The sequence below is a fragment of the Paenibacillus sp. JNUCC-31 genome (assembly GCF_014844075.1).
In the GTDB taxonomy this organism is placed as follows: domain Bacteria; phylum Bacillota; class Bacilli; order Paenibacillales; family Paenibacillaceae; genus Paenibacillus.
The window spans coordinates 5,188,300-5,303,642 of sequence record NZ_CP062165.1; the positions used below are offsets into that span (position 1 = coordinate 5,188,300).

General features: G+C 46.3%; 107 protein-coding genes, 4 pseudogenes and 1 riboswitch (1 of these 112 running past the window's edge). Of the genes and pseudogenes, 82 read left to right on the forward strand and 29 right to left on the reverse strand.

Annotated elements, in window-relative coordinates; genetic code table 11:
- The 13 genes from JNUCC31_RS22495 to JNUCC31_RS22555 form a co-directional block, all read left to right on the forward strand.
- On the forward strand, window positions 1–1,057 hold the 3' portion of the coding sequence (locus tag JNUCC31_RS22495; RefSeq protein ID WP_192264928.1) for a sulfate ABC transporter substrate-binding protein. It extends 5 nt beyond the left edge of the window; the window shows 1,057 of its 1,062 coding nt (coding positions 6–1,062); its start codon lies beyond the left edge, outside the window; the stop codon is at window positions 1,055–1,057.
- Window positions 1,058–1,278: 221 nt separating this feature from the next.
- Window positions 1,279–2,886, forward strand: coding sequence for an ABC transporter substrate-binding protein (locus JNUCC31_RS22500; RefSeq protein WP_192264931.1), 1,608 nt, complete (start codon window positions 1,279–1,281; stop codon window positions 2,884–2,886).
- A gap of 124 nt (window positions 2,887–3,010) precedes the next feature.
- The gene (locus tag JNUCC31_RS22505) at window positions 3,011–3,961 is read left to right on the forward strand and encodes an ABC transporter permease (RefSeq protein WP_192264933.1); all 951 of its coding nucleotides are present in this window, start codon (window positions 3,011–3,013) and stop codon (window positions 3,959–3,961) included.
- A gap of 7 nt (window positions 3,962–3,968) precedes the next feature.
- Window positions 3,969–4,814 (forward strand): ABC transporter permease, encoded by an 846-nt coding sequence (locus tag JNUCC31_RS22510; RefSeq protein WP_192264935.1) that lies wholly within the window; start codon window positions 3,969–3,971, stop codon window positions 4,812–4,814.
- 131 nt (window positions 4,815–4,945) lie between these two features.
- Window positions 4,946–5,971: an ABC transporter ATP-binding protein gene (locus tag JNUCC31_RS22515; RefSeq protein WP_192264937.1), complete on the forward strand. Its 1,026-nt coding sequence runs from the start codon at window positions 4,946–4,948 to the stop codon at window positions 5,969–5,971.
- Window positions 5,968–6,903 (forward strand): ABC transporter ATP-binding protein, encoded by a 936-nt coding sequence (locus JNUCC31_RS22520; protein WP_192264939.1) that lies wholly within the window; start codon window positions 5,968–5,970, stop codon window positions 6,901–6,903. Before JNUCC31_RS22515 ends, JNUCC31_RS22520 begins: the two co-directional genes overlap by 4 nt.
- Window positions 6,904–6,962: 59 nt before the next feature.
- Complete coding sequence (locus tag JNUCC31_RS22525) at window positions 6,963–7,409, forward strand: hypothetical protein (protein ID WP_192264942.1); 447 nt, start codon at window positions 6,963–6,965, stop codon at window positions 7,407–7,409.
- 199 nt (window positions 7,410–7,608) lie between these two features.
- Window positions 7,609–8,388 (forward strand): MBL fold metallo-hydrolase, encoded by a 780-nt coding sequence (locus JNUCC31_RS22530; protein ID WP_192264944.1) that lies wholly within the window; start codon window positions 7,609–7,611, stop codon window positions 8,386–8,388.
- Window positions 8,389–8,521: 133 nt separating this feature from the next.
- Window positions 8,522–9,388 carry an RNA polymerase sigma factor gene (locus tag JNUCC31_RS22535; RefSeq protein ID WP_192264946.1) on the forward strand — a complete coding sequence of 289 codons (867 nt, stop codon included), beginning with the start codon at window positions 8,522–8,524 and terminating at the stop codon, window positions 9,386–9,388.
- Window positions 9,389–9,406: 18 nt separating this feature from the next.
- Window positions 9,407–9,988: an ATP-dependent Clp endopeptidase proteolytic subunit ClpP gene (gene clpP, locus JNUCC31_RS22540; RefSeq protein ID WP_062326868.1), complete on the forward strand. Its 582-nt coding sequence runs from the start codon at window positions 9,407–9,409 to the stop codon at window positions 9,986–9,988.
- A gap of 254 nt (window positions 9,989–10,242) precedes the next feature.
- Complete coding sequence (locus JNUCC31_RS22545; RefSeq protein WP_192273252.1) at window positions 10,243–10,623, forward strand: GntR family transcriptional regulator; 381 nt, start codon at window positions 10,243–10,245, stop codon at window positions 10,621–10,623.
- On the forward strand, window positions 10,620–11,489 hold the full coding sequence (locus JNUCC31_RS22550; RefSeq protein ID WP_192264948.1) for an ABC transporter ATP-binding protein: 870 nt from the start codon (window positions 10,620–10,622) through the stop codon (window positions 11,487–11,489). The genes JNUCC31_RS22545 and JNUCC31_RS22550 overlap by 4 nt, the downstream gene beginning before the upstream one ends.
- The gene (locus JNUCC31_RS22555) at window positions 11,482–12,108 is read left to right on the forward strand and encodes an ABC-2 transporter permease (protein ID WP_192264950.1); all 627 of its coding nucleotides are present in this window, start codon (window positions 11,482–11,484) and stop codon (window positions 12,106–12,108) included. Before JNUCC31_RS22550 ends, JNUCC31_RS22555 begins: the two co-directional genes overlap by 8 nt.
- Before the next feature lie 188 nt (window positions 12,109–12,296).
- On the opposite strand, the gene JNUCC31_RS22560 is transcribed toward JNUCC31_RS22555, so the two are convergent.
- Complete coding sequence (locus tag JNUCC31_RS22560; protein WP_228469186.1) at window positions 12,297–13,718, reverse strand: aminotransferase-like domain-containing protein; 1,422 nt, start codon at window positions 13,716–13,718, stop codon at window positions 12,297–12,299.
- Between the two features lie 120 nt (window positions 13,719–13,838).
- Here JNUCC31_RS22560 and JNUCC31_RS22565 point away from each other — a divergent pair, with 120 nt between their 5' ends.
- Window positions 13,839–14,777, forward strand: coding sequence for a DMT family transporter (locus JNUCC31_RS22565; protein WP_192264952.1), 939 nt, complete (start codon window positions 13,839–13,841; stop codon window positions 14,775–14,777).
- Window positions 14,778–14,981: 204 nt separating this feature from the next.
- Here JNUCC31_RS22565 and JNUCC31_RS22570 read toward each other — a convergent pair whose 3' ends face one another.
- Window positions 14,982–16,103, reverse strand: coding sequence for an NADH-dependent flavin oxidoreductase (locus JNUCC31_RS22570; RefSeq protein ID WP_192264954.1), 1,122 nt, complete (start codon window positions 16,101–16,103; stop codon window positions 14,982–14,984).
- Window positions 16,104–16,270: 167 nt separating this feature from the next.
- On the opposite strand from JNUCC31_RS22570, the gene JNUCC31_RS22575 reads away from it, so the two are divergent.
- On the forward strand, window positions 16,271–16,699 hold the full coding sequence (locus JNUCC31_RS22575; RefSeq protein WP_192264956.1) for a MerR family transcriptional regulator: 429 nt from the start codon (window positions 16,271–16,273) through the stop codon (window positions 16,697–16,699).
- Window positions 16,700–17,057: 358 nt separating this feature from the next.
- On the opposite strand, the gene JNUCC31_RS22580 is transcribed toward JNUCC31_RS22575, so the two are convergent.
- Both JNUCC31_RS22580 and lplA read right to left on the reverse strand, forming a co-directional pair.
- The gene (locus JNUCC31_RS22580; protein WP_192264958.1) at window positions 17,058–17,861 is read right to left on the reverse strand and encodes a Cof-type HAD-IIB family hydrolase; all 804 of its coding nucleotides are present in this window, start codon (window positions 17,859–17,861) and stop codon (window positions 17,058–17,060) included.
- A 247-nt stretch (window positions 17,862–18,108) separates the two neighbouring features.
- The gene (gene lplA, locus JNUCC31_RS22585) at window positions 18,109–19,110 is read right to left on the reverse strand and encodes a lipoate--protein ligase (protein ID WP_192264960.1); all 1,002 of its coding nucleotides are present in this window, start codon (window positions 19,108–19,110) and stop codon (window positions 18,109–18,111) included.
- Window positions 19,111–19,322: 212 nt separating this feature from the next.
- Here lplA and cobD point away from each other — a divergent pair, with 212 nt between their 5' ends.
- From cobD to JNUCC31_RS22640, 11 genes are all read left to right on the forward strand, one after another.
- Window positions 19,323–20,471: a threonine-phosphate decarboxylase CobD gene (cobD, locus tag JNUCC31_RS22590; protein ID WP_192264962.1), complete on the forward strand. Its 1,149-nt coding sequence runs from the start codon at window positions 19,323–19,325 to the stop codon at window positions 20,469–20,471.
- Window positions 20,452–21,297 (forward strand): adenosylcobinamide amidohydrolase, encoded by an 846-nt coding sequence (locus tag JNUCC31_RS22595; protein ID WP_192264965.1) that lies wholly within the window; start codon window positions 20,452–20,454, stop codon window positions 21,295–21,297. Before cobD ends, JNUCC31_RS22595 begins: the two co-directional genes overlap by 20 nt.
- 44 nt (window positions 21,298–21,341) lie before the next feature.
- Window positions 21,342–22,322, forward strand: a complete 981-nt coding sequence (gene cbiB / locus JNUCC31_RS22600; protein ID WP_192273254.1) for an adenosylcobinamide-phosphate synthase CbiB — start codon at window positions 21,342–21,344, stop codon at window positions 22,320–22,322.
- Window positions 22,313–22,960 carry a histidine phosphatase family protein gene (locus JNUCC31_RS22605; RefSeq protein WP_228469187.1) on the forward strand — a complete coding sequence of 216 codons (648 nt, stop codon included), beginning with the start codon at window positions 22,313–22,315 and terminating at the stop codon, window positions 22,958–22,960. The genes cbiB and JNUCC31_RS22605 overlap by 10 nt, the downstream gene beginning before the upstream one ends.
- A gap of 166 nt (window positions 22,961–23,126) precedes the next feature.
- Window positions 23,127–23,263: riboswitch (cobalamin riboswitch) on the forward strand.
- Window positions 23,264–23,699: 436 nt separating this feature from the next.
- Window positions 23,700–24,704: an ABC transporter substrate-binding protein gene (locus JNUCC31_RS22610; RefSeq protein WP_192264967.1), complete on the forward strand. Its 1,005-nt coding sequence runs from the start codon at window positions 23,700–23,702 to the stop codon at window positions 24,702–24,704.
- Window positions 24,701–25,747, forward strand: a complete 1,047-nt coding sequence (locus JNUCC31_RS22615) for a FecCD family ABC transporter permease (protein ID WP_192264969.1) — start codon at window positions 24,701–24,703, stop codon at window positions 25,745–25,747. The genes JNUCC31_RS22610 and JNUCC31_RS22615 overlap by 4 nt, the downstream gene beginning before the upstream one ends.
- Window positions 25,744–26,565 carry an ABC transporter ATP-binding protein gene (locus tag JNUCC31_RS22620; RefSeq protein ID WP_192264971.1) on the forward strand — a complete coding sequence of 274 codons (822 nt, stop codon included), beginning with the start codon at window positions 25,744–25,746 and terminating at the stop codon, window positions 26,563–26,565. The genes JNUCC31_RS22615 and JNUCC31_RS22620 overlap by 4 nt, the downstream gene beginning before the upstream one ends.
- 48 nt (window positions 26,566–26,613) lie before the next feature.
- Entirely contained in the window at window positions 26,614–27,744 is a 1,131-nt protein-coding gene (gene cobT / locus JNUCC31_RS22625) for a nicotinate-nucleotide--dimethylbenzimidazole phosphoribosyltransferase (protein ID WP_192264973.1), read from the forward strand.
- Window positions 27,741–28,301: a bifunctional adenosylcobinamide kinase/adenosylcobinamide-phosphate guanylyltransferase gene (gene cobU / locus JNUCC31_RS22630; protein ID WP_192264977.1), complete on the forward strand. Its 561-nt coding sequence runs from the start codon at window positions 27,741–27,743 to the stop codon at window positions 28,299–28,301. The genes cobT and cobU overlap by 4 nt, the downstream gene beginning before the upstream one ends.
- Window positions 28,298–29,188 (forward strand): adenosylcobinamide-GDP ribazoletransferase, encoded by an 891-nt coding sequence (cobS, locus tag JNUCC31_RS22635; RefSeq protein WP_192264979.1) that lies wholly within the window; start codon window positions 28,298–28,300, stop codon window positions 29,186–29,188. Before cobU ends, cobS begins: the two co-directional genes overlap by 4 nt.
- Window positions 29,189–29,260: 72 nt before the next feature.
- The gene (locus JNUCC31_RS22640; RefSeq protein ID WP_192273256.1) at window positions 29,261–30,799 is read left to right on the forward strand and encodes a cobyric acid synthase; all 1,539 of its coding nucleotides are present in this window, start codon (window positions 29,261–29,263) and stop codon (window positions 30,797–30,799) included.
- A 150-nt stretch (window positions 30,800–30,949) separates the two neighbouring features.
- Here the strand turns inward: JNUCC31_RS22640 and JNUCC31_RS22645 are convergent, their stop codons facing one another.
- Window positions 30,950–32,650, reverse strand: a complete 1,701-nt coding sequence (locus tag JNUCC31_RS22645; protein ID WP_192264981.1) for a methyl-accepting chemotaxis protein — start codon at window positions 32,648–32,650, stop codon at window positions 30,950–30,952.
- Window positions 32,651–32,983: 333 nt separating this feature from the next.
- Here JNUCC31_RS22645 and JNUCC31_RS22650 point away from each other — a divergent pair, with 333 nt between their 5' ends.
- Both JNUCC31_RS22650 and JNUCC31_RS22655 read left to right on the forward strand, forming a co-directional pair.
- On the forward strand, window positions 32,984–34,381 hold the full coding sequence (locus JNUCC31_RS22650) for an L-cystine transporter (protein ID WP_192264983.1): 1,398 nt from the start codon (window positions 32,984–32,986) through the stop codon (window positions 34,379–34,381).
- 240 nt (window positions 34,382–34,621) lie between these two features.
- Complete coding sequence (locus tag JNUCC31_RS22655) at window positions 34,622–35,305, forward strand: queuosine precursor transporter (protein WP_192264985.1); 684 nt, start codon at window positions 34,622–34,624, stop codon at window positions 35,303–35,305.
- 148 nt (window positions 35,306–35,453) lie between these two features.
- Here the strand turns inward: JNUCC31_RS22655 and JNUCC31_RS22660 are convergent, their stop codons facing one another.
- Complete coding sequence (locus tag JNUCC31_RS22660) at window positions 35,454–36,545, reverse strand: M24 family metallopeptidase (protein ID WP_192264987.1); 1,092 nt, start codon at window positions 36,543–36,545, stop codon at window positions 35,454–35,456.
- A 255-nt stretch (window positions 36,546–36,800) separates the two neighbouring features.
- Here JNUCC31_RS22660 and JNUCC31_RS22665 point away from each other — a divergent pair, with 255 nt between their 5' ends.
- The gene (locus JNUCC31_RS22665; protein ID WP_192264990.1) at window positions 36,801–37,994 is read left to right on the forward strand and encodes a PQQ-dependent sugar dehydrogenase; all 1,194 of its coding nucleotides are present in this window, start codon (window positions 36,801–36,803) and stop codon (window positions 37,992–37,994) included.
- 148 nt (window positions 37,995–38,142) lie between these two features.
- Here the strand turns inward: JNUCC31_RS22665 and JNUCC31_RS22670 are convergent, their stop codons facing one another.
- Both JNUCC31_RS22670 and JNUCC31_RS22675 read right to left on the reverse strand, forming a co-directional pair.
- A complete protein-coding gene (locus tag JNUCC31_RS22670) occupies window positions 38,143–38,859 on the reverse strand; it encodes an MBL fold metallo-hydrolase (RefSeq protein ID WP_228469189.1) in 717 nt (238 codons plus the stop codon).
- 94 nt (window positions 38,860–38,953) lie between these two features.
- Window positions 38,954–39,499 carry a hypothetical protein gene (locus JNUCC31_RS22675; protein ID WP_192264994.1) on the reverse strand — a complete coding sequence of 182 codons (546 nt, stop codon included), beginning with the start codon at window positions 39,497–39,499 and terminating at the stop codon, window positions 38,954–38,956.
- 130 nt (window positions 39,500–39,629) lie between these two features.
- On the opposite strand from JNUCC31_RS22675, the gene JNUCC31_RS22680 reads away from it, so the two are divergent.
- Window positions 39,630–40,493: an SDR family oxidoreductase gene (locus JNUCC31_RS22680; RefSeq protein WP_192264996.1), complete on the forward strand. Its 864-nt coding sequence runs from the start codon at window positions 39,630–39,632 to the stop codon at window positions 40,491–40,493.
- Between the two features lie 137 nt (window positions 40,494–40,630).
- Here JNUCC31_RS22680 and thrS read toward each other — a convergent pair whose 3' ends face one another.
- From thrS to JNUCC31_RS22695, 3 genes are all read right to left on the reverse strand, one after another.
- Window positions 40,631–42,607 (reverse strand): threonine--tRNA ligase, encoded by a 1,977-nt coding sequence (gene thrS, locus JNUCC31_RS22685; RefSeq protein WP_228469190.1) that lies wholly within the window; start codon window positions 42,605–42,607, stop codon window positions 40,631–40,633.
- Window positions 42,608–43,081: 474 nt separating this feature from the next.
- Window positions 43,082–44,842: a sensor histidine kinase gene (locus JNUCC31_RS22690; RefSeq protein ID WP_192264998.1), complete on the reverse strand. Its 1,761-nt coding sequence runs from the start codon at window positions 44,840–44,842 to the stop codon at window positions 43,082–43,084.
- The gene (locus JNUCC31_RS22695; RefSeq protein WP_192265000.1) at window positions 44,839–45,606 is read right to left on the reverse strand and encodes a response regulator transcription factor; all 768 of its coding nucleotides are present in this window, start codon (window positions 45,604–45,606) and stop codon (window positions 44,839–44,841) included. The genes JNUCC31_RS22690 and JNUCC31_RS22695 overlap by 4 nt, the downstream gene beginning before the upstream one ends.
- A 218-nt stretch (window positions 45,607–45,824) precedes the next feature.
- Here JNUCC31_RS22695 and JNUCC31_RS22700 point away from each other — a divergent pair, with 218 nt between their 5' ends.
- The 11 genes from JNUCC31_RS22700 (at window position 45,825) to JNUCC31_RS22745 (ending at window position 56,515) form a co-directional block, all read left to right on the forward strand.
- Window positions 45,825–46,931 carry a M23 family metallopeptidase gene (locus JNUCC31_RS22700; RefSeq protein ID WP_228469191.1) on the forward strand — a complete coding sequence of 369 codons (1,107 nt, stop codon included), beginning with the start codon at window positions 45,825–45,827 and terminating at the stop codon, window positions 46,929–46,931.
- A gap of 174 nt (window positions 46,932–47,105) precedes the next feature.
- On the forward strand, window positions 47,106–47,609 hold the full coding sequence (locus tag JNUCC31_RS22705; protein WP_192265002.1) for a GNAT family N-acetyltransferase: 504 nt from the start codon (window positions 47,106–47,108) through the stop codon (window positions 47,607–47,609).
- 479 nt (window positions 47,610–48,088) lie between these two features.
- Window positions 48,089–48,508: a hypothetical protein gene (locus tag JNUCC31_RS22710; protein WP_192265005.1), complete on the forward strand. Its 420-nt coding sequence runs from the start codon at window positions 48,089–48,091 to the stop codon at window positions 48,506–48,508.
- Entirely contained in the window at window positions 48,505–49,794 is a 1,290-nt protein-coding gene (locus JNUCC31_RS22715) for an ammonium transporter (RefSeq protein WP_192265007.1), read from the forward strand. The genes JNUCC31_RS22710 and JNUCC31_RS22715 overlap by 4 nt, the downstream gene beginning before the upstream one ends.
- Window positions 49,795–49,796: 2 nt before the next feature.
- Window positions 49,797–49,952 carry a hypothetical protein gene (locus JNUCC31_RS33480; protein ID WP_228469192.1) on the forward strand — a complete coding sequence of 52 codons (156 nt, stop codon included), beginning with the start codon at window positions 49,797–49,799 and terminating at the stop codon, window positions 49,950–49,952.
- Window positions 49,945–50,889, forward strand: a complete 945-nt coding sequence (locus JNUCC31_RS22720; RefSeq protein ID WP_192265010.1) for a YwqG family protein — start codon at window positions 49,945–49,947, stop codon at window positions 50,887–50,889. Before JNUCC31_RS33480 ends, JNUCC31_RS22720 begins: the two co-directional genes overlap by 8 nt.
- Before the next feature lie 167 nt (window positions 50,890–51,056).
- Entirely contained in the window at window positions 51,057–51,524 is a 468-nt protein-coding gene (locus tag JNUCC31_RS22725; protein ID WP_228469193.1) for a DinB family protein, read from the forward strand.
- 262 nt (window positions 51,525–51,786) lie between these two features.
- Window positions 51,787–52,509 carry a response regulator transcription factor gene (locus tag JNUCC31_RS22730; RefSeq protein WP_416234325.1) on the forward strand — a complete coding sequence of 241 codons (723 nt, stop codon included), beginning with the start codon at window positions 51,787–51,789 and terminating at the stop codon, window positions 52,507–52,509.
- A 54-nt stretch (window positions 52,510–52,563) separates the two neighbouring features.
- Window positions 52,564–53,697: a sensor histidine kinase gene (locus JNUCC31_RS22735; RefSeq protein WP_192265016.1), complete on the forward strand. Its 1,134-nt coding sequence runs from the start codon at window positions 52,564–52,566 to the stop codon at window positions 53,695–53,697.
- 170 nt (window positions 53,698–53,867) lie between these two features.
- On the forward strand, window positions 53,868–54,659 hold the full coding sequence (locus JNUCC31_RS22740) for a hypothetical protein (protein WP_192265018.1): 792 nt from the start codon (window positions 53,868–53,870) through the stop codon (window positions 54,657–54,659).
- Window positions 54,653–56,515, forward strand: a complete 1,863-nt coding sequence (locus tag JNUCC31_RS22745; RefSeq protein ID WP_192265019.1) for a transglycosylase domain-containing protein — start codon at window positions 54,653–54,655, stop codon at window positions 56,513–56,515. The genes JNUCC31_RS22740 and JNUCC31_RS22745 overlap by 7 nt, the downstream gene beginning before the upstream one ends.
- A gap of 234 nt (window positions 56,516–56,749) precedes the next feature.
- Here the strand turns inward: JNUCC31_RS22745 and JNUCC31_RS22750 are convergent, their stop codons facing one another.
- The 10 genes and pseudogenes from JNUCC31_RS22750 to JNUCC31_RS22795 all read right to left on the reverse strand — a co-directional run bounded on the left by JNUCC31_RS22750 (window position 56,750) and on the right by JNUCC31_RS22795 (window position 64,464).
- Window positions 56,750–57,199 (reverse strand): threonine/serine exporter family protein, encoded by a 450-nt coding sequence (locus tag JNUCC31_RS22750; RefSeq protein WP_192265021.1) that lies wholly within the window; start codon window positions 57,197–57,199, stop codon window positions 56,750–56,752.
- Between the two features lie 18 nt (window positions 57,200–57,217).
- A complete protein-coding gene (locus JNUCC31_RS22755) occupies window positions 57,218–57,913 on the reverse strand; it encodes a threonine/serine exporter family protein (protein WP_416234457.1) in 696 nt (231 codons plus the stop codon).
- 366 nt (window positions 57,914–58,279) lie between these two features.
- Window positions 58,280–58,585 (reverse strand): hypothetical protein, encoded by a 306-nt coding sequence (locus JNUCC31_RS22760; RefSeq protein ID WP_076291774.1) that lies wholly within the window; start codon window positions 58,583–58,585, stop codon window positions 58,280–58,282.
- Between the two features lie 64 nt (window positions 58,586–58,649).
- A complete protein-coding gene (locus JNUCC31_RS22765; protein ID WP_192265023.1) occupies window positions 58,650–59,693 on the reverse strand; it encodes a S66 family peptidase in 1,044 nt (347 codons plus the stop codon).
- Between the two features lie 56 nt (window positions 59,694–59,749).
- Window positions 59,750–60,151, reverse strand: coding sequence for an NUDIX domain-containing protein (locus JNUCC31_RS22770; RefSeq protein WP_416234458.1), 402 nt, complete (start codon window positions 60,149–60,151; stop codon window positions 59,750–59,752).
- 201 nt (window positions 60,152–60,352) lie between these two features.
- Window positions 60,353–60,883, reverse strand: a pseudogene (locus JNUCC31_RS22775) (GNAT family N-acetyltransferase); the annotation flags it as partial.
- Window positions 60,884–61,058: 175 nt separating this feature from the next.
- Entirely contained in the window at window positions 61,059–61,469 is a 411-nt protein-coding gene (gene flgB, locus JNUCC31_RS22780) for a flagellar basal body rod protein FlgB (protein WP_192265025.1), read from the reverse strand.
- A gap of 182 nt (window positions 61,470–61,651) precedes the next feature.
- Complete coding sequence (speD, locus tag JNUCC31_RS22785) at window positions 61,652–62,467, reverse strand: adenosylmethionine decarboxylase (RefSeq protein ID WP_192265026.1); 816 nt, start codon at window positions 62,465–62,467, stop codon at window positions 61,652–61,654.
- Window positions 62,468–62,644: 177 nt separating this feature from the next.
- The gene (locus JNUCC31_RS22790) at window positions 62,645–63,223 is read right to left on the reverse strand and encodes an SLOG family protein (RefSeq protein ID WP_192273260.1); all 579 of its coding nucleotides are present in this window, start codon (window positions 63,221–63,223) and stop codon (window positions 62,645–62,647) included.
- Between the two features lie 113 nt (window positions 63,224–63,336).
- Window positions 63,337–64,464 (reverse strand): RluA family pseudouridine synthase, encoded by a 1,128-nt coding sequence (locus JNUCC31_RS22795; RefSeq protein ID WP_192265027.1) that lies wholly within the window; start codon window positions 64,462–64,464, stop codon window positions 63,337–63,339.
- Window positions 64,465–64,653: 189 nt separating this feature from the next.
- On the opposite strand from JNUCC31_RS22795, the gene JNUCC31_RS22800 reads away from it, so the two are divergent.
- Window positions 64,654–65,061 carry a hypothetical protein gene (locus tag JNUCC31_RS22800; RefSeq protein ID WP_192265028.1) on the forward strand — a complete coding sequence of 136 codons (408 nt, stop codon included), beginning with the start codon at window positions 64,654–64,656 and terminating at the stop codon, window positions 65,059–65,061.
- Window positions 65,062–65,278: 217 nt separating this feature from the next.
- Here the strand turns inward: JNUCC31_RS22800 and JNUCC31_RS22805 are convergent, their stop codons facing one another.
- On the reverse strand, window positions 65,279–65,989 hold the full coding sequence (locus JNUCC31_RS22805) for a GT-D fold domain-containing glycosyltransferase (protein WP_192265029.1): 711 nt from the start codon (window positions 65,987–65,989) through the stop codon (window positions 65,279–65,281).
- Window positions 65,990–66,342: 353 nt separating this feature from the next.
- Here JNUCC31_RS22805 and JNUCC31_RS22810 point away from each other — a divergent pair, with 353 nt between their 5' ends.
- From JNUCC31_RS22810 to JNUCC31_RS22830, 5 genes are all read left to right on the forward strand, one after another.
- The gene (locus tag JNUCC31_RS22810) at window positions 66,343–67,032 is read left to right on the forward strand and encodes a glycosyltransferase (RefSeq protein ID WP_192265030.1); all 690 of its coding nucleotides are present in this window, start codon (window positions 66,343–66,345) and stop codon (window positions 67,030–67,032) included.
- An 18-nt stretch (window positions 67,033–67,050) separates the two neighbouring features.
- Window positions 67,051–68,040: a polysaccharide biosynthesis protein gene (locus JNUCC31_RS22815; RefSeq protein WP_192265031.1), complete on the forward strand. Its 990-nt coding sequence runs from the start codon at window positions 67,051–67,053 to the stop codon at window positions 68,038–68,040.
- A 25-nt stretch (window positions 68,041–68,065) separates the two neighbouring features.
- Complete coding sequence (locus tag JNUCC31_RS22820; RefSeq protein WP_228469771.1) at window positions 68,066–69,619, forward strand: nucleotide sugar dehydrogenase; 1,554 nt, start codon at window positions 68,066–68,068, stop codon at window positions 69,617–69,619.
- Complete coding sequence (locus tag JNUCC31_RS22825; protein WP_192265032.1) at window positions 69,606–70,352, forward strand: class I SAM-dependent methyltransferase; 747 nt, start codon at window positions 69,606–69,608, stop codon at window positions 70,350–70,352. The genes JNUCC31_RS22820 and JNUCC31_RS22825 overlap by 14 nt, the downstream gene beginning before the upstream one ends.
- Before the next feature lie 247 nt (window positions 70,353–70,599).
- A complete protein-coding gene (locus tag JNUCC31_RS22830; protein WP_228469194.1) occupies window positions 70,600–71,727 on the forward strand; it encodes a glycosyltransferase family 2 protein in 1,128 nt (375 codons plus the stop codon).
- A 599-nt stretch (window positions 71,728–72,326) separates the two neighbouring features.
- Here JNUCC31_RS22830 and JNUCC31_RS22835 read toward each other — a convergent pair.
- Window positions 72,327–72,848 (reverse strand): DUF5412 family protein, encoded by a 522-nt coding sequence (locus tag JNUCC31_RS22835; protein WP_192265033.1) that lies wholly within the window; start codon window positions 72,846–72,848, stop codon window positions 72,327–72,329.
- A gap of 330 nt (window positions 72,849–73,178) precedes the next feature.
- Between JNUCC31_RS22835 and JNUCC31_RS22840 the strand changes: the two genes are divergently transcribed.
- The 7 genes and pseudogenes from JNUCC31_RS22840 (at window position 73,179) to JNUCC31_RS22860 (ending at window position 80,763) form a co-directional block, all read left to right on the forward strand.
- Complete coding sequence (locus JNUCC31_RS22840; protein WP_192265034.1) at window positions 73,179–74,057, forward strand: Rpn family recombination-promoting nuclease/putative transposase; 879 nt, start codon at window positions 73,179–73,181, stop codon at window positions 74,055–74,057.
- A 343-nt stretch (window positions 74,058–74,400) separates the two neighbouring features.
- On the forward strand, window positions 74,401–76,278 hold the full coding sequence (gene recQ, locus JNUCC31_RS22845; protein ID WP_192265035.1) for a DNA helicase RecQ: 1,878 nt from the start codon (window positions 74,401–74,403) through the stop codon (window positions 76,276–76,278).
- A 488-nt stretch (window positions 76,279–76,766) separates the two neighbouring features.
- On the forward strand, window positions 76,767–78,803 hold the full coding sequence (locus tag JNUCC31_RS22850; protein WP_192265037.1) for a B12-binding domain-containing radical SAM protein: 2,037 nt from the start codon (window positions 76,767–76,769) through the stop codon (window positions 78,801–78,803).
- Entirely contained in the window at window positions 78,804–78,926 is a 123-nt protein-coding gene (locus JNUCC31_RS33870; protein WP_267132483.1) for a hypothetical protein, read from the forward strand.
- A gap of 577 nt (window positions 78,927–79,503) precedes the next feature.
- A pseudogene (locus JNUCC31_RS33875) lies at window positions 79,504–79,596 on the forward strand (integrase); the annotation flags it as partial.
- A gap of 3 nt (window positions 79,597–79,599) precedes the next feature.
- Window positions 79,600–80,316: a tyrosine-type recombinase/integrase gene (locus tag JNUCC31_RS22855; protein WP_192265039.1), complete on the forward strand. Its 717-nt coding sequence runs from the start codon at window positions 79,600–79,602 to the stop codon at window positions 80,314–80,316.
- A gap of 126 nt (window positions 80,317–80,442) precedes the next feature.
- Window positions 80,443–80,763 (forward strand): GRAM domain-containing protein, encoded by a 321-nt coding sequence (locus JNUCC31_RS22860; RefSeq protein WP_192265040.1) that lies wholly within the window; start codon window positions 80,443–80,445, stop codon window positions 80,761–80,763.
- Window positions 80,764–81,131: 368 nt separating this feature from the next.
- On the opposite strand, the gene JNUCC31_RS22865 is transcribed toward JNUCC31_RS22860, so the two are convergent.
- Complete coding sequence (locus JNUCC31_RS22865; protein ID WP_192265041.1) at window positions 81,132–81,557, reverse strand: exosporium protein C; 426 nt, start codon at window positions 81,555–81,557, stop codon at window positions 81,132–81,134.
- Between the two features lie 512 nt (window positions 81,558–82,069).
- Here JNUCC31_RS22865 and JNUCC31_RS22870 point away from each other — a divergent pair.
- The 4 genes from JNUCC31_RS22870 (at window position 82,070) to JNUCC31_RS33485 (ending at window position 84,505) form a co-directional block, all read left to right on the forward strand.
- Complete coding sequence (locus JNUCC31_RS22870) at window positions 82,070–82,702, forward strand: pyridoxamine 5'-phosphate oxidase family protein (RefSeq protein ID WP_192265042.1); 633 nt, start codon at window positions 82,070–82,072, stop codon at window positions 82,700–82,702.
- Window positions 82,703–82,948: 246 nt separating this feature from the next.
- Window positions 82,949–83,425, forward strand: coding sequence for a DinB family protein (locus JNUCC31_RS22875; RefSeq protein WP_192265043.1), 477 nt, complete (start codon window positions 82,949–82,951; stop codon window positions 83,423–83,425).
- A gap of 228 nt (window positions 83,426–83,653) precedes the next feature.
- The gene (locus JNUCC31_RS22880) at window positions 83,654–84,160 is read left to right on the forward strand and encodes an HIT family protein (protein WP_192265044.1); all 507 of its coding nucleotides are present in this window, start codon (window positions 83,654–83,656) and stop codon (window positions 84,158–84,160) included.
- Between the two features lie 276 nt (window positions 84,161–84,436).
- Window positions 84,437–84,505: a putative holin-like toxin gene (locus tag JNUCC31_RS33485; protein ID WP_228469773.1), complete on the forward strand. Its 69-nt coding sequence runs from the start codon at window positions 84,437–84,439 to the stop codon at window positions 84,503–84,505.
- A gap of 413 nt (window positions 84,506–84,918) precedes the next feature.
- On the opposite strand, the gene JNUCC31_RS22885 is transcribed toward JNUCC31_RS33485, so the two are convergent.
- Complete coding sequence (locus JNUCC31_RS22885; RefSeq protein WP_192265045.1) at window positions 84,919–85,629, reverse strand: CAP domain-containing protein; 711 nt, start codon at window positions 85,627–85,629, stop codon at window positions 84,919–84,921.
- A 1,236-nt stretch (window positions 85,630–86,865) separates the two neighbouring features.
- Window positions 86,866–87,162: a hypothetical protein gene (locus tag JNUCC31_RS33490; protein ID WP_228469195.1), complete on the reverse strand. Its 297-nt coding sequence runs from the start codon at window positions 87,160–87,162 to the stop codon at window positions 86,866–86,868.
- A 172-nt stretch (window positions 87,163–87,334) separates the two neighbouring features.
- Between JNUCC31_RS33490 and JNUCC31_RS22890 the strand changes: the two genes are divergently transcribed.
- From JNUCC31_RS22890 to JNUCC31_RS22935, 10 genes and pseudogenes are all read left to right on the forward strand, one after another.
- Window positions 87,335–87,538 carry a helix-turn-helix domain-containing protein gene (locus tag JNUCC31_RS22890; protein ID WP_192265047.1) on the forward strand — a complete coding sequence of 68 codons (204 nt, stop codon included), beginning with the start codon at window positions 87,335–87,337 and terminating at the stop codon, window positions 87,536–87,538.
- Window positions 87,539–87,849: 311 nt separating this feature from the next.
- Complete coding sequence (locus JNUCC31_RS22895) at window positions 87,850–89,346, forward strand: serine hydrolase domain-containing protein (protein WP_192265049.1); 1,497 nt, start codon at window positions 87,850–87,852, stop codon at window positions 89,344–89,346.
- 312 nt (window positions 89,347–89,658) lie between these two features.
- Window positions 89,659–90,042, forward strand: a complete 384-nt coding sequence (locus JNUCC31_RS22900; protein WP_076290123.1) for a nuclear transport factor 2 family protein — start codon at window positions 89,659–89,661, stop codon at window positions 90,040–90,042.
- A 189-nt stretch (window positions 90,043–90,231) separates the two neighbouring features.
- Window positions 90,232–90,999, forward strand: a complete 768-nt coding sequence (locus JNUCC31_RS22905) for a nucleotidyltransferase domain-containing protein (protein WP_192265051.1) — start codon at window positions 90,232–90,234, stop codon at window positions 90,997–90,999.
- A gap of 274 nt (window positions 91,000–91,273) precedes the next feature.
- Window positions 91,274–91,432: pseudogene (locus JNUCC31_RS22910) on the forward strand (Rid family hydrolase); the annotation flags it as partial.
- Window positions 91,433–91,690: 258 nt separating this feature from the next.
- The gene (locus JNUCC31_RS22915; RefSeq protein WP_192265053.1) at window positions 91,691–92,743 is read left to right on the forward strand and encodes a LacI family DNA-binding transcriptional regulator; all 1,053 of its coding nucleotides are present in this window, start codon (window positions 91,691–91,693) and stop codon (window positions 92,741–92,743) included.
- Between the two features lie 611 nt (window positions 92,744–93,354).
- A complete protein-coding gene (locus JNUCC31_RS22920; protein ID WP_192265056.1) occupies window positions 93,355–94,314 on the forward strand; it encodes an ABC transporter permease in 960 nt (319 codons plus the stop codon).
- Between the two features lie 15 nt (window positions 94,315–94,329).
- Entirely contained in the window at window positions 94,330–95,214 is an 885-nt protein-coding gene (locus JNUCC31_RS22925) for a carbohydrate ABC transporter permease (RefSeq protein ID WP_192265058.1), read from the forward strand.
- Window positions 95,215–95,255: 41 nt separating this feature from the next.
- Window positions 95,256–96,881, forward strand: a complete 1,626-nt coding sequence (locus tag JNUCC31_RS22930) for a type 2 periplasmic-binding domain-containing protein (RefSeq protein ID WP_192265060.1) — start codon at window positions 95,256–95,258, stop codon at window positions 96,879–96,881.
- A 42-nt stretch (window positions 96,882–96,923) separates the two neighbouring features.
- On the forward strand, window positions 96,924–98,195 hold the full coding sequence (locus tag JNUCC31_RS22935; RefSeq protein ID WP_192265062.1) for a Gfo/Idh/MocA family protein: 1,272 nt from the start codon (window positions 96,924–96,926) through the stop codon (window positions 98,193–98,195).
- Window positions 98,196–98,582: 387 nt separating this feature from the next.
- On the opposite strand, the gene JNUCC31_RS33495 is transcribed toward JNUCC31_RS22935, so the two are convergent.
- On the reverse strand, window positions 98,583–98,720 hold the full coding sequence (locus JNUCC31_RS33495; protein WP_228469196.1) for a LamG domain-containing protein: 138 nt from the start codon (window positions 98,718–98,720) through the stop codon (window positions 98,583–98,585).
- 297 nt (window positions 98,721–99,017) lie between these two features.
- Here JNUCC31_RS33495 and JNUCC31_RS22940 point away from each other — a divergent pair, with 297 nt between their 5' ends.
- From JNUCC31_RS22940 to JNUCC31_RS22995, 13 genes and pseudogenes are all read left to right on the forward strand, one after another.
- Window positions 99,018–102,137, forward strand: a complete 3,120-nt coding sequence (locus JNUCC31_RS22940; protein ID WP_192265064.1) for an S-layer homology domain-containing protein — start codon at window positions 99,018–99,020, stop codon at window positions 102,135–102,137.
- 674 nt (window positions 102,138–102,811) lie between these two features.
- Window positions 102,812–103,321 (forward strand): DUF6933 domain-containing protein, encoded by a 510-nt coding sequence (locus JNUCC31_RS22945; protein WP_192265066.1) that lies wholly within the window; start codon window positions 102,812–102,814, stop codon window positions 103,319–103,321.
- A 177-nt stretch (window positions 103,322–103,498) separates the two neighbouring features.
- Window positions 103,499–103,900: a GNAT family N-acetyltransferase gene (locus JNUCC31_RS22950; RefSeq protein WP_192265068.1), complete on the forward strand. Its 402-nt coding sequence runs from the start codon at window positions 103,499–103,501 to the stop codon at window positions 103,898–103,900.
- A gap of 249 nt (window positions 103,901–104,149) precedes the next feature.
- Window positions 104,150–104,494, forward strand: coding sequence for a hypothetical protein (locus JNUCC31_RS22955; RefSeq protein ID WP_192265071.1), 345 nt, complete (start codon window positions 104,150–104,152; stop codon window positions 104,492–104,494).
- A 282-nt stretch (window positions 104,495–104,776) separates the two neighbouring features.
- Window positions 104,777–105,148: a DUF7674 family protein gene (locus tag JNUCC31_RS22960; protein WP_192265073.1), complete on the forward strand. Its 372-nt coding sequence runs from the start codon at window positions 104,777–104,779 to the stop codon at window positions 105,146–105,148.
- A 337-nt stretch (window positions 105,149–105,485) separates the two neighbouring features.
- Entirely contained in the window at window positions 105,486–105,740 is a 255-nt protein-coding gene (locus tag JNUCC31_RS33500) for a hypothetical protein (RefSeq protein ID WP_228469197.1), read from the forward strand.
- A gap of 318 nt (window positions 105,741–106,058) precedes the next feature.
- Window positions 106,059–106,301, forward strand: coding sequence for a hypothetical protein (locus JNUCC31_RS22965; RefSeq protein ID WP_192265075.1), 243 nt, complete (start codon window positions 106,059–106,061; stop codon window positions 106,299–106,301).
- Between the two features lie 294 nt (window positions 106,302–106,595).
- Complete coding sequence (locus JNUCC31_RS22970; RefSeq protein WP_192265078.1) at window positions 106,596–107,720, forward strand: GntR family transcriptional regulator; 1,125 nt, start codon at window positions 106,596–106,598, stop codon at window positions 107,718–107,720.
- Between the two features lie 411 nt (window positions 107,721–108,131).
- Window positions 108,132–109,433: an ABC transporter substrate-binding protein gene (locus JNUCC31_RS22975; RefSeq protein ID WP_192265080.1), complete on the forward strand. Its 1,302-nt coding sequence runs from the start codon at window positions 108,132–108,134 to the stop codon at window positions 109,431–109,433.
- 72 nt (window positions 109,434–109,505) lie between these two features.
- Window positions 109,506–110,441 carry a carbohydrate ABC transporter permease gene (locus JNUCC31_RS22980; protein WP_192265083.1) on the forward strand — a complete coding sequence of 312 codons (936 nt, stop codon included), beginning with the start codon at window positions 109,506–109,508 and terminating at the stop codon, window positions 110,439–110,441.
- A gap of 17 nt (window positions 110,442–110,458) precedes the next feature.
- Window positions 110,459–111,295: a carbohydrate ABC transporter permease gene (locus JNUCC31_RS22985; RefSeq protein ID WP_192265085.1), complete on the forward strand. Its 837-nt coding sequence runs from the start codon at window positions 110,459–110,461 to the stop codon at window positions 111,293–111,295.
- Between the two features lie 598 nt (window positions 111,296–111,893).
- Window positions 111,894–112,172: pseudogene (locus JNUCC31_RS22990) on the forward strand (DUF3024 domain-containing protein); the annotation flags it as partial.
- A 138-nt stretch (window positions 112,173–112,310) separates the two neighbouring features.
- Window positions 112,311–112,955, forward strand: a complete 645-nt coding sequence (locus JNUCC31_RS22995; RefSeq protein ID WP_192265087.1) for a DUF3885 domain-containing protein — start codon at window positions 112,311–112,313, stop codon at window positions 112,953–112,955.
- 262 nt (window positions 112,956–113,217) lie between these two features.
- Here JNUCC31_RS22995 and JNUCC31_RS23000 read toward each other — a convergent pair whose 3' ends face one another.
- Window positions 113,218–113,748 (reverse strand): hypothetical protein, encoded by a 531-nt coding sequence (locus JNUCC31_RS23000; protein WP_192265089.1) that lies wholly within the window; start codon window positions 113,746–113,748, stop codon window positions 113,218–113,220.
- A gap of 231 nt (window positions 113,749–113,979) precedes the next feature.
- Here JNUCC31_RS23000 and JNUCC31_RS23005 point away from each other — a divergent pair, with 231 nt between their 5' ends.
- Window positions 113,980–114,459: a hypothetical protein gene (locus JNUCC31_RS23005; protein WP_192265091.1), complete on the forward strand. Its 480-nt coding sequence runs from the start codon at window positions 113,980–113,982 to the stop codon at window positions 114,457–114,459.
- Window positions 114,460–114,510: 51 nt separating this feature from the next.
- Here JNUCC31_RS23005 and JNUCC31_RS23010 read toward each other — a convergent pair whose 3' ends face one another.
- Window positions 114,511–115,113 (reverse strand): hypothetical protein, encoded by a 603-nt coding sequence (locus JNUCC31_RS23010; protein WP_192265094.1) that lies wholly within the window; start codon window positions 115,111–115,113, stop codon window positions 114,511–114,513.
- Window positions 115,114–115,343: the final 230 nt, after the last annotated feature.

Sequence of the window (115,343 nt, forward strand, 5' to 3'; positions counted from 1 at the left end):
GACGAGGAAGAAGAAAATCACCCCTTTATATGCTGTCCTCATGCTTCTGCTCGTCTGCATGACCGTTGGATGCAGCAAGCAGGAGGATGCGAGCGAACAGAGCGGAGCATCCGCAGACGACCAGTCCAATACGCTGGTTATCGGTGCTTACAGTGTAGCCAAAGACGCCGTTGGAGAGTTGCTGCCCAAATTTCAGGAGGAATGGAAAGCCAAGACGGGGCAGACCGTTCACTTCCAAGAATCCTATGAAGCTTCCGGCACGCAGGCGAGAGCCATTGTTGGCGGATTTGAAGCCGATGTTGCGCTTCTCGCAATGGAGAGTGATATTGATAAGCTGGTCAAAGCCGATCTGGTCAGCTCCAATTGGAAGCAGACACCGAATGAAGGCATGATCACCCGTTCGATTGTTGTTCTCGGTACAAGAGCAGGTAACCCGCTTGGGATTCGTGATTTTGAAGATTTGACCAAGCCGGGTGTGAAGGTGCTCTATCCTAATCCGAAGACGTCAGGCGGAGCCCAATGGGATATTAATGCCATTTACGGTGCGGGCTTGAAGCTATCTGAGGAGCAAGGGAAAAAAGATCCTGCTGTGGCTAAAGCCTTTTTGGAAAAGGTACATGAGAACGTCGAGTCACTGGATAAGAGCGGTCGATCCTCAATGGCGGCTTTTGAATATGGCGTGGGGGATGTTATCGTCACGTATGAGAATGAACTGCTTGCCCGGATTGCCAAGGGAGTAAATTATGACATCGTCGTTCCCAAAAACACGATCCTGATTGAAAATCCGGCGGTTGTTGTAGACAAATATGCGGATAAGCATGGCAATCGTGAATTGGCTGAAGCCTTTGTAGCGTATCTGCGTACGCCGGAGGCCCAGCGCATTTTTGCCAAGCACGGGTTCCGTTCGGTAGACCCTGATGTGTTTGCAGAGACAAAGTCTGCGTTCCCGACGCCCGAAGGTCTGTTCGATATTAATTACCTCGGCGGATGGGATAAAGTGCGCAGTACACTGTATTCCAAACGAGGTGTATGGTACCAGGTGTTGGCGGGATTATAGACCATACCATATCACACGGTTATTGAATTTTAGACGATAAATTATGACCCAAACCTTCATTTCACGATATAAAGTGAGCTGGAGGTTTTTTGCATTTCTAGACTAAGATGTTAATTCATTTAAACCCGATAGGTTAAGTTGGAAAAAATCGTTGCTTTTTGTTTAATCCTTGCCTATACTAACTAACAGAACATCAAATTACAGCGAGGGGAAATATCATAATGAAATCTAAAAAAATGTGGCTGTCCATGATGCTGGTACTGGTTATCGCAATCATGACTGCATGCGGAAGCAGCGGTGACGGAACAAGCTCTTCGTCTAATACCGGAGAAAATACAGCAACGACAGATAATGGTCAACCGAAAGACGGCGGCAGCATCATTATTGCTGTTCAGGATGACCCTAAAGTGATGAATCCGATTTATGCGGGTGACCGTGTAACGTTGACGATTGATCAATCCTTATATGCTCCACTGTTCAATGTGAATGATGGCAAAAAAACGTATGTACTCGCAGACAGTGACAGCTTCTCTGATGATCACCTGACGTATACGTTGAAGCTGAAAGACGGGCTGAAATGGCATGACGGACAGCCTTTGACAGCGGATGATATCGTGTTCACGATGGATAGCATCCTTGATGAGAAACAGCACAGTTCTTCCCGCAGTCAGTATGTTTTTGATGGCAAACCGGTGAAAGTAACCAAGATCGACGACCTGACGGTGGAATTCAAATTGCCGGAAGTATCTGCTGCTTTTGAAGGAGCATTGGTTTCTTTCTATCCAATTCCTAAACATATTTTTGAAGGCGAAGCCGATATTGAGAAAAGCGACAAAAACAACAACCCGATCGGTTCCGGTCCGTTCAAGTTCAAGGAATACCGTCCGGGCGAATACGTAACACTGGAACGTTTTGATGATTACTTTGCAGGCAAAGCTCATCTGGATAGCGTGACGTACCGTGTAGCGAAAGATCCAAATGCGGCGAACCTGGCCCTGCAAAACGGCGAAATTCAAATGCGTATGGTCGACACACAGGATTACAACAAATTGAATGACACAGGCAAATTCAACATGCTGACTTACCCGGAAGGCCGCTTGCAATACATGGTGTTCAACCTGAACGTGCCTTCAATGCAAAAGAAAGAAGTTCGTCAAGCCATCGCTTATGCTTTGGATAAAAATGAACTGATTACCGCTTCGTATTCCTCAGCTGATTTTGCTGAACCGGCTCCGTCGATTCTGACACCGGATACGTTATACCAAACGGATGATGTTGAGAAATACGACTACAACGTGGAAAAAGCGAAGCAACTGCTGGCTGATGCAGGCGTAAGCAACCTGAAATTACGTCTTGCGTACACAAACACTAACAAACCACAAACCAGCCAAGCGCTGTACATTCAGCAAAAACTGAAAGACGTTGGCATTGAAGTGGAATTGCTGCCGATGGACGGAACGGCTTATGGTAACCGTACACTGGACATGAACAATACAGACTTTGAACTGTCCTTTGGTGGATACATCATGGGTTATGAGCCGGATGCCTATAAATCTCTCTTCCTGAGCGATGCGGCATACAACTACTCCCATTACAAAAATGCCGATTTCGACAAGCTGTGGAATGAAGCTGCCGTTCAAATTGACGAAACCAAACGTGGCGATTTGTACAAACAAATCCAACAAACCGTAGCAAATGAAATGACTGTATACCCCATTGCCTACACGAAAGCTGTAGTCGCTGTGGATAACACATACGGCGGCGTTGAAGATGCAAATCCGAAACCAGTCGTTATGCTCGAAGATCTGTCTAAACTATTTAAAAAATAATCATATAGAATGAAACGTATCGGAGTGCCCGATGTGAATCCTTGCTTCAATCCACATGCGTTCATTCTATATAACAAGCCAATAACGCCGGCCGCGAGGCCGGCGTTGATTCGGAGGTGCCCATGTGAACAACTATATTGTCCGAAGGATCGCACAAGCGATTCCGCTTCTTTTTGTAATCTCCATCGTATCGTTCACCTTGATCAAGCTGGCGCCCGGCGATCCGGTGCTTTCCTTTGTTACCCCGAATATGGGAGCAGAGGATGTGGAACGTATTCGGCAAAACCTCGGACTTGATCAGCCGATGTACGTGCAGTATGTCGTATGGCTCAAAAATGTTTTGTCTGGTGATCTCGGTTATTCACTGGTGAACCATCGACCGGTTGCCGAGATGATTATTGAACGCTTGCCTGCAACGTTTGGCTTAATGGGGGTGTCGCTATTATTATCTTTGCTCATTTCCATTCCGCTCAGCATGATTGCGGGCTCGCGTCAGAACAGCCTGTTTGACCGTGGACTCAGCCTGATCTCGTATATCGGGATATCGATTCCAAGCTTCTGGTTCGGTATGATGCTGATCTATTTCTTTGCAGTAGAGCTGCACTGGTTGCCGAGCATGGGTATGCGAACAGTCGGTATGGACTCCGCATGGGATATTATCAAACACGGTATTCTGCCATGCACAGTATTGACCTTTATGAACGTGTCCGTGTACATGCGCTATATTCGATCGAATACAATCAGTCAACTGGAAGAGGACTATGTTCAGATTCAGTATGCCTACGGTGCAACGAAAGGAACGGTACTGCTTCGTCACGTGCTCAAAAATGTACTGCTGCCTGTAATCACCATTCTGGGCATGTCTTTGCCGGAGTTGATTGCGGGAGCATTTATTACGGAGTCCGTTTTCTCGTGGCCGGGAATGGGCTCGCTCGGAATCTCGGCCGTTCACGGTCTGGATTATCCGATTATTATGGGTATTACGATGATGTCTTCTGTGCTGCTGGTCGTCGGAAACCTGATAGCTGATATCTTATATGGCGTGGTAGATCCACGAATCAAGACAACGGGGTGAGACAAAAATGAATTCAATGCGCTGGCGTAATTTACGGACGCAGTTCCGGCAGCAGAAACTGGGCCTTGCAGCTGTCATCATATTGGGCATCTTTGTGCTCGCATCCCTGTTTGCGTTTCTGTCTCCGCATGATCCTAATGAAATTGTAGTGATGGAACGGCTTCAACAGCCAAGTGCAGATCATTGGTTTGGTACGGATGATTACGGACGGGATTATCTGGCTAGGGCCTTGTATGGAGGGCGGGTATCTCTCGCCGTAGGTTTCCTGTCGATGGCGATCGCCGTTATTGTAGGAACTCTTGTAGGGACGGTTAGTGGTTATTTTGGCGGCTGGGTGGATAATACGTTGATGCGTATTGTTGATGTGCTCATGTCGATTCCATCCTTCTTTCTGATGCTGATCCTGAACGCATATCTCAAGCCGGGGATTGGTACGATTATTGTCATTATCGGGGTGTTAAGCTGGATGAATATTGCCCGGATTGTCAGGGCTGAAGCGATGTCAGTCAAGCAGCGGGAATATGTGCTGTATGCGCGTGTATCGGGTCAGAAGCCGGGCCGGATCATTATGAAGCATATCATTCCCAATGTCATACCCACCATCATTGTGGCAGCCACGATCAACATCGCGAGTGCAATTCTGATGGAATCGTCGCTAAGCTTCCTCGGACTGGGAGTCAAACAGCCGAACTCCTCATGGGGAAGCATGCTTAACGATGCGCAGGGCTTTATTAGTGAAGCGCCGTATATGGCGATCTTCCCGGGACTGTTTATTTTGCTGACGGTGCTATCGTTTAACTTCTTGGGCGATGTGTTCCGCGTAGCCTTTGAGCCGAAAGCGAACAAGCGATAGATGATCGTTTACTGCCAAATTTTTTAGAATAGAGAAGTTATTCTGATCGCGAAGTAATTCAGTGTAATATTAATCTTTTAACTTATATAGTCGACAACCCATATCATGTAAACAGCGGGGTGAATACAACAATGACAGATTTATTATCGGTCAAACAACTGAAAACGTCCTTTGCAACGCGGGAAGGTGAGATACAGTCCGTCCGGGGTGTGAGTTTTACGTTAAATGAGGGCGAAGTGGTGGGACTGGTCGGCGAGTCCGGCAGCGGAAAAAGTGTAACCGCCCGTTCGCTGATCCGACTGATCCAGCCGCCAGGCCAGATTACGGATGGTCAGATTTTGTTCAGGGGAGAAGATTTGCTGACCAAGTCGGACAAGGAGCTGCGCAAAATCCGGGGTAACCGCATCTCGATGATTTTTCAGGACCCGATGACATCACTTAACCCAGTGGTTCGTGTAGGCAAACAGATGACAGAGGTCATCCGTCGTCACCGAAAAATGGACAAGGCGGCAGCACGCAAGGAAGCAATCGAGTTGCTGCGACAAGTGGGCATTCCCTCTCCGGAAGAGCGAATTGACCAATATCCACACGAGTTCAGCGGAGGCATGAGACAACGGGTAATGATCGCTATGGCTCTGTCCTGCAAGCCGGAGTTATTGATCGCTGATGAACCGACGACGGCACTGGATGTGACCATTCAGGCACAGATCTTGCAGCTGATGCAGGAACTGAAAGAGTCCACGCAGACGTCCATTCTAATGATTACGCATGACCTTGGCGTTGTTGCGCAGGTCTGTACCCGTGTAATTGTGATGTACGGTGGACTCATTATGGAAGAAGGGCCTGTGGAACGTATTTTCGCTCATCCTCAGCATCCATATACCCAAGGGTTGCTGCGTTCCATTCCGAAACCCGGCGAGGAAGGTGGACGCCAGCGGCTGGCAACGATTGAGGGCACACCGCCCAATCTGCTTCACCCACCAACCGGGTGCCCATTTATGGAACGTTGCCCACACGCCATGGAGGTATGCAAACAGATGCCTGCGTACACTGAGACTGCGCCCGGTCATCGAGCGCTATGCTGGTTGCTGGACGATAAGGCTCGGGAACAGCCTCAAGTACAAGCAGATGCAACGTCAGAGGAGGTGGAGAAATGAGTTCAGGAACAGATCAGCGTGAAGTATTGCTGGACGTGCGTGGATTGAAAAAATATTTTCCGGTCCGTGGTGCTGGCAAAGGCAAAGACGTCGTGAAAGCCGTGGATAACGTTAGTTTTCATATTCACAAGGGAGAGACATTTGGGCTGGTTGGAGAATCTGGCTGTGGCAAATCAACGACTGGACGCAGCATTGTGAGACTCTTCGATGTAACGGACGGAAGCATTATGTTTGGCGGACAGGATGTTGCCAAGATGAATGAACGCCAGTTGAAGCCGTTTCGCAAACGAATGCAGACGATTTTCCAGGACCCTTATTCTTCACTAAATCCGGGTATGGATGTTCAGCAGATTATTAGTGAACCCATGGAAATTCATAATTATGCTTCCAAGGCAGAGATGAAGGGACGAGCGCTTGACCTGATGAACCGTGTGGGCCTGAAGCCAGAACACGCGGAGCGTTATCCGCATGAATTCAGTGGAGGGCAGCGTCAGCGGATCAGCATTGCCCGGGCATTGTCGGTGAACCCGGAATTCATTTTGTGTGATGAGCCGTTGTCCGCTCTGGATGTGTCCGTACAGGCACAGGTGGTCAATATGCTTGAAGATCTGCAGGCAGAGATGGGACTGACCTATTTGTTCATTGCCCATGATTTGTCGATGGTACGCCACATCTCGAACCGGATCGGTGTGATGTACCGCGGCAAATTAGTGGAAGTTGCACCAACGGAGGAACTGTACCGTAATCCGGTACATCCGTACACCCAGGCATTGCTGGCGGCAATCCCTGTACCTGATCCAAGTGTACGGAACGTGGCACCACCGGTCTACAGCGGGGATACCGATCCTTCCGCCCGGGGACGGGATGAAGAACCAGAGTGGATGGAAGTTTCGCCAGGACACTTTGTATCCGGCTATCGGGACAGGATATAATGGACTAGGCTTGGATATGTGGATAGAGTGTATAAGGTATAGAGGAAGGTGTGAGCAGGATGAGTGCTGAATTTAAGTTGTCCCAAAATACAGCCATTCGGTTGGAACAGGCACGTGGCAAAGGCATGTCGGATGCAGCTTTGTTGGAAGCGATACAAGCCAAAGATGTGTCTGCTTTTGATGCCGTGTCTGAGGAGCACTACAGATATGATGATCTTTTCTCCTATGCGGACGAGCATGGCGAGAATCTGGAAGGTGCGGTTAAAGACGGTTACCGGATTACCTTTAACACTCGTGGTGGTCTGGGCATCTACTTGGAGAAGTCCTTCGGATTACAGCCGGAGAAAGACTTTACTGTCGGTGAAGGCATCGTAACCGGGTTGAAATTAAAACAGGAGCAGGCAGAAGTGCTCGCCAAACGCCTCGCATCAAACTGGGTCATTACCGAGTCTAAGGAAGTGCCTGAGGGCCAAGAGTTGACGTTGAAGCTTAGGGCTTTGGTTTAGTTCATAGCGAATCAACGGATAGGGAGTCTGACTGCGAAATGTCAGATAACAGGCTGTCCCGTTTGCAGTGAATAACTGCGGCGGGATAGTCTTTTTTTTTGCAAAAATAGAGGTGGGAGATTACAATCTACATATCATTAATCGGATGGAACATGAATTTGGAGTGTATTGCTTCCGGGATAGAGAGGGGACTAACATAATGAATCAACTAACTTTCTTGGGAACCGGGGATGCGATGGGTGTTCCGCGGGTGTATTGTGATTGCGCCGTTTGCACAGAAGCCCGAATTACGGGGATCAACCTTCGCAAACGTGCTGCTGTTTTGATTCATAGTGATGGCGAGCACGAACCTTTCATGATTGACTGCGGACCGGACTGGAGGTCACAGATGGAAGACCAAGGGATGCGGATGGTGCAGACGCTGCTGATCACACATGCGCATTTTGATCATATTGGAGGCCTGCCTGAATGGGCAGATGCGTGTCGCTGGTTGGGTGTAAAAGGGCAGTTGTATGCACCACGGGAGGTGATTGCGACCATTCGGAGCCAATTTCCATGGCTCGGTCGTCATATGGATTTTATGGAAACAGATGCGGATATCGAGCTTGGTGGATGGAAGGTGCACTCCTGGAAGGTGTGCCACGGTCATAATGGCTATTCGTATGCGTATCGACTGGAACGTGAAGGGTACAGCTGGGCATATTGCTCGGATGCCATTGATCTGAATGCTTCGGAGAAGCAGCCGTTGTACGGGCTGGATCTGCTGGTCCTTGGAACGAGCTTTGTTCATGAACTTGCGGAATTCTCCACCCGCTCGGTGTACGATATGGTTGAGGCGCAGGAGCTGTTGCAGGATTTGCAGCCGGGGCAGACCTATTTTACACATATGTCTCACGACGTGGATATACGCCAGAATTATGATTTGGATCAAGGGATTACGCTGGCACTTACCGGTCTGAAGGTGAAGTTGGGAGAATAGGACAGCCATGCTAAAAATAAATTCAGAAGAGCGTATCCTTTGCCGGAGGTTCTTCGTTTACATAGTGTAAGGCAAATACAGCAAGTGAATTGAAGCAAGATCAATCAGGAACCAACAAAGGGGGGCCCCAAACATGGCCTTTGTGAAGTCCGTGGATTGCAGAATCAACAGACCACATGAGAATAAACGAATTGAATCATATAGCCATTCCGGTGTTCAAACCGGATATACGTTAGAGCAAACGATGGAAGCTGCGCTGCCGGATCTGCTGGGTTCGTTGTATGCCTATTGCATGTCATTGACAGGTTCAGTTTGGGAGACAGAGGATCTGGTTCAGGATACATGTGTTAAAGTACTATCCTCTTCAGCTACCCGAAGAACGAGCATGACAGAGGACATGAACTGGGAAGCCTATCTCATCCGCGTTGCGCGCAACACCTGGATTGACGCCATACGGAAGCGTGAGACATTGGCGAGCAAACTGGAAAGCATGAAGCCATTGATGCAGGAATATGAGGAAGAAGGGCGTTTCGAGGAAGTTGAGTTCGCTGTTCAGATCCTTGTGGATGAACTGCCACCGTGGCAGCGAGCGATATATATGTTACGTGATTTAATGGGATATACGACGGTAGAGACTGCTGAACTGTTGGATACGACGGAAGGTGCGGTCAAAGCTGCCCTGAGTCGTGCCCGCTCTGCCCTGGCCAAAGTGAGGCACAGCCTGAACGAACCGGATTCTGACCATACGAATCAAGTGGATGAGGACCAACAAAATCGGGAGGAATTGCGCAGTTATTTACTGGCGTTCCGCAGTGGTGATACAGCCCGTTTAATTGATCTATGCCTGAATCAGACGGATGATCCGATGGCTGTGGCGGGGACGATTTTGCAGCAGACTCTGCCGTCTCAATCGATGCAGCCCGTGATGTACAGTTATTCATGCTCCGATACGAATTCCATGTCGTATGGGGGAGGATATACGGTCAGCATGGTTGCGTAAACCGGGGAGGCAAATTGCATGAACGTGGTACCTTATGTTGTTGAACAGACAGCCCGCGGAGAGCGGAGCTATGATATTTATTCCCGTTTGCTGAAAGATCGGATCATTATGGTATCCGGGGAAATTGAGGATCAGATGGCCAACGCCATCGTGGCCCAGTTGTTGTTTCTGACCGCAGAGGACCCGGAGAAGGATATCCAGATGTATATTAACAGTCCTGGCGGTTCCGTGACTGCCGGATTCTCCATCTATGACACGATGCAATTCGTGAAGCCTGACATTTCCACGATCTGCACAGGTATGGCGGCCAGCTTCGGTACGATCCTGCTGGTTGGTGGAACAAAAGGGAAACGGCTTGCATTGCCAAACAGCGAAATCATGATTCACCAGCCGCTTGGCGGAACACGGGGGCAGGCCTCGGATATGTTGATTCATGCCAACCGGATTATCCAGCACCGTCAGCGACTTAACAAGCTGCTTGCTGATCATACGGGACAGCCGATGGAGCGGATTGAAAAGGATACAGATAGAGATTACTTCCTGACCGCTGCGGAAGCCGTCGAGTATGGTCTTGTGGATAAGGTGATATCCAGCACGTAAGGGACGAAAGGCAAGGATTGAATTTCGTCTTTTTGAATTAGCAGGTTAGCCAGTAATTGCTGGTTAGCCTTTTTTGTCATTTTACGATGAGATAAGTCAGGAGCACATGGTGTCTTTGGCTTTCGGGGCTAGGTCTGTATTGGTGTTGGAAACAAATGTGAAATAACCATTGACTAAAAGTATATATAGTGTGTATATTTTATATATACACTATGTGCGCAAGCGACTGAATTATGACCATGAGGTGAGGTAACATTAGAATTCTAATATCCAATGCATCAAGCGATCCGATCTACATACAGATCCTGACCCAGATTAGACAGAGCATTTTAAGCGGGGAACTGGCTGCAGGGGAGACTCTGCCCTCAATCCGTCAACTTGCGAAGGATCTACAGGTGAGTGTAATTACAACCAAACGTGTCTATGAGGAGCTGGAGAAAGAGAAGCTGATTGATTCTGTCGTAGGCAAAGGCAGTTTTGTCTCCGGGGCCAATCAGGATTTTATTCGGGAACAGCGGCTGAAGCGAATGGAAGAGAAAATGCTCGATATCCTTCGTGAGAGCAAGGAACTGGGCATGAGTGCTCAGGAAGTAATTAAGCATTTTACGTTGTTAGTGGAGGAGGAACACACATGACGAACGCAATTGAATTGCGCAACCTATCGAAAACGTACCCCTTATTCAAACTGGATCAGATATCTTTGGATGTAAAACAAGGGTATATTACCGGACTTATCGGACCTAACGGGGCGGGGAAAAGCACACTGATCAGCCTGATTACCGGATTGATTCGTCCAGACTCCGGGAGCATCAGAACGTTGGGAAACGCGATCCCTACTCAGGAAGTTAACGTTAAGGAGCGCATTGGTATTGTTTCTGATGAATGTTTCTATTATGAGCATCTTACGATACGTGAAATGAAAAGCATGATTGCTCCCTTTTATAAGAAATGGGATGAAAAGCAATTTAACTGCTATCTGGAGCAATTCGAATTGTCTCCCAAAAAGAAGATTCAGGAACTGTCCAAAGGCATGAAAATCAAATTTTCACTGGCTGTCGCTTTATCTCACGATGCAGAGCTGCTTATCATGGATGAGCCGACATCCGGGCTTGATCCTGTGTTTCGGAGAGAACTGCTTGACCTGCTTGCAGATATGATACAGGATGAGACCAAATCCATTATTTTCTCGACTCATATCACAACCGATTTGGAGCGTATAGCAGACTATATTACGTTCATCAATAAAGGAAGGATTATATTTAATGAAACAAAGGATGATGTGCTTGAAAGGTACACGATCGTAAAAGGAGACATGAAGCTGCTAGATGCGGACACCCGAAGGCAATTCGTTGGAATCCGTGAGACAGCGGTCGGTTTTGAAGGCTTGGCAGATAACAGGGCGGAGGTAGAACGATTGTTTGGTAATGATGCTCTTTTACACAGACCCTCACTCGAAGATCTCATCTATTTTACGGCCAAGGGGGAACGGCATCATGCTTAACTTGATTCGCAAAGATTATATCGCTTTGAAAAGTTCGCTATGGACGATTATTTTTTATTTTGTTGTATTCAGTGTCGCATTTATCCCGACAGTGGAAATGTCGATGTATTTTGTAGGGATCTATACCGCATTCGGTTCAATTATGCTTGCAACCATGATTGATATCAAAAACCATAATCATAAATTTCTTGTCACGCTCCCGATCAGCCGCAGAAACATTGTGCAAGCGAAGTATCTGTCTGCCGTTCTCTATACACTTTTTGGAGTTTTCGCTTCGTCTGGCGCTCACTGGCTGCTTAACGTTCTTTTCCCTGAATTGAACAAGCCTGACCTATCGGCACTGGACATCCTGATTTCGATTGGAATGGTGCTTGTTCTAATTTCGATCTACATGCCTCTTTTTTACGCCCTTAGTAAAAAGGGAGCCGGAATCATTAATACGGTATTCATGTTCGTTCTTATTATTTTAGCGCAACCTGTTGCCTGGCTCATGAGTATGGCAGGAGAGAACGGAATGGGGCGTGCTTCGGTTTATGTTGTGGTTTCAGTTTGCATTCTTCTATTATTCATTGCCTCCTATTTTGTAACGGTCCGTCTGTTTGCAAGGAAGGATCTATAGGATGAATGAATAAGAATTTCAATAAAAAATAAAAACATCAGCTTTCTGTTTAGTCTGGCATTCGAGATGACAGAGCTCAAAAAGTCGCCATATGGCGACTTTTTGTGTTACGGAAGATGTTATATCTTCGCAACCTGCCGGACAAGTTATTCGTTCATATGCAAATACAGATTTTTGCAAAAGGAACATTATAAAAATTTGGTCAGCGCAATCAGCCTGCTCATGCCTTCCCGGATCTGCTGTTCGTGCGCATAGGAGAAGGAGAGACGCAGCTTACGACTGGCGGCCGCATCGGAAGGATCGAACACTGTTCCCGGCACAAAAGCGACGGAATGCTCCATGCATCGGTGAAGCAAGCGCCCTGTATCGACTCCCTCCGGAAGCTCCACCCAAATGTTAAGTCCACCCTCAGGACGGGTCCATGTCCAATCCGTTTGTTGAAGACAGTGTTCCATCACTTCCATCCGTAGCTGAATGGCAGTACGCAGCTTGGACAGGTGCTGATGCATGCGTGGGGACTGAAAATAACGGAGAAAAAGCTTCTGATTCAGCAGAGGTGATCCGTTATCCGTCAGTGCTTTGACGGCCTGTAATCCCGGCATAAACCGGGGGCGACACATGATGGCTGCAATTCGCAGCCCGGGCACCACGTATTTACTATAACTGCGAATATAGAGCGTGTGACCTGTCGTATCGTATGTGAAGATCGGCGCGGGAGGTTTTTCCTTGAAATAGATATCGTAGGTACTGTCGTCTTCCACCAGAAAACATCCATACTGTTCTGCCAGTTCAGGCAAGTGTTTGCGCTGTTCTGCCGGAATATTGATCCCGGTTGGGTTCTGGAATGTGGGTGTCATGTAGAAAACACGAGGCTTCTCTATCTTCATCAGATGTTCGATCTGTTCCAGATCATAACCCTCCGGGTGAATGTCGGTGAAAATCAGCCTTGCCCCCTGTTTGCGGAAAATTTCCATCGCAGGGCCATATGTTGGTCTTTCCATGAGCACACGGTCCCCGGGTCTGACGAGGCTTCGGGAGATCACATCAATGGCCTGCTGTGCACCAGAAGTAATCAGCACTTCATCGGCCGAGATATAGAAGCGTTCCCTCGTCGTCAGATGGCTTGCCAAGGCACTACGCAGCTCCAGATCTCCCTGAATCGTGGAGTATGTGCCTAGCAGACGGGGGTATAGATCCAGCAAATCCCGCATCAATTCTCCCCAATAGCGGTTTGGCAGCAAGGCAGGGTCGATTAATGATTTGGAAAATTGGTACTCCGCCTCCAGAGATTGCACGCGGGCAAGTGAATCCCAATGCAGCCAAGCAGACACAGCTGGGTCATCGGCCTGATCTGTTACAGTAGTGGGGTCGGCAGGACTGACAAAATAACCGGACTTATCCTTAACGTAAACGTTCCCACGTTCCTTTAATTCCTGATAAGCCTTGAAAACGGTGAGACGGTGTACACCGAGCAGCTCGGACAGGCTCCGCACGGACGGCAGTTTCTCATGTTCTTTCCATTCTCCAGCCTCGATCCGTACAACCAGATAATGTACCACTTGCTCATATAGTTTAAGGCTATTGTCCGTCATCATCATCGTTTTGCCCACCCGGCTCACGCTCCTTTTGAACTCTATTGTAACAGCAAATGAGAGCGAACTGTTCTGTTTTATTCACTCTGTTCTGTATACGGTGCTATATGATGGAGAACAGATGAAGGAGGGGCTAGCATGGTTGCAATAGCATTTACCGTAATGTGTCTTATTTTTGGAACAACGTTTCTAGCGATTAAAATTGGCGTGGAGGCAGGCATGCCGCCTTTTCTGTCGGCCGGACTACGCTTTATCATTGCAGGTGCTCTAATGTTTGCGTGGATGTGGATGAAAGGGAAGGTGAACCTGTCTTTATTGTGGCGGAAAGAGATGCTCTTGACGGGGGCTGGCCTCACGTTCGGTACGTTTGCCACCTTATATTGGGCTGAACAATATGTAAGCTCGGGTGTGGGCGCGATTCTGTCAGCAACAGGTCCACTGATGATTATGGTGATGCAGACAGCGTTGTTACGTCAAAAAACATCTGCGCGCATGATTGCAGGCTGTCTGATCGGTTTTGCCGGAGTTATCCTCGTCGTGCTGCCGGGTGTGTCCATTGGTGGCAATTCCCTGTGGCTATGGGGCTGTATTGCCGTATTGGTGGGTGAAGTCTGTTACTCTGCGGGTGCATTGTACTCCAAAAAGGTCATTAACCAGTTTAAGGAGGCCAGTCCTGTAGCGATCAATGCGGTGCAGATGATGTACGGAGGATTGCTGTTATCCGGGCTCTCGGCAGTGACGGAATCGTGGAGCACAAGTGGACTGGAATGGGTGCCAGCGGTATCATCTCTGATCTATCTGACGGTAGTCGGTTCGATGGTCGGGCACAGCTTGTTCTATTGGATTATGTCTCGTACTAACCCTCTGTTCCCGGCGACATGGTTATACATTTCCCCACCGATTGCGGTTGGTCTGGGTGCTGTTCTCTACAATGAACATGTAAGCTGGGTTACGTGGGTTGGCGTTGTGCTAATTGTTTCAGGTTTGCTGGCGATGAATGAGAAGGTGGTGGGCTGGCTTGGTAAAAGAAGTCGTTCTAATCGGATGGTTCAAGCATCCAAACCAGTGATAAAATAGGCGCCTGGTAGGTCTCAATAAACTGTTTGCCGACCGATAAACTGTTGCTAGTGACCAAGCGTTTTGATTCATACGCGACACTCGAATGAAAGAGTTTCACGAACGCAAAAGAGCTGAAGGACAACCTCATAAAGGATCAGAAACCCGAAGTATCATTCAAGACTTGGGTTTCTGATCAATCTGAGTAGCCTTTAGGACTACTCTTTATTTACTAATATTAAACCAACCTTGCATTTCTTGAATTACATTCCAAAGTTTTTCTGGAATATTAAGCTGGTCGAATTTCGAAACGTTCAATTCAGAATCTATCTCGGCTTCACGTCCATTTGCGACCTTTTCAACCCAGTTAGGATCCATAATTAACGCATGCCCAATGGCGACTAGCGGCAATCCTAACTCCGCAGCTTGAAGAGCATCATCCGGTGTTAGTATGGAACCAGCAGCCATCACAGGTACCTTACCGTTTGCTCTTTCAAGAATTAATTCAAGCCGTGTTTTTTCACCTTGACTATCTACTGGTGTTGAAGACACATGATCTAATGAAGCATGAATATAATCTAAATCCTGTTCAACAAGGAAATCAATTAATTCATACGTGTCTTTCATACGTAATCCGTCCACTTTGTGGGATTCTTCAGGGGAAAGGCGGAAACCAATCATAAATGGTTTTGCAGCATGTTTTTCAATGACATTTTTGATTTCGTTAATAATCGCCAATGGAAAACGCAAGCGATTTTCAAGTGATCCTCCCCATTGGTCCGTCCGTTGATTTGTCGCTGGCGACCAAAAATTCTGAATTAAAAATCCATGTGCCCCATGAATTTCGACGCCATCAAATCCGGCTTCAATCGCTCGTCTTGTTGTATCTCCAAAAGCACGTACAATCGACAAAATCTCCTCATGTGATAGTCCTCTTGTTTCTGGAGTTGAACCTAAATTAGTAATTTCGGGTTGCAATGCACTCGCACTAACTGCATCCAATTCGGGCAAAGCTTTATTACCAGCATGAAAAATCTGTAGGATCGCAGGAGAGCCTCCACTTTTCGCTGCTTCAGCTAATTTTCGTAAACTTGGAGTAAATTCATCATTGTATCCGGCGAATTCATTCGTAAAACCCTGTCCATTCGGTGTAACATGAGTACACCCTGTAATGACGAGTCCTACTCCATTCACTCTTTGTTTGTAATACTTTACTTCGTCATCCGAAATGGTAAGATCGTCATTACTTGACCAGGTTGTCATAGGTGCCATAACAATTCTATTCTTCATTGTTATTCCACTTCTGAATGTGAAGGATTCAAATAACCTACTATATTTTTGATTCATTTCTTTAACCTCGCTATCATATTTTCTTTTCTATTTTAGTGTAATTGGTTACTGTTACGTTAAGTAAAGGACTTATTTTTATATGATTATATATAGAATTTTTGTGTTTTCATTCTCTTTATGATATATATTTAGTTACAGTAACTGTAACTAAGGGGGACAAATAGATGTTGTATTCAATGACCTATGTAGTGGAGAATTTAAATGTATCTGCGAAGACACTTCGATTTTATGAAGAGCAGGGGATATTACCGAATATATCTCGTGACGAAAAAGGTCGTAGAGTTTATAACCAACAACAAATAGATTGGATTTCTTTTATTCGTTGTCTCAAAGAGACAGGAATGCCTCTTTCAAAAATCAAGGATTACAAGGAACTTTATGAATTGGGAAATAGCACCTATTTGCAAAGAGAAGAAATGTTGATGCAGCATAAATTGGAAGTTCAGAAGAGAATTGAGGAAAGTCAAAGACACTTGGAAGAAATAAACTATAAACTAGCCATGTATGAACTTCAGAAAGAAGAGGTTATGAAAAATCCCAACTATAACTTTAAATGTCACGGTCACGGCCTGGAGATTAAGACGGTGAATTAATGTACTTAACTCAACTTTCGGTGTGACCAAGCCTAGGTTGTGAAGTTTAGCGGGTGGAAAGGCTAAAGCCAAGCAGGAATGGGCTCTCCCAGGTCGTAGAGCAGGCATGCGATACAATGACGTCACAGTAACTTGGGGACCCCGTTCGTTCTACTCGGTTTGGCAAAAAGTAGCCACAGGAGCGTTTGTCGATTCCCGGATGTATGCCGGTGAGAACAAGAAAGTATGTTGTAAGCGAAGGAACATACATAGTCAAAGCTAAAAGAACAGCCCTGCACAGCGAGCTATCGCTGAACAGGGCTGTTTGTTTGTATTGTCCATAATACATGTATAAAAGTAAAATGCTTTGCTGAAATTCTTACTCCGCGTTCAGTACAAACTTCTCAATAACCTGCTTCACGCCATCTTCGTTATTGCTCGCGGTAATGTAATCTGCCAGCTCTTTCAGAGCAGGGATGGCATTCCCCATCGCTACACCCAAACCAGCGACTTCCAGCATTTCGTGGTCATTCCAGGAATCCCCGATGGCAATGCACTCGCTCAATTGGTGACCGAAGTGATCTGCCAGGAACGTAAGGGCATGACCTTTCGTTCCCTCGTGGTGCATGATTTCAAGGAAATATGGCTTGGACTTGGTGATGTGCACTTCAGGTCCGAGCAGTTCGCGCAGGGCAACCGCAACCTCGTCGAGGTAACCCGGCTCATCGATAATGAGCAGTTTTGGTGTTTTTTGCTCGATCACTTTGATGAAATCCGGTTCGATATGGTACTGAGTACCGTTCAGCTTGGCGTAATCACGCAGCTTGTCGTTTTCTTCACGAGCATACAGCTTATCGTCAATGTACGTTTGCAGGTGCAGATTGTGCTCCAGGCAATAGTCGTACAGTTTGCGGGAAGCGTCCTGTGGAACGTAACGCTCGTAGAGTACTTTTTCGTCCAACAGGTTTTTCACCAAAGCGCCTTGATACGTAATGATGGGCACGTTCAGCTTCGTTTGGCGAGCGAGTGCTTGGGCAGAAGCATAAGCACGTCCGGTTGCCAGTGTTACAACGACACCATGAGCAACCGCTTGTTCCAGGGCAGTCTGAGTTGCAGGCGTTACTTCCTTGTTGTCGTTGATCAGGGTATCATCAATGTCGATTGCGATTAATTTGTAGGTCATCTGTGTTGTTTCTCTCCTTTTTATCTGTATCTATAAAAACGAACGAATAGATAAGCATTACACGAGACCACTCCGACTGCAGACTCATCTTTCGATCACTGTTATCCCCGGATTTCATTGAATCCATTTCCTCCATAGGGGAAATCCGGGGATAAAGGTGAACGCTTCGCTTCTCCAGATTGATTCTGCCTTCTCCGTTAACGTGTAATTCTGGAATTCGTTCTAAAACTATACTCACATCTAAATTTTATTCCTCCAGGAAAATAAGGCCAATAAAGTCCTCCAGCTCCAGGTTGCCGAAGTAATGTTTGACATCCAGACCCTCAAGTGCAGTACGCACCTCGGATTCCTCATAACGCTTGCCACGCAGCATGTTCTCGATATCCGCTACGTCGCCTACGCCGAAGAAGTCACCAAAGATTTTGACATCTTCAATGCGTCCATCTTTGATATTCATGCGCAAATCAATGATGCCGACAGGGAATTTGCGTGTATGTTTCACATTGCTCTCCGGTGACAAGCCGTAGTTCCAATCCCAGTTGCTATAACGCTCGGCGGAGATTTCCTTGATTTTGTCCCAATCTTTCTCCGTGAGTTCATATTGAGGAACGTCCTGTGGCTCCATACGGAAAATATGACGCAGCAGCTCGTCCCGGAATTGTTCAATGGTCAGATTGCTGTCAATCAGATCACGAATGTTGGCAACCCGGCTGCGCACGGATTTGGTGCTCTTGGACTTGAACTTCTCCGGGTTAACGTTGAGCGAAGCCTGAACATGATCAAGATTCAGGTTGAACATCAACGTACCGTGACTGAACATGCGACCGCGCGTAGAGAACTGGGCGTTGCCCGAAATTTTCTTTTCTCCAACTTGCAGATCGTTGCGTCCTGTCAGTTCGGCGTTCACGCCAAGCTCTTGCAGTGCTTCCACCACAGGCTGGGTGAATTTGCGGAAGTTATGGAAGGATTGCCCGTCATCGGCTGTAATAAAACTAAAGTTAAGGTTGCCCAGATCATGGTATACCGCTCCGCCTCCCGAGAGACGGCGTACAACTTGAACACCGTTATCCTGAACATACTCCATGTTGATCTCTTCAATGGTATTTTGGTGTTTTCCGATAATAATGGACGGGCGGTTGATGTAAAACAGCAAGTAACTGTCATCCATCGGCAGATGCTTCAGAATGTATTCCTCAATGGCGAGGTTTACAGAAGGATCTGTAATGCCCTGGTTATCAACAAACAGCATGGTCATTCCTCCATTAATGTATGTGAGGGATGCATATCCCTTATGTAGTGATGCTTGACGGAATTGAAATTCCTTCTCTATTGTAAACGAATTGTCGAAAGGACACAAAGAAATTGAAGCCGGACAGGGCTTGAATAGCCAAATTCAGGATTGACCCTTGCCTGCCAAGCCATCCATAATAAATAGGACATGCAGAAAGGATGACGGACAGGATGACCAGTTTAATTGAAGTTTTTGGACATGGCGGTGACGTGGAGACTGCCGCGGCTCGTTTTGGAGGGAATCCAGCGGATTTCCTCGATTTTAGCGCAAACATTAATCCTCTGGGTCCCCCGCGGGAAGTGCTGGAGGCTCTGGAGCAAGGGTTGCATACGGTACTTCGTTACCCTGATCCGGGCCATCGGGCGTTCAAAATGCTGCTTAGTGACCGACTGGGTTTAACCCCGAATTACATATCTGTGGGCAACGGGGCAGCGGAAAGCATGGCTCTAATCTTACTTGGTCTCGCGCCGCGTAGAGTAGGTACGGTAGAACCCGGTTTTTCAGAGTACAGTGCATTATCCAGACAATTTGGAGCAGAAGTCCACCATGTTCAAGGACGGGAAGAGCTGGACTGGCGAGCAGAACCGGAAGATATTGAGAAGCTGATGGAGCAGGTGGACCTGCTTTTCCTTGGACAGCCCAACAACCCCAATGGGGTACAGTATCCGGTGGACATTCTACATCGACTTGCGCGTAAAGCTGAGATCACAGGCACAATATTGGTGGTAGATGAGGCATTTATAGATTTTATTCCTGTGTCACAGCGGCAATCGCTTGCGCCCAGATTGAAAGAGTATCCACAAGTGGTCATCATTCATTCGATGACCAAGTTTTATGCGATACCAGGCCTGCGTCTGGGGTATGCGCTGGGTCGTCCCGAACTGATTCATGCGATGACAGAGAAGCAGGTCACCTGGAGTGTGAATGGGCTGGCGCTGATTGCAGGAGAAGCTTGTCTGAGGAGTGGAAAAAGCTTTGAACAGGAGACCATGGTGCTGGTAACACACGAGCGGAAGAGATTAACGGAAGGCCTGAAGGCTTTGGGATGTAAGGTGACGCCAGGGGAAGCCAACTTTATATTGGCTGCTTTGCCAGAGCCGTGGACATCAGCATCGATGCAGGCTGCTCTGGGTGAACGCGGGATACTGATCCGAAGCTGCTCAATGTATCCGGGACTAGGGGAACGTCATGTACGCTTTGCGATTAAGGACGCGGAGGCTAGCGGACGTTTGCTGGGAACAATGGGAGATATAATCGGGCTTAAAACGTCTACTGGATCAGAAGCAGGAGGACAGAACGATGGTACTGCCATTCTATGATAGTTATAAACGATGTACCGATGTACAAACAGACCATCCCCATGCCGAATACAGATCTTCTGTGTGGCCGGGGCTAAGGATCTCTGCATATGAACGGCATATTAAAGCGTCAAGCCCCTCTGTTGTAAAAGCACTTTCAAGTGCTGTGTATGGAGGCGGCATGATTGAACTGGACCGTATATTCAACATCTACGTGGACAGACATTATCGCTGTGACGATCCACCGCGTGATATTGCCGATCTATTGACTGAATGGCAAGAGCAACAGGATCAATGCGCGGGACTTCTGACTGCGGTTCGATTGGAGCACACAGCCATCCAGGAATACAAAAGCGATGAGTTCGGATTACTTTGCTGCACTACAGCAGGGGTATCCAACGCTGCGCGGGCAGGTTCTGCAAGAACCGTGTTTGATGCTGCAGGGAATGAGATCGGAAATGAAACGGGGCATGAGACTATGCCTCAGAAACATGGGAAAAGTTCGGTTTCAAGCTACACTCCCGGTACGATCAATATCATGTTGTGGATGAACGGATGTATGACCGCTGGAGCAATGGTGAATGCCGTTCAGACCGCGGTAGAAGCGAAGGCAGCTGCGTTAGCTGATTTTGGTGTGGTGGATTCAGAGAATGGTCTGACCGCAACCGGAACAACAACGGATGCCATCGTGCTCGCGGTGAGTCAGTCAGAAGAAAACAGACCCCTCATCTGTTACGCCGGTACGGCTACGGTCATGGGTGCAGCCATCGGCAGGCTGGTGTATGACACGATAACGGAAAGCCTGCAAGCCGCGCAGGAGTGGAAAGAGAGGAATAACAAGCCATGACATTTTTGCTGCATCAATGGGCTTCTTGGCCGTTTTGGATGGGAATGGCTGGAGCCTGGATTATTGTAGGAGCATACATACTGGATCGCTGCATTGGAGATCCGCGCTGGATTCCTCATCCGGTGATTGGCATGGGTAAGGCCATCTCTGCGCTGGAGCGAGTGATAAGGTCGCGGGTGGACTCGAACCAGGCTCTCAAAAGGGCAGGCGTGTTATTTCCCGTTTTAATTGCAGGGGGAGCTTTTGCGGTAACCTGGGCATTGGTGTATGTGCTGGGTCTCATTCATCCTGCCGTTGCGGTTGGAGCTGAAGTGGTGCTGATTGCAACCACCATTGCTTCCAAAGGTTTGAAAGACGCAGGTATGGAAGTCTACCGCCATCTGAGTCAACAGGATTGGCCTGCGGCGAGACGTTCACTGGGTATGATCGTGGGACGTGATACGGCCCATCTGGATGAACCGGAGGTTGTGCGGGGAACGGTGGAGACGGTTGCCGAGAATATCGTGGATGCCATCGTTTCTCCACTGTTCTATGCGCTGATTGGTGGTGCACCTCTTGCCATGGCCTACCGGGCCGTGAACACACTGGATTCAATGGTAGGTTATAAAAATGAAAAATATCTTCATCTTGGCTGGGCATCTGCCCGTCTGGATGATTGGGCCAACTGGATTCCCGCACGGCTTACCGCCTTGCTGTTGATTATGGGAGCCTGGTTCATGAATATGGATGCCAGAGGTGCAGCGCGCTTGGTATCCCGAGATGCAAGGCTGCATCCGAGTCCCAATAGCGGTTTTCCCGAGTCGGCGGTGGCCGGAGCGCTGGGTATCAGACTTGGTGGACATAACGTGTATCATGGTGTGGCTTCATTTCGGGCTTATATGGGCGAGCCTACAAGGCGGATGGAAGCAGAAGATATCGTGCGCACGACAAGACTAATGTTTTGGTCGGCAGGTTCTTTTGTTTTATTATGTTGGCTGGTCACCTTCGGGATATGGGCTGTTGGAGGTACACTGCCATGGATATAACTGCTGGACAAGGTGCAATGCAAAGCCGAGAGATTATTCTCATACGTCATGGTACTACGGCGTGGAACTTGGAAAAAAGATATCTCGGGCATACCGACATCAGTCTGTTGCCAGAGGCAGAACAAGAGCTAACTCCGCTGCGCGAGCAGTTCAGCAATGTCATCTGGGACGCCCTGTATTGCAGTGATTTGCTGCGCTGTCAGCAGACACTCGCACACATTGCACCGTTTCAAGCGGGACAAGCCAAGCTTGATCCCCGCCTAAGGGAAATCGATTTTGGTCAGTGGGAGGGGCTGACCTATGAACAGCTCAAAGATAATCCAACGTACCGAGACTGGATTGATGCCCCGCAGGAGGTGACGCCCCCGAAGGGCGAGTCCTGGAAGGCATTTTCTGCGCGAATTGAATTATTCCTGGAGGAGCGCCTGTTGTCCTTTTCACCAATACTGTACTCTCGTAACACGAACGTGCCGAAAATCACCGTGATTACGCATGGAGGTGTCATTCGTTATCTGGTATCCCGTCTCATTTCGGGTCAAGAATTTTGGGATACACAGGTGATACCAGGACAAGCGATAAAGATCCGGCTGGATGGTTATGGGGAAAGCTGGGTTGGCACCAGATTGACTTTTCCGTAAATCGGGTTGTAAGGATGTATAATATAACCTATAATCACAACAGAAGTGTGACTTAGCAAATGCATCATCGGATGGAGGCTCAACAAGCTCTACCAATGATGCAGGATGCTCACTTGAATGGTTAAACAATATCAGCGACCAAGGGTCCCGCGTGCATGCAGCAATGTTTTATGGGCTTATATGAGGCCATGAACGGCAAACGGGTGAAATAGGGAAGCCGGTGTAAATCCGGCACGGTCCCGCCACTGTAAATCAGGATGAATTCCTGTAAGTCAGGTTACCTGCCCTGGACGTTTTAAACCGGTGTTCCTTCGAGGAAAGGACAGCGTTTCGGGCATTTTTCTGTGCATATACAGCGCCAAGCTGACCATGTGCAGATCGCCACATGCGAGACGTCATCCCTAATCCTGACCCAAGGATTGGGGATTTTATTTTTTCATATAAGATGAACCGAATAATTACACGAGAACGAAGAGTGCAGAACCAATCTGAAGAAGCGTATGCGTTCGCCTAAAAGCTTTCTGAAAGAAAGCTGCATCGGAAGCATATGCTTATCACCGGATTTTTCCCTTTTCAAAAAGGGGATCAAAAAAATCTGGGGATAACAGCGATCGGAAGATGGTACTGCAATCGTAGTGGCCTAGTGTAAAGTTTTATTGGTTCAACTTATATAGGAACACAAATTCAAGCGGAAATGGGACAGGAGCACTACTCAACAGAATGAATAGAGAAGGGGAGAATGAACACAATGAATTTCAAGACATGGAAAGGCACGGCGTCCCTGCTAAGTGCAGCGATGCTGGCATTGGCTCTGGCCGGATGTGGTACAACAACAACGAAAGAGGGTACGGGAACCTCACAACCTGCACAGGAGCAATCCCAAGGGCAGACACAAACGGATCTCAAAACACAATATCCAATCACGGTCACCGACGCTACAGGTGAATCGTTTACGTTTGACAAAGCGCCAGCCAAAATCGTATCTGTATCACCAGCTGAAACGGAATCCCTGTTTGCACTCGGATTGGACGAGCAGATCGTAGGGGTATCCGACTATGACGATTATCCGGAAGCCGCAACGAAAAAACAAAAAATGGGCGGCATAACGAAGCCTAACGAAGAATCAATTATTGCAGCTGAAGCAGACATCGTATTTACAGGTATTTCGATGAGCGAAGAGTCTGTGAAGAAACTGCGCGATTTGGGCATTACCATTTTCAAAACAAATCCCAAATCAGTTGATGATGTGATGACCAACATCGAAACCTTTGGTAAAATTACGGATCATCAGGAAAAGGCACAGGAGATCATCACCCAGATGAAACAGGACGTGTCTGATGTGACTGAAGCTGTGAAGGCGGTTAAACCGGAAGAGAAGAAAAAAGTATATGTGGAATTCTCCCCAGGCTGGACTGTAGGTAAAGGTGAATTCATGGATGAATTGATTACACTGGCCGGAGGTACCAACATAGCATCCGACAAAGACGGTTGGTATGAAATTAACGAGGAGAATGTTATTGCTTCCAATCCGGACGTTATTCTGTATGCGAATGATGTCATTGATGAAAATTCCAAAACACTGGATCAAATCATCAAAGCCCGCAGCGGCTGGGATCAAATCACGGCTGTGAAAAACGATGCAGTCATCGGCCTGGATGCCAACCTGCTGAGCCGTCCGGGACCACGGGTAACCCAAGGTCTGAAAGAAGTAGCCAAAGCGATCTATCCTGACCTGTTCAAATGAGCAAGAAGCTGGCAGTGTACGGAATGGCCGGGATTGTGCTGCTTGTATTGACAGTGCTCATCTGCACTGGCATCGGTTCGGTTGCCCTGCCTGTCCGGGACATTGCAGGCATCCTGCTTCATCGCATTCCCTGGCTGGGCAACTGGATTGTTCCTGACTGGAATACAGCAGCAGAACAGATTATATGGAAAGTCAGGTTCCCACGCGTACTGCTGGCCGTACTTGTAGGTGCATCACTGGCGATTGCCGGAACGGGATTCCAGGGGGTTCTTCGTAACCCTCTGGCTGATCCGTTTACCTTGGGCGTATCGTCCGGTGCATCGGTGGGTGCGGCTTTTCTGATTTTTTTCGGTTTGCAGTATGCGCTGATCGGGATCTGGACCTTGCCACTGGTCGCGTTTCTGACGGGAGTAATCACATTATGGTTTGTGCTGGCCCTCGCTCGTGAGGGACGCAAAATACCGACACACAGCCTGATTCTGGCTGGGGTGGTCATGCAAAGTTTTCTGGGAGCAGTCGTTTCCTTCCTGTCGACGATGTCAAAACAGACCATTAATGAAATTATATACTGGACGATGGGAAGCCTGTCACTGCGTGGGTGGTCGTATACGGCCATCCTTTTCCCGTATTTCGTGCTGGGATTGATCTTCCTCTGGAGTCGTGCGCGTTCATTGAATGTGCTTGCCCTCGGGGAGCGTCAGGCCGCGCATATCGGGGTTAGGGTGGATGGATTGAAGCTGTCCGTGCTTGCAGTGGGTACGCTGCTTACGGCAGGTGCAGTCTCCGTATCCGGCGTAATTGGTTTCGTTGGATTGGTCATTCCGCATATTCTTCGACTGATCGTTGGGCCTGATTATCGCTTGCTGGTGCCTTTGTCCGCGATTGGTGGGGCCATCTTCATGGTCTGGGCAGACACAATTGCACGCTCATTACTGGCGCCGACCGAAATTCCGCTGGGTGTAGTTACGGCCTTTGTTGGAGCGCCATTCTTCGCGTATCTGCTGCACCGGAACAAAAAGCTGCGGAAAGGGATGATGCCATGAGTACGATCATGAGGACAGGCCTTAGCGAGAGCATGCCATTGATCGAAGTCACGGGAGCAGGGAAAATGTATGACAATCATCGGGCGCTGCATGCGGTGGACTGGCAAGTCACAGAGGGTGAATGGTGGGGCGTTGTGGGTCCGAATGGCAGTGGCAAATCAACCTTGCTTCAACTCCTTGCCGGAACCGAACAGCCGAACGCAGGCCGCATTCAGATTGATGGAAGGGACATTTCCTCATACACTCGTAAAGACTTGTCACGTATGATTGCCGTATTGCAGCAGGATGGTCTCCCGGCCATCTCTTATCCCGTAAGGGATGTTGTCGAGATGGGTCGATATCCTTACCAGAACTGGTTCGGAAAGGAACCGGCGGATGGAGCGGCAGTGGTCGACCGAGTACTCGAAGAATTGGGCTTGAGTGACATGGCCGAACGGCCTTTGGATGAACTTAGTGGTGGGCAGCGGCAGCGTGTTGCTCTTGCCAAAGTCATGGCTCAGGAGCCCAGACTGTTGCTGCTTGACGAGCCAACCACCTTTCTCGATATCAAATATCAATTGCAATTCATGGAGTTATTATCAGCGTGGCGTCAAAAAAATCATATTACCATTGTGGCGGTGCTGCATGATCTGAACCTGGCCGCCCAATTTTGTGATCATATTCTGGCACTCCGTGACGGGACATGCGTAGGGAATGGTACACCCCATTCGTTGATGACGGAAGAGAACATCTACAGGATATTCCATGTGAGCCCGGCCATGGTGTGTCATCCCGACAATGGATTGCCACAGCTGCTGCTGAGGCGGGAGAAGAAGTGAGTGAAGCGGGGGCGACCCCCATATCTTGATGAAGGAAGTGCTGGCTGTATGAATAATGAACAGGTGTTGAAACAGTTAATGGGTCGGATCGTGGGTCCTAATCAAGAAGTCGCGGCTGAAGCCTCTGCACATGTGGATGCATTAACGAAGCCACCCGGCAGTCTGGGCAAGCTGGAACAGCTGGTTATTCGTCTAGCGGGAATCACCGGTGAGGCTCGGCCTTGCTTTGATCGCAGATCTGTAATCGTGATGGCTGCGGATCATGGAGTGGTTGAAGAAGGAATTAGTGCTTTTCCTGCTGAGGTAACTCCGCAAATGGTCCTGAATTTCCTCGCTGGAGGAGCCGCTGTCAATGTCCTTGCGCGCCACGCTGGAGCGAATGTAATCTGTGTGGATATTGGAGTGAATGCCGATTTGGATCATCCGGATTTGGTCTCGCGCAAAGTCCGCAAAGGCACAGCCAACATGGCGAAGGGGGCTGCGATGACCCGTGACGAAGCCATTCAGGCCATTCTTGCAGGAGTTGAAGTGGTCTCGGCTGAGGTAGCGAAGGGAACACAGTTGTTTGTCACTGGAGAGATGGGCATCGGTAATACGACTGCAAGTGCTGCAGTGATGTGTGCATTAACCGGAACAGCCCCTGCTTCAGCAGTGGGTCGGGGAACAGGTGTGGATGATGCCGGTTTGCAGCGCAAAGCCGCAGTGGTCAGCCAGGCCCTTAGCGTGAATGCTCCCGATGCAGAAGATGCACTCGATGTATTGTGCAAAGTGGGTGGACTGGAGATTGCCGGACTGACGGGTGTAATTCTTGCGGCTGCTGCAAACGGATGCCCTGTGGTGGTGGATGGATTTATCTCCACCGCTGCCGCATTGATTGCCAGACAGCTGGCTCCAGTGAGTACAGAATATATGATTGCTTCCCACACATCACATGAAAGCGGACATGCCGCGTTGCTTCGTGAACTTGGTCTGAAGCCCATGCTGGACCTCGACATGCGATTGGGTGAAGGTACTGGTGGCGTGCTCAGTCTCCATCTGATTGATGCGTCATGCCGTATTCTCGCGGAAATGGCGACATTTGCAAGTGCTGGGGTATCGGACGGCACGACAGAAACTCAACCCAATGATGCTTCATCCGCTTCTCCTGGTTCATCCGTTCAAGGAGAGGTATCTCCATGAGTGTACTTGTGACGGGTGGGGCGCGGAGTGGAAAGAGTTCATTTGCCGAGCGCCTCTGTATGCAGCGATCTTCTGAGGCCTGGTATGTTGCGACAGCACAGGCCTATGATGACGAGATGCGCGAGCGTATACGTCTGCATCAGAACCAGCGGAATGAAGCAGGATATCTGTGGCATACGGTGGAGGAACCGCTGGAATTGGCTGAATTCATTACTCGTATGGGAGAGTCCTATACGGGTACATCTGCTCCGACCATTTTGGTGGATTGTCTTACATTGTGGTTAACCAATGTGCTGTTAGCTCATGAACATGAACCTGAGCAGGTGCTGTACGATCATATGGATGCGCTGGTAGCAGCCATTAAGTCGTATCCGGGTCTACTTGTGCTTGTCACCAACGAAGTGGGCGATGGCATTGTACCCGAGTATGCGCTCGGCCGAAGATATCGGGATTTGGCAGGTATTCTCAATCAGCGGATTGCTGCGATTAGCCGGGAAGTGTTTCTGGTGACTGTGGGTATTGCGATTGAGCTGAAAAGCAAGGAGTACCGTTTATGAGTAAAGGAGACGTTGACCAAAAACATGCGGCTGCGGCCGCTTTTCAATTTCTGTCCCGTTTCCCGGTAAAAATGCAGCTTGATTTCGTCCCGCCATTATTGCGGGAGAGTGTAGTGTATTACCCGCTGGTTGGTGCGGCCATCGGATTGTGTGTCTGGCTGGGCGGAGCCCTGACGGGTGCGCTGCTTCCATCGTTTCCGGCAGCGGTATTAACCTTGACGTTATGGGTATGGTTAACCGGGGGTCTTCATCTGGATGGTTGGATGGATACGGCAGACGGGCTGCTCAGTTATCGCACCCGTGAGCGAATGCTGGAGATTATGAAAGACAGTCGTGTGGGGGCCATGGGCGTGATCGCTTGTGTCCTGCTGTTGATGATGAAAGCAGCTTTGATTGCTGATTTTATCGCACGTGGCAACTGGGCCTATGGAGCTTTGCTTATCCTGCCGATGATCTGGAGCCGTTGGTTCATGGTGTATGCCATGGCGGCCTGGCCGAATGCCCGGAAGGACGATGGACTTGCTGTCCTGTTCAAGGGATTGGGAGAGCGGCGGGAAGTCCAGCGTGCACGCAGCTCTGCGATAGGGCTTACCATTTTGGCAGGTGTGATCACGTTGGCAGTGGTATGGATCTTACAGCCGGATACAGCTATGTTCCAGGTACTGGCGACAGAGAATGGATTGGGAACTTTACCCTGGTGGCTATATCCCGTTGCAGCGATCATTGCGGTGCCACTGGCTGGCTATGTAATTGGCAAATTCGTTGCCGGGCGTATCAGTGAACGGCTGGGCGGACTTACAGGGGACACGTATGGGGCTATGAATGAGTTGCTGGAAGCCGCACTGCTAACGGTACTTAGTCTGTTGCAGGGATTCTTTTTGATATAACGCGGAGAGCTGAGGTGAGGGAAGGTGGAAGAAACGTCTGCACAAACGTCCAAACAAACGGCGGCAGTATTAATGCTGCAAGGGACAGCATCGGATGTGGGGAAAAGCGTAATTACGACGGCCTTATGCCGAATATTCAAGCAGGATGGCTTCAGGCCAGCTCCGTTCAAATCACAGAATATGGCTTTGAATTCGTACGTCACCGAAGACGGCAAGGAAATCGGCAGAGCCCAGGGAGCGCAGGCTGAGGCATGCGGCATTGAAGCGACGACGGACATGAATCCGATTCTGATCAAGCCGATACGGGATATGCATTCCCAGATTGTGGTGCACGGTGTACCTCTTGCACAGATGAGTGCGTGGGATTATCGGCAGTATTTTCTGCCCGAAGCCAAACAGACGGTCATGGATGCGCTGAATCGGTTACGTGGGACGTATGATATTGTACTAATGGAAGGCGCCGGAAGTCCTGCGGAGATCAATCTGAAGGATCGGGATATCGTTAACATGAATTTGGCGGGCTGGGCAGATGCCCCGGTCATTCTGATCTCGGATATTGATCGTGGCGGCGTATTTGCCTCCATTGTAGGTACACTGGAGCTGCTCGAGCCACATGAGGCTCAGCGTGTGAAAGGGTTCATCATTAACAAGTTTCGTGGCGATCTATCCTTGCTGCAGCCAGGTTTGGACTGGCTCGAAGAACGGACAGGTATTCCCGTACTAGGCGTATTACCTTACATAAGCGATATTCAGATCGAAGCGGAGGACTCGGTGGTGCTCGACTCGATGCGTCACGGCAAATCCGGTCAGCAGGAGCTTGACCTTGCGGTGATTCGTTATCCGCGTATTTCCAACTTTACTGATTTTGACGCACTTTCCCGGGAACCGGATGTGAATGTGCGATACGTGACTTCTCCCGATGAACTGGGGCATCCCGATGCCATTCTGCTTCCGGGTACGAAGGATACGATTGGAGATCTGGCATTTCTACGTGCTTCCGGACTGGAGCAAGCGATTGCCAGCCAGACGGAGCGTGAACATGTTCAACTTGTGGGCATATGTGGTGGGTACCAGATGCTTGGGCAACATCTCAAAGACCCCTTCGCTGTGGAAGCGAATCAGGTTCAGGAAGCGAATGGACTTGGATGGCTTCCGCTCTCTACAACGTTTCTCCAGAACAAACAAACGGTAAGAGCCTCCGGGCATGTACACGGTCTTCATCCAATACGTTTGCACGAGGAAAGCGTTACAGCAAGCTCGTTGTCCATCGAAGGTTACGAGATTCATATGGGAGTTACCGAGTGTCATGATCCTGAACGTGTAACTGCCTTGTTCGAAATCGCCCATCCGGGTGGTCAGCCCTTCAATGAAGGCTGGGGCACAATGGACGGAAAAGTGTGGGGGACGTACCTGCATGGTTTGTTTGAAAGTGATCAGTTCCGGCGTTCGTGGCTTAATGGTCTTCGTGAAGGAAAAGGGCTTGCTCCGCTGCTGGAGACGTACAGTGCCCGGGAACGCAAGGAAATGGAGTTTGACCGTGTAGCCGAATCATTACGCTCTTCATTGGATATGCAGCGTGTGTACGAGATTATGGGTGTTCAGGCACCTTAATAAGATGCGTCCCAGCATATTGTCCAAAAGAATACCCCCATGGTGCAGCCGTTCCCTATAACCTGGAACGATACTGAACATGGGGGTATTTGCAAATTCTGATGATATGATTTGATTAAATGTGGGAATGATGGGTTAATGGTATACCTGTTAGTTTATTTTGAAGTTCTTCATGGCGGATTGCAGTTCTACGGCTTGTTCATGCAGATGGCGAACGGTGTTCGAGTGTGAATCCATCTCGCTGAGTTGAAGATCCGCTGTAGAAGCAATTTGCTGCATGCTTTGACGCGACTTGGACGTAATCTGAGCCGTTTCTTCCACGGATGCACTGACTTCTTCAGCTCCGGCAGATACTTGCTGAGTAGATGCGGATACCGTCTGAATCGTCAGATTTACGTTCTGAATCAATTCGTTAAGCTGCTGGAACGCGGAGCCTGCCTGTTGAACCACGTGAGTACCTGAGCCAATCTCTTGGGTTACGCGGTTCATGGCATCAACGGAACGTTCTGCGTCTTCACGAATGGTACCCAGGTAATCGGAGATTTCCTCAGTAGCTGTCTTGGATTGTTCCGCCAATTTGCGTACTTCTCCGGCAACGACCGCGAACCCGCGTCCATGCTCTCCGGCGCGTGCTGCTTCAATGGACGCATTGAGGGACAGCATGTTGATCTGTTTCGTGATTTCAAAAATGGATTGAACAATGGTCCCAATAGCGATCGAACGCTCGTTCATTGTTTCCACATAACGCAGAGATTCGTTTGCAGTCTGACCCACACGTTCCATTTGCTGAATGGCATCCTGAGCCAGACGGTTACCATTAACCGCTTCGGTCGCAGCATCTCCGATCTGCTCGGATACTTCGGCGGAAGAAGAGGCAATATGCATGATGCCCTGCGTAATTTCTTCCATGGCTCTTGCATTTTCGGCTGCGCTGGAAGCGATACTTTCACTGCCTTTCTCCACACTTTCAGCAGAACGGCTGGAATCTTTCACCATATCGGACATGGATTCAACCCGCTTGAGCAGATCATTGGAGCCTTCCACAACCTCATTGGACGTAGAGAGGGCACGGCTAATCATTTCTTTCAAATTATGAGTCATTGTCTGGAAGCTTGAAGCGAGCTGTGCGATTTCATCCTTGCCTCTAATCTGAAGTTCTGCGGTCAAGTCACCTTGTGAGATCTGTTTGCTATGTTGAACGAGCTGGATGATCGGTTTGGTTACTCTTTTGATCATGCTTGTCGAGATAAGCCATCCAAGCACAAAGACCAATGCCGTAATACCGAGGCATAACCAGAAAATCTGGGCAATTTTGTCCTGGATGAACTGTGCATCCATACTTACAGCCATGATCATGTTACTTCCTGCTATTGGGATAAAGGCTGCTTTATGTACACCGAAGGAATCGGAATAAACCTCGCTGATTTCCATTTCTTTCTTCTCAGTGGCTGTATTCATTGCCGCGTCTACGTCTATTTCATCTCCGGCTTTCATGCCTGAGGAGGCGTTCGCGATCACAACGGTAGCTTTATCTTCCTGGACAGCTACAACATAGGCCGCGTCCAAATTATGCTCTTTTGCTTTACCAGCCAAATAGGATTCAACGGTCAATGCTGCTCCATCCGAACCCGCGCCGCCACTTTGCACCTGCAATATTTTGGAGGCGGATGTATTTTTGTATATATCCTGAATGGACGTATTAAGGACCTTGTCGAACTGCGGAAGCACGTAGCTTTGCATGATATTCATGGACACGGCGTAGAAACTGATACTGAACAACAGGGAAGCAACCAGCAAAACGAGGAACAATGTGCCTCTGATTTTACCGGCAACGGTGCGATTTCGAAACATATAATCATCCTTTCACGTCATGTTCATTAACATTGTCGCTTTTCCGTCATCGTAAGACTAAATACCAACGAAGAAAGGCCTAATTTTCACGTTGAGAAAACTTGGGAATAAGCGGATATACCTATATTACAAAATTAACCGGAGGTTGAATACTATAATTTTCACGATTTCGTGTATTTTTTTCAGAAATAGATGAATCAATTACATACATATTACATAATATCAATTAATACCTACCAGAATAGTTTGTTATGTGATATATTGTTGAATATCGCTTTTGAGCGAGTAGAAAACCGAATATCCGGTTACTCACACTGAGGAGGATTTATACAAATGAATACCTTTTTAATCATTTTGAATGTCGTGGTTATGCTCGCTCTTCTGGGTGTCCTGTTCTGGATGCAGAAGAAGCATGTTTCCTTTACGAAGCGTGTATTTGCGGGGCTGGGCATTGGAGTCGTATATGGCGTCATTCTGCAACTGATTTACACATCTGATTCTGACATTATCACCAAGTCGGTCGATTGGTTTAATCTGGCTGGTTCAGGATATGTTCGTTTGTTACAAATGGTCGTGATTCCATTGATTATGGTTTCCATCATTTCGGCCATCATGAATTTGAAGGGCAAGCAGAATCTTGGCAAAATGAGCCTTTCGATCATCGCCATCCTGCTCATCACGACGGCGATTGCCGCAAGCGTGAGCATTGTGACGAGCTTGAGCTTCAACCTGACTTCCATTGAGATTGAGGGTGGAGACAGAGAGCTTGCACAGGGGCAGAAGATGGAGGAACGTCTCGTTGACGTGAAGGATCAGACGATTCCACAGCAAGTACTGGAGTTCATTCCGTCGAATCCGTTCGCGGATATGACCGGAGAACGTCGTACATCCACGCTGGCTGTTGTTATTTTCTCGGCCTTTATCGGAGTAGCGGTACTGGGACTGGATCGCAAAAAACCACAGCAGGCGGAAACGTTCCGCGGCATGGTTAATGCGGTATATGCGGTGGTTATGCGGATTGTAACACTGGTGCTAAGGCTGACCCCTTACGGGATTCTGGCACTGATTACGAAGGTAACCGCAACAACGAACCCAGATGAGATTCTGAAGCTGATCAAATTCGTCATTGCTTCCTACGTGGCGTTGATCGTCATGTTCATCATCCACCTGATTATTATCTCACTGTTTGGCTTCAATCCTATTACGTATGTGAAAAAGGTTCTGCCCACGCTGATATTTGCCTTCACATCCCGTTCAAGTGCGGCAGCGATTCCGCTTAACGTGGAGACACAAACGAAGAGACTGGGCGTATCGGACGGGATTGCGAACCTGTCGGCAAGTTTCGGGGCTACCATTGGTCAAAACGGCTGCGCCGGGATCTATCCGGCCATGCTGGCGGTCATGATTGCTCCTACGGTTGGGATCGACCCGATGAGCTGGGACTTCATCATTACCCTGATCCTGGTGGTCGTGATCAGTTCATTCGGCGTAGCCGGTGTAGGCGGCGGGGCAACCTTCGCTTCCCTGATCGTGTTGTCTACGATGAACCTGCCGGTTGCTTTGGCAGGCTTGCTGATCTCGGTTGAACCACTCATCGACATGGGCCGTACGGCGCTGAACGTGAACGATTCGATGACCGCAGGTCTCGTATCCAGCAAAATTTTGAAAGAAAACGATCAGGATACATTCAATGATCAAAGTCGTGATCTGGATTCCGCCGTTCAGGCGTAATGGATTCGGACTCACTTTTCACCTCTGACATGCAGGTGGGTGTGTAATTACCATAAGCTTAATCAGCCGTCCTTCGGGTTAACCCGGAGGGCGGTTTTTTGCAATCAAGAGCAAGCTGGAGTTATTTAGTGCTGTTCAACCGTAGTGAAATGTGATAGAGTATTCATGTTTTGGCCCGGAGCCAAACCGCGGTTCGTAACCATCCCGCGTAATCAAAACTAGGAAGGCAGTGTATGATTTGTGTTTAATTTAGGATGGGGAGCGCTTTTTGTTCTCGTAACGTATGGCTTTTTTCTGTTGTGTTACCGCTTGTTCGGTAAAAAGGGTCTGTATGCCTGGATCGGTGTGGCAACAGTCATTGCCAACATTCAGGTGACCAAAACGATAGATATTATGGGGATCGTTCTGACGCTGGGCAATACGATGTATGTCAGCATGTACCTGACCAGTGATCTGCTCAATGAGAAATATGGACCAGGTGAGGCACGTAAAGCTGTATGGTTCGGGTTCTTCACATTGATTATGACGACAGTACTTATGCAGATGGTGTTGTTCTTTGAGCCCGCATCGACGGACTTTGCACAGGATTCAATGAAAACCCTGTTTGGTCTGCTGCCACGTCTGGCACTCGGAAGTCTGTCGGCCTATTTCATCAGTCAGTTCCTGGATGTGCGACTGTACAGCTGGCTGCGCAAGGTGGCGCCAGGGCGCAATCAGTTGTGGATACGTACCAACGGCAGCTCGATTATCAGTTCGTTTGTGGATACACTGGTATTCTGCACAATCGCTTTTGCGTTCATCTATCCATGGGATGTCTGGCTTGAAATTTTCCTGACGACGTACGTGATCAAATTTGTATTGACCGCGGTAGGAACGCCGTTTCTATATGCTGCACGAAGCTTTAAATTCAAGGATGAAGCCTAGATTTGTAGGTAAGTCCGTCCGCTAAATGCTAAATCCAAACACAAAAGTCCCGCAGAACCATGCATTCATGGTTTCGCGGGACTTTTGGTTATGGCACCTTATTTTCTTCAGGAAAACCGAATCGCAAGGGGCCTGATCCCAAAAAGGATTAGTCCGTCAGGATTTGCAGCTCTTTCGGATAGGATGTCAGCACCTCAACGCCAGTTTCTGTCACAAGTACATCATCCTCGATACGTACACCGCCTGCGCCGGTTACATATACGCCAGGCTCAATCGTAAATACCGTACCTTCCTCCAGAATGTCCATGTTCTGCCCATGCAGGGAAGGATACTCATGCACGTCAATACCCAATCCATGCCCGACTCGGTGCAGGAAACGCTCGCCATACCCGGCTTCTTCCGTAACCTGACGTGCAGCACGGTCAATCTCCGCACAGGTAACGCCAGGTTTAACTGCACGAATGGCAGCTTCGTTTGCTGCGAGCACGGTGTTGTAGATCGTTTGGAGTTCAGGTGAAATGTCACCAAAGGCAAATGTGCGCGTAATATCCGATGCATACCCACCCGCGTATACACCCATATCAAACATCAACAGATCCCCGTGTTGGAGCTTGCGATCCCCTGGCGTGCCATGTGGCAGACCTGTTTTGGGCCCAGTGAGTACCATGGTATCGAAGGAAGGACCGTCTGCACCCAGTTTTTTCATCTGATATTCCATCTCGGCAACCAGTTCAATCTCGGTAACGCCTGTACGAACGTGGGAAAGCCCCTGACGAAGTGTCTCTTCGATCAGATGGATGGCGTGGCGAATACGAGCGACTTCATCCGGTGTTTTTTTCACACGCAAGGTGCGAAGCAGAGGACCGACATCTTCAAAGTTGGCAGCGCCCAGCGAGGCGGTCAACTGTTCATAACGTGCGACCGTCACGTATTCTTTTTCGAGACCTACGCGGCCCAGACGCCCCTGATAGCGCTCAAATAAGGCGTAAGGATTGTCCGTATCTGAATGCGTGGCGATGTTGGATACCGAAGAAGCGGTAGCGGCAGCCTCCTCGTCGAGTGCGGGCACGATCAACAGCGGCTCTTCGCCGCGTGCGAGAACAAGCCCAAGGAAACGTTCATGCGGATTGCTGGCAAAACCGGTTAAATAGTAAATATGTTTCGGATCTGTAATGAGCATGGCGTCCAATCCTTGTGTAGACAGACCCGCTTCCAGACGGGATAAAGGAGTTTGATTCATGAGTGTATTCGTCCACCTTTCATTCGTTCTATCTTTCTATTATAGAAGAATGTCGGGGAAATCCAAATGGGAGACCGTGATGCCTGGAAAATAGCTTTAATTCCCCGTTTAAGCGGCAGAAGGGAAGGGTAATACAGGGCGAAACCGCGTAGGGTTGCTTACTTGCTCGCTCGCTTATTTACTTACTATGGATTATACAGTTCTTGAAACCAGGATTACACGATATAACAACGACATTAGAAGGGAGATATATTCATGAATAATCGACTAAGCGTTCCGTTATATGCTTCGTTACTCAGTATAGCTTTGTTGACTGCATGTGCTTCGGCTGACCCGACGACAGAATCGCAGCAGATTGGGGCAGGTCAGGGGCAGACAGCCGAAGGTGGCAATAACCGTGCGAGTGGTGGAGAAGAGGAAACAGACGAAAATGCTGTAATTCCTTACGAGGCTTCCGTGCTGGTCGACGGACTCCATGTGCCCTGGGAGTTGGTTAGTGTGCCTGATGGGCGAATGTTTGTAACGGAGCGACCGGGTACCATTCGGTTAATCGAGGATGGAGAGCTGTCACCTGAACCGCTGATTGAATTTGCTGCTCCGTTTAATGAAGAAGGGGAAGGTGGCTTGCTCGGCCTTGCTGCTGATCCGAACTTTGACAATAATGGCTACCTGTATGCGTATCACTCCTATCTTGAAGGCGAGGACATTGCCAATCGGGTATTGCGCTTGAAGGTGAGTGATGGGAAGGCAACTATAGACAAAGAGCTGCTCAGTAATATTCCTGGCGGGGTGAATCACAATGGAGGACGGATCAAGATTGGTCCGGACAATCTGCTCTATATTACGACAGGTGAACGATATGAACCGGAGCTGGCCCAGAACAAAGACAGCTTGGGTGGCAAAATATTGCGGATTGGTCTCGACGGATCGATCCCAGAAGATAACCCGTGGCCGGATTCACCGATCTACAGTATGGGACATCGAAATGCACAGGGACTGGCCTGGAACCCGGACAGTGGCTATCTGTATGCCACAGAGCATGGACAGCGTAATTTTGATGAAATCAACCGGATTGAAGCCGGCGAGAATTATGGCTGGCCTGAAGTGGAGGGAGACGATGATGACAGTGGCACATATCAGGTTCCACTTGCACACAGTGGTAATGAGACTTGGGCCCCGTCAGGTTTAGCTTTTATAGAAGAAGGGCCATGGGCTGGGTCTCTGCTTGCTGCCAATCTGCGGGGTGAGCAATTACTCAAAATTACACGGTCTGAAGATGGCACACAAGTAACACAGGTGGAACCGATTTTTGAAGGCGAGTGGGGGCGTATTCGCAATGTAACTGCCGGGGAAGACGGGAAGTTATATGTGCTGACGAATAACCGGGATGGCAGGGGATCACCGCGTGATGGAGATGACCGATTGATTGTTCTTTCGCCGCAGAGTTGAGAGTAGACTAGGGTGCAAACGATTGTATTAATCGAACATGCCCTCGTGATTATCAAAATAGAAAAGGGTTGTCCCGCCATATTCATGACGTATGGGACAGCCCTTCGCTTCATTATTTAATTAAATATAACTTAGTTGCTGCTACCGATTAGTCGGCGCTTTCCGCGAGTTCGGCGATGCGCCGACCGGGCTCATCGGTGTACTCACCACCATGATAACAAAGCACTTTCTCCAGCTTCAGGCCGAGAAGCCTCTTCAAGCTGCGCAGTGCTTCAGGCATGTCCGGTGTTGCGGGTGGAGCAGGACCCACCAATTCATCATCGACCACACGTAATTCATCGGCAGCAAGCAAGAACTGTTGCTCCCGGATGTACAGGCAGATATGTCCTGGGGTGTGCCCTGGTGTATGAATGACCTGAATACCGCCTTGTAGAGGCAGCATGTCACCGTCCTCTAATACTTTGGAAATGTTGAACTCAGTCCGTTGTGAGATCAATTGTTCCGCCAGCTCCGCTACGGGTGCAGGCAGCAACGCCTTGCGTTCCGGAGTGAATTTGATCATGGGCTGTTTCCCTGTGATATACGGAATTTCATCGTTATGCGCCCAGATTTCCACATCTGGAACAGCACTTACAAGGGCACCAAGGTTACCCATGTGGTCTATATCGGAATGTGTTAAAATAATGCGCTTGATATCAGACAACTGAACGCCTTCATGCTCCAGTGCGGACTGAAGCTCGGCGAATTGGCCAATCATGCCTGTATCCACAAGCGTAACGCCATCTTCATCGCGCAACATGACAGGGTAGATCGGGTTTTTCCCCGCAGGTGTGACAATATGAAGATGTAGAATCGTAATATCCATGGATGGATTGTTCATATATGTTTCCGGATCGAATCCGGAGCACCTCCTTTATCGTGTAGGACCATTTTCCATTTTGCAATTTATCATGTATTCGTTAATTCTCTGGCTGATTATATTTCAAGTATTTTCTATATTTCTTCACTGTATCCAGGATGAATTCAAACTCTTGTTGCGCATCGTGATTCTCTCTGATGACGGAAGCATAAGAAAAGTTGGAATGAATAAGTTTATTTCGAAGTTGAAACACTTTGGCTATTTCTTGTTCAACGTTCTCCTCTCCCGATTTCGGGGAAAGGTGCTGACTTTTCAATTCAGCCTGAAGGATTTCGATATTGGATAACGAACGATATGCAGGATTTTTCATCAGCTGGATCGAATTAAACTTCTTTTGGTACGTTTGTTGGTATAGATGATTCAGCAGGTCTTCAATAATTGTGCATAATTCAATCGTCCATGAACTATATTTTCGTTCTTTCCGATTTCGGGTAAGATGTTTAACCTCTTCATCGTTCCGCAGTTTATCCTTTTCGTGCAGTGGGGAGTCTATCTTTTGCTGAAGATTTTGAACTTCCTGCTCGATCAGTGCAATCTCATGTTTCGCTTCTTTTTTCAGTTTCTTGAAGTCTTCTTTGGTTAACATACGTATCCTCCCTCTACGACCAATATGTGATCTTTCAATTATCTCATATTGACGGCAGCAGTGCTTAGAAAACAAGAAGACGATTGTCCCCAAATAGGAAGAACCTCTGGTTCAAGAAAGGAAGTACCTGATGTCCATTCCAACAGCAATTGTTACGGGAGCCAACTCAGGAATGGGTCTGGCAACTACCATTGAACTTGCAAGGCGAGGATATCGCGTAATTATGGCGTGCCGCAGCGAGAAACGCGGACAGCAGGCTCTCGAGGAGGCCTTGCGTCAGTCCGGTTCTACTGCGATTGAACTGATGCTGTGTGACCTGGGGTCACTGGAGAGTATCCGTCATTTTGCCCAATCCTTCCGGGAGCGTTACGATACACTTGACGTTCTCGTTAATAATGCGGGTGTCGTCATGTTGAAGCGTCAAGAAACCTCCGATGGTTTCGAGCAAGCTATCGGTATTAACCATCTTGGACATTTCCTGCTTACCTTACTCCTCATCGAACCATTGAAGTCTGCGAAGCAGGGGCGTGTAGTGAATGTTTCGTCAGGTGCTTACAAAGCCGGCAAGATCCACTTTGAAGATCCCCACCTGCATAAAGGGTATAACCCGATTAAAAGCTATGCTCAATCCAAGCTGGCTAACGTGCTGTTCACCCGTGTTCTGGCTCGTAAATTGGCGGATACCCGGATTACGGTGAACTGCCTGCATCCCGGTGCGGTTGGCACAAGTATTGGCGTAGATCGCAATACCGGGTTTGGCACACGTATTATGGCTTTGGTGGGCAAGCTGCCCTTTTTTCTCTCTCCTGAAGAAGGAGCGCAAACGGCTATCTATCTCGCGACAAGTCCAGAAGTCGCAGGGGTAACCGGACGTTACTTCTATCAGCGGAGGGACCAGCAACTGAAAGCTCATGCTCAGGATGCTTCAGCCGCGGAGCGTTTCTGGACGTGGAGCGAAGAGCAGGTTGGACTCAGACCCGAAGAGAAATTGTAATTGCGAATTTCAATGCAGAAGGGGCCGCTCACAATGAAGTCATTAATTTAGAAGCGAAGCAGCCCCTTCTACCTCAGACTGTCTGTTTTTACGATCGGATTAGACTACAGCTTACAGCTAATATCTGATCGATCCGCTCAGGCTTTGGCCTTCACGGCCTGCTGAATCAGCTCGATAAATGCTTCTATGCGCTGAATGCCTTGATCGCCCTGACCGTATGCACGGACAGAGGCGGAAGAGGCATTTTTCTCATTTTCCCCGAGTACGAGCGAGTAAGGTATCTTTTCCATCTGAGCTTCACGGATTTTGTAGCCGAGCTTCTCACTGCGCAAGTCTGTTTCTACCCGAATGCCGGCAGCCCGCAGCTGGCTTTGAACTTGAAGCGCATAGTCTGCGTAATGATCTGACACCGGCAGCAGCTTCACTTGGACTGGTGCGAGCCAGAGTGGAAACGCACCGGCGTAATGCTCAGTCAGAATGCCGATGAAACGATCGATCGAACCATAGATGGCACGATGGATCACGACTGGACGGTGTTTCAGGCTATCCTCGCCAATATAAGTGAGATCGAACTTCTCGGGCATTTGAAAATCGAGCTGAATTGTTCCGCACTGCCAGCTGCGCTTCAGTGCATCAAGAATGTGAAAGTCGATTTTCGGACCGTAAAAGGCACCGTCACCCTCGTTAATGCGGTATTTCACACCGCGACGATCAAGTACATTTTGCAGTGCTCTTTCTGCCTGATCCCACAGCTCTTCCGATCCCATGGAATCATCCGGGCGAGTGGACAGTTCAATTTTGTACTCGAATCCAAAGATGTCGTACATGCGTCCAATCAATGAGATCGCCTGATTGATCTCATCCTCAATCTGTTCTGGCATCACATAGAGATGCGCATCATCCTGGCAGAAAGTCCGTACCCGCATCATGCCGTTCAGGGCTCCAGAGAATTCATGGCGATGGACCTGGCCAAATTCCATCATACGAATCGGCAGCTCACGATAGGAATGGAGTTTATTTTTGAAAATCAGCATGTGTCCTGGACAGTTCATTGGTTTCAGGGCAAAAGTCGCATCGTCCACTTCCGAGAAATACATATTGTCCTTGTAATGTTCCCAGTGACCGGATTGCTCCCACAGACGGTTGTTCATCATGAGGGGAGTCCGAACTTCCTGATAGCCTTCCTGTAACTGCAACTCACGGGAGAATTGCTCCAGTTCTGTACGGACAGTCATGCCTTTGGGCAGATAGAAGGGCATGCCGGGTGCTTCTTCGGAGAACATGAACAGTTCAAGTTCTTTGCCCAGTTTGCGGTGATCCCGTTTCTTCGCTTCTTCGAGCATGTGCAGATGTTCATCCAATTGGGATTTACTCGGGAAAGCAGTGCCGTAGATGCGTTGCAGCATTTTATTATCCGAGTTGCCGCGCCAGTATGCACCAGCCACATTCAGCAGTTTGAATGCCTTGATCCGACCAGTGGACGGAAGATGAGGGCCGCGACAGAGATCGAAAAACTCCCCTTGGTCATAGATCGAAAGCTCAGCGTCCTCTGGTAAATCCTGAATGAGTTCAAGCTTATACGGGTCCTGAATCTCTCCAAAGATACGAAGTGCTTCTTCCCGGCTAACTACCCGGCGGCTAATTTTCTCATTTTCTTTTATGATTTTGTTCATTTCTTGCTCAATGGCAGCCAAATCACTGATTGATAGAGCATGTTCCAGATCTACATCGTAATAGAAACCATCTTCAATGACAGGTCCGATGCCCAGTTTCACTTGTTCTGCACCGTAGATGCGTTTGAGCGCCTGTGCCAGTATATGAGCAGCGCTGTGTCGGTAACGATAAAGGCCTTCCGCGCTGTCCAGTGTAACGATGACGAGTTCGCAATCTTGCTCAAGCTCACATTCGAGATCGACATTCTTACCATTTACAATACCGCCAATGGCCTGTTTGCCCAGACTAGTGCTGATGGATGAGGCGACCGCTCCTACAGTGATGCCTGCGTTGTAAGAACGTACAGCTCCGCCTTGCAGGCGAATTTCAATCGGATGCCCGGGTTGCTGTTGGTCATTCGATTGGTTGCTGAATTGGCTGTTATTATTCGGATTACTCATGTGAACCACTCTCCAATATTGAAATTTGAAGCGCAAAAAACACCCGTCCCGGAAAAGGGACGAGTGCGCTCAGCTCGTGGTTCCACCCTAATTTGGTTATGAATGCTCCTGAACACGACCAGCCGCCGCAAGCAAGAAACATCATAACCCTCATTGGAATCCGTTATCGGGGATCAGGCGGTGAACTCTACTGACAACTTTCCGGAATTCAGAAAGAAGACCGAAAAACTGAGGTTCGAGCTCACGGCTGCAGAGGGGTAATTCCGGTTCGTTCGCTGAAGAAGGTTTCACCAATCCCTTCTCTCTCTGGGCAGCACGCAAACGGAATCTTGTCTCTGGTCATCGCCAAATATGCAAAATCGATATCTAATGAATTGATCTGAATATCGTTCAAGTCCATATCAATATATGGGAACAGGTGTTATTGAGTGTCGATTATATAGATTGAAAATGAAAAGGTCAAGCGGAATGTTTTTACCCATGTTCTGATTGCCCATCCCATATTAATCGAATGACGGTCCCCTCACCAGAAGTGGATTGTACTTCAATCCGACCCTTCATCGCTTCAATTAAGCCTTTCGTAACCGCCATTCCAAGGCCTGATCCAACATCGGATGTGCCTGTATCCGTCCCTCGATAATATCGTTCAAACAGCCTCCAGACCAGTTCCGGGTCCATTCCTTGACCGTCATCGGCAAAATGAACACTGAACTCCCCAGCCTGTTTACCCGGATGCACACTAACGGTCAGAGTCGACTCCGCTGGATTATGCAGAAGGGCATTAGCGGTCAGATTATCCACAATGCGTTCAAACGAAGGAATATGTACATGGCCGTATACCGGAATTTTCGCAGGTCGGAACACGATACGCCCCTCGCCATATACCGGGTTGCGTTCTGCACGCTGGACGAGATCATGCAGCAGCGTATTTACGTCAGTTTCTTCAACAGGTGGCTGGTATCCACCGCTTCGCAATCGGTACGTCATGGCAAGGTCATTCACAAGCCGGTCCATATACATGGATTTGTCCAGCATAATGCCCGCGAATTCTCGTACTTCTTCCGGTGACCAGCTGTATTTCTGTGCTTCAAGCATATGGGCGTATCCCTGGATGGAGGACAGCGGTGTCTTAAGGTCATGCGTTATACCGGCAATCCATTCCTCGCGCAGTGACTCGGTCTTTTTACGGAGCTCTTCGTCTTGTTTCAATGTTGCGGATAATGCCTGCATGGAGCGAAGCACTTCGGCATACACGTGGTATTTCCGTTTCCATTTGCCATTTCGTCGCTGGCTGCGAGGTGCGCCTCCAATGCCTTTGGGTTCTTCATAATGTCCCTGTTCCAGGCGCTGGAGCCATTGGAGCATATGAAGCATGGGAGAACCGAAACGATTGGCATACCATAGGGCCAGAAGGATAAGCAAAATGACAACGGACAGAAGCAGCACGAGTAGAGCGGGTGCCAAAATGAATTTATATGGATTCTGATCTCCTGACGCAGATGGGTCTACAGGTATGCTAATCATCCAGGTTGTGCTGTTCTGTTCATCGTACAAGGTTGCGGTCGATATTCCATACCGACTGGGATAACGAACACGCAAAACCATTTCCTGAATGTTATAGCTGCTGGGGACGCCTATGGTGGGTTTGTTAAAGGAATCCAGTTCATGGCCGTAAGCGTCCAACACTTGCAGGTAGGCGCCTTTGGAGCGAAGGGCATCCTGTTGTTTGGGCTGAAGAACAAGCTCACCATTCGTGTAATAACTGCTTTGTCGGGCTTGATCAAGCAAGGATTGGGCCTGATTGCGCTCGCCGTACAGCAAGGTAAAATTCTCGCCGTTTTTCTCCCGAATCAGCATGATGATCTGATAGGGGAACGGCTTTTTGGCTTCCCAGTATGCAATCAACTCTCCAGGCTTATATTGCTTCGGAACATCGTCGGGGGTATGGAAATCGTCAATGACATAGCCCTTCTCATCCAGAACCTGCAACCATCCCTGATTATGTTTAACCTGCTCCAGCAGCTTGGGGTCATATTGGACCGTGCCATCGGGCTTCATCTCTGCAGTATTGATTAATTGGTCCAGTCCGCTTGTAGCGAAGTCATCCACCAGACTTACTTCATTTATCCTTTGAACGACCCAGTAGGTGGCTGCAGAACCCAACAGGATGATTAGGATTACTGCGCCAGCGAGCATCCCGATAAACCGGGTCATCAATCTGCGACGAATACTCATAAACGGGACGCTTTTTCTGGCTGAATGAGCTTGTAGCCAAGACCCCGGACGTTCACAAGAAAGACAGGGTTAGAAGGATCAGCTTCAATACGCTCACGGATACGGTGGATATGTACCATAACGGTGTTATCGTCGCTGATGGCTTCCGAACCCCATACCCGCTCATACAATTCCGATTTGGTGAAAATACGATTGGGATGCTTGCAGAAAAAGAGCAGCAGCTGATAGACAAGAGCCGGACAGGTTACGGGCTGCCCCTCAACTTGCAACTCACCGGCTTGTTCAAATACTTGAAAACGGCCAAAATCATAAATCCCTTCCTGCAAGGCAGAAGATGACGAAGTTACGTCAGAAAAGGGTGGGTTCACAGTTATGGTTGTCCCCATTTTGGTAGGCAAATAACGTTTCAGCAGCGATTTGATGCGAGCTACCACTTCGAGTGGATTAAAGGGTTTGACGACATAATCATCCCCTCCAACAGCGAAGCCGGTTAACTTGTCATAATCCGTTGTTTTGGCAGTCAAAAATAGAATCGGTGCATCAGTGACTTGCCGGAGGAAAGGACAGATTTCCAGTCCGCTTTTGCCGGGCAGCATGATGTCGAGTACGATGCAATGATAGGTTTTATTTTCACAGGCGGTGAGGGCTTCTTCTGCAGTCGTGACGGTGTCAATATCCACAAATTGCTCTTTGAGCAGAACGGTTTTGAGCATATGCAAAATGGCTTGTTCATCATCAACAAGCAGGATGGAGACGTGGTCCATGATGTGAAATGACCTCCTGGGGTTTCCTTTTGTTTTATTGCTAATCATACCATCCATATGAACAGTTTGGCGTGTTAGATATCTTAACGGAATCTTAATTATGAGCCAATGGAAGCTGTCACAATTTAACTACAAGTAAGGAAGGGTTAGACGAAGCATAAGATTCATTCGGTACACTTAACTGGAAAGTATAGCGATCAATAGAAGGGGTGTTGAGAATGAACAGCGAAAGTCAGCTGAATTCAGAGCAAGCTTCACACAACAAATTACAGAGCAGGAAGGGCTGGAAGATGCTTGCGATTGCCCTCAGTGCTTGTGTGATATTGTCTGCCTGTGGTAACGATAACTCGATTACATCCGAGGAGGGGGAGAAGCAGTCAGCCGAACAGACGTCCAATACCAATAAAGAGGGCGAGAGCACTTCTACGGAACAAAATTCCGGTTCAGAAGCGAGTGCAATGGTTACCCCCGACAATTTTGTTGATACCCTGATGAAAGGTTCCAAGGAAGACATTTACCGTCAGTTTAGTCCGCAAATGAAGGAAGCGATCACACTTGAACAGTTCCAAACGACTGCAGACGAGTTTTTAGAGGGAGTAACTTCCCTGGATCAAGTGTTCGCAGCTGAAATGAACAATTTGACCGAGTTCGCCTGGAAAGATCAAACAGGAACAAAAGGGATTCAAGCCTATTTTACCGAAGCCAATCAGATTGATGGTATGTTGACCAAGCCACTGGAGAGCCATGAGGATACAGATCCAAAGTTCACCAAAACCGAATTCCATCTCCCTTTAAAGGGTGAATGGTATGTGTTCTGGGGAGGCAATGATGTGATGTCGAACTATCATTACGAGCATGAAACACAGCGCTATGCGCTGGATATCGTTCGGTCCAAAGAAGGTTTTAGCTATAACGGGGATGCCAAGGTGAACGCAAGCTACCATGCTTTTGGTGAACCGCTCTATGCTGCTGCGGACGGGACCGTAGTGGAGATCAGGAATGACATTCCAGACAATACACCAGGCGTTATGAATCCGGAAGAGCCAGCGGGGAATTATGTGGTCATTGACCATGGTCAGGACGAATATAGCATTACAGCACACATAAAAAAGGGAAGTGTAGCAGTCAAAAAGGGGGATAAAGTCAAGCAGGGAGATCTCATTGGAGAACTCGGCAACTCAGGGAACTCCAGCGAAGCTCATCTGCACTTCCAGGTATCGGACGGCCCGGATCTGTTCAAAGCTCGTTCCATCAACATTCGTTGGGCGGATCAAAGCCAGCAGTTAACCCGCGGCAATACCATTCAGGCATTGCCAGAGTCATAAGTATCAGGTACCAAGGGATTGAGCGAAACCAGGCTTCGCACAGGAAGGTCGGTTCGGGCCACCAGGTCAGCATTTATTCCGACAGAGCGTTTGGGGGATGACGACGGCTTGCTTCCTCCGTTATAATACCGTCATAAGATAGATAGAATCGATCTGGATGATGGAGGAGTAGACATGAAGCTGGATAGTGTGCAGATAGAGTATGCGCGCCGTGAGGACTTGCCAAGGATTGTGGAAATCTATAATTCCACGATCGAGAGCCGGATGGTGACGGCAGATTTGGAGCCGGTGACTGTAGACCAGCGTATTCCGTGGTTTGAGGAGCATTCATCAGATCATCGCCCGCTCTGGGTGATGAGGCATGAGGGGCAGGTTGTAGCCTGGGCCAGTCTTAGCTCCTTTTATGGACGACCTGCGTACAATGGAACAGTGGAAGTCAGTGTATATGTGGATCAGGATTGCCGGGGAATTGGGGCGGGTGGACGACTGCTGAGCACGATTTTTGACGCTTGTCCTGCACTTGGAATCAAGACGATTCTGGGCTTTGTCTTTGGTCATAATGAACCAAGTCTGGGATTATTGCGGAAGCATGGCTTTGAACAGTGGGGGTATTACCCTGAAGTGGCTGTGCTGGATGGTGTCAACCGGGATTTGGCGATTTTGGGCAAAAAAATATAACAAAGTATCAAAACAAATGAAAACCTCCGAATCTACAGTACGTGGATTGGAGGTTTTTGTGCTTACATAGAACAAAACTGTTGGATGACTTAGGTGCGCGATACGCCCAGCCTTTGTTTAATATCCTGAATCTGTGCCAGATGACGCTCTACAGCTTCCCAGATTTGACTAGGAATGTCGTCATTACGAGTGAACATCGTACCATCCTCTCCTTTTTAGGAGTTTAATGATGTCAGTTTGTGTATACAGTATCTGAAATGTGGTTGCTTGGTGTATACCATAGGGAAAATCAAAGATAAATATGAAATTATGTTTAATATTCTATGTTATAGGAAGTTATAAGATTTGAGATAAGGCGATTTATCAAAAACAAACCAGATTCAACTGTTGCCATCGCCAAAAAAAGGATTGACGCTTAGTGCTGCTGGACTCTATAATCGATAACAAGTAACTCGATATGTGAGGAGTCCTGACATGGTATGTTAGTAATTGACGAGGTGTATCATCATACAGCATTGCAAATATCATCGTCCGATTTATTGTACCTTATCCAACAGCTCAAGGTCAAAAAAGAAAACGAGATCGAAACACTCAAACATAAAATCGAACAATTCGAGCAAAAAAAACGTGCGGAAGAAGTGGCATATCAATCCTTGTCTACCGTACGCAAATGGTTTGCAGGACGACCCGCATCCCATCACCAGGCGGTGGAATATATGGTTCAGGTGAAGGAACGTTTTCGCAAAATGGAGCAGATTCGACGGCGGATCCGAGAACTGGATCGCATTGCCGAACGAATCAAGCATCCGGACAGTATTGAACGGGACGAAATCGAGCTTACGCCCGAAACCATCCGGGAAATCAAACAGCTTAGGGAAACGGAGGATGTACAAGCATGACTTTGGAGACGTTAAGCTCCGGGATTGATACGGTCTGGGTCGTACTGAGTGCAGCCATGATTTTGTTGATGGAGGGCGGATTCGCCCTGCTGGAGGCTGGATTTGTACGTTATAAAAATAGCGTGAATATTATTATGAAGGTTTTTGCTGACATTACGATTGGAACATTGCTTTTCTATGCCATCGGATTTGGCTTGATGTATGGCTCCGATGTTGGAGGTTTTGTAGGGATAACCGGATTTTTCCTGAATGGTGACCTGTCTCACCTGGATGTGCCCGTATCCTTGGAAACATTCTGGCTGTTCCAGGCGGCGTTTACCATTGCTGTTATTTCCATCGTATCGGGTGCTGTGGCTGAGCGGATTAACTTTCGAGCCTATCTGCTGTACATCATATTGATGACGGCGATTATTTATCCGATTGGTGGACACTGGGCATGGGGCGGCGGCTGGCTCAGCAAGCTGGGCATGCAGGATTTCGCCGGTTCCGCTGTCATTCACGCATTGGGCGGATTCTCGGCACTCGCCGCTGCGATCATTATTGGGCCACGGAAAGGCAAATACACGCCGCTTGGCGTGAGTGCGATCGCGCTTCCGAGTAATCTGCCGCTAGCGTCTGTAGGTGCATTTCTGCTGTGGTTCGGCTGGTTTGGCTTCAATGCAGGAAGTACGCTCAGTGCGACAGATGTAAGAATCGGTCACATAGCCATCGTTACGATGTTATCTGCTGCTTCGGGCGGTGCGGTTACGCTGCTGTACACCTTGTTCCGTTTCAATCGTTCGGATGCACCATCGGTCATTAATGGCTCGCTTGCCGGTTTGGTCGGCATTACGGCGGGTTGTGCATTCGTCGGTGATGCAGCGGCGATATTCATCGGTGCAGTATCCGGGTTGCTCATGATGGCTGCAACGAATTGGCTGGACCGCAGGCAGATTGATGATCCGGTAGGCGCGTTTCCTGTTCATGCCGTATCCGGGATGTGGGGAACGATTGCCGTAGGTTTATTTGCAACCGATGGTGGCTTGTTCACGGGAGGAGGCTGGAGGCTGCTGGGTGTTCAGGCGCTCGGACTCACGGCTCTGGTCGTCTGGGGATTTGTTATGACCTGGATCGGACTGAAGCTGATCGGCAAGATTGTTCCTGTCCGTTCCACGGAAGAAGAGGAGGATCTGGGTCTGGACATTAGTTACCATGGTGTAATGGCCGCCCACCAGTCGCATGAATTCCTGGATGGCGAGGAGCATATTCGGGCGTTCCAGGATGAGTCACCGGATCGGCACCATTAAGAATGAATGGAATAGATCATAAAAGGGCTGACAGCGGATGTCAGTCTCTTTTTTCGTTAGAAGCAGGGAAAGAAGAGACAGCGGAAGAATATACAGATATGAACCTGAATATGTCTCACCAAGATGTATTGTCAAAAGGGGAGGATCTGCATGATTAAGCCTGAACAATGTGAACGTCTGACCAGAAAAGCCCGGAAAACACTTGAGGAATACGGTTTGGGTAATGCTGCCGATCTGCTGTTATCTTCAAGTCGTTGGGGAATTCGCCTTGATGTATCGACAGTGGATGAGTACCGCAGAACAGGGAATTCACGTGTTGGTGGAAATCCGGATCTGCCGGAGCAGATGAAATGGCCTGTAACACAGGATGGAGTGCCCATGACGTTCCTGGCCCAGTTGAATCTCGTGGACTTAACGCCTTATACGCCAAATGATGGGCGCGGGAGTTTGCCAGAACGGGGTATGTTATACTTTTTCATTGGTGTGGATGAACCTGCTTATCATATTGAGCATCGTGTGATTTACGAGCCGGGCGCTCATAACCTGACGAGGCGGGAGCCTGAGGGCGAAACCGCGTTGAATGAGAATGATTTTGTAGCGCATTCGGTAACAGTACTGCCTAATCTTGAGTTTCCTACATATGCATATATTGATGCTCTGGCATTGAATGCACTTGTTGCTCCGCTGGCTGGTGGAACGGTAGCAGTCGAAGGGGAGGAAGGTCTATATGATCGATACCTTGAATTCGAATCCGACTGGAATCATCCAAGTACACAGAACTGGGGTGGCATGTTCGGATACCCTGACGGTCAGCATCCGGATGCAGAACATCAGGCGCTGCTGCAAATCGTACTTGGTGAAGAGTATGGTTATGACAAGCAGGCGTGTGAGAAAAAGCTGACTGCTCATTATGGCGGAGATGAGGAACGGACGCGGCAGGAGCTTTCAGATACGCTGCTTCTGTTGAAAATTGATACGCATGACGCCATCGGTTTCCAATGGTGGGACTGCGGGGAGCTGCAATTTTTCATTCGCAAGGCTGACTTGCTCGCGGGACGATTCGATCAAACGTATTGTTCATTATATTCAAGTTAAGTCCGCATTGGCTATCATAGGAGCAACAAAATGTCCCAAATCCCGTCTATAAGAGGGAGGCGGGACTTTTTGTTTGTCTTGCTGGTTTTTGGGTATAGCTGGTTTATATAAAGGGGGATATGGGTTGAATTACGATCATATGTTCTGTATAATGGAATAAAAAGGGAGTGTATCTGTTGATTGATTCTGCATTTAAACATATTGATATGGCCGTGACATCATTAATTGATTTATGTGATCAACTGTCCGAACAGGATTTGGCTCTGACTCCAATTGAAGGTAAACGGCCGGTTGGAGAATTACTTTCACATTTATCTGTCATTTGTCGTGCGGATGTACATATTTCGGAGGGAGCTTCCGAAGAGGAAATGGCTTTGTTTTACGAGAAAAATCAGCCAAATACGCTGAGCGAGATCAAGGAAGCGCTGATTGCGAATCAGATGTACCTCTACCATCGGTACAGGCAGTTTAATACGGAGGAATTATTACAGGTGACGGACTCCTATTGGGGCGCATCGTACAGTCGTCTGGAGTGGCTGCTTGAGATCATGGGACATGTATATCACCACAGAGGCCAACTTCATATGATGCTGACGCTGACTGGCATAGAGCCCACAGTGGCATTGTTTAAATAGAAAAAGTAGATCCATTATACGAGATTTTGCCTGAATAGGAACAAGACTTAATAGAATACATAGAGCGTGTTATCCGCAACAAGCAACGGTTAAACCCGGATTAGAGAGATGATACTGTACGTAATAATGGGGATTTAAGTGGAAGGGACAATATTACATATATGAGAAAAATAGACTGAACGTATTCAGGAAATGTATAGGGTAATAATTTTCGCAGCTTCATCCTCTGGTGGTATACTTTGAAGAAGAAATGAATCATGGAATGGAAAGGAAAAATGCCGTGGCACAGCCAACAACCATTCTGCTTGTGGATGATGAGCAGGATATTATTAAACTGATGGAGATTTATTTTGGCAATGAAGGTTATCGGGTTCTGAAAGCAAGTGATGGAATCGAGGCTCTTGAGCAATTGAAGAAAGAGTCGATTGACCTGATTATTCTGGATGTCATGATGCCTAATATGGATGGAATTGAAGCGTGTATGAAAATTCGGGAAGAGCAGAAAATGCCGATCATTATGCTGTCCGCCAAAAGCATGGATATGGATAAAATCACAGGGCTGAGCATCGGCGCTGATGATTATGTGACCAAACCGTTTAACCCGCTTGAACTTGTGGCACGGGCAAAGTCACAGCTTCGCAGATACCATACCTTCAATGAAGGGCGGGAAAAAAAGGAGCATGAATGGGTGATTGATGATCTGGTCATCAATACCGATACCCACGAGGTGTGGGTGGATGAGCAGCCTGTGCGTCTGGCTCCCCGTGAATTTGCCGTTCTGGAGCTGCTCGCGCGACATCAAGGTTCCGTGCTTAGTATGGAGCAGATCTACAAACAGGTCTGGAAAGAGGAATTTATGGAGTCCAACAACACGGTCATGGTACATATCCGCAAAATTCGTGAGAAAATCGAACTCGACAGCAAACATCCCAAGTTCATACAGACGGTATGGGGTGTTGGGTATAAGATGATCAAACCACAATAAACACGTGCGTCTACAGGGTGAATTGCATACAGAGCGTGAGCAGGGAGTTCCGAGATGAATTCAAAATTAATTAACACAGTCCGGTGGAAATTTATTTACGCATTTTTGCTGAGTGGCATCTTGACAGCTGCTATTTTGTATGGGGGCAGCACCGTTGTACGATCCATTCTGGATGCTCAGACCTATCCTAATTATTCGCTCCCTGCGAGGGGCATCAGGTGGCTGGTGAACAATATTGGGTCGGTGCCATTAATGATTATAGTCGGCATACTTGGCTTCGTGCTGTTCTTTTTTATGTTTACGCGCAGGGTGATGCTGGTTTTGGACGAGATTACGGCGGGAATTCAGGAAGTTGCCAAAGGGGAGTTATCTCATCGGATTGAGGTAAACACATCGGATGAGTTTGGCGTTGTGGCTGCTAGTATCAATCAAATGGCTGAACAATTGCAGCTGTCATTGCAAGAGGAGCGTAGTGCGGTCGCAGCTAAAAATGACTTGATTACGGGCATTTCTCATGATTTGAGGACTCCGCTGACCTCGATTCTCGGATTTTTGGAGTATATTGAGAAGGATCGGTATCAGGATGAAATTGAGATGCGCTATTATGTGAGCATTGCATACGAGAAATCCTTATCATTAAGGAAGCTGATTGATGATTTGTTCGAATATACCCGTGTCAGTGGTGGGAGCCTGCCCTTGTCATTAACTTTCTTGAACTTGAACCCTTTTCTGATGCAGCTTGCGGAAGAGTTCACTCCGATTCTGGAAGAAGCGGGTATGACATACAAGATCATCGGTGGACAAGAACCTTTATGGATTCAGGCCGCTCCGGGAGAGCTTGTCCGTGCGTATGAGAACCTGTTCAGTAACGCAATCCGTTACGGGGCACAGGGGAAAGTGATGGAGATCGCGTTATCTCTTGAAGGTGAAGAAGCCGTGGTGCGCATCAGTAACTACGGTGAACCGATCCCGGCACAGGATTTGCCGCATTTATTCGATCGATTCTACCGGGTGGACAAATCCCGTTCTCGTGAGACGGGCGGTACCGGACTGGGGCTGGCCATTGCGAAGTCGATGATAGAATTACATCAAGGAAGTATTGCTGCTTACAGTGAACAGGGGAGAACTGATTTTGTTACACGTTTCCCTGTAACTGCTGCCCCGATGAACAGAAATCAAGAGGAATGATAACCTGAATAATTCTTGTCAAATGGAAGAGAACTTGCTCATTCAGTACTTATGCAAAATGCTGAATTAAGAAAATGATAAGAAGTTACCCACTTCCTCATTAAGAAATATTCGGTATTCTTAACCTCAATCGTATACAAGAAACTGCGAAATATAGGAGGATACCGAATATGAGATTTTTAGTACAAACGGTCAGACTGAGATACATATATATTTGCGGAGCAAGCGCGTTACTTAGCGCAGCGCTCCTATTTGTCGTTTACCATACGTTACGTTTTGCCCACCATCATATCCTGCCTGAGACAACAGGGACCATTCGGGTTATGCACTGGGTGATAAACCACATCGGCACAACGCCATTGGTTATACTCATCGGTGGCGGTTTGTTTGCATTGTTTTTTTGGCTTCGATCCCAGAAGATTGCAGATGACCTCAAGGTTATTGGTCATGGAGCCCATGAACTGGCAAATGGCCGAGTTCCAGCAAAAATGGAAGTGTTGAATGGTGGGGAACTGCGGCAGATTGCTGCCGATCTGAATGAAGTTGCGCACCGGCACCGGATTCAGACGGAGCGGCTAAACATTTCAGACCAGGAGTGGATAGATAGAGAGCCGAGAGGGGAAGATTGGTTCAGTTCTGGTATGTATGAGGATGAGAGTAGTCGGCAACAAATGGCGTCAGAACGTGAAAAAATCCATAAACGTATTCAGGAGGATTTGGATGGATCACATTCGATTGGTATAAGTATCGATCTGCCGATTAAACTGACGCTCTACGGTGTTCGATCCTCGCTGGATACGATCATGGAGGGACGCTGCCGGGATGAAGCGGAGATACAGCATTGGGTCAGGCTGGCGTATGAACAGACATTAAGGTTGGAACTTGCCCTGGATTCCATGGGAACGAAGGCGCAGGAATTTCCGGGCTCCATTACACATGGATACAAGGACACGGGATGTTGAGGTTCGCATTAAAGCGCTGGATCTATCACATATTTGATGCGCTCGTTCTCATCGTTATTTTTCTTGCACTTGGTTATATGTGTTTGGTTTATTACGGGGAGAGTGTACTCCGTAACAATGCTCAAGCCATTTCGGTGGCCTCTTCCACCATCATTTTCAATGCGGATGGAACAGAGATTTCCAGATCGCATACCCAGACTAAAGGATATGCGGATTATGCTGATTTGAAGGACATGCCCGATCTGTTAAAGCAGGCGTTTCTGACTACGGAAGATCGACGTTTCTATCATCATGACGGACTTGATTTTATCGGAATTGGCAGGGCGGTTGTGCAGGATGTTTTACATATGAACCTGAGTCAGGGAGGCAGCTCCATTACACAGCAACTGGCAAGGAATCTGTACTTGAACGGAGATAAAACGCTGGTTCGCAAGGTGAATGAAATGTCGATTGCCATGGCGATGGAAAAAAGGTTTAGCAAGGATGAGCTATTGGAGCTATATTTGAATCATATTTTTATGGGACGTCAGCAGTACGGGGTTAAAGCGGCGGCGTGGCGCTACTTTGGAATTAAGGATTTACATCAGCTGGAGATCTGGCAAATGGCTACGCTCGCCGGAATTCCGAAGGGACCCTCCATATACAATCCGATAGATCGGGAAGACCTGTCCAAAGAAAGGCGAGCTGTAGTTCTTGGCCTGATGCATGAGCAAGGAATGATTACAAAGAGACAGATGGAGGCAGCGCGAAGTGTGGACTATACACCGCCAGATACAACTTCTGCATCAACTCCAGGCTCGCAAGTACCTGCTTATGTGTCAGCTGTCGATGCGGTGATCGAAGAAGCTTCCCGCCTCACAGGCAAGAGTGGAGCAGAGATTCAATCCGCTGGCTGGACCATTCGTACGGGATTGGATGATCAAGCTCAGCTTGCGATGGAGCAGGCGTTCCGCGAATCTTCCCGGTTCACGGATGACCTTAAGGATGAGCAAGTGCAGGCGAGCATGGTCATTATGGACCAGCATAATGGTGAAGTCAAAGCGATGATGGGCGGGCGATCCCCTGTGAAAGGAGGCATCAATCGGGCGACCACGGATGCAAGGCAACCCGGTTCTGCATTCAAGCCAATTATTGCATATGGACCTGCACTGGAATCTGGTCGTTTTAAGCCGGATAGTGTGCTGCCTGATCAACGCATGAAATATGGCAGCTATCAACCGAGCAATCTGGATGGGCGTTACAGAGGTACAGTTACGATGTCGCATGCGATTGTACAGTCCATTAACGCTCCTGCTGTGTGGCTGCTGCATGAGACAGGGCTTGGACGCGCACATCAATTTGCAGATCGATTAGGCATTGAACTGGGCAAGGAGGATCTCAATCTGTCGATTGCCTTGGGTGGTTTGCACAAAGGGGTATCTCCCCTGAAAATGGCCCAGGCCTACTCTGTGTTTGCCAATAACGGCAAGCGGAATACAGCACATCTGATTCGTGAAATTACGGATTCACGCGGCCGAACGATCTATGGTTTTAAGCCAGAGAACAAGCAGGTGATCTCCGCCAGTACAGCGAATGCTATGACCAGCATGCTCCAGGATGTAGTCAGTCAGGGAACGGGAAGGCGGGCACAGCTGAGCCAGCATAAGGTAGCGGGGAAAACCGGGACAACACAGGCTGCCTTACCTGGTGTAGGCAGGGAAGCCAATCGGGACTTGTGGTTTGTGGGGTATACCCATAAGTGGACGGCAGCGGTCTGGATGGGATTTGATCGTACGGATGCTGAACATTATATGAGATCGGGAAGTGGTGTGGCGGCGGATTTATTTGCGTCGGTTATGGAGCGTGCGATGCCATAAGGAGAAAGGTTTACTGCACATCAGATGAACAAGAATTCACCAGAAGACATGAGGTAGTTCTGTTTTATGGATCGTCCAGTTATCGAACAAGTGGGTGCAACGTTGAAAACACCGCAGATTCTTGATGATCCTTAATCAACATGGGCTAGAAATAGGAAAGACCCGTGAAGGACAGCGTTTACCCTGTCTACAAACGGGTCTTTATCGTTTTAGTGATATTATATTCGTCTGCTGTCAGGATTTTGCTCGCAACGATTCGGGTAAACGACGAATCATCTGGTTCAATACCTCGGACAATACAAGTCCGATGGCAATGGCACCGGATAACATGAGTGCCTTGGCAGCCATCTCCATGGCAGCACTGTAGTCATTTTGTACAAAATTACGCATAGCATTATATGCCAGTCCCCCCGGAACAAGCGGAATGATACCAGCAACGCTAAAGATAATAACAGGCGCACGAAACATGCGGGAGAACAGCTGGCTGATGACTCCTACCGCGATGGTGGCTGCCAGTGTCGCAGGAACGGCATCCGTAGCATATTCGAGTACAATATAGATGATCCAGCCGATCATGCCGACAAATCCACCGTGAAGCAGCATTCGCCTGGGTGCGTTAAATATAATGCCGAATGCAGCCGATGCGACAAAGCTGGTCAAGGCTTGTTCAATAAAATGAAGCATAACCTGCACTCCTCCGTCTTACGTAAAAAGTGAAAAAACAACAGCGATGCCGGTACCAATCGCAAAAGCTGTCAAAAATGCCTCGGCTCCCTTGGATAACCCGGACACGAGATGTCCAGCCATCAGGTCACGCACAGCATTGGTAATCAGCAGCCCCGGTACCAGAGGCATGACTGAGCCAATGATGATTTTGTCCCGTTCATGACCCGCACCGATATAAACAAGTAAAAAGGCAAGCAGGCCAATGACAAATGAGGCTGTCAGCTCGGCAAAAAACTTCACCAGTACCAGTCGATGGAAGACAATGACCGCTGCATAGCCGATGCCACCGCAGAGTACCGCTGGGAGAAAGTCAATCCATCCTCCGCCAAACATTATGGTAAAGCACCCACTGGATAATGCTGCTGCAATAAGCCGCACAACCGCAGAATAAGAGGAGGGCTGTCCTTCAATTTGTTGTAACAAGGCATGTGCCTCTTCAACGGTCAGCTCACCTTGTCCAATTCGCCGGGAAACGGCATTCACTTCGGATACCTTGTGCAAATCCGTGGTTCGTTCAGAGATCCGAATCAGCTTGGCAGGCTCGGTTGCATCAACCGAGAAGAAGATGCCTGTGGGCACCACATAACTATGCGAATGGGGAAGGCCCAGCGCGGCAGCCATGCGTTTCATCGTATCTTCCACACGGTAGGTTTCACCACCGCTTTGCAGCATGATTTTGCCTGCCAATAGACAGATTGCAATCACACGGGATTGTTCAGTATGATTTGTCCCTACCAGCTCCGTCTCAGACTGAGGCACGGGTGGAGGATCATGGGGGATGTATTCCAACCGGATCAAGCTCCGTTCATATGAGATAAGGCTTGTGCCGACACCATTGTATCATATTTCACACGTTAACAAGGAAACATACCGCACGAACGACAGGAAGCCTTTCAAGTAGCGGTGATTCACGTATATGTTCAAGCCAAAACGATATCAAAATCATCACGACAAAACTAAAAAAAAGCTTCGCTTCCTAAGGCTCGAAGGCACAGGAGCGGAGCTTTTTAGGTTAATTGCCGATATAAGCAAAAACAATTACATCAACAGCGTAATAACCAACAGCTCATACAGCACGAGGGGCAAAATGGTCGGTCCAAACAAGGCGCGCGGCTCGGGATACCCATGCATCGGTGTAACCTGGAGATACAATATTCCCCGATCTGCACTGATAATGACACCTTCCCATACCTGACCATCGATATTCTGGACTTGCACCTTCTTGCCTACATGCTGCCGGGCTGTATGATGAAGCATATTCCGCACACTTTGCACGGATTGGAGCATCGGTTGATTGGCTTGGTACACGACCCGCGCGGATGGTGTGGATGTGGATTCGGACATGATGCACAACCCTTCCTCAAAATAAGTTCTTACTTCAAGGTATGCATCTGCCTACAAAAGGTGTTTACACAAATGCCATCTCAAGGCTTCCCTGCCCATTTTCATAAGCCACTTTGCCCAGTGCGCCATTCACAAAGGTTAACTGTGGCGGGATGTGGCCCAGATCTACATCATACAGTACGGGAACATCCATATCCCCCAGCGCTGAATTCAGGGCATCGGTGAAATTGAAATCCCCTGTATCCGAATACCCGGCAGGTCGGCCGAACATGAAGCCTTTAACGCCAGTAAACCAGCCAGCCTGTCTCATCTGCCACAGATGACGGTAGATATCACCCGCATTCATCTCACAGCTTTCCAGATACCAGATCGTTCCTTCTTCTGCACAGTACTGATCCAGGTACGCTTCAACAGGTGCGTAAGGCGTACCAATGAGACATGTGATTGTATCCATACAGCCCCCGATTAACCGACCTAAGAATGTAATCGGAGAATCCATACCATCGGGCTGCCCCAGCTGTTTCCAGTGAGAAGGGGTATCCAGATTAAACCTCGACAACTCCGGTTTCCATTCCGATTGATAGTGAGAGGAGGAAGGTTGAGTGATCTGCCCTCCCTGGCCGGTCTGTAATACATCAATCCAGCGGGCGGTCACCGGATCGAGCTCATTGGATCTTAGATCTACGTAGTTCGTACCATGTGCTGAAGCCGTTCCGGTGATCAGGGTGTAAGCGAATAAAAAGGTACTGATATCCGAATATCCCATAACCCATTTGGGAGGCAACGTTTTCAAAGCATCCCAATCTAGCAGGGGCAGAATATCCATTAGGAACTCCCCACCCCACGGAGGGATGATGGCCTGAATTCCCGGGTCTCGAAAGAATGCATTGATTTCAGCAGCGCGTTCCTCCTTGGAGGCACTCACACATTTGCTGTTGTGACGTAGCGACGGGCTTTCCTGAACGCCAAAACCAAGGCGCTCCATATTGTGTCTACTTTCTTCGAGGTAATGGTGCAAGGATTCGCCTACACCGCTGGACGGTGCAGCTACGCCAATCGTATTTCCCGGCGTGAGCGGTTGCGCGTAACGGATCGAACGCTTATTCATGAATACATCGCCCCTTCCTGTGGATGGTTCCTCATACTAAATCACAGTATCTACACTCAATCTTTGGAATAAAGTTGCATGACGGCTTTTAGGCCAGGTACGGTAAAACTGGCTAGCGGGGAGGGGAGTTCGTTCAGTGGGAACCAGCCGATTTCGCCAATGGCACCACCTTCCTCCAGATTGCGGGCAATACCGTGGATGACCCGCGCGAAATAGAGGACGGATATCCAATGTTCTTCCTGTTCCGGACGAATGGTTTCGGCCGTGCAGAGTAATCCCTCGATGGCAATCTCCAGATCGACTTCTTCCTTGATTTCCCGAATGACCGCCGTTTCCAACGATTCGTAAGGATCGACCTTGCCTCCTGGGATACTCCAGGTGTATTGTTCCGGTTGTCGATTCCGCCAAACTAAAAGGACTTCATTGCGTTCGTTGAGGATGACCGCTCCAACACCGATGCGAGGTTGAAGAAGGATATCCGCAGTAACCTTAGCTTCTGAATCGGACCACGAGGATTCTTCGGCTGCAAGCAGTCGTGAGTCTATGTTAGCTTCTGTCTGTTTATTACCTTGGACACGAGTAGACTGAAAAGCCAATGGCAGCTTGGTCTGCATTGACCATTCTTCCGCTAGAATACTCATCGAGATCAGATCATAATGCGTGCCATCCCGCAGAACGGCAGAACGCTGGCGACCTTCCTCCCGAAATCCGGCTTTCAGATATGCGCGTCTCGCAGCCTCGTTGTATTCAATCACTTCCAGCGCAATCCGATTCAGATTCAATTCATGGAATCCATAACGAATAATCAGGGCAAGAGCATCACTTCCGTAGCCTTTACCACGATCTTTATCATCACCAATACCGATGGCAAGTCGCGCAGAGCGGTTATTCCATTCAATTCGGTAGAGGGCGGTGAATCCGATGAACTTATTGTCCTCCAGTGTACGCAGCGCAAATTCAAAACCGTTGTCTCTCCGAACTGCGGATGATCCCGTCTCATCCGGCGTTAGCGGCACAGCGATATCGGTATCGAGGTTACGTAAGTAATCATAACTGTCGGTGAATCGGGAAAGCCGCATACAGTCTTCCGGGCAAGGGGCCGCCAGCCGGACTTTGGAACCATGAAAAACATTTAAGTTACGTGGAGTCATGTTGCACCTCTTTATTCTATTCGATATGAAATCGATCATTTTATCCCATTATACTACGAAAGGGGGAGGATACCGAAAAAAGGACATAACCAGTGGAATTGATCCTCCTAATGAGGAAAAGAAAAGCGACGCTAAATACGGTTAATATAGATCATCTGAATATTTCCGAATATTAGACAAAACAAAAAGCAGCCATAGGCTGCTCTAACATCCATTATTTCAAATCCTGCAACAGGTTTTTCATTTTCTTGTAATGTCCGCTCACCCGATCAACCATGTAATTATATAATAGCTGGTTTTCCGAAAGATTCGCCATTTCCATATCAATGTCAACATTATTGCCATTATTGTTCATGGCCGTTTCATTGTTCTCGACAATCCGGTAGGGGACTACGGAAGAAGCAGGATTACTGACCGGAAAATGCTTCGGATGAGTCCGGTGCATGTCCAAATTCTCTGTTTTACCATTCTCAATGATACGTCTAAGCTCTTCCTCAAACTCCACCGATTTCTTTTTGTAATTGGGCGTGTCTGCATTGGCAATGTTTTCAGTGGTGACCTTGTGCTGCACGTTCAGCACTTGTAAGAGAGATTCGTTACGTCTGGAAGTGTTCGTTTCGATCACGGCTCAGTCTCCTTCACTGGAAATGCAATTGCTTTCATCATAAAAAAATAAGATGCAGTCTGTCAACTTAGGCAAAAGAAAAGGACAAGCGCACATGTCGGAGGTTTCCGTTAAGAAACTCTGCCTTCATGATCTCTTATCCTTGTTGCAGTTCCTGTGAATCGATCCTTATGAATCAGTCCTTATGAAGGACGACTTATATTTTTGCCATAATAAATCTCGTCCATCTCCAGCTTCAGCCACTCCGTAATTTCCTGCTGCTCGGCCTTGCTTAGCTTATCCTTGGTGTACCCAAACAGATAATTATCAAGATCGAATTCCCTCAGCTTGCATTTGGTATGGAAAATGTTCTCCTGATAGACGTTCACGTCAATCATGTCAAAGCTGCTCTTGACCTCATCCGGGATGTAATTCTGAATTGAGCCGATCTCATGATCAATGAACAGCTTGCGTCCGCTCGTGTCGCGTGTAAATCCACGAACCCGGTAATCCATTGTCATAATATCCGTATCAAACGAGTGAATCAGATAGTTCAGTGCCTTTAGTGGCGAGATTTCGCCGCAGGTCGACACGTCAATATCTGCCCGGAACGTACTGATGCCTTCGCTCGGATGGAATTCGGGATACGTATGGACGGTAATATGACTTTTATCGAGCTGCATGACGATATTATCGGGCAGGGGACCAGGCGATTCGTCAAAGGATTCCTCAGGAATTTCCACAATGGGCCCTTCCGAAACAAGCATCGTCACACTTGACCCTTGAGGCACATAATCCTGTTGAGCAACATTCAGGACGTGGGCCCCGATGATGTCGGACACATTTCTCAGAATTTTGCTCAGTCGGTCCGCATTATACTGTTCATCAATATATTCAATGTAAGCTTGGCGTTCATCTTTGGTTTTCGTATAACAGATATCGTACATATTGAAACTCAGCGACTTGGTCAGGTTGTTGAATCCGTGCAGCTGAATGCGCTGTTCTGGCGTTAATGTCATGGTTGCAGTTCCCCTTTGTCCCATACGACATGGTAATCGCAGTAATAATACTACTTATACCCAACCTGCTGCCAAAAAAAACATATGTATCAATTCATGTACGACTTCCCCGCTACAATAAAAGGGCATGGATGTGTACATCATCAGTACGTCATGCGAAAGTTGAACCGTCATCCCTCAGAATGAAGAATCTCCGTAATCCATTACATCGTTCATCCGTTCATCCTCGGCAACCGATTGGATATCCTCCGATGTGACGCTGATAATCGTGTAATCTTCGTTCAGCTGTTTTTTCACGGCTTTTTCCTTGATAAAACGGGGACTGCCTTCCCCGGCATCTTCATCATAGACGAGCAGAAGGCCATCGCTTTTGCGCAGCAGCAAGTCATCCCGCGCAGTGAATTGCCACGGGCCGATATACGGCTGGCGACTAATGGCCCCATAATAGTCTACACCTTGCAGGATGGAGCGGTAATACTCCTGTTTGTCTTCCTTCCATTGTTCCTCCGGGTTCTGAAAAGCGGTAATGATCGACAGCTTCAGATCCGGAAACGTCTCCTTCAGCTCAAGTACCACTTCGCAGGCCCAGAGGTCCACGCCGTATTGGCCTGGCGTCAGCACCCACTCCAGCCCGTCTTCAACCAGAGGCGTAAGACGGGAGGAGATGGCTTTTTTGATGAAAGGAATCCCCTCGTGTTTCTGTCCGAAAATCTGTAATTCATGTGCCCGGTAACCGGTAATCAGCAAGTTTTTCAGCAGTGGTTCCTCCTTTCAGGCATTCGGCCAGTTCTGGCACCGAGGCTTGTCCTGTCCAGAATGGCTATAATCGCTGAGTTAGCGATGCCCGGTAGCTGAATCATCCTGTTCGTTCACTGGGGAGCATCTGCGCGGAACGGATACAGGAACTGCTTCGGAATATCCGTCTCAAATCTCATCAGTTCACCTGTCGTTGGATGGATGAACGAAAGTACACGTGCATGCAGTCCGAGGCGTCCCAGTGTTTTGGTGCGAGCACCATACTTCTTGTCTCCTGCGATGGGATGGCCCAGATCTTCCATATGCACACGAATCTGGTTTTTGCGTCCCGTTTCCAGACGGACTTCCAGCAGGGAGAACTCACGGTTCGACTGCAGGCGCTTGTAGTGTGTAATCGCGTGCTGTCCATCATTCGGGCGAGAACTGGAATACATCTTCAGTGTTTTGGTTTCTTTCAGCCAGGAGGAGATGGTACCCTCTTCCTTCGCTACTGCACCTTCCACAAGGGCAACATACACACGTTCTTGTACGTTCTCTTTCCAGTTGTCCTGCAGCTTTTGCTGCACTTCTTCGCTCTTGGCGAACATCATGACACCCGAAGTGTCACGGTCCAGGCGATGGACAATAAATATCCGGTTCAGCGCGTTGGTACGGCGAACATGCTCGGTCAGCTGGCGATAAGCGGTAAGGTCATCACTTTTGTCAGCGGCAATGGATAGCAGTCCGGCTTCCTTGCGAATGACAATGATATCATCGTCTTCATGCAAAATGTTAATCCCCGTCAAGGAAGGAGCGGCAACGGCGCCTTCTTTGCTGATCGTTACAATCTGTCCTGGCGTCAGCTCCAGATTAAACTTGGTAACCACCTTCTGATCGACGGATACCTGCCCGCGACCGAGAATGGATTTGACCGCATTCCTTCCGGACTTCAGATGTTTCAGCAAGAAGTTGAGCAGCTCATCCGGTTCGGTTACTTTGTACGGGCGCGGTGGTTCTTGCTTACGATAATAGGAATTACCCGAGCGTTTGGCTGCTTTGGGTTTGGAAGCTCCGGATTTCTTGGGTCCGGCCGAGGTTTTGGCGGCTACTGGCTTCTTCGCCGTTCCTGTATTGCGTGATGCGGAAGGTCCTGATGATTTGGCGGAAGTAAAAGTGGACCGCCCGGACCGCGCTGTGGATGAACCTGTAGATGCTTTCCCCTTGGCCGATGTATTGCCTGTGGGGCGTTTGCGTTTATTCATAAATAGTGATCTCCTTCTGAACAGCCTGTACCGCTTGTGTGCATACGATCCGTTCATTTCGTTATGCAGTTCAATATACCATTAACCGGGGGCAAATAAAAATAGGTGGATGGAATCTGTTACCCATCCAGTCCAAAGAGAGCCGAGATTCATAGAATAGCGTATCCCATAGCATTGGAGGTGTTACTCATGGGTGTGTTCCTCGATATGAGATCTTCGATGAATTCGGGAACCGTAGGACAACCCGGTTTGTCTCTGGGTCCATCCCCGGAATTGTTTGGCTCCATTGGTCTGCAGACCCTTGGTGTTCCGAATCCAATTATCGCCTTAAATGGCACGGTTGGTGTGACCGGAGAACTGGGAGATACATTTGTTGTTGAGCTTGTACGGGGTAGCGTTTACGATCCGTTCTTTGTCATCTATCGCGCGGAAGGTACGGTAGGTCAGACCGGTGGGGCTGAATTTCATTCGTTCACTGCACAGGATCTGTCCGCACCACCTGCGCTGGAAAGTGTGTATTCTTCGTTTATTTCCGGCGTGTCCACATCGGTACGGACTGGACCTGAGATGTTCTATGGTATTGCATCCTCTAGGTAGTTTCTATGAACAGAAGGTTCAACAGGAAGAGTATTATCGTATGGCATCTTATGATGAGCGAAGCTTGCTAATCCTGCCATAAGCCGTCCTAAAAGGATGAGGCATCAATCTTGTTGGCGCTAACAAGACTCATGTCTTGCCGAAAAAAAGAAACACAAAATAATCCCGGCTGCAAGGAGTCCGGGATTATTTTGTGTTTAAGCAGTTCATTTTACCCTTAGTTGGCGCGTCCTTTCAAAATGATGTTGTTGGCTTTGCCAAAGTCGATGGCGACTTTGCCCGCGAGTGCCGCTGTGCGCTCGGCAAGTACAACTGCGTTCACTCCACAGGAGAAGAGAGCTACATCGAAGGTATCCCGATTTGTCTGAATCCATTGCAGTGTTTCTTCCATCTGGTCCCAGCTGTCGAAGGGCAAGGCGGCTGTAATATCCAGATGGTACGGTTCCTGAACAAGCACGGCTCGCAACGGCTCAATCTCCCGGGTAACGAGCAGCACCCGCTTGCCTGCAAGCATATTCCAGAAACGGGGCATTTGCGCGAGTTCCCGATTGATACAGGCATGGCAAGTCAGTGCCGGAGAGATCCCGAAATGCGCGAACACGATGTCGGTCAGTTGTCTTTTGAGATGCTCCGGGGCTTTGATCGTACTGTCCCCGTGAGGAAGAACGCCTACGATATCTGCCCGTTGCAAGGAAGCGGCGACCTCATCCCGAAGCTGCAGGTTGGGTAGGCGAAGTCCCTTTTGTCCCAGATTGGCCTTGATGGCCCAACGCTCCTTCAGAACCTGTTCCGTGGTCCAGACCGTTTCCTGGGACATGACGATATTCTCCCCATCGCCCACACGAACCAGAGAGAAGGGACGCTTCTCCTTCACCGCGGTTTCAAGTTGATCCAGCACACCATCCATTTCAAGATAGATTGAATTCATTGTGGTATAAGGCCCCCTTTGAAAATTCAATTGCTCTATTCTATGTTGCGGCTTCGGTAACGTATTGTGTGTTCAACCCGGAGGGCTCATCTTTGGTTGTATTTCAATCTACTGCCGGGACCGACAAGTGATGGTCGGCTTATGTAAAAGCTGATTTGTGGAGGAACCCGTGCAAATGTCCGGACCGATTCTATTATTTTTTCATACGTTATAGAGTCAGCTGGATTGAAGAGAGCTTCTGTATAGCAGTCTCGGGCAGACGGAGGCATTTTTTGTGTGGAAAGGGCTGTAAAGACTATGAAAACAGTCTGACTGAATTGAAAGAAGACCACAGAAGAATGAGGAGGAAGGGTATGTCCAGAAAAGTGGTTATTGAAATTAACTTCAACAATTACGGAATGGACCCTCAGCGGTTGACAAGAGATTGGCTGGAGCGGCGAATGAGCATTTTCCGTACATTCACCCTTCATTGCCTTAAGGCGCAGACGAATCAGGATTTCCTGACGGTGGTGAAGCTGTCCAAGGAATCGGGGGAGTTGATGCAGGAGATTTTGGCTGAACAGGAGCCGCTGCCTGCCAATATTCGTTTTGGAACAAATATCGAAAGTGTGCGTGCCATTCTGGCTTTTGCTAAGGGAGCAGAGGATATCTATATAGCCCGACTGGATTCGGATGATCTATATCACAAGACGTTTGTTCAGCAGCTCTATGATGTGCAGCCACAGCCCGGAACGATGGCACTCATCAACCAGAATGGATACCTGTGGGACAGCTTGAATCATGAAATGGCTCCAGCGTTTCACCGTTCCCCGCAATTCTATGTCTACCTATATAAAACGGCTGAGTACGCTGCGGGATACCGGGTGAAGCTGCCAGGCAGGGGAACACATGGCAATGTCATCGATCTGCCGCACGAGCTGCTGGTTCCGCGCAATTACGTGAATGTTGTGCATTCCAACAATACGTCTGTCAAAAAAGTACCGCCCAAAGATCGATTGAGCCGGGAAGAGATGGCTGCGGTACTACGAGAATTCATGATCTGAACAGGGAGGGATTCACCTATGATTCAAGGACAAACGATTCTAATTACCGGAGGAACAGGATCCTGGGGACAAAAACTGACGGAGGTACTGCTGGAACAAAATCCGGGCGAGATTCGGATTCTTTCGCGTAATGAGTACGCCCAGATTGCGATGCAGCGCGATTTCGGTCATGATGCACGATTGCGTTTTGTCATTGGAGACATTCGTGATTATCGGGCGGTGGAGGAAGCCTGTCGCGGGGTGGATGTTCTCTTTCATCTGGCTGCACTGAAACACGTTCCGGTATGCGAGGATCAGCCGGATGAAGCGTTCAAGACCAACGTCATTGGGACGCAGAACATCATTCGCGCAGCCATTCGCATGCAGGTGGCGAAAGTCATTGACGTATCCACCGACAAGGCGGTAGATCCGATTAACGTATACGGCATGACCAAGGCTTTGGGGGAAAAGATGATGATTCGTGCCAATGGGCTGAGCGAGTCGACCCGATTTGTCTGTATTCGCGGGGGCAATGTGCTCGGAACCAGCGGCAGTGTTGTTCCATTGTTCCGCCGTCAGATTGATGAAGGCAAGAGCCTGACTATTACGGACAAAGGCATGACCCGCTTTTTCCTGACGCGTACGGAGGCGATTCATCTGTTGCTGAAGGCAGCTGAGGCTGCGGTGGGCGGAGAGACATTTGTCATGAAAATGAAGGCTTGCAAGATGACCGATCTGGCTTCGGTAATGCTGGAGCAGGCAGGTCGGCCAGCTCACGATTATAAAGTCACCGGGATTCGTCCGGGCGAAAAATTGCATGAAGTACTCATTTCCCCATTCGAAGCACCACGTACCTACAAGTTTGATGAACAATATTATGTGATTTTGCCACAGGAACCGGACAAGCGCCTGACAGATTCATACAGCGGCCTGTCTCGTGTGGCCTTTTCCGAGTATCGTTCAGACAGCGCGATGATGAATCGTTCCGCGATTGCCCAATTTTTACGTGCAGGCGGCTATATCCATTAATAGAAGGGAGGCGGACCGTTTGGAGGTGGAAGGAATGGAAGAGAGCAGCAAGAATGACGAAGTTACGAAGATCAATCAGGAAAGTGCCACACTTCAAAAAATAAACAACCGCTCCCTCAAAGCCGCCGTTATTGGTCTCGGGTATGTCGGGTTGCCGATGGCAGTGGAGATGGCCCAGGCTGGGTATCAGGTGCAAGGGATTGATATCGATGTGGCGAAGGTGGCTAAGCTGCGTGCAGGAAAATCGTATGTGATCGGCATTGAGGATAAGGTGGTGCAATCTCTTGCTCAGGCCGGGTTGTTCATGGCTGGGACGGATTACGCGGCAGTGGCACAGGCCGATGTCATTGTCATCTGTGTGCCTACACCTTTGACCGTAGAGCATCAGCCGGACATTTCATTTATCGCTGCAGCGGTGGATGGCATAACGCCTTATCTTCGGGAGGACTGCCTTGTCATATTGGAGAGTACTACGTATCCCGGCACCACCGAGGAGCGCGTAAAGCAGCCGATTGAGGATGCGAAAGGGTGGAAAGTAGGGCAGCAGTTCCATGTCTGTTATTCTCCAGAACGGGTAGACCCCGGAAGTGTGCATTATGGCGTGAAAAATACACCGAAGATCATTGGCGGCTCCACGCCAGCCTGTCTGTCCTATGGAAAAGCATTCTATGGCTCGTTCCTGAACGAAATCGTTCCCGTTAGTTCAACGACGGTGGCCGAGACGGCAAAACTGTTCGAAAATACATTTCGCAGCGTGAATATCGCGCTTGTGAACGAACTTACACCCGCCTGTGAGCAAATGGGTGTGAACATCTGGGAGGTGCTGGACGCGGCGGCGACCAAGCCCTTTGGTTATATGCCGTTCTATCCGGGTCCGGGCATTGGAGGACATTGCATTCCAATTGACCCGATCTATCTGTCCTGGGCCGCAGGCCGTCAGGGATCGGAGCTGCAATTCATTACGCTTGCGGATACGACCAATCGGCAAATGCCGGAAAGAGTGGTGAAGCGTGCCGCTGAGCTGCTTGAACAGAATGGCTCTACGATGCAGGGAGCCCGAATTGTACTGGCAGGTATGGCGTACAAAAAAGATATCGACGATCTGCGTGAATCTCCAGCACTGGATGTCTTTAGGTTACTTAGTGAAGCAGGTGCAGACGTTTGCTTCACCGACCCGATGGTGCCTGTGTTCCGCAAGGAGGATGGCACGGTTATCCAGGCTCAACCAGCCTCACCCGAATTATGGGCAGGAGCTGATCTGGTCATGATTACGACGGATCATACAGGCTTCGATTATCAGGAGATGGTGGATCATGCCAAGCTCATCTTCGACACACGCAATGCGACAGCCGGATGTGTCGGTGGTAATATCGTAGTGCTTGGACAGCCGATCCGGTCGGATGTAAACGTGATGCAAAACGTGAAGGAAGTACATGAAATGCAAGTTCACAAAAACATGCGAGTCGATCAGACGGTGGCTGGGGATAAGCAGGAACTGACAGATTATATTGAGGCGGACCGTGAACCTCACCTCAAACACTCGCACGAAGATTCTGGAGGCAGCCATGGCGAATCATGATCGGGTAAACGAACGTTATTATGGCGAGATTAATTCGGAAGAATCACATGAGGCCACACGTACCCGTATTCACTGGATGTGCAGGGAAGCAACTGGCAAGCGGATTCTGGATGTTGGGTGCAGCCAGGGCGTCACCTCCATTTTGCTGGCACGGGAAGGATTTCGGGTGACCGGCATCGATTTGGAAGAAGAGAGCATACAATACGCGCGGGAGGAACTGGCGAAGGAGTCCAGACCCGTTCGGAATAATGTGGATTTTCGTCTGCTGGATATTACGCAATGGAAAACGAGAACGACCTTTGATACCGTACTGCTGGGCGAAGTGCTGGAGCATTTTGCCCATCCGGAGACGTTATTGCTGCAGATTCACAGACTGCTGTATGAGGAGGGAACACTGGTTGTGACCGTACCATATGGCTATCATCCCTTTTACGATCACAAGCAGACGTTCTATGCCGGGAATCTGGCAATGTGTCTGATGCCGTATTTTGAAGTATTGAAGCTGGAAGTTCATCATAAATATCTATGTTGCGTGGCACGCAAGAGACGGAAAACGCAGCTGCATATGTCACCAACCCTGAACCAACTGACGGAATGGATGGAGCTGGATCACTTACATTTTGCCGCCGTGGAGAAGAATCACCTTCGCCTGATGAACCAACGCAAGAAAGCGCTGGACAATGCGGTGGAACAGGTTAAACGTCTGCGCCGTCAGGAGAACGGAGAAGGGTAACGGTAACGGGGAAGCATAACAGATGGTAGCTGGATGAAGTTGAAACATGAGGGTGATGGTCAGGGTGAGACAAGGAAGGGAGGAAGACAGGAAGACAAACAGGCAATAGTATGCAAGAAGGCTAGAAGGCTAGAAGGCAAGTAGGCAAGTAGGCAAGTAAGCAAGAAGGCAAGTAGAAAAGAGAAAAGAGAAGCATGTCAGTAACGCAGATGTAGCAATACGTGTATGACAGGAAGGGGCCGAAAACGTGATCACCATCAGTCTGTGCATGATTGTGAAGAACGAGCAATGCACGCTTGCGCGCTGTCTCGACTCGGTCGCTGGCATCGCTGACGAAATCGTTATTGTAGATACGGGGTCTTCCGACCGTACGATGGAGATCGCCGTGCAGTATACCGACCGGGTCTACACGTATGAGTGGAAGGATGATTTTGCCGCCGCGAGGAATTATTCATTCGACCATGCCACGCAGGAGTATATTTTGTGGCTGGATGCGGATGATGTGCTGCTTCCTGCTGATCGGGCGAAGCTGGAGATGCTGAAGCAGCAGCTGCCGTCCGGGGGGGAGACGGCAGCTGTGATCTTGAGCTATACGCTGGCCGAGGGGCCGGAGGGAAGTCCGCTCGTGACGGACCGCCGGTTGCGCCTCGTCAAGCGTAATGCGGGATGCCGCTGGCATGGCCGGCTGCACGAGCAGCTTGCTTTCCCGCCGGGCGGGGTCATTACGGCAGACATTGCCGTTACGCACCGCCGCGAAGCGGGCCATCATTCGGCGCGAAACGTGCGCATCCTGCGCAAATGGATCGCCGAAGAGGGCGCAGCCCAGGGACGCCTGCTGTTCTATTATGCAGGCGAATGTTATGACCGCCAGCGTTATGCGGCGGCGGTTCGGGCGTATGCGAAGCTGCTGCTGGAGCCGACCGGCTATCGCGAGGATCGGCTCATTGCCTGCGCGCGGCTGGCGGAATGTTATGAGCGGCTTGGCGAGCCGGGCCGCAAGCTTGGGGCGCTGCTGCAGTCGTTCCAGTACGACCTGCCGCATGCTGACTTCTGCTGCTCGATAGCTGCCTGCTTCCAGGATCGGCAGGATTGGATGGCGGCCATCTATTGGTACATGCAGGCACTGGACGTGAGCAGCCGGGATACCGGGCTGCGTCCAGTGCCTGTGGCATGCCGCACATGGCTGCCGCATGCCCGACTCTCGATCTGTTATGCCCAGATGGGCTACTGGGAACGGGCGCTTCTGCATAACGGGAAGGCCCGTGAGTTCCTGCCGAACGATCCCGGCCTGCTCGCCAATCGGCAGAAGATTGAAGAGGTGTTGAGTACGGGGATGGAAAACCGCGAAGAGCGTGGGGATGCCCCACCTCGCTAGTAGGCGAAAGCAGTGGGAAAGAGGAAATAAATATAGATATAGAGACAACACTCGGAGTTTTAAAAAGAGGCAGCTAGCATATCTTCAAACCTGGGTCTGAACACTGGAGCCGACCTGACGTATCTGGAGCAGGCGAGTGAGCAGAAGGTGGAGCGCTAACGAACATGAGACGTCTTATTCAGGGGTTTGAAGCACCAGCAGCAGGCTAAGGAACCTGACACACGTTATATGGGTAATTTAGGCATATTTGCAGCTTTTTTAATGTGATATTAGGGAATAACGTGTCTGGTGTTCCTTACAATTGAAAAAGACGGCTTCAGGCCCAAATAAGACGTCCTAGGTTCCTTAGAATAAGGGCATGCATGCTCCGCCTTTTGATCCCTCTTATCTCCTTCTATGGTGGAGTGCTATTTTTCATAAAATAAAAAGATCGTAGTTTGGCGTAGTCTGGCCAGTGAAAAGTGTTTACTACTTGGGCATTGAGGTAAAAGAAGCACCATGAACCCCTAAATTGTCAGTAGATGTGAAGTAATATAGGAAACAAGGGAATCCCCGCGTACCACGAGAATTGGCAAGCGGGGATTCTTATGGTTGCTGTTCTACTTTTCGGGTGACAGGCACCGCACGTACTGGTCCTTCATGCGCAGGCTTTGGCATGCCCAGCCCCAACTGTCATAGATTTCATCATCGATGTTTAGCGTAATGCTATCATCGCTGTACTCGTTCCGATTCTCGATCCGGAGCGTTTTTTCATTTTCCCATTCAAGGTGGTTGGCCCCGTGGTGTTCGGCTCGATATATGGTCTTTACTGTGAACACGTCCGGGGCAATGATCTTCTTCACATCCACCCAGATTGTGACTCCACCAGCTGCACCTCCGTAAGGCACCCCGTACATCTCGGCGACATACTCTCCATTCGGCGATGGCATCGTGTAGGCGAGTTCCCCTTGTTCGGAACGATCAAACGTGGAGTAGTAAGGGCGAAGCATGAAATACAGGAATACGGTGGCAAACAGGGCCAGAATCAATAACGTAAATGCGGTGAATATCGGATGTCGACGTATCCATGATTTTGGTGGTGAGATGTTTGAAGAGTCACTAGCCTGTGCATGTTGTTCCATACTAAAACGGGCCTCCTTTAAAGGCAGTGGGTTCGAACGAGATGTGGAAAATGGATATGTAGGTATGTAAATGTCTTTCTGTAAGTTATTCGTTAATCGATGGTAACACAATATGGGTATTGATTAATAACAAATAAGTTAAAATAGTCCTTAATTAATAGAAGATAAAGTTAGAGGGAGGACAAGGACTTTGTTAACAAACTCAGGTATTGAAGAAGCCGCATGAATGAGTAATTTGATGTGGAATGTTTAACTTACATAAAGGTGGTTGATGCTGCAATTAAGCACGCCAAGCATGGTATAATAGAAAGAAACGGAGTTGATGGTCAGATGTCTGATTTACTCGATCCTCGGAACGATTTTGTTTTCAAGCGTATTTTTGGCAGTGAAGAAAATAAAGATGTACTGCTGGTGTTCTTGAACCGAACGTTTGCAGAATCGGGGGAACAGCCGCTGACGGAGATTGTACTCCTTAATCCGTATACCGATAAAGATGCTCCGCTGGATAAACAGTCCATATTTGATATTTGGGCGAAAACAGCTGAAGGTAAATTGATAAACATTGAAATGCAGTTATTTAATAAATATGACATCGAAAAGCGTACCCTATACTACTGGAGTAAGCGTTATTCGAGCCAGCTGCAGGAAGGTCAAACATACAAGGAATTGAAAAAGTGCGTTACCATTAATATTTTAAATTACTCGTTTATCGCGAACGAGCGTTATCATAATGTGTTTCATCTGAGGGAAGACCACACCGGACTCGAACTGAGTGATGATCTTGAAGTGCATTTCATGGAGCTGTCCAAACTGGACGATCAATCCGTTCCGATGGAAGGTGGGCTGATCAACTGGCTTTTGTTTCTGAAAGGTGCGGATAAATCCAATTGGGAGGTGTTGCAAATGAATGAACCTACTTTGAAGAAGGCAATGGATACGCTGGAGTTCTTGAGTCAGGATCAGGAAGCACGTCGTTTGTATGAAGAGCGTCAGAAGTATTTGCATGATGAAGCTTCCATGATTGAGTGGGCTACGGAAAAGGGAATAGCTCAAGGAATAGCCAAGGGAATAGAAAAGGGATTAGTAGAAGGGGAAAAAAGAAAGGCGATTGAGATTGCAAAAAACATGTTATCATTTGGCATCGAAGTTTCAGTCATTGCCAAAACGAGTGGTCTAACTGAATCTGAAGTTGAGGCGTTGAAAGACTAGCAAATGCACGCTAAATCCAAACAATCGTATTGTTCCTAAAAGGGCAGGCGGTTGTTTTTTTTATTTTACTAGAATGTTCGATCACACCTGATTCTTCTTGCAATCTATCCGATAGCGAAGGGGATACCGCTGTTACACATCTGCCAAAGAGCATTTTACATTAAAACGCGGTTGCTCATTCCGGTCTGGGCCGTTAAACTAAAGGGAGCGGCGTTTGCTTGACGGACAAGTCATGAGAACGCCATTTTGTTGTCAAGGATGCGGCTTATGCCGCTTTCGGATGTCAGAATCGGATCGGACCAAGCTGGTGGAAGAACACCGGTGATAAGTAAGGAGTCTTTACATGAGTGTGCAAACACCTACATTAGAAGAAGCGCAGGGTCTCCTGCAAAAATATTATGGCTACCCCGACTTCCGTGAGGGACAGAAAAAGATCGTAGCCAGCCTGCTCGAACGTGAAGATACGCTGGGCATTATGCCAACCGGGGGCGGAAAGTCGATCTGTTATCAGATCCCCGCTCTGTTATATTCAGGGCTGACACTTGTCGTCTCCCCGTTGATCTCATTAATGAAGGACCAGGTCGATGCGTTGACGACCGCGGGGATTGCTGCCGCTTATATTAATAGTACGTTAAGCGGCAAAGAAGTGAATGAGCGCATCCGCGCGGCGCAGCGCGGTGAGCTGAAGCTGCTCTATGTCGCGCCTGAGCGACTGGAGCTGGATTGGTTCCGCGAGGAGATGGGCTATTTGCCAATCTCGTGCGTTGCCGTGGATGAGGCCCACTGTGTGTCACAGTGGGGACATGATTTTCGGACAAGCTACCTTGCGGTAGCGCCGTTTGTGGACAGTTTGCCGGAGCGGCCGGTGGTGGCCGCCTTTACGGCTACAGCGACGCCCGAGGTCATGGGCGATATTCTGCGGCTGCTGCGTTTGCAGGACCCGCAGACGTATGTGACCGGACTTGGGCGGGATAATCTGGCGTTCAGCGTGCTGCGCGGCGAGAGCAAGAAGGACTTTGTCCTGAATTACGCGCGCGAGCATGCCAGCGAACCGGGGATTGTATATGCCGCGACCCGCAAGGACGTGGACGATCTGCATCAGCGTTTATTGCAGGCAGGCTTGCCAGCAGGACGCTATCATGCCGGGATGACGGACGATGAACGGGCCCAGAGCCAGGAAGCTTTTTTGTACGATGACATCAGGGTGATGGTGGCGACAAATGCGTTCGGGATGGGAATCGATAAATCCAACGTCCGTTACGTTATTCATAACAGCATGCCGAAGAACATGGAGGCCTATGTGCAGGAAGCCGGGCGTGCAGGACGGGACGGAGAGCCGAGCCAGTGCATTTTGTTATTTGGGGCACAGGACATTATTACTCAAAAGTTCCTGATTGAGCAGAACCCGATGGAGGGCGACCGCAAACAGAACGATTACCGGAAGCTGCAGCAGATGGTCGATTACTGTTACACGACCCGCTGCCTGCGCAGTGCACAGCTGGATTATTTCGGTGAGGTACATGAGGACAAGCCGTGTGGCATTTGCAGTTCCTGTACAGACGACCGCGAGCTGGTGGATATGACGATTGATGCACAGAAAATATTCAGCTGCATTCACCGCATGCGTGAACGGTATGGTGTTTCGTTGGTCGCTTCGGTGCTCAAAGGCTCCCGTGCCAAAAAAGTGCTCGATTACGGCTTCAACTCCCTGCCAACCTATGGCGTAATGGGCAACCGTACGGAACGTGAGATCGCGGAGATCATCAACGTCATGGTATCGGAAGGATATCTGATGCTGTCTGAGGGACAGTATCCGGTCGTTCGTTTGCAGCCATTGGCAGTGGAAGTGCTGAAGGGTCAACGTGAAGTGATGCAGCGTGTGGTCCGCAAAACGGCAGCGACGGCTTCGGGTACAAACTACGGCGGACGTCGTGGACGCGATGCGATGCCATCTGCGGTTAACGAGACGGTATTTGAACAGCTTCGTCTGATTCGGCGTGATCTGGCGGCGAAAGAGCATGTGCCGTCGTACATTATTTTCAATGACGCGACCTTGCGCGAGATGAGTGTGGTATGTCCACAGACAGAACGTGACATGCTGAATATCAAAGGGGTCGGTGAAGTCAAGTACCGAAAGTACGGACTGCCGTTCCTGGAGTTTTTCCAGAAGCAAACGGGCGAAGACGTGGATACGGATGATGATGCTTTTTACGAGTATTAGTAAGAAGTAAGTAGCGGGTTGTACCTTTGCATTGTGTGTGGAATGCCCCTGAATGATGGACGTGGACATTGACATTGACATGGATCGTTCGTCTCTCTGTGGTGGACAAAAGGGGCTACGTTGTCTTTCAAAAGGTGGACATTGGCGGTGGAAATGGTGAGCAGTTACGGATACTGCATGTAGTTTGACGACGTGCAATTTATGCTACATGTAGTGATTTGGGTGCGGCGGGGAATATATGTCTTTTTGAAAGGTGTGTCCACTCTTTGAAAGACAAAAGTGGGATATGTCCATCATGCGTGGAATGTCTAGCTTTAGACTCAGGTAGTGGCATGTGGAAGTTATCGCTATAGTTATAGGTGCAGGTGTAGGCATGGCTCGGAGCAAGAGTTAAGGTTTGCATGAACAGCATCCGGGGCAGGATGGCTGTGGAGTTTTACTTTTACCCCAAAAATATGGTCTGGGTGTCCAGGCAAAGGTTGTGAACCATGAAGGTTATTCTTTCTACTTTAAATGCAAAGTACATCCATACCTCCTTGGCCTTGCGGTGTTTGAAGGCGTACAGTGAGAAGGATTTTGATATTGAACTGGCGGAGTATACGATTAAGGACCCGGTCATGAATATTGTGTCGGATCTGTACCAGCGCGGCGCTGACGTGATCGGGTTCTCGTGTTACATCTGGAACATCGAAGAGACGATCAAGGTGATTGATAATTTGAAAAAGGTTATGCCTGACGTGAAAATTTTGCTGGGCGGGCCGGAAGTGTCCTATGACACGGAATATTGGATGAACCGGATTCCGAATGTCGATTTCATCGTGATGGGTGAAGGAGAAGAGACGCTGCATCAGCTGTTGACGGAGCTGGAGGGGGACAAAAAGTTTCATTTTGTGTATGGACTGGCGTATCGCAAAGGGGAAGAGGTCATTCTCATGCCAGGACGGCCGAAGGCGGATCTGAACGATCTGCCGTCTCCGCACCGATTTGAAGAGGATATCCCGGATCTCGGGAAACGGGTTGTATATTTTGAAACTAGCCGGGGCTGTCCGTTCAGTTGTCAGTTCTGTCTGTCCAGTATTGAGGTCGGCGTGCGATATTACGATATTGAGCGGACGAAGTCGGACATTCTGTACCTGATCGAGAAGGGTGCGAAGCTGATTAAGTTCGTGGACCGGACGTTCAACATCAAGCGGGATTATGCGCTCGAAATGTTCAAGTTCCTGATCGAGAATCATCAGGGGACGGTGTTCCAGTTTGAAATTACGGCTGACATCATGCGCCCTGAGGTACTCGATTATCTGGCAGAGAATGCGCCACCGGGTACATTCCGGTTCGAAATTGGGGTGCAGTCCACGAATGATCCGACGAATGAACTGGTGAAACGCCGCCAGAACTTTACCAAACTGAGCCGTACCGTGAACAAGGTCAAAGCCAGCGGTAAAATCGACCAGCATCTGGATCTCATCGCCGGACTTCCAGAGGAAGATTACAATACGTTCCGCAAGACGTTTAATGATGTGTTTGCTTTGGGTCCGGAAGAGCTTCAGCTCGGATTCCTCAAAATGCTGCGCGGTACCGGTCTGCGTATGGATGCGGAGAAATACAACTATACGTACATGGATCACGCGCCGTATGAGATTCTGGGCAGTGACGTGCTGCCGTTCAGCGACATCGTGCGCTTGAAGCGACTGGAAGATGTACTGGAGAAATATTGGAACGCACATCGAATGGACCATACGCTGAAGTATCTGATGGAGCAAGAGTTCGATTCGCCATTTGATTTCTTCCAGGCGTTCGGGGATTACTGGGAGGGTCAGGGCTGGCAGAAGATCGGTCACCAACTGGAGGATCTGTTCACCCGTCTGCATAGCTTCCTGGAGTCGCGGAACACGCCGCATATGGATATCGTGCTTGGTCTGATGAAGCTCGATTATTTCCTCGGTCACAAATACAAACCACGCAAAATCTGGTGGGAAGATCCGCTCCAGAAAGACCAGTGGGCGGGTTATATGAAAACACTGGCCGAACGTCCGGAAGACGTTCGCCTGCCACGCATTGCCGGTGCCACAGGCACGGCATGGCTGGAAAGCAGCGGCACGAGTGTGAGTGCCGCTGCTGGAAGTTCGGCTGCTGCCGGGGAAGACGCTGCCGCGGATGCGGCGGGTGTGATTGGCAGCGATGGCGCAGCGTCGCTCCCTGCGGGCGACGCAACAGGGTCCGCCGCGGATGGAGCGGCGGACGGGGTGGACGGCAACGCTTCGCGTGCGTTGCCGATGACCTCGGCCATGACCGCACAGACGGTCATGGGTGCCCGTGCTTTCGCCGATCTGGGACTCGGCGAAAAGGAACTGCAGAAGCACACCGTATTGGATGTGCTTCCATTCCGGCTTGAGCGTGTGCTTGCTGGCGCCAGCCCGCTTGCCGCGAAAGGCCGGACGCTGCTGGTCGTGGTATACCAGCAGCATGAAGGGCAGCAGGCGCAGTATTACACGCTGCCGCTGGGAGAAGAAGCCGCTGCCATGTAGGTGCAGCGGCATTGGGGAGCTGCATGGCCGATGGCTGCATGCAGCGGGGGAAGCACCATGGCTTTGCCGTTCTGGTGCTACAACGGTGAGCACCGCGGTTATGGACGCGGTGCAATCCCGTGAGGTGCTGCCCGATTGGGCGCAGCACCTTACCCTTACGCGGCTTGCCACTTCACAAGCCGCGCTCCGTTTTACTTTTTACAAAATCATATGTTCCGAAAGTATCGGAAGGTCATCTGATTCCCTAGTGGATGAAGAAGGGCCTTCCTTTTTTGTTTTTCCGAATTTGGGTCAAAAACATAACCTATCCAAACGAAGGAGAGTTTCCTATGAATAAATATGCTACTACTGAAAAGGCGATTACCATAACTAAAGGTTCCACTGAGTTACTGCGCATTCATATCCCATATAACCCTTGAGCGGATTCGTCGGATTAATGGCAGAACGTGGGAATCCAAACAAAAAGTGTGGATCATCCCATACACCATAGCTGCTCTTCAGGAGTTCATGAATCAATTTGATCCTGATGACGTTCTGATTACCCCAGAGTTGTGGGTTGAAAATGAGAATTTACAGCAACGGAAAGCTAGTAAGGCAAACCATCCATGGAGCAAAGAGCCGTTACAGAAGGCATTAAAGTGACGAGGATACAGCCAGCCGCAAAACGATTAAAGCATATTGTAATCAGGTCGAACGTTTTCTGAGTAGCTTTCCCCTTAAAGATACCGATGTGACTACTTCCAATGTTCAAATGTATTGTTTAGGTTTGCTTGAGCGAGGGATCTCCCATTCAAGCGTGAATCAGACGATTAGCGCGCTTCGCTTCTATTGCAAACATGTACTCCATCACCCCACTGAGATCCAGTTTATTCGTCCCAAGAAGCAGACCAAGCTTCCGCAAGTATTGTCGGAAAAGGAAGTCGCTCAATTGCTCAAATCCGTAACCAACCCTAAACATAAGGCCATATTGTTTCTAACCTATTCTTCTGGCCTTCGTGTAAGTGAAGTTGTGCGTTTGCGGTGCAGCGATCTTGATATTGAAAGGCAAACACTCATCGTGAGACAGGGGAAGGGGCAAAAGGATCGGAGAACGATCCTATCGAGTCTAGCGTGGGATATGGTGCAGAAATACGTCACTGAATATAGACCGACTCGTTGGCTCTTTCCAGAGCAATCTTCTGATCGGCATCTTACGGAGCGGAGTGTGCAGAAGGTTTTTGAAGAAGCCAGACAACGTGCAGACATTGTGAAAAAGGTTAGTATTCATGTCTTGAGGCACTCTTTTGCTACTCATTTGTTGGAAAACGGAACAGACCTGCGCTACATTCAGGAGCTACTTGGTCATACGAGCGCACGCACAACACAGCGATATACGCATGAGTACGAAAAATATTCAGCGTATTCAGAGCCCGCTGGATCGTTTGGATTTGGGAGATTGAATGCTTCAATAAATCTCCCTTTTTCACCAAATTCTTCTTCGCAAATACTACACCATAGGTTATCATATACGTAGTTCACATATCATGCAGGATGTGTGGTATTTACGAAGTACATAAATTAGATGTTATCAGAAATATCACAAAGCTAATAAAAATTTATCAAAACCAGTATATTCAAGACATTTCGGGGGTGTATAGATATGAAAATAAGTGCAACTGAGTATCTAGTTAAAGAACGTATACCTGCAAACTTATTTAGAGGTATAGAAGCAGTGGGTGGAAGGCTTAATATAACGAACGAGAGAATACTTTTCAACCCTCATAGTATCAATATTCAAAGAAAACCTCTTGAAATTATGATTAAAGACATAAGTAAAATTGAAAAGCGAAACACATTAAAAATAGTTCCAAACGGAATAAAAATTACTATAAATAATGGTCAAGAGTATAAGTTCGTAGTGTATAAAAGATCTAAATTAATAGAGCTATTAAATGGATTCAGAACAACTAAAAGAAATTAGTAATATTTTGTTTTGAAGGCCTACTCGAAGAAGTGGATACATCTGATAACAACATATTCAAGCTGTGTCTCCTTCGGAGCCTTGGTCTGCGGGAAGGATTTCGGAGAAGGATTTCAGCAGACAACCCCTCCGGGGTTTCGTGAATACAGGAACGTTATAGGAAATCAGCGCAAGAAATTAATTGATGAATTAACCTAAAGGGCAGTTATGCTTAGTGGAAATGAGCAAAAGCAGCCTATCCTCTGACGAGGAACGGGCTGCTTTTTACTCTTCTATCTTTTTTTCCATTTTGAAGTACCCATTCCCTCAAAATAGAGGTTTTTGCAGGGCTCTCTATTCAGGTGCGAAAAATTATTGCCAATACGGTATTAGGTTCTCGTTTTAACGGCTAACCCACTAAACGATATCGGCCCAACAACATCGGCTCTTGTATTTGTAGTAAGATTTTCTGCTGTGACTGTGTAAACATGGGTACCAGCTATTACATTTCTATCTTCCGCCTGGAACGTAACAGCATAATTTTGTTCAGAGCCAGCAGATTCGATACCTTGTTGTGTGTTGAAAATCTCTCTTCCATCGCGGAAGATTCTAAAGAGTATTTGTGCAATACCAGTGACACCTCGAACACCCACGGTTGCTACCAAATCTACCCGATTACGTTGAGAATTGACTGGAATCCGTATAGTGATTGTTGCAAGGCGAGATCTTGCTGGTGAACGACGGATAATAAATGAGTTTGCTAAGTTGAATCTACGGCGCGGCTGGACGGCAGCTTTATCGAGAATACGTACCAAAATATCAACTCCTTTTATTTGATATCTCCAAGATATGTTGAACAAAAAGAGAATGATTGGACAATTATGTAAGATGCTTTAATTTGATTCAAATAGATTATGAACAATGGTAAAGAGCATATTACAGGTGGTGGTGAATAAGGGACGTACAAGAAATCCTAACCATTTAACGTATTTCATGACTGTAATGTTACTAACTAAATAATTGTTATCCACCAGGAGCGCCTCAGCGGACACGGAATGAGTTGCGTTAACGGGAAGCGATAGTTAAGAAACAATGATTTTGTATTTCGAAGGCGCTGGCATCCTATAACACAATATTCGCGCTGCGGGCCGTTGGCCCTTGATCTGCCAGGAGTTTTTTCGAAGAAGAGGAGACAGGCAGATACATCCATTCCCCTAAGATAGGAGCTATCTAAGGGAAATGGACGTCGCTAATACAAGAACGTTATAAGAAACCGGTGCAATAATTATTTAATAATATATAAAACAATAAGAAATGAGGAAACCATATGAACAATCCCTTTAAAGAAATCTTGACTTCAGAAGATGACATTAGAGATCTCCTAGGTTATCCAAGTGAACTTGTAAAGAAGAAAGTAATAAAGTGTTTAGATATTCATTGTCGAAACTTCATTTCTTTGTCACCCTTATTATTTTTAGCTACATCGGATGAGCAAGGATTTTGCGATGTATCTCCACGAGGAGATGCACCTGGATCAGTGATAGTTATAGATGAGAAGCATTTAGTTATTCCTGAAAGACCAGGTAACCGTAGAATTGATTCACTAAGAAATATATTATCGAACCCAAGAGTAGGTATTATATTTATCATTCCCGGGCTAGAAGAAACGCTGAGGATTAATGGACAAGCTTTTGTGATTAAAGATGAAAAAATTCTAGATCTTATGAAAGCTAAAGATAAAAAACCCACCTTAGGAATTGGAGTAAAAGTTGAAGAATGCTTTATTCATTGTGCAAAAGCATTTAAGCGGTCTGGGGTGTGGGAAAGCAAGTCTTGGCCAGAAGAGAATACTCTACCGTTAATTCCAACAATACTATCAGATCATGTAAATTCAACTGAATTTACAGTAGAAGTAATCAGGAAAGGACTACAAGAAAGTTACGAGAAGAGACTGTATTAAAGAATATTTGTTTGTAGTTTCAAAGAAGGCACGGGCATCTTATAACATCGTATTCACGCTGCGGGTCTTTCGCCCCTTGGTTGCCCGAGGCATTTCGAGGAAGTAGAATCAGGTAGGCAACCCTACACTGGCAAATCCGTCGGACCTGGCAGCTACGCTACCTTAAGCCACTGAGGGTTCGTGAATACCAGAACGTTATAAGAAATTGGGAAAAGGATATAAAAACAACTCAAAGGAGTAATGTACATGGCGAAGACCTCTTTGGAAATGGTAGAAGAATTCAAAACCTTTATTGATTTTGTACGAGAGTTAAAGACTATAGATGAAGAACATTGGAATAGTCCCATTTCAGAAGGGAAATGGTCAATGAAAGATGTTATAAGTCATATCATGCTTTGGGACAAATATTTTTATGAGGAAGGCATAGAGAAGATCAAGCTTGGTCAGTTCGTGACTGTAAGGCATTTAGACTTTGATGAATTCAACGCTAATGCAAGGGAATATGCAAAGACTCAAACAAGAGATTCTATCGTTAACCAATTCGTTGAATACAGAAACAAGATCATTGATGATATCACCGGATTACCAGAGGAAGATTATATAAAGGAATATAAAGACGGAGACAGAAAAAAGTTTTCGATTAGGGGATATTTAAGAGGATTTATTCCCCACGATAAACACCATAAAAAACAAATTGAAAAGTACGTAAAGTCAATACAATAAAGTGTAAGCGAATTCAGGGATGCCCCAACATCTTATAACACTATGTTCCAGCTTCACGTCTGTCGCTGCTCGGTCTGCCTGAAGGATTTCAAGGAAGCAGATTCAGGCAGACACATCAATTCCCCTAAGATAAGAGCTATCTAAGGGGAATCGACGTCAGGAACAAAACAACGTTAGATGAAATTACGATGCAAGTTCTTATCAAAATCAAAAACTATGAGGTGCATAATGCCAAGACTAATTACATTGGCTGATGGAAGATCAGTAGAAGTTGAATGTGTAAGCTGCGCATTGACAAGTGGTTTGATTTCTTCAACAGGTGGAGTAATTTTTGAATCAAGCAACTTTCATGTCCATCAGGATATTGCTTACCCAATTAAAGGGTTAGTTATATTGGCTTCAAAGAGGCATTTTTACTGCATGGATGAATTAACAGATGAAGAGCGATTAGAATTTAGTTCGTTAATCCATAAGCTCAGAAGTGAACAAAGAAAACGATTGGGAATTGATAAGGTCTATTATTTTTATAATGAAGATACAACACATCATTTTCATTTATGGATGGTTCCTAGATATGAATGGATGTACCAATTTGGAAATTCAGTAGAATCATTAAGACCGGCATTATTACATGCAAGGAATAATATGAATGACGATGAGAATATGAAGAGTGTAGAAGAAGGGGTTAGCATGCTAAGAGAGGGCATGAGGGATTTTGTGAGTAGCTCAAGGTAACTCCATCTAACAACGTATTCACGCATCGGGGCATTCGCCCCTCGGTTCGGCCGCGGATTTTCGGGGAAGCGGAATCAGCCGGACAACCCTGCGAGCCTAAGTCTGACAACCCGCTCCCTACGGTCACTTAAGCCTCTCGGGTTCGTGAATGCGTATATGAAAGGGATGCAAGATAAAGATTATAAAAACAAATTGAGAACGCTTGTACGTAGATGTAAATAAAGGTAAAATATACGGTTTCCCTTCGAAAGGAGGTGAAGCCATGCATTAACGATTATGTTCCTCTTTGGAACGTTCATCTTTGCTCTTTTAACATATATCAATAATAACAACAAGAGAAAGTAAAGGCCCACCCCAAGGTTACGAGCCGAAGGTGGGTTTTCGTTCTTAACTGACTAAGAAGGGAATACCTATCCAAGCCAATTGTACTGACCAAGTGTTCGCTGCACTTGGTCTTTATTACATATATAATAACACAAAGAAAAAAAATGTATCAAAGCGTGAGATAAAAATGAAAGTGACAATAAGAAATGCAAGTAGTGTTAAGCAGAAAAGCAGACTCTCATTAAGCCTCTCGGGTTTATAAACATAAAAACGGTAGGTGAAATTAATGCAAATAAGATGAATATGGATAATATTCACTATTTAATCCGGTACGAGGAAACAAAACAACTGGTGGCGTAGCAGGATCTGTACGTATCAAAAACCCGACATAAATTGCGGGTTTTTGATACTTTATTGTTAGGAGATGAAAGGCGCTACCCAGTAAATTCCTGGACCCATGTGTTGTTATAATAAGCAATACCGATATGAGTATAACTATTATTCAGTATATTTGCTTTGTGGCCAGGGCTATTCATCCACTCCTTCATAACCTGGGCAGGGGTGGTTTGCCCTTTTGCGATGTTTTCTCCAGCGGTATTATATGTGATCCCGAATTCCTTCATCATATCGAAGGGGGATCCATGTGTTGGCGAATTATGATCAAAGTAACTGTGGTTGTACATGTCCTGTGCCTTGACCATAGCCACATTTGACAATTCTTCATTCCTACTCAAGGAACTTAATCCTGTTTTGGCCCTTTCTTGATTGACTAGATCCAGAACCTGCTGCTCAAAATCGGTTTTATCCGTAGTATTTTTTTTACCTTCCTGTACTTGTCCTGTTGGCTCCTTATTTTCAGGATTTCCTGCAGGTGCCTGGTTTACTGGATTTCCATCCGGTGTTCGAATCAGATCCAACAAATCCGATGGAATTCCATTTTGTGCTTCTTTTGTTGTAATAGATGATCTCTCTTGCCAAGATGTAGCTGTTGATGATGCCTGTGTGAGGACAGAGTTTGGTGCAGCAGCATGATCATGAATTGAAATTTGTTTTTGCTCAGGAGTCACTTGTTTTTGCATCATATTGTTATGGGACGAACAGCCTGCCACCAATAATAATATTGTTAAAACGAAAAACTTTGCCATTTGCCAACCTCCTAGATCCGTTAGTTAATGAAGTTCCCGGATTTATGTTGTCCTGTATGCCATTTACTTATTCCTAATATGGTTCTCTCCTTATCCAGTACTTTTTTATGATCGATACCATTTAGATTGCCTTGTCTTTTTTTGTGTCTCGAGGAAAGCAAAGCGTGTTGCGAATGGTTACGGATAAAGAAGGCCATAGCGGGTCATAAATGCATCACGGGATGAAGGTTATCTATTTCATTGGGATTCCTGATGATTGGAGTATTTCGATGGATAATTGGGAGAATCTATTCAAACTAATAGACAATTTTATAGAATATAAACCATATGCTGCATCATATAAAACAAACTGAAAGCTAGTATTTGATAATTCGATGAAGTCAGCAACTGCGTTTAACACAGTATTCAAGCTGCGGGGCTATCGCCCCTTGATTGGCAGATGTATAATCATGGAAGGAATCTCAGTCAACAAACGCCCCAGCCTAAGATAAGAGCTATCTAAGGCCGGGGCGTTTATGCGAAATATCACTAAGTAAATTTAAAAGAGGTGGAACTGATGGGGAATGAAGAGTACAAAATTGAAATATTAGAAAAACAATATGGACTGGTACGAGATTTTCTTCATCACTATATAACATTTAAGGAACTACAGAAAAATCACGATAAACTTAGTGGTTCTATTTTTTTGAAAATTAACGAGTGATGCTCATTTACTCCAAACCATATTATATTGGACTACAGTATTCGGATCATTTAATAACGAAATACATTTAAATAAATTAGATAATGAAGATAGAGCTAAAAACGATTTTAATACAAAACGCTTGTACACCTAGACTTCAGTGACGAAGAGTGGAAAGCATATAGGAAATCAATGATCGACTTTCGCAATAAATTTTATTGCTCATCGAAATCCTAAGTTTAATAATCCTGTACCAGTCTTAGACGTTGCATATAAGTGCGTACTTTTTTATGACGAGTGGATAGATAGTATGTTAAACCTGACTTTTTGCAGGTTTATCTATTGCAGAAATGATTGAAGAGTATAAACAAGAAGTAGAGGAACTAAGGATTTATAATGGGCATCTCAAGGAAGTGTGATACATCGCATAACATAATATTCACGCTGCGGACATTCGTCCTAGGTCAGGCATTCGCCGGACACCCAGCTATGCTGGGTCGTGAATACAAAAACGTTATACGACAGAATCAAATGAAAAGAGAGCCGTTTGGCTCTCAAGTAGAAGTTATATTTAATATATTTAATTCATTATGTAATTGAAGAGCGTCCTTAAAACCTTGTAAGTAGATTTCACGTTCTAGGATTGTATGAACAGAAAGGTCTGCATCATCATAAAGAAATAGAGTTTTATGCATATCCTGAGGTAGAAGTTCGTGTAACTGTTTGAAGTAAAGATTCCGATCGGATGAGAATTGATTATAGATGGAGTTGTTCTTGAGAAGATCGCTATATAAAGCTTCAATTCGATTTCGAATCAATGAATCAAGTAAGACTTCTAAAGATATGTGCATGAATGATCACCGTCCGTTATATTTTATTTTACGAACAAAAATTTAACTTATTGAACATTATTTTATCATAATGAAACCCGAAGTCAAGACATATCAAAGATATTTTTGATTAAGGAAATATACTTTCATATAATTAAAGAAAAATTCAATTCGGATATGGAAGGGATACCAGATGATAAGTTATAAACCATTTCAAAAATTATTGATCGACAGGGAAATTAAGAAACGGGACTTATTGAAAATAACGGGGATTTCATCGGCTACGATGGCAAAGCTTAATACGAATGAGTACGTATCATTAGAGGTAATTGATAAATTATGTACAGCATTGGGATGCCAGCCTGGCGATTTATTGGAGCATATAGCAGATCAATGATGGGATGGGAACATATGTTTGTTACTCAAAGATGTGATTACGTCGTATAACATAATATCCAAGCAGCGGCTCCTCACGCAGCCTTGGTCTACTGGATGGATTTCAAGGCAGAATTTCAGCAGACAACCACTAGCGGGGTTCTTGAATACTGGAACGTTATACGAAATCAGCGCAAAGAATTAAATGGCTTTAAGAACTTTGTTTCTCTAAGCCATAACGGCACAAAGTAGGTATTTATGGATGGTGTTTAATTATATAATAGTTTGGTTCATTATTATTTTTTTAAAAGACTTACAATAGGGAGAACCACATTGAAGAAAATACTAAGTAAAACAGGCACATTAACAGTATGTGTCATCCTACTTATCGCAATCAATACTACTATAGCGTGTTGGGATGAACTTGGAAGTTTGATAAAGACAGGGAATTATGATAATACGGATAATATGGTGGAAACCATAATGGCCAAATCAGCGACTCCAGGGGTGGCTATGGTAGTATCAGAGCAGGGCAAGACAGAATATAAGAATTACGGATATGCGGATGTTAATGATAAGAAGAGGGTGACTGAAGAGTCATTATTTGAATTGGGATCGACTACAAAGGCATTTACGGCTTTGGCCGTTATTTTATTAGAAAAAGAGGGCTACTTATCTCTTTCAGATTCTACTACAGATTATATTCCATCGTTTGAGCCAACTATTAAGGGGGAGAAAGTTAATATTACGATTCATCAGTTGTTAGCTCATACAAGTGGAATTCCACCGTGGAGTATTCGGTTAATTCCTGAAGGTACCACGGAGGATATGCTTGAAAAAACGATACATAATGTGTCAGACATTGCATTAGATACGTATCCTGGGACAGCATATAATTATGCTACAGTTAATTATGATATTTTAGCGATGATTATTGAAAAAGTTACAGGCAAACGTTATCAGGATTACATGACTGAAAACATACTGGTTCCTTTAGGAATGACTAATAGTTATTTTTCAACAGGTCAGGAAAAGGAAACTGATAAACTTACCAAAGGATATCGTGTATTTTTTGGAAAAAGTTTAGAATATGATGCCCCTAGATATTATGGGAATATCGCTGCAGGATATTTGGTAACGAATTCAAAAGACTTAGAACGCTGGATTAATGCCCAAATGGGGATAGGCGATATGCCAGATAATTTATTGAAAGCGATACAACAATCTCATCAAGTCGACATCAAAACGGCGGGATACGAAGATGAAAATCAATACTATTCATTCGGATGGAGTATTGATACGAAAAATAGAGTTGTTAGTCATAATGGATCTAATCCTAATTACTCCTCACAGGTTCTTATTGATTTAGAAAAGCAGCTGGCCATATTTGTTCTGGCTAATTTGAATTCAACTGCACCATCGCTAATTGCTAATAACATTTATGAGAATATGAATGGAAATCATATGAATAAATTTAATTATGATGACGTGTATCTATTAATTGATTTGGTATTTTCATTCTTAGTAATAATAGCCGTCGTTATCTTATGTGTACAAGCAATTAAACTCGTTAGAGGAATAAAACTAAATATTAAAGTTGAAAAGACAAGGTTCAGAAAAATAATAGGAAGTAGTATTGAACTAATCTTAAGCATTATGCTTTTGGTATTGGTAATGATCTTGCCTTATCTATTAGACAATAATTATTTAATGATAAAGGTGTGGATGTCGTATTCATTGTTTATTTGGATGGGGCTTACTTCTATCAATTGTATTTTATCAATAATAATTAATATTAAAAAAATCGGAATTATTAGAAGAAGTTTATAAAAAAAATATGAGGTGAAATGTGAAAATCACATACGATTGTTTGTCTGATCTTGATTTCTCAAATCTTTAAAGAAGAATAGGTATATTTCGAAGAAGGCGCTGACATCCGATAACACAGCATTCCTACAGCGGGCATTCGCCCTTGTCGCTAAGAAGGATTTTCAAGGAGATTATTCAAGCGATACATTCAACCAGCTAAGTCTGACGACACGTTTCCTACTGTCACTTAAGCTGCTTGAACGTCAGGAATGCCAAACGTTATCTGAAATCAGGACAAATATGTAATATCAAAATCTAGGAGTGTGATTCGACTTGGAGAACTCAAATTTAAAAGATCTGATTGAAAAATACCTGAGCGCATATAACACGTTTAACATTGATGGAATGATAGGAGTTTTGAATGAAAATATTCATTTTCGAAACATTTCTAAAGGTGAAGTGAATTCGGAAACAAAGGGGATTCAGGAATTTCGCACATTAGCAGAGCAGTCAATTCAGGTGTTTTCTCAAAGGCGTCAAGTAATAAAGAACATTATTTTCGCAGGAGATAAAGCAGAGGTTGACATTGATTATGAGGGAATATTGTCCAGTGATCTCCCTAATGGAATGAAGGCAGGAGAAACATTAAAACTTCAAGGGAAATCAATATTTCAAATGAAAGATAAGAAGTTGATACTGATTGAAGATCATAGTTGAAACAGTGTTGAAAGTTATTCATAGATTACCCGAAATCAGATAACAATATATTCACGCATCGGTCATACGCCCTCGGTCCGGCAGAAGTATTTCAGGGAAGCAGAGGCCGGACACACACTTGGCATACGCCAAGCGTAGTGAATGCGGGAACGTTAGTCAAAAGAAGTTCTTAGTTTAGGAGGAGTCTATATGATATTAGAAAAAGTTATAAATAGAATTGTAATACAAAGTGAATATAAGGATTTTGTAGATAAGTATATAGATAATATACTTAGCGAATTTAAAGGTAAGATTCATAGCATTTATATGTGTGGCTCGATTCCCAAAGGAACAGCTACACCTTTTAAGTCAGATGCAGACTTTACTATTGTATGTGTAAATCCCAAAGATATTGATTACGAAAGATTGTCAAATATTAAAGACAGGCTTTTGGGAGAATATCCAGTCTTAACTAAGATTGATACGACCATTTGCTCGATGGACGATGTATTAAGCAAACCGAATGAGTGGGGTTTTTGGGTTAAGGTCATTTGTGTTTGCATGTATGGTGATGACGTTGGCGAAGAAGTACCACCGATAATTATTTCTCCAGAGTTCATTTTAGACTTAAATACAGAGACCAAGGAGGAAGTAGATCGTATACATCGTTTACTTTCTAATGCTAGTGATAACACAATGAAAACTAGATATATTAAAGGTTACTCTAAGAGATTAATTCGTGCATTATACTCTTTGGTTTTAGAAGATACAGGGGTATGGCAAGATGACATGATTATGATGAAGAATGCCATATTAAACTATTGTGAGATTGACGGCGCTTTAGTTGATTATCTGTATGCTTGTTACTTGGATAGTAATGTACTTGTTGAAGAGTTTCTGGGAATTGCAGATGAAGTATATAGCTATTTTGAGAACGCCTTACATGCAATGGCTGCTTCCAGAACCTCCTTCGACTAACAAAATATTGACGATCCGGGTCACTCTGAGAAGCGAGTGACCACATCCAGCCCCCTAAGCCATCGGGACGTCACTGCATTAGGTGTTCGGCAAGCCGCACATCTATAAGCAGCGACTCTAAGGGGCCAGGACGTCGTCAATACAAAACGGTTATCTGACATAAACCTATTACATTTTAGGAGCAAATAATGAATATCACTTTCTCGAAATGGGTGCAATATTATCGAAGAAATAATCAAAACCTCAAATATATTCATTGGGATGACAACTATAGAAAACCACGGTATTTCTAAAAGACATGAACGATTTCCAAACGGTTAATGAAGTATATGCCACTTTCTTTGCGGAGCCTTATCCGGCACGTAGCGCCGTTGAGGTTGTGAAGCTGCCGAAGGACGGGCTTGTGGAGATTGAAGTGATCGGGGTAAAATAACTAGTATCGATGAGCCTCCGGGAAACCGGGGGCTTTTTTATCGGACAGACTGTCAAACCAATTGAGACAGTTCCTCTGAGCGGCTATTTAAAAAATAGTAAAAGACTTATGAAAAGTGGCCAAATTGCGTGTTGATAGTATAACAGAACTCTTAACGCGGCTTGTTTAATTGACGCCAAAATATTACAATATTATGAAATGATCATTGCTAAACATAAATTTTGGCTCCAAATGAAGAGAGCAAGGGGAGGTGCTGTAATGCCAAAATTAAAAGATATCGCAGAACGTGTAGGCGTATCCATATCAACGGTTTCGCGCGCGATCAGCAATGATACCAATCGACCGGTCAATGAAGAGACAAAGCGGAAAATTAGGGAAGCTGCCCTTGAGTTGGGATACAATTTGGATGAATCCTCCAAATCGATTGGCAAAGAGATTACCTCAGCCAAACGGATAGCTTGTATCGTGCCACAGGTTTTGATGGATGATCATCCGTACTTTTCACAGGTACTGACAGGTTTTCACGCGAAATTGACGGAAATGGGACTGCCTCCAGCAATTGTCCGCACTTGCGAGGAACTTAGTGACACCGAACGGATCAAGATGATGCTTCAGGAAACGGGTACTCAAGGGATAGTCGCCATCAGCTGGTACGATGAAACATTGTTTGAGATGCTTGAGCAAGAGAATATCACTGTACTGGGTGTGAGTCTCAATGACGAAAGGCTTAATGTACCGGTCGTTGACTGTGACCGAATATTTTCTGCCCGCACAGCAGTCCGTCATTTGATCGAGCAAGGCCATACCCGGATTGGGTTTATCGGTGGCCCCGCATATTCGGAACAAATAGAGAGCGAAGAAAGGTATGTCGGTTATAAATTTGCCATGCTGGAAGCAAACCTGAGTCTGAATGAACATTGGATTATCAACACCAACTGGAATGTGAATTTCAGCTACAGCAGACTGACGGAGCTCCTGACCGATACGCCCAAGTCTGATTGGCCGACGGCAATTTTTTGTGCAAGTGATATGCTCGCTATTCCTGCCATGCGGGCGGTGGTTGAACAAAATGGCCGTATTCCTCAAGATATAGCATTCGTGGGTATGGATAATATTTCAATGGCGCAGTATACGACACCACCTCTGACGTCCGTGCAAGTTCCAAAATATGAAATCGGCAAAGTGGCAGCACAATTAATTAACGATTATCTGGAGGGACGTTATTCATCGCTCCATAAAGTGTTGTTGCCCAGCACCCTTATTGTGAGGGAATCATCTGTCTACGATCGTACAAATCGTACAAATGGCTAGTTAGTTGTGTGATATTACATTACATATAATAAATCCAGATAACTTTCATAAAACCTACGAGGAATGCATCCGCGTGGGTTTTTCTTATTTTTTAGCCAAATTCAATCCAAATAAAGCCAAAAAAATGTTTGACAACCGTCTGTGGGCTATATTATGATGTATGAAATTAAACGTTTGGATTTATTTTCTATTTTTTTGGATCTAGTCAGAGTTAAGATTATCCCATAAACTAAATTTTTGGTTACGCTTACATTCCCCTGTAAATCAATGTTTATATAAAATATAAAAGAATCCTCTAAAACTCTTACAACCTATTATCCAAACTGATTCCTATCAATTTACATAAAATAGACTCCAAACTTGAACCAAATATATATCCAAATATATATCCAAAAAAACAAATCCTCTTGCATTAGATGATGAAGTCATCTATTAACGCTATTCACTCACTTTGTGTAACAACTTCTAACATATAAGTACTGTAAATCAAATCTTGGAAATCCAAGCAAGAAAGGTGGGAACTGCTTCGAGCAGCGTAAAGACGCTGGTGATTTAACACAAAGACATTTTACTAGGCAGAATTGTAGTGACAATTACCAGGGGGGATGTTCATGGCCAATACAACTGTACAACCTGCTGTGAATGCAGTACATGAAAAGAAGAGAATACGTCAGAAGTGGAACCCCATTTTACGAAATTGGCAGCTCTATTTGTTAATTTCACCCGTTGTTGCTTATTACATTGTCTTTCAGTACTTGCCGATGTATGGCATTCAAATCGCATTTAAGGATTTCATTGCAACGAAGGGCATCTGGGGAAGCCCCTGGGTTGGGTTTGAACATTTTGAACGTTTTTTTCACAGTTATTACTTCTGGAGATTAATTAAAAATACGCTTGGACTTGGGTTGTACAGCTTGGCGGTAGGTTTTCCAGTCCCTATCATCTTGGCACTTCTGATGAATGAGGTAAGGGCGGAAAAATTCAAAAAATTTGTTCAGACCATAACCTATGCGCCGCACTTTCTATCAACTGTCGTGGTCGTAGGCATGATGATGATGTTTTTATCGCCGCGATACGGAATCATTAATCACTTCATTGGTATGTTTGGCGGCAATCCCATTAATTTCTTGTCTGAGCCATCCTGGTTCAAGACCTTGTTTGTGATGTCGGATGTATGGCAGACCATGGGCTGGAGCTCAATTATTTATTTGGCGGCACTAGCCGGCGTGGACTCTCAACTTCATGAAGCAGCGCGTGTGGATGGGGCAACCCGGTTGCAGCGGATAAGGCATATTAATATACCGAGTATTATGCCGACCATTATCATTTTGTTCATTTTAAATATCGGAAGCATCATGGGTATTGGTTTCGAGAAGGTCCTGCTGATGCAGAACACACTGAATTTAGAAACCTCGGACATTATCTCTACCTACGTCTACCGGAGTGGGATACAAGATGCTGAATACAGCTTCTCGGCGGCGATTGGTCTGTTTAACTCCATCATCAATTTCATCTTATTAGTCACGGTTAACCAGATCTCAAAACGAATGAGTGAAACGAGCCTATGGTAAGGGAGTTGCTGATGCATGCTTGTTGAATCTAGAGGAGATCGTATTTTTAATATAGTTAACCATTTTTTGTTAATTGTAATTACGCTTATTGTTATCTACCCGCTTATTTTTGTGTTAAGTGCTTCGTTCAGCGATCCGCAGTCCGTCCTGCGTGGTGAGATGTTCCTATGGCCCAAGGGGATCAATCTCCATTCTTACGAGAAGATTTTTCAGAACAAAGATATCCTCAGAGGTTATACCAATACACTGATCTATACTTTAGTGGGGACGCTGATTAATCTCGTCATGACGATTCTGGCGGCATATCCGCTATCTCGAAAGGATTTTATAGGCCGCAATGCCATCATGGCCCTGTTTGTTTTCACAATGTTCTTCAGTGGCGGGTTAATTCCAACCTATATGCTAATCAAAAACCTTGGCATGTTAAACACATTATGGGTCATGATCATTCCGAATGCCGTTTCGATCTGGAACATCATCATTATGCGGACATTCTTCCAGCAATCGATTCCACATGAGTTGCATGAGGCGGCGACGATTGATGGCTGCTCCAATATTCAAACGTTAACCCGGATTATCCTGCCATTATCCATGCCCATTATAGCGGTGACGATTCTGTTCTATGCTGTTGGGCACTGGAACGCCTTTTTTAACGCAATGTTGTATCTGTCCGACAAGAACAAATTTCCACTTCAACTCATTTTGCGGGAAATTCTGATTCAAGGCCAGACGAACGATATGGTCAAAATGTCAACCGAGTCTGCGATTAAGCAGCAAAGGGAAGTGGAAGGCATTAAATATGCTGTACTCGTTGTTGCCAATATACCGGTGCTCTTGCTGTATCCTTTCCTGCAAAGATATTTTGTTAAAGGCGTGATGATTGGTGCCATTAAAGGATGATTCCTTGTATGGATAACGATGGGACAAAGGGAGGAATAAGAATGACGCTCAACAAGTGGGGGAGTATCGCTCTGGTTTGTATGATGTCTGTTTCGATGCTGGCCGGGTGCAGTTCTAAGGATGCTGATTCGGGAAGTAGCAAAGATAAAGGAGCTGCCAATGGCAAAGTCAATGCGAGCGGATTTCCGATCGTAAATGACACCATTACAGTGAGTGGATTTGCCGGAAAGTTTTTTGCCAATGCGGACTGGAACGATCTCCGACTCTGGAAAGAGTATGAGAAGATGTCCAATGTTCATATCCAGTGGGATACGGTACAGAAGGATAATTTGAAGGAAAAGCGCAATCTCCTACTGGCAGGCGGCGCTTACCCGGAGCTGTTCTACGCCTCGGCGTTTTCCAGATCGGATCTGCTGAAATACGGCAAACAGGGCGCATTCATTCCTCTAAATGATCTGATCGACCAATACGCGCCTAACTTTAAGGCTCTAATGAAGAAGTATCCGGTTATTAGCAAAGGGATTACGATGCCGGATGGTAACATATATGGGCTGCCGACCCTGTATGATCCGGAATTCAAGTCGGTTCTGTACGGAACACCTTGGGTGAAGCAAGAGTGGCTTGATAAATTAGGTTTGCAGGAACCGCAGACATTAGATGACTTCTATAATATGTTGAAAGCATTTAAAGAAAAGGACCCGAACGGCAACGGGCAGAAGGACGAGATAGCCTGGGGCGGTGTGGGAACGGCTGGTGTGGTGAACTACCTGAGAGGTTCATTTGGGTTGAATAATCATGGAACCTCCAACATTAACATTGATACAGATCCTCAGACAGATAAAGTACGCTTTATTCCAACCGATCCCCAATACAAGGAGCTGCTGCAATTCGTGAATAAGCTCTACAAGGACGGATTGCTCGAGCAGGACATTGTATCTGTTAAGAGTACCGAAGTGGATGCTAAAGGAATGGAAGGCTTGATCGGAGTCGTTGATAATGTCGATCCGGTTGCGATATACAATCAGCAAGGTTATGTTGGCATGCCCGTACTGAAGGGTCCTCATGGCGATCAGACATACAACGCCTATGGTTCTCCACTCGGTAATATCGGGATGTTTGTACTGACAGATAAAGCCCAAAATCCAGAGGCCATGATCCGCTGGATGGATTATTTCTACAGCGATGAAGGCATCAAGACGTTCTTCATGGGCTGGAAAGATGAGACGTATAAAGAAGATGCAGAAGGTAACGTAGACTATGTCGACAATATCAAAAACAACCCGGATGGCCTTAATCTGGACCAGGCGGTAGGTCAATACCTGATCTGGCCGGGTGGATACTACCCTGGTTTTGTGAAGCAGAAATACTTCAAGGGTGCTGAAGGTCTGCCAACTTCGGTTGATAATGCGAAAAAAGCAGAGTCTCACATCTTACCACAAGATCAAATTTGGCCTCCATTTAATTTCACACAGGAAGAGCAGCGAGATCTGACCACTTTCCAGACAGATATTGAAACGTATGTAGATGAAATGCGTGACAAATTCATTACTGGAAATGAATCCTTTGACAATTGGGATCAGTATGTGGCAGCTCTCCAAAAGATGGGCGTAGAACGATATGTAGCCATCTATCAGTCAGCAGCAGACCGTTATACCCAAGCGGATTAAAAGGTTCATCCGTAATTTCAGATCATAAAGGAGTGAACAAATATGAGTCAACTGAAAGCAGTCCTGATTGGAGCAGGTGCGAGGGGAGCGGGTGGCTATGCACCCTATGCACTTGATTATCCGCATGAGCTTACCTTCGTTGCAGTTGCGGAAGCCGATCCAGTGAGGAGAGCAAGATTTGCTGAGAAGTACGAGATTCCGCCGGAACACTGTTACGAGACTTGGGAGCCCCTGTTGGCTGAACCTAAGCTGGCTGATATTGCGGTTATTTGTACACAGGACAGAATGCATTATGGCCCAACCATGCAGGCTTTAGATAAGAAGTATCATGTCATGCTGGAGAAGCCGATGTCACCTGATCCAAAGGAATGTCTTGAGATGGAACAAGCGGCGAGAGATAATGACCGGCTGCTGACGATCTGCCATGTGCTGCGGTACACACCGTTCTGGAATACAATCAAAAAGGTGATACAAGAAGGACGTATCGGAGAAATTGTCTCCATTCAGTTGAATGAGAATGTGGGTTACTGGCATATTGCCCACAGCTTCGTGCGAGGAAATTGGAACAATTCCAACACATCCAGCCCGATGATCCTGTCCAAGTCATGCCATGATATGGACGTATTATCCTGGCTCGTGGATCAGCCTTGCCTCAAGGTCAGTTCGTTCGGATCTCTTAAACATTTTCATGAAGGCAATGCACCGGAAGGTTCCGCTGATCGATGCTTGGATTGTGCTGTAGAACCAACCTGCGCGTACTCTGCACCAAGATTTTATTTGAGTGAACAGTTCAGGGGTTGGGCAGGACATTTTACACAGGAGCTGACGAAGCCGAATATCATACAGGGTTTGCGTGATACCGATTACGGTCGGTGTGTATACCGGAGTGACAATAATGTGGTAGATCATCAGGTCGTGAATATGGAATTTGAAGGTGGAGCTACGGCCATGTTCAGTATGTGCGGGTTTACATTTGAGCAGGAACGTAGAATCCAGATCATGGGGACGAAAGGAGAACTTCGCGGTGAGGAAGATCAAATTACGGTGTACGACTTTTTGACACATCAAAAAACAGAAATCACAATCCCTTCTCAAACCAGCGGCCATGGTGGGGGAGACAGCGGCATTGTGAGGAATTTCCTGGATGAGGTGCGTCATTATAACGGCCAGGAGAGCCTGACATCGGCTGCAGCTTCCGTCCGGAGTCATCTGATCGCATTTGCAGCTGAAAAGTCGCGGCTGAACGGGGGCGAGTCTATCGATCTGAACGAATATGCCCGTCAGCTTATGGTGAAGGAAGAGCTATCTAAATAATCAGCAATGTGTCGATAAGCTGCCCCTCAAGGTATGATAATATTTTGAGGGACGGCTTTTTTATTCGTTTGGGGATTTGGCGGCGTAATCTGAAAAGAAAGTCATCATTCTAAAGTCTCCGAAAGACGTCAGCTAAAAAAACCATCATGAGAAGGAACCGATCAACTATTGTCGGCAGTCTTCTCGGCTAACGGGCAGGATAGCTCAATATTTTTGCGAGTATTCCATGGGTGGAGTATTTTACGAAGTACGTGAATAAGACGTTTTGTGACAGAATCAAATGAAAAGAGAGCCGTACTGTTTGAAGTAAAGATTCCGATCCGATGAGAATTGGGGGCACTGCGTGGTACTGAGGACGGTACTGATCACCTCAAACAATTTGGATCCTCAACAATATCGCCATTTCGGAATTTCCGGGACCGAATCGCCGTGAAGCGACTTCACATTCTCATATTCAGTAAGAATCTCCTGATCAGTGAGGACTTTGTTTTGCAGCTTCACTTCATCAATGAGTCCAGAGTACATATTGTAAGAGAACTACCCCGCCAGATGATTTGTATAGTTTTTGTATAGATTCAATCGTTAAAATATGAGTTGCAGAAACTGTGGGGAATTGCTGAGAATATAACCCCATGTTAATTCGAAGAGATTGGATGAAAAATAGAGCTCTATTTTTACAATCCAACATGAGGTAACTTCATAAATTGATAATTAAATTAGGGAGGCCGTTGAAAAAAAAGAAAAACATTTGCTCGTATGAAAAAGTGCCAAAAAGGATTTGTCTACATCAGAAAGTCTAAAAATGGATTGGGGGAAAGGTACGTGTCAAAACAAAGCAACAAGTTTCTTAAGAAAAAGCATGGAGCATTATTTCTCGCAGCGGCTCTGACCGTGGGCGGTTTACCACCTGTAATGTTCCCGACGACAGCAAGTGCAGCTGATGCAGGCGAAGCTTTAATATCCACATCAGGTGGTACAACCAGCTACGATATTGTGGACGGAGGAGCCGTTATTGATCCTGGAATTCTGATTCAAGACTCCTCTTATACAATAAATCTGGACGGTGCCACCGTGCTGCTTGAAAATTTTCAAGCAGGGGATCAATTGACATTTACCGCAGCGACAGGAATCACAGGAACATATAATCCTGCGAATGGTGTCTTAACGTTGAAGGGAAATGCTTCAGCGGAAGCCTATAATCAGACATTATCGACTGTTGCGTTCTCAACAACCTCCAGTAATACGTCAGCCAGAACCGTTAGGTTTACCTTGGGTGATGCCCTTCCAAATGATGCTAACGGCCATTTTTATAAATATATCAATAAGGGAAGCAATATTACCTGGGCTGCCGCGAAGAATGAGGCTGCCGCCGACGATTATTTCGGGCGCGAAGGATATCTGGTCACAATCACAGATGCTCAAGAGAATGAGTTTGTAAAAGAAAAGACGTTAGGTCTTGGATGGATTGGCGCACAAGATATCCAACGAAAAAACGGTGAACCGGTAAATACTGGCGACTGGCGTTGGGTAACCGGACCGGAGGGCCAGCAAGATAGCGGGAATGGTCAGAAGTTCTATGAGGGTTATCTGGGCGGCACAAAAATAGGGTATGCAAATTGGGCCGCCAACGAACCCAATAATTATTCTGGGTTGGAATATGTGGCCCATATTTTTGGACCCGGCAGCAGCGCTGGACAGTGGAACGATTACCCTTTGAGCAACAATGTTACAGGGTATGTTATTGAATACGGCGGCATGGCGGGCGACGAAAATTTGGATATTATCGCCGAGAAAACCGTTGCTATTATCAATAGTACCGATCTTAAGCAAGCCGTTGAAGAAGGGGATCAACTGAACCAAGAAGATTATATGGCAGCGGAATGGCCAGCGTATAAAAAAGCTCTGGAAGACGCCAAAGCCGTGCTTGAAAACAAAACTAAAACTCAAGAAGAAGTAGATAAAGCACTTCAGGAATTGAAAACAGCGAGAGAGCTGCTGAAACCCATGTTGATCACCGAGCCGAGCGGTGGGCTGGTCAACGTGTCAAAGCCTGAACTCAAAGGTGTGGCGGACCAAGATTCGAAAGTCACCGTTGAATTGAAGGATGAGAACGGCAGAGTGATTGAAACAAGGGAAGTAGAAGCAGATAGCAATGGAAATTGGAGCTTTACCCCGTCGGCAGATTTGCCGGATGGAAGATATACGGTTGATGTAACGGCATTGAAAAATGGAAAAGTAACCAAACAATCCAAGACAATCGTAGTCGAATCTGCTCAAAAATCGCATCTTACCGGTCTCGAGCTAAATGCCAACGATGGAACTTCGATACCTCTGTCACCGGCTTTTGCTGAGAATACGTACAATTACACCGCTACTACTGCAACGTACAGCGTATATTTCACCCCAACACTGGACTCGCTTGCAGGTCTGGATCCGAACGCCAAGATTGAGTTTTCGCTCAACAATGGTGCCTGGACGGATGCAGCTAGCGGTAAAGCAAGCAATGAATTGCCTTTGAATGAAGGAAGCAACACGATTGTTGTTAAGGTTACCGTTAACGGAAGGGAAAAACTCTATACGCTGACCGTCTTCCGTACATTCAATAATGGAAATAATGGTAACAGCGGAGGCGGAGGTGGCGGAAGCACGACTCCAACAACGCCAGCAGCACCAAGTACTCCTGAAGCTCCAAAGGGCAATCTCGACGTAACTTTGAATGGCAAAGATGATCCGTTTGCAACAGGCACAACTTCAACTGCAGACGGCCGCACGACAACGTCAGTTAAGGTAGACCCGGACATGCTGGGTAAAGCTGTATCGGAAGGTACAGGCCAGGATCTGTCGATTCACTCGCCAAATGAAGGCGATATGACGGTTGATGGCTTGACGGCAGACACTTTGAAGAAACTGGGCGATAAGGGCGCAAGCCTGAAAATCAGTAACCCACTGGCCATTTATCCGGTACCTGTCGGAAAAATGAACCTGAATGCTGTCGCCGGTCAATTGGGCAATGCAGCGCTGAACGATATCGGTGTTCGCATCGACATCAAGCGTTCTTCGGATGCCTTGATTGCATCTGCGAAGAACAAGGCAGCAGCGGGAGGTTATGAGCTGCTGGTTGATCCGGTTGATCTGGACCTGACGTTTAGCCATGATGGTCAAACCGTAAAATCCGGTCAATTGAACGGCTATGCGGCGAAATACATCGCTCTCCCGGAAGGCATCGATCCGAACCGGATTACGACGGGTGTTGTAGTGAATCCGGACGGCAGCGTATATCACCTGCCAACCGTTGTAACGAAGATCGGCAATCGATATTATGCACAAATTCATGATTTGCGCAGCAGCGGTACGTACTCGGTAATCTGGAATCCGCAGGATTTCACGGATGTGAAAACCCATTGGGGTCAAGCGGATGTGAATAACATTGCGGCACGACTGGATCTGAAGGGGAACGGGGATAACACGTTCTCGCCGGGACGCAGCGTAACCCGTTCCGAGTTCGCGGAGATCGTGGTCCTTGGCCTGGGTCTGATGCGTCAGGAAGCGTCGCAGAATAACTTCCCGGATGTACCGACTTCCGCCTGGTACGGAAATGCCCTCGCGATTGCGGATGAATTTGATATCGTTCGCGGTTATGACGATGGTAACTTCTACGGCAACCAGCCAATTACAAGAGAGCAGGGCTTCGCAATGGTAGCCCGCGCGTACCGCCTGATTAAATCCGAAGCTGTCGTTAGTCAGAATACTTCTGCTCTGTCCGAATATAAAGACGGTGCGAGCGTATCGAACTGGGCCAAGGCGGATGTGGCGCAATTGATCGAAGCAGGCATCATTCAGGGCGAAGGCACTCATCTCAGCCCGAAAGCTCCGATGGCGCGCGCTGAAGTGACGGCACTGATTGCAAGGATGCTGAAAATTACCAATTTAATTGACAAATAAGCAAGTTTATTCAAACAACCACTGACAGCCTAAAGCCGTCAGTGGTTGTTTTTTATACATTTGCCAGGGGTCAGGACATATACGAATAGAAACCGTTAAACTGACGGTTTTTTGTTTTAACAATGCAAGTTCTTGTAGCGAAGTGCTCCGTGATTCGGCGATACGTCCATTTCTTTTCGACGTGTAACACAAGCTGCATGGCCGAATGGCATCATGCAGCAGGAGGAAGCGCCACGACGATGAGGTCGCGGCGCTTGTTTTGCGTGCATCACGGCGCAGCTATCGTGATGCACCAAGTGTTGGCACCACGGAATTGTGCTGGTGATGGAAACCTTAGCACCACGCTAATGCATGCGGTGCAACCTCGTGAGGTACGCCCTATTGGGGGCAGCACCTCACCCTCACGCGGCTTGCCATTGCACAAGCCGCGCTCCGTTTTACCTTTCACAAGTTAAAGCAATCATATAGATCTGAGAAAACATCGTGATATAATCAAAGCAAAATGGATCAAGGCAGAAGAGTTAGAGAATATGGATGATTTTACATTACAGATGCCGGTAGCACAGTTCAGATTAGATGAGAAAGCATGGAAAGTGTATTGGCAGGAAGTAAAGGCAAGTGGCATTTCATAGATGATATCGAACCGAACGAAGATTTTGAAAGGGGGCTCGTGTATGATTATTTTCAAACCAACCCAACTAACATTAAAAGATCTGAATGTCAAACTGGAAACTATCAAAGAGACAGATGCTTTCTTTAGTTGGCATGTAAACTTTTTCACGTTATATGGCAGAAAACACTATGTGTTTATGAATGATTTATCCATATTAAGTTTAACGGTTAGTGGGATTAGAACAAATCAGGCCAGTAAACTGACATCCATCTTTAAACAAAATTTGGAGGCTTATTTGGCTGTTGAGGAAATTCCTGATCACCTGGCGAACTATTATTTGGAAAAATGTAACGAGGACACAATCACCAAAACGGATAGTCGTTCTGTTATAAGTACCATGAATGACCTCATGCTTGTGATGAAGGCACTTGAAGTTGAGGGCAATGATTTTAGAAATAAAGACATACGGCATAAGTGGAATAATAGATCCATTTACAAACCCATCGACTACAAAGAACCAATCGAAGTATTTGTTAAAGAGCTTCAAACGAGGTTTGAAATGGAGAATTAGAGTCCTTTTTAGCTTAACCATTTTAGGGAGAGGAACGTTTGTCAGCGTCGCCTGATGATATAAGCCATTACCGTTACCGTATAGACAGTCATGTGAGCCTGTGATTTCGGACGTCGTGAATATACGAAACGTTATCAGAAACTCCCAATCAAAAAATAACAACATAGGAGTAAAATTATGACAATCATGTTCAAAGAAATAAAAGATATTGATAAACAAGCAATTCAAGAACTGTTTCACTCGGTGGACTGGAAATCAGGAGATTTCCCAGAAGATCTTAGACAAGCAATAAACAACTCGCATACGGTTATTACTGCATGGGATGATACCAGATTAGTTGGCTTAATAAATGCACTGTCTGACGGAGTGATGACAGTATATTTTCATTACATGTTAGTACATAAAGAATATCAATCATTAGGAATTGGAAAGAGAATGATGAAAAAAATGCTTAGTCGATATTCTAATATCAAAACAAAAGTGCTTATATCCTATGATAGTGCAGAAAAATTCTATGGAAAATTTGGATTTAAGCCAGAAGAAGGAACTAAAGCCATGTTTATTTCAGATATGGTATAGGATGTTGTGAGTTTATCAAAGAAGTTGGGAGCATTAGATAACACCATGTTCATGCGTACGGGGCATTGGCCCCTTGGTCCGAAAGAAGTTAGAAGTGAAATCGAAGAGGAAGTTCAGTAGCAAAGAAGCACATCCGTACCACCTAACCGCGCCGCTGCCAGTCGCATATTGCTCCTTTAAGGTGGTGGGTGGTATGAACACAACAACGTTAGGTGAAATTACTGCATATAAAAAAATAGGAGAATTTTAATGAACGATAAACTGAATAGTTTGTTTCTGGAATTAGAGATCATCAAAGAGACATATGTTGATCTAAGTACTTGGAATCTAGATAAAAAATCAAAAATGCCATGGACAGAATACAAGAAGGAATATGAAAATATTGGAGAAGTATTTGATTCTTCAGGATTTCGATCAATTCAAATAGAATTAATTGAGGAAGTTATATACTCAATTATGGAAATGCTCGATGGTTATAAAAATTTAAATTTTGAAGCAGATATAATTGATAAGAGCACAGGAGAATCGATAATAAAGAATGTTCAACTACATGATAAGTATAGGGATTACATTGAAGCTAAGAAACAATCGTGAGGATTTCGAGAGGGCATTAATATCATCTAACATCACATTCAACATATCGGGCGGGGACAAGCCCAAACCCTTGGTCCGGAAGAGGCATTTCGAGGATGTGATTTCACCGGACACATTCAACCGGCTAGCTAAGTGGCAGAACCACCGGCAGCTACGCTCCTTAAGCCGCTTGAACAGAAATCTCTGTGAGAACTGCTTTAAAGGACCAGGATCAGAAACAAAAATATCAGATACTTACGTCACATGATGCAAGTATTTGTTCAAACAGAGGAGCTGGTAGTCATGGGCAAAAAATCGGAGGAGTTTTTTAGAGTAATGTTGGAGTTCTTGCCTTCAAAGAGTAATGATTATATAAAATCCATTGAGGTTTACGGTGAGGTATTAGAAACAGTCATAATTGAGGATATCTTCATGCCCGACATAATTAAGCTATTAAGTGAGAATAGAAATATCAATCTGTTAGAAAGAATTTTTGATTATTTTGAAGAAGTATCTAATTGCAAAGATGATCACTTAATTAACATTTTTTCAATTACTGTATTGGAGATATTAGGGAACGACAGAGAGATCCTTCAGTTAGCGCAACAATATATGGGACCTAAAACAATACAACTTCAAATTGAGGCTGATAGAGGATTAGGTAGAAGAATCTAATAAGCTTGTTTAAGGGCTCTGAATAAAATCTTTAATTAAGGACTTTGATATAAGAGCGATGTGTCTGTAAATCGAAGAAGACGGAGGACTGTGCTAACACGATGTTCATGCATCGGGGGACAAGCCTCCTTGGTCTGGCAGAGGAATTTCGGGAAAGTGAGAGCAGCCAGACACATCCGCCCCGACTAAGCGCATCGCGCCCGGTCACTTCGTAACCTTAAGTCGATGGGACATCGTGAACACAAAAAAATTTATATGAAAGATCGGCAAATAAATAATAAATTCAAAGAAAGATGGTAATTCTATGGGATTCTGTATTGAATTCAAATTACTTAAAATGAATGATACCAATGCAATATATGTGTATGGGGATTGTTCGGAAAATTTTGAGGGGATATTTGAACTAGATTTAGAAAAATTAAAATCTGGTGAGACTCAAGGTGATACGAATATGAGGCAAGTTGTGAGAGTAATTAAACCATGCATAAGTGATGGAGATTATCAGCATAAAGCAAACAGGGCATTTAGCAAGATTTATAAACACTATAAAGAAACAAGAACATATTTATTAGAAGGTGGCTATTATTCATAGATTTAATCGTCTAACAAAACGTATAAGATCATTAATTATGGAAGTAATACAAGATGGCCGATCCATCATATATCATCGTATCTACGCTGTTGGGCATTCGCCCCTTGGTAGGTAGAGGAATCTCGAGGTTGCAGATTCAGCAGACAACCTTGCACACCTAACCGCGTCGGGACCAGTCGCTTTGCTCCTTTAAGGTGGTGAGGATTCGTATATACCCAAACGTTATACGATAGATCGGCCCCAAAGACTTGTAAGTGATTCAACCGCAACGTCCTGTTGCTAGATGTTCCACATAATTCTGAAAGGGGATTCTAAAATATGAAAATGTATCTTTCTGAATTAGAAGAGAGTATTTTATCAAAAGACCAAATACATAAAATTTTGTTTGGAGATAGTAGTGATGATGGGGAACATTGTGATTGCGTGTTTGTTCCTTCGAGTAACACAAGTAATGAATATAGAACTCCGGCAGCAATAGAACTTTTTTCTATCAAGGGCGTTCGCCTAAAGTTCTATTTTCAGGTGGAGACAATGGAGAGTTTATTGAATCTGAATCTATGAGAACGTTTGCACTGGAAAGGAATGTAGATTAAATGAATGGCTGTGGGCCGACGTCCTGTCTAATAGATAATAATCCATTTAGAGATCCATTCCGCGAAATTCTCCAGCTTTAAGAGAGGCATTAAAATTCGCTCCAGCTCGCTTCGGATGGGGTCTAATTGTAAGCAGAGGTCTGACACCGTAGACTTGGAAAACGCCATGCCACAGAAGTTCGTCGGTAATCTCAGTAACTTTGCGAATCACTCCTTGTGTAATATACTTAGTATATTAATATTATGATGTCAGGGTGGTTTTGTGGAATTGCATTTATATGAGCAGATATATATCTATATTGTACAAGAGATTAAAGAAGGTCGATTAAAAGAAGGAGACCGGGTCTCTTCTGAAAAAGAGTTGGCTGAAAAATTTGGCGTCAGTCGTATTACATCTAAAAAGGCTCTGGAGAAATTGGCAGATTCTGGGGTTATCAAACGAATACAAGGAAAAGGTTCATTTGTGGCCGATGGTATAATTGGAGGACAAGAACCGAAGCACTATTCAGAGGTAAGAACGACTTTGGTTCCTGAGGATGATAAGCGGTTGATCGGGTTTATTATACCGAATTTTTCTGACGAGTTTGGCTTACAACTTCTTAGATCGATGGAAAAGCGTAGTGCTGAGCATAATTATCAACTCATTATCAAGCGAACTTGCGGGGATCGGGATGAGGAAAAACGTGCGATCGACTTATTTATTCGTTTAGGCATCAAAGGATTAATCGTGACCCCCATTCATGGTCAACACTATAATTCGGAGCTGCTTCGACTTGTATTGGATCGGTTTCCAATTGTTTTGGTCGATAGATACCTAAAAGGAATTCCGGTTTGTTCGGTGTACACAGACAATAAGAAAGCAGCCATGGATCTTACGCGTCATCTGATTAGCAAAGGTCATAAAAAAATTGCCTTTTTATCTCCGCCGGAAGAGAACACTTCAACATTGGAGGAAAGGCTGCTCGGATATACGTTTGCCTTCACCCAAGAAGGAATGAACTTGAATAAAGATTATGTATTGACGAACTTGAAGGGCACCCTTCCCATGAACATAAACGGAACAGCGATTGAAAGTGATAAAGAAACAGTAAAGCATTTTTTGAAACAACACCCTGATGTAAAGGCGTTTGTCGCATCGGAATTTCTAATAGCTACCATGCTGGCTCAGGTCATCCACTCGATGGGGAAATCTTTGGAGGAATTCGAGATTGTTTGTTTCGACTCCATGAACGATTACCTGGGTCAACCCATCTTCACTCATATTGAGCAGGATGAGAAGCAGATGGGTGAATTGGCAGTGGATAGGCTAATCTCTCAGCTGCATGGAACAGCAGTTCCCGAGCTAAACATTATTGAACATCGTATGGTCGTGAAAAATAACAGGTAGGGTTAATACAAGCGCAGCTCAACTAAAGCTAGGATATTGTTCAATGTGTCGAGAAGTCCCCAGGGGCTTTTCGGCACTTTTTTTGATATCAGAAAGTATAAACTTCGAAGCATGGACCTTCCTGATATCGCTAGAAAAACTTCTTCTAAACACGGTCTGTCTTCTGTGAAGTAGCCATACATCGATGTCGTAATATTGCAATTGACACGCTGTACGACGTCATATTAACATACTTAGTATAACTAGTGAATTTCTTATAACAAATTCACTTCGTTCATCATTTTCTGTTTTTAATAATTCATGTCACCAATGTTGTTAACGCTTACATAAATTGTGGATTGATCAGAAAATGAAGTGGATCTTATAGGAATTCAAGTTAAACGAATGAATTTAACTTAAGGGGGACTTTGAATGAGGAGATCCAAAAAATTCGCATTTCCAATTCTTGTTTACTTTCTGGTTATGTTACTACTTGTAACCGCTTGCTCAACGAAGGGAGACTCCAGCGATGAGGCCGGAGAGGGGATTACAACGGTTACGATGTGGCATGGTCTTACCTCAATTGATTTAGATAATATGAATAAAGTCGTGAAGGCATTTGAGGAGAAAAACCCTACGATCAAAATGAAATTGGTTTATACAGAATCCAGCGAGGGATCCGATCAGAAGCTGCTGACTGCAGTCGCAGGCGGCAATCCTCCTGACGTTGCACTTTTCGACCGGTTTAAGGTCGGTACTTGGGCTGCGCAAGGTTCTCTGACTGACTTATCCTCGATGGCAGCAGAATCCGGAATACGTAAGGAAATGTATTATCCATTTGCATGGGAGGAGTCCAGTTATCAAGGAAAGCTTTATGCAATGCCGATGGATACGGACTCTCGCCTGCTATTTTACAATAAGGATCATTTCAAAGAAGTGGGGCTGGATCCCAACAAACCACCACAAACGATCGCCGAGCTTGAAGCGGCCGCCGATAAGTTAACCATCAAGGAAGGTAAACGTTTCAAACGGATCGGGTTCATCCCATGGTATTCGCAAGGCTGGCTTTATACTTGGGGATGGGCATTTGGAGGAGAATTCCAGGATGCTGCCACCGGCAAAATTACTGCAAATGATCCTAAAGTCGTTGAAGCATTACAATGGATGACCGACTTCGGCAAAAAATACAATGTCGAGGATATCGCCGGATTCACAAGTGCAGCGGGTACGGAGGAAATGGATCCGTTCATTTCCGGTCAAGTCAGCATGAAGATAAGTGGAAACTTCACGGTGAAGGGTATCGAAAAATTTAAGCCGGATTTAAACTACGGTGTTGCACCAATACCGACCCCAACAGGTACTAATTTTACGACATGGTCCGGAGGCGGGTCCGCTATTATCCCTAAAGGCGCCAAGAACGTCGCTTCTGCTTGGAAATTCCTCGAATTCTTAGGGAAAGAAGAGGGGCAAACGTTATTAAACGCTGACTCTCAAATTTCCGTTATTGATTCGGTTAACGACAAATACGGTTACAAAGACGATCCGATTATGAAGGAATTTATTAATATCTTGCCCAATTCACACAACCGCCCGGTTATTCCTGAAGGACAACTGCTGTGGAATGAGTTAGCTTCCGCTACGGAAAAGGCTACCCGCGGTAACGGTACTCCGAAAGAGAACCTGGATAGAGTTACAGAGACTGTGAATAAGGCTTTGGAAAAATACGACAAATAGAGTGCTCGGTAGGCAGGGAGCGAACTCTCTCTCCTTGCCTATTCATGAATGACAATTGGAAGGAGAATGCACATGGCGAAACTGGCCGATTCAGTTCAAGTAAACGCAATTCCATCGGCAAGGAAACGGGCACTCCGCAGAACTAACGTGATTGGGTGGCTGTTTGCTTCACCTTGGGCTATAGGGCTGCTATGCTTTTATGCAATTCCGATGCTAATGTCCATCTACTTCAGTTTCACTACTTACAGCATTCTGCAGCCTGGTGAATTTGTCGGAATGAATAATTATAGAGATCTTTTTCATGATCCTCTGTTTTGGAAATCCATATACAACACGATTTATTTTACCGTATTTTTTGTTCCATTAAGTATATTTTTCGGTGTGGCACTCGCTATGATGTTGAATATGAAGGTCAAGGGTATGGCTGTATTTAGAACGATCTTTTTCTTACCTACTCTTGTGCCACAAGTGGCTCTGGCTGTTCTGTGGATGTGGCTGTTACATCCAAACTTCGGATTGGTGAACGGGATGCTAGCGAATATCGGTATCGATGGGCCTTCTTGGCTTGGTGGTGAGTCGTGGTCCAAGCCCTCTCTCATTCTGATGTCGCTCTGGGGTATTGGGCAAGCTGTCGTTATCTACCTTGCTGGATTAGGAGACATCCCTGATGAGTACTATGAAGCGGCACAAATCGATGGAGCTAACTGGTTTCAGAAAACGAGAAAGGTAACCCTGCCTTTGCTCACTCCCGTTATTTTCTACAACCTTGTCATGGGAATGATCGGTGCATTCCAACAGTTTACTCTTCCCTATACGTTGACCAAAGGGCAAGGAACTCCTGCAAATTCCATGACTTTTTACGTCATGTATTTATATGAGAACGGATTCAGGTATTTCAAAATGGGTTATGCCTCCGCAATGGCCTGGATCTTATTTATTATCGTTATGGCATTAACCGGAATTATTTTTATTACGTCTAAACGCTGGGTTCATTATCAAGGGAAATAAGGAGGAGGAAGTAAGGGATGAATCCTATTGCTATCAAAAGAATCAATCGTGCGTTAGCCTATTTATGTCTAATTGTTGCTTCTGCATTTTTCATGATTCCGTTCATTTGGCTGGTTTCGACTTCTCTTAAACCACTCACACAAATCTTTACCTTCCCACCAGAGTGGATCCCGCATCCCATTATGTGGAGTAATTATTCCCGTGCCGTTGAGTATATCCCTTTCTGGACATATCTGAAAAACACGGCGATTATAACAATCGTTAGTACGCTTGGTGTGATCATATCCTGTCCCTTGGTTGCATATAGTTTTGCCAAGTTAGAGTACCGTGGGAGAGGTATACTTTTCTTTGTTACCCTCGCTGTTATGATGATTCCCGGACAGGTGACGATGATTCCTCTATTCCTGTTGTTTACTAAATTAGGTTGGGTAGGAACCCCTCTTCCACTGATTGTACCCCAATTTTTTGGAGTGCCCATTTACATTTTTCTATTGCGGCAGTTTTTCATGGGACTGCCTGATGCCCTGCGCGAAGCAGCCCGCTTAGACGGCGCTAGTGAGTTCCGCATATATTTACAGATCATGTTTCCACTAGCCAAATCCGCCGTTTTAGCCGTGGCATTATTTCAATTTATGGGGAGCTGGACTGATTTCATGGGCCCCTTGCTCTATTTAACCAATGAACCATCTTACACGGTTTCGCTCGGATTGCAGCAATTTCAGAGTCAAAAGGGATCCGAATGGGGTCTATTAATGGCCGTATCCACCTTGATGACATTGCCTATTATTGTTTTGTTCTTTTTCCTTCAAAAGACGTTTATTAGCGGCATTACATTTAGCGGTATAAAAGGTTGAACATCATTTGTATGAATTAAGCCCAGCGATGCGGAACCCCAGGGATGTTAGGACGGACCATTCCGCGACATGGATCGGCTGTTATGGACCCACAGGCATCAATGGCATTATCGATCAGATCGCTCAGGCTCTGTTGGCTTGAGAGGCAGCTTTTAGATGAGGAGAAACATCCAGCTCGTGGCCTGTCCCCTAAGTCGTAAATGATTAGCATAGCCCCATTATTAAAATTGTAAAATCGAAAGAAACTGTTATGCTGCGCCAATGGGACGCAGTAGCGTAACAAAAGCTGCATGGCCGATTGGCTTATGCAGGAAGAAGCGCCACGACGATGAAGTCGCGGCGCTTTTTTGCGTGCATCACGGCGCAGCTATCGTGATGCACCAAGTGTTGCCATCATGAAAGTGTGCTCGTGATGGCAGCTTGAGCACCGCACTAATGCACGCGGTGCAACCCCATGAGGTACTGCCCCATTGGGCGCAGCACCTCATCCTGACGCGGCTTGCCATTGCATAAGCCGCGCTCGGTTTCACCTTTTACAACACTAAAAGCATCATTTAAATCGGAGAGAACAACATGATATAATCAAGACCATTACACCGAAAATGCTGTACCCGAGCACGTGAAAAGTCAGATGAAGATTAGTAATAAAATAAGAGGAAATCATGTGACGTTGATTGAAGAAAGACAAGCCTTTCGAAGCGAGCAATGGGTACAGATGCCGGTAGCACAGTTCAGATTAGATGAGCAGGCATGGAAAATCTATTGGCAGGACAGTAAGGGCAGATGGCATTTCATTGATGATATTAAACCGAATGAAGATTTTGAAACACAGCTAAAGATCGTGGACGAAGGTCATAACGGAATGTTCTGGGGTTAATTTTTCGAAAAAAAGAGTTGGAGAGTTGAGTAAGCCAATTAACATTAAAAGATCTGAATGTCAAACGGGAAACCATTGAAGAGACGGACTCATTTTTTAGCAGGCATTCATCTTTAAAGAGAATTTGGAGGCCACAGAATGGACCTGAAGACGTATCTGGCAGAGCATTTTCCAAACCTGACCTTAGAACCACCTCTTTTTTATAATTGGGATGTTGCAATACGATTCGAACTTGGCAATCCGCTGATGTTTGAAATGAATACGGAGCATTATATGGAACAAGTTTATCATCGATCACTTGAATTATTTAAGGCTCTTCATGATCAAGAAGATGAAATCCTATTAATAACTCAAGCTTATTTTGCAGATAAGCCTAAACACAAAGTGAAGAAATTGAACCTGTACAGAAAATATATCAAGAAGAAAGGGCCGATTAGAGCCTTGAGCCTTGAGATATTTCCAGGTTTGGATTGTGAACCGGATGACATCCTAGACCCAAGGAACAACATGTATAGGTACTGGACTAAATGTAGAGTTGAGGACTTGAAATATAATCAGTTAATCAAAGCTATATGTAATCATGATGTTGGAGTTCAGCCAAAGATTTATCATAGGGTGTATTTCATTAATATAAGTAAGAAAACGATATTTCATATCTATGATGATAGAGGTTGCGATGTTATTTCAGCAGCAAGGGAAGAGCTAATGGATGTCTATACAAAATATAACGATTGGATTCTAGATTATGATCGAGACAAAATTAACAATATATTTATAGGATAATACAGGAAAACCTAAAATTTAATTAATCATAATCCCTAATAATTGTGGAAGTATCAATAAAATATTCTAGGTAGCTGAGAGAAGCTAGATACAAGTTATGCTGTAATATTCATACGTTAGGCGATTCATACTTAGTTTGATTGAGAAAAGCAAAGAAGCCGAGACCTTATCCACCCGGCTTCTTATAGTTAATTTTTTTCAAAAAAAGTTGCAATAAGAAGATTCTCTCCGCACCAAAAGGTGTTGTATATTGTTAAGCTTATCACTGTTTTATTTTATCTAACGGTACGTTAATGCTTGCTGACTCAATTGGAGTAATGATCGTTCCGTCTTGTTCAATCAGGGAAATCGTTATTTCTATAGAGTCTTGATTATTCAAATCTATCGAGAGTGATCTACGTTGAAACTCATCAAACAGGCCTTCTGTTTTAACAACAGTATCTTCTTCAAACAATTCACCATTTTTATCATGAATCGTAACTTGGAAAATTCGATCTGGAATTTTTTTCGATTGATTCGGTTGATAGTCTCTTTTACTGTACCATAACCCAAATTGTAGTTTTTTTGAAGTTGGTAGGTAGTAGAGTTCTGTAAGATGTATATTTGGATTCTTTAAATCTTGATTCTGTTCTGTAAGCTGAATTGGTTGTTCATCGTTATTATATGGAGTATCCCATTGTAATGGCAATGTCGAACCCGTTTTGAGAGCAATTAGTTCCCTGTCAGCATACCAATAAATCCCTATTAGAATTACAATGACTGAAAAAAGTGAAATAATTAGTTTTCTTTTCACATAACATCCCTACCATCTTTAGTTAATAACCTAACTGTCCTACTCCATGTATCCAAGATTTAAATTGATTTAAAACTCCATTGTAGTTATTAATTTCCTTACTAGCAACTAGAGTGTTGGACATATCTAAAACAGAAATTTTCTGATGTTGATCGCGCAGGGATAATGTATTATTTGAAACACAGGTTTGGAAAGAACTTCAAGAGTGTTCCGATGTAAGGAGTAAGGATTATGGATAAAAAAGAAAAGAAGTTTATCATTGCTATGATTGTACTTGCTGTAGTTGTATTAGGAGCTATATGGTACCTAAAAGTAGGATATTTATTAAAGAAACCAGAGATGCCGGAAGCAAATATTGCAATTCAGACCCAAATGGTGGATGGTGGTGCGATCAGTTTACGAAATGCTGATTACATCGAAAATCAAATCAAGGTTGGATATGAAGTGAAAGGGTTCAGTTTGGAGGAATATAATATTGCTTGTGAGCTTTATCATGATGGACATTTGATTTCAACTTCTGGCTCAACAGGTGGAGGTTTGATAGAACTGGACAAAAAGCATTATTATTTCATTGGTTATGAGAATATAACTGAAATGAATCTTCCTGAATCTATACATCTAAACGTGGAGATTAAAGTGATACCCAATGACTTTAGACAAAAATCGATAACTTCATCATTTGACGTAAGCCTTGATAAAGAAGTGCAATAGATTAAAGAGGGCAGCTATGTCCGCAAAGGTCACCGTTGTTTGATGAAAGCCTCAATTCAAATGGTACTTCTCCATAACGGAGTCACGGAAAGTTTCGTATTCTGATAACGCTTGTACAGTGGAGGATTGAGGTAAACTATATTGACTTATCCCTTCAATGCTGAATTTGCCTAAGTTATCATTGATTAATCCATAATCACCAAAGGAGTTTTTCATTAAGAAAAGCACACTTTTATCACCTTTCTGCAGTTCTACATAGTCATTAACTGTGTACTTGACGTCTCCTTCCAGGCTGACGGGTTCAATGATTGTTAATTCGTTTTGATCTGAAGGGAAATCGTCGGGTTTCTTCAATATCTCATCAATCTTGATGTTCGTATTGGTGTGAAAGGATTGCATGGTCTCGTCATCAAATGCAGTTATGATATGCTTGCGATCTTTGAAATCTTCTGTTGCATAACCAATAACGATCAGTTCAGCGAACGCATCCAACTTATCTATTTCATGAAATGTTAAAGAGTTGGCTGAAAGGTTGACGACTTTATGAATGGGCACGTACGGTTTCGATTGACCATTTACGTAAGCGATTGCAACAGCAGAGATAGCTAATACGAATAAAGAGACTAGTACAACCTTCCTTTTGAAAAAAGACATGATCTCATCCTCTCCGTTAGATTAACTTCTTTTGAAAACATCTTGCTTCATTTCTACTATACACATATCTGAAAATTATTGTAAATTAATATCTGACAGAATTTCAATCCTGAATTCAGAATCAAAATATGGTGGCACCATTTCATTGATTTTTGGAACGAAAAGACAAAATATGTTGAAGGACCTAAAGCGTGACCATAAATTTTGATAGAAGAAACTCAAGGAGGGTC

What these genes read in the sequence shown, in the direction of transcription:
- JNUCC31_RS22500 (WP_192264931.1), top strand. Translation starts at nt 1,279, where the DNA reads ATGAAATCTAAAAAAATGTGGCTGTCCATGATGCTGGTACTGGTTATC.
- JNUCC31_RS22510 (WP_192264935.1), top strand. Translation starts at nt 3,969, where the DNA reads ATGAATTCAATGCGCTGGCGTAATTTACGGACGCAGTTCCGGCAGCAG.
- JNUCC31_RS22515 (WP_192264937.1), top strand. Translation starts at nt 4,946, where the DNA reads ATGACAGATTTATTATCGGTCAAACAACTGAAAACGTCCTTTGCAACG.
- JNUCC31_RS22520 (WP_192264939.1), top strand. Translation starts at nt 5,968, where the DNA reads ATGAGTTCAGGAACAGATCAGCGTGAAGTATTGCTGGACGTGCGTGGA.
- JNUCC31_RS22525 (WP_192264942.1), top strand. Translation starts at nt 6,963, where the DNA reads ATGAGTGCTGAATTTAAGTTGTCCCAAAATACAGCCATTCGGTTGGAA.
- JNUCC31_RS22530 (WP_192264944.1), top strand. Translation starts at nt 7,609, where the DNA reads ATGAATCAACTAACTTTCTTGGGAACCGGGGATGCGATGGGTGTTCCG.
- JNUCC31_RS22535 (WP_192264946.1), top strand. Translation starts at nt 8,522, where the DNA reads ATGGCCTTTGTGAAGTCCGTGGATTGCAGAATCAACAGACCACATGAG.
- clpP (WP_062326868.1), top strand. Translation starts at nt 9,407, where the DNA reads ATGAACGTGGTACCTTATGTTGTTGAACAGACAGCCCGCGGAGAGCGG.
- JNUCC31_RS22550 (WP_192264948.1), top strand. Translation starts at nt 10,620, where the DNA reads ATGACGAACGCAATTGAATTGCGCAACCTATCGAAAACGTACCCCTTA.
- JNUCC31_RS22555 (WP_192264950.1), top strand. Translation starts at nt 11,482, where the DNA reads ATGCTTAACTTGATTCGCAAAGATTATATCGCTTTGAAAAGTTCGCTA.
- JNUCC31_RS22565 (WP_192264952.1), top strand. Translation starts at nt 13,839, where the DNA reads ATGGTTGCAATAGCATTTACCGTAATGTGTCTTATTTTTGGAACAACG.
- JNUCC31_RS22570 (WP_192264954.1), bottom strand. Translation starts at nt 16,103, where the DNA reads ATGAATCAAAAATATAGTAGGTTATTTGAATCCTTCACATTCAGAAGT.
- JNUCC31_RS22575 (WP_192264956.1), top strand. Translation starts at nt 16,271, where the DNA reads ATGTTGTATTCAATGACCTATGTAGTGGAGAATTTAAATGTATCTGCG.
- JNUCC31_RS22580 (WP_192264958.1), bottom strand. Translation starts at nt 17,861, where the DNA reads ATGACCTACAAATTAATCGCAATCGACATTGATGATACCCTGATCAAC.
- lplA (WP_192264960.1), bottom strand. Translation starts at nt 19,110, where the DNA reads ATGCTGTTTGTTGATAACCAGGGCATTACAGATCCTTCTGTAAACCTC.
- cobD (WP_192264962.1), top strand. Translation starts at nt 19,323, where the DNA reads ATGACCAGTTTAATTGAAGTTTTTGGACATGGCGGTGACGTGGAGACT.
- JNUCC31_RS22595 (WP_192264965.1), top strand. Translation starts at nt 20,452, where the DNA reads ATGGTACTGCCATTCTATGATAGTTATAAACGATGTACCGATGTACAA.
- cbiB (WP_192273254.1), top strand. Translation starts at nt 21,342, where the DNA reads ATGGCTGGAGCCTGGATTATTGTAGGAGCATACATACTGGATCGCTGC.
- JNUCC31_RS22605 (WP_228469187.1), top strand. Translation starts at nt 22,313, where the DNA reads ATGGATATAACTGCTGGACAAGGTGCAATGCAAAGCCGAGAGATTATT.
- JNUCC31_RS22610 (WP_192264967.1), top strand. Translation starts at nt 23,700, where the DNA reads ATGAACACAATGAATTTCAAGACATGGAAAGGCACGGCGTCCCTGCTA.
- JNUCC31_RS22615 (WP_192264969.1), top strand. Translation starts at nt 24,701, where the DNA reads ATGAGCAAGAAGCTGGCAGTGTACGGAATGGCCGGGATTGTGCTGCTT.
- JNUCC31_RS22620 (WP_192264971.1), top strand. Translation starts at nt 25,744, where the DNA reads ATGAGTACGATCATGAGGACAGGCCTTAGCGAGAGCATGCCATTGATC.
- cobT (WP_192264973.1), top strand. Translation starts at nt 26,614, where the DNA reads ATGAATAATGAACAGGTGTTGAAACAGTTAATGGGTCGGATCGTGGGT.
- cobU (WP_192264977.1), top strand. Translation starts at nt 27,741, where the DNA reads ATGAGTGTACTTGTGACGGGTGGGGCGCGGAGTGGAAAGAGTTCATTT.
- cobS (WP_192264979.1), top strand. Translation starts at nt 28,298, where the DNA reads ATGAGTAAAGGAGACGTTGACCAAAAACATGCGGCTGCGGCCGCTTTT.
- JNUCC31_RS22640 (WP_192273256.1), top strand. Translation starts at nt 29,261, where the DNA reads ATGCTGCAAGGGACAGCATCGGATGTGGGGAAAAGCGTAATTACGACG.
- JNUCC31_RS22645 (WP_192264981.1), bottom strand. Translation starts at nt 32,650, where the DNA reads ATGTTTCGAAATCGCACCGTTGCCGGTAAAATCAGAGGCACATTGTTC.
- JNUCC31_RS22650 (WP_192264983.1), top strand. Translation starts at nt 32,984, where the DNA reads ATGAATACCTTTTTAATCATTTTGAATGTCGTGGTTATGCTCGCTCTT.
- JNUCC31_RS22660 (WP_192264987.1), bottom strand. Translation starts at nt 36,545, where the DNA reads ATGAATCAAACTCCTTTATCCCGTCTGGAAGCGGGTCTGTCTACACAA.
- JNUCC31_RS22665 (WP_192264990.1), top strand. Translation starts at nt 36,801, where the DNA reads ATGAATAATCGACTAAGCGTTCCGTTATATGCTTCGTTACTCAGTATA.
- JNUCC31_RS22670 (WP_228469189.1), bottom strand. Translation starts at nt 38,859, where the DNA reads ATGGATATTACGATTCTACATCTTCATATTGTCACACCTGCGGGGAAA.
- JNUCC31_RS22675 (WP_192264994.1), bottom strand. Translation starts at nt 39,499, where the DNA reads ATGTTAACCAAAGAAGACTTCAAGAAACTGAAAAAAGAAGCGAAACAT.
- JNUCC31_RS22680 (WP_192264996.1), top strand. Translation starts at nt 39,630, where the DNA reads ATGTCCATTCCAACAGCAATTGTTACGGGAGCCAACTCAGGAATGGGT.
- thrS (WP_228469190.1), bottom strand. Translation starts at nt 42,607, where the DNA reads ATGAGTAATCCGAATAATAACAGCCAATTCAGCAACCAATCGAATGAC.
- JNUCC31_RS22690 (WP_192264998.1), bottom strand. Translation starts at nt 44,842, where the DNA reads ATGAGTATTCGTCGCAGATTGATGACCCGGTTTATCGGGATGCTCGCT.
- JNUCC31_RS22695 (WP_192265000.1), bottom strand. Translation starts at nt 45,606, where the DNA reads ATGGACCACGTCTCCATCCTGCTTGTTGATGATGAACAAGCCATTTTG.
- JNUCC31_RS22700 (WP_228469191.1), top strand. Translation starts at nt 45,825, where the DNA reads ATGAACAGCGAAAGTCAGCTGAATTCAGAGCAAGCTTCACACAACAAA.
- JNUCC31_RS22705 (WP_192265002.1), top strand. Translation starts at nt 47,106, where the DNA reads ATGAAGCTGGATAGTGTGCAGATAGAGTATGCGCGCCGTGAGGACTTG.
- JNUCC31_RS22710 (WP_192265005.1), top strand. Translation starts at nt 48,089, where the DNA reads ATGTTAGTAATTGACGAGGTGTATCATCATACAGCATTGCAAATATCA.
- JNUCC31_RS22715 (WP_192265007.1), top strand. Translation starts at nt 48,505, where the DNA reads ATGACTTTGGAGACGTTAAGCTCCGGGATTGATACGGTCTGGGTCGTA.
- JNUCC31_RS33480 (WP_228469192.1), top strand. Translation starts at nt 49,797, where the DNA reads ATGAATGGAATAGATCATAAAAGGGCTGACAGCGGATGTCAGTCTCTT.
- JNUCC31_RS22720 (WP_192265010.1), top strand. Translation starts at nt 49,945, where the DNA reads ATGATTAAGCCTGAACAATGTGAACGTCTGACCAGAAAAGCCCGGAAA.
- JNUCC31_RS22730 (WP_416234325.1), top strand. Translation starts at nt 51,787, where the DNA reads ATGGAAAGGAAAAATGCCGTGGCACAGCCAACAACCATTCTGCTTGTG.
- JNUCC31_RS22735 (WP_192265016.1), top strand. Translation starts at nt 52,564, where the DNA reads ATGAATTCAAAATTAATTAACACAGTCCGGTGGAAATTTATTTACGCA.
- JNUCC31_RS22740 (WP_192265018.1), top strand. Translation starts at nt 53,868, where the DNA reads ATGAGATTTTTAGTACAAACGGTCAGACTGAGATACATATATATTTGC.
- JNUCC31_RS22745 (WP_192265019.1), top strand. Translation starts at nt 54,653, where the DNA reads ATGTTGAGGTTCGCATTAAAGCGCTGGATCTATCACATATTTGATGCG.
- JNUCC31_RS22750 (WP_192265021.1), bottom strand. Translation starts at nt 57,199, where the DNA reads ATGCTTCATTTTATTGAACAAGCCTTGACCAGCTTTGTCGCATCGGCT.
- JNUCC31_RS22755 (WP_416234457.1), bottom strand. Translation starts at nt 57,913, where the DNA reads ATGCTGCAAAGCGGTGGTGAAACCTACCGTGTGGAAGATACGATGAAA.
- JNUCC31_RS22760 (WP_076291774.1), bottom strand. Translation starts at nt 58,585, where the DNA reads ATGTCCGAATCCACATCCACACCATCCGCGCGGGTCGTGTACCAAGCC.
- JNUCC31_RS22765 (WP_192265023.1), bottom strand. Translation starts at nt 59,693, where the DNA reads ATGAATAAGCGTTCGATCCGTTACGCGCAACCGCTCACGCCGGGAAAT.
- speD (WP_192265026.1), bottom strand. Translation starts at nt 62,467, where the DNA reads ATGACATTAACGCCAGAACAGCGCATTCAGCTGCACGGATTCAACAAC.
- JNUCC31_RS22795 (WP_192265027.1), bottom strand. Translation starts at nt 64,464, where the DNA reads ATGAATAAACGCAAACGCCCCACAGGCAATACATCGGCCAAGGGGAAA.
- JNUCC31_RS22800 (WP_192265028.1), top strand. Translation starts at nt 64,654, where the DNA reads ATGGGTGTGTTCCTCGATATGAGATCTTCGATGAATTCGGGAACCGTA.
- JNUCC31_RS22805 (WP_192265029.1), bottom strand. Translation starts at nt 65,989, where the DNA reads ATGAATTCAATCTATCTTGAAATGGATGGTGTGCTGGATCAACTTGAA.
- JNUCC31_RS22810 (WP_192265030.1), top strand. Translation starts at nt 66,343, where the DNA reads ATGTCCAGAAAAGTGGTTATTGAAATTAACTTCAACAATTACGGAATG.
- JNUCC31_RS22815 (WP_192265031.1), top strand. Translation starts at nt 67,051, where the DNA reads ATGATTCAAGGACAAACGATTCTAATTACCGGAGGAACAGGATCCTGG.
- JNUCC31_RS22825 (WP_192265032.1), top strand. Translation starts at nt 69,606, where the DNA reads ATGGCGAATCATGATCGGGTAAACGAACGTTATTATGGCGAGATTAAT.
- JNUCC31_RS22835 (WP_192265033.1), bottom strand. Translation starts at nt 72,848, where the DNA reads ATGGAACAACATGCACAGGCTAGTGACTCTTCAAACATCTCACCACCA.
- JNUCC31_RS22840 (WP_192265034.1), top strand. Translation starts at nt 73,179, where the DNA reads ATGTCTGATTTACTCGATCCTCGGAACGATTTTGTTTTCAAGCGTATT.
- recQ (WP_192265035.1), top strand. Translation starts at nt 74,401, where the DNA reads ATGAGTGTGCAAACACCTACATTAGAAGAAGCGCAGGGTCTCCTGCAA.
- JNUCC31_RS22850 (WP_192265037.1), top strand. Translation starts at nt 76,767, where the DNA reads ATGAAGGTTATTCTTTCTACTTTAAATGCAAAGTACATCCATACCTCC.
- JNUCC31_RS22860 (WP_192265040.1), top strand. Translation starts at nt 80,443, where the DNA reads ATGAAAATAAGTGCAACTGAGTATCTAGTTAAAGAACGTATACCTGCA.
- JNUCC31_RS22870 (WP_192265042.1), top strand. Translation starts at nt 82,070, where the DNA reads ATGAACAATCCCTTTAAAGAAATCTTGACTTCAGAAGATGACATTAGA.
- JNUCC31_RS22875 (WP_192265043.1), top strand. Translation starts at nt 82,949, where the DNA reads ATGGCGAAGACCTCTTTGGAAATGGTAGAAGAATTCAAAACCTTTATT.
- JNUCC31_RS22880 (WP_192265044.1), top strand. Translation starts at nt 83,654, where the DNA reads ATGCCAAGACTAATTACATTGGCTGATGGAAGATCAGTAGAAGTTGAA.
- JNUCC31_RS22885 (WP_192265045.1), bottom strand. Translation starts at nt 85,629, where the DNA reads ATGGCAAAGTTTTTCGTTTTAACAATATTATTATTGGTGGCAGGCTGT.
- JNUCC31_RS33490 (WP_228469195.1), bottom strand. Translation starts at nt 87,162, where the DNA reads ATGCACATATCTTTAGAAGTCTTACTTGATTCATTGATTCGAAATCGA.
- JNUCC31_RS22890 (WP_192265047.1), top strand. Translation starts at nt 87,335, where the DNA reads ATGATAAGTTATAAACCATTTCAAAAATTATTGATCGACAGGGAAATT.
- JNUCC31_RS22905 (WP_192265051.1), top strand. Translation starts at nt 90,232, where the DNA reads ATGATATTAGAAAAAGTTATAAATAGAATTGTAATACAAAGTGAATAT.
- JNUCC31_RS22915 (WP_192265053.1), top strand. Translation starts at nt 91,691, where the DNA reads ATGCCAAAATTAAAAGATATCGCAGAACGTGTAGGCGTATCCATATCA.
- JNUCC31_RS22920 (WP_192265056.1), top strand. Translation starts at nt 93,355, where the DNA reads ATGGCCAATACAACTGTACAACCTGCTGTGAATGCAGTACATGAAAAG.
- JNUCC31_RS22925 (WP_192265058.1), top strand. Translation starts at nt 94,330, where the DNA reads ATGCTTGTTGAATCTAGAGGAGATCGTATTTTTAATATAGTTAACCAT.
- JNUCC31_RS22930 (WP_192265060.1), top strand. Translation starts at nt 95,256, where the DNA reads ATGACGCTCAACAAGTGGGGGAGTATCGCTCTGGTTTGTATGATGTCT.
- JNUCC31_RS22935 (WP_192265062.1), top strand. Translation starts at nt 96,924, where the DNA reads ATGAGTCAACTGAAAGCAGTCCTGATTGGAGCAGGTGCGAGGGGAGCG.
- JNUCC31_RS33495 (WP_228469196.1), bottom strand. Translation starts at nt 98,720, where the DNA reads ATGTACTCTGGACTCATTGATGAAGTGAAGCTGCAAAACAAAGTCCTC.
- JNUCC31_RS22945 (WP_192265066.1), top strand. Translation starts at nt 102,812, where the DNA reads ATGATTATTTTCAAACCAACCCAACTAACATTAAAAGATCTGAATGTC.
- JNUCC31_RS22950 (WP_192265068.1), top strand. Translation starts at nt 103,499, where the DNA reads ATGACAATCATGTTCAAAGAAATAAAAGATATTGATAAACAAGCAATT.
- JNUCC31_RS22955 (WP_192265071.1), top strand. Translation starts at nt 104,150, where the DNA reads ATGAACGATAAACTGAATAGTTTGTTTCTGGAATTAGAGATCATCAAA.
- JNUCC31_RS22960 (WP_192265073.1), top strand. Translation starts at nt 104,777, where the DNA reads ATGGGCAAAAAATCGGAGGAGTTTTTTAGAGTAATGTTGGAGTTCTTG.
- JNUCC31_RS33500 (WP_228469197.1), top strand. Translation starts at nt 105,486, where the DNA reads ATGAATGATACCAATGCAATATATGTGTATGGGGATTGTTCGGAAAAT.
- JNUCC31_RS22965 (WP_192265075.1), top strand. Translation starts at nt 106,059, where the DNA reads ATGAAAATGTATCTTTCTGAATTAGAAGAGAGTATTTTATCAAAAGAC.
- JNUCC31_RS22975 (WP_192265080.1), top strand. Translation starts at nt 108,132, where the DNA reads ATGAGGAGATCCAAAAAATTCGCATTTCCAATTCTTGTTTACTTTCTG.
- JNUCC31_RS22980 (WP_192265083.1), top strand. Translation starts at nt 109,506, where the DNA reads ATGGCGAAACTGGCCGATTCAGTTCAAGTAAACGCAATTCCATCGGCA.
- JNUCC31_RS22985 (WP_192265085.1), top strand. Translation starts at nt 110,459, where the DNA reads ATGAATCCTATTGCTATCAAAAGAATCAATCGTGCGTTAGCCTATTTA.
- JNUCC31_RS22995 (WP_192265087.1), top strand. Translation starts at nt 112,311, where the DNA reads ATGGACCTGAAGACGTATCTGGCAGAGCATTTTCCAAACCTGACCTTA.
- JNUCC31_RS23005 (WP_192265091.1), top strand. Translation starts at nt 113,980, where the DNA reads ATGGATAAAAAAGAAAAGAAGTTTATCATTGCTATGATTGTACTTGCT.
- JNUCC31_RS23010 (WP_192265094.1), bottom strand. Translation starts at nt 115,113, where the DNA reads ATGTCTTTTTTCAAAAGGAAGGTTGTACTAGTCTCTTTATTCGTATTA.